Annotated in this window: 105 protein-coding genes, 1 pseudogene and 1 riboswitch (2 of these 107 only partly in view); of the genes and pseudogenes, 37 read left to right on the top strand and 69 right to left on the bottom strand. The window is 60.3% G+C overall.

Annotation, left to right across the window (positions count from 1 at the left end; translation table 11 throughout):
* Together PH256_RS01410 and PH256_RS01405 are read right to left on the bottom strand one after the other, a co-directional pair.
* A protein-coding gene (locus PH256_RS01410) for a hypothetical protein (RefSeq protein ID WP_087184349.1) crosses the window boundary here: on the bottom strand, positions 1-453 show its 5' portion. 294 nt of this gene lie to the left of the window's left edge; 453 of the gene's 747 nt are visible here — the first part of the coding sequence; the start codon lies at positions 451-453; its stop codon lies beyond the left edge, outside the window.
* 40 nt (positions 454-493) lie between these two features.
* Complete coding sequence (locus PH256_RS01405; RefSeq protein ID WP_270912681.1) at positions 494-4,741, bottom strand: choice-of-anchor I family protein; 4,248 nt, start codon at positions 4,739-4,741, stop codon at positions 494-496.
* A 271-nt stretch (positions 4,742-5,012) separates the two neighbouring features.
* Between PH256_RS01405 and ahpC the strand changes: the two genes are divergently transcribed.
* The 3 genes from ahpC (at position 5,013) to PH256_RS01390 (ending at position 8,143) form a co-directional block, all read left to right on the top strand.
* Entirely contained in the window at positions 5,013-5,576 is a 564-nt protein-coding gene (gene ahpC, locus PH256_RS01400; protein ID WP_270912680.1) for an alkyl hydroperoxide reductase subunit C, read from the top strand.
* Between the two features lie 76 nt (positions 5,577-5,652).
* Complete coding sequence (locus tag PH256_RS01395) at positions 5,653-7,263, top strand: FAD-dependent oxidoreductase (protein WP_270912679.1); 1,611 nt, start codon at positions 5,653-5,655, stop codon at positions 7,261-7,263.
* Positions 7,264-7,342: 79 nt separating this feature from the next.
* Positions 7,343-8,143: a class I SAM-dependent methyltransferase gene (locus tag PH256_RS01390; RefSeq protein WP_270912678.1), complete on the top strand. Its 801-nt coding sequence runs from the start codon at positions 7,343-7,345 to the stop codon at positions 8,141-8,143.
* Between the two features lie 106 nt (positions 8,144-8,249).
* On the opposite strand, the gene eutM is transcribed toward PH256_RS01390, so the two are convergent.
* The 10 genes from eutM to PH256_RS01340 are packed head-to-tail and all read right to left on the bottom strand — an operon-like array spanning position 8,250 to position 14,522.
* Entirely contained in the window at positions 8,250-8,534 is a 285-nt protein-coding gene (gene eutM / locus PH256_RS01385) for an ethanolamine utilization microcompartment protein EutM (RefSeq protein WP_058965090.1), read from the bottom strand.
* 49 nt (positions 8,535-8,583) lie between these two features.
* Positions 8,584-9,222, bottom strand: a complete 639-nt coding sequence (locus PH256_RS01380) for a phosphate propanoyltransferase (RefSeq protein ID WP_270912677.1) — start codon at positions 9,220-9,222, stop codon at positions 8,584-8,586.
* Positions 9,223-9,244: 22 nt separating this feature from the next.
* Entirely contained in the window at positions 9,245-10,873 is a 1,629-nt protein-coding gene (locus PH256_RS01375) for an acetaldehyde dehydrogenase (acetylating) (RefSeq protein ID WP_270912675.1), read from the bottom strand.
* Between the two features lie 36 nt (positions 10,874-10,909).
* Positions 10,910-11,557 (bottom strand): BMC domain-containing protein, encoded by a 648-nt coding sequence (locus PH256_RS01370; protein ID WP_270912674.1) that lies wholly within the window; start codon positions 11,555-11,557, stop codon positions 10,910-10,912.
* 12 nt (positions 11,558-11,569) lie between these two features.
* Positions 11,570-12,202 carry a cupin domain-containing protein gene (locus PH256_RS01365; protein ID WP_058965094.1) on the bottom strand — a complete coding sequence of 211 codons (633 nt, stop codon included), beginning with the start codon at positions 12,200-12,202 and terminating at the stop codon, positions 11,570-11,572.
* A gap of 32 nt (positions 12,203-12,234) precedes the next feature.
* Positions 12,235-12,501: a EutN/CcmL family microcompartment protein gene (locus tag PH256_RS01360; protein WP_058965095.1), complete on the bottom strand. Its 267-nt coding sequence runs from the start codon at positions 12,499-12,501 to the stop codon at positions 12,235-12,237.
* Entirely contained in the window at positions 12,495-12,800 is a 306-nt protein-coding gene (locus PH256_RS01355; RefSeq protein ID WP_058965096.1) for a BMC domain-containing protein, read from the bottom strand. The genes PH256_RS01360 and PH256_RS01355 overlap by 7 nt, the downstream gene beginning before the upstream one ends.
* A 5-nt stretch (positions 12,801-12,805) precedes the next feature.
* A complete protein-coding gene (gene eutJ, locus PH256_RS01350) occupies positions 12,806-13,648 on the bottom strand; it encodes an ethanolamine utilization protein EutJ (protein WP_058965097.1) in 843 nt (280 codons plus the stop codon).
* Positions 13,633-14,268 carry a hypothetical protein gene (locus tag PH256_RS01345; RefSeq protein WP_270912673.1) on the bottom strand — a complete coding sequence of 212 codons (636 nt, stop codon included), beginning with the start codon at positions 14,266-14,268 and terminating at the stop codon, positions 13,633-13,635. The genes eutJ and PH256_RS01345 overlap by 16 nt, the downstream gene beginning before the upstream one ends.
* Positions 14,265-14,522 carry a hypothetical protein gene (locus PH256_RS01340; protein ID WP_270912672.1) on the bottom strand — a complete coding sequence of 86 codons (258 nt, stop codon included), beginning with the start codon at positions 14,520-14,522 and terminating at the stop codon, positions 14,265-14,267. Before PH256_RS01340 ends, PH256_RS01345 begins: the two co-directional genes overlap by 4 nt.
* On the opposite strand from PH256_RS01340, the gene PH256_RS01335 reads away from it, so the two are divergent.
* The 4 genes from PH256_RS01335 (at position 14,481) to PH256_RS01320 (ending at position 16,944) form a co-directional block, all read left to right on the top strand.
* Entirely contained in the window at positions 14,481-15,746 is a 1,266-nt protein-coding gene (locus tag PH256_RS01335; protein ID WP_270912671.1) for an efflux RND transporter periplasmic adaptor subunit, read from the top strand. The genes PH256_RS01340 and PH256_RS01335 overlap by 42 nt on opposite strands.
* Complete coding sequence (locus PH256_RS01330) at positions 15,733-16,002, top strand: ABC transporter permease (protein ID WP_270912670.1); 270 nt, start codon at positions 15,733-15,735, stop codon at positions 16,000-16,002. Before PH256_RS01335 ends, PH256_RS01330 begins: the two co-directional genes overlap by 14 nt.
* Entirely contained in the window at positions 15,944-16,450 is a 507-nt protein-coding gene (locus PH256_RS01325; RefSeq protein WP_270912669.1) for an ABC transporter ATP-binding protein, read from the top strand. The genes PH256_RS01330 and PH256_RS01325 overlap by 59 nt, the downstream gene beginning before the upstream one ends.
* 116 nt (positions 16,451-16,566) lie before the next feature.
* Positions 16,567-16,944 (top strand): PH domain-containing protein, encoded by a 378-nt coding sequence (locus PH256_RS01320; protein ID WP_058965120.1) that lies wholly within the window; start codon positions 16,567-16,569, stop codon positions 16,942-16,944.
* Positions 16,945-17,051: 107 nt separating this feature from the next.
* Here PH256_RS01320 and PH256_RS01315 read toward each other — a convergent pair whose 3' ends face one another.
* Genes PH256_RS01315 through PH256_RS01290 form a run of 6 tightly spaced genes read right to left on the bottom strand, consistent with a single transcriptional unit; the run spans position 17,052 to position 21,987 of the window.
* On the bottom strand, positions 17,052-18,458 hold the full coding sequence (locus tag PH256_RS01315) for an aminopeptidase (protein WP_270912668.1): 1,407 nt from the start codon (positions 18,456-18,458) through the stop codon (positions 17,052-17,054).
* Positions 18,459-18,461: 3 nt separating this feature from the next.
* Positions 18,462-19,055, bottom strand: coding sequence for a lytic transglycosylase domain-containing protein (locus PH256_RS01310; protein ID WP_270912667.1), 594 nt, complete (start codon positions 19,053-19,055; stop codon positions 18,462-18,464).
* 3 nt (positions 19,056-19,058) lie between these two features.
* Positions 19,059-19,658, bottom strand: a complete 600-nt coding sequence (coaE, locus tag PH256_RS01305; RefSeq protein WP_270912666.1) for a dephospho-CoA kinase — start codon at positions 19,656-19,658, stop codon at positions 19,059-19,061.
* The gene (locus PH256_RS01300) at positions 19,655-20,674 is read right to left on the bottom strand and encodes an L-threonylcarbamoyladenylate synthase (RefSeq protein ID WP_270912665.1); all 1,020 of its coding nucleotides are present in this window, start codon (positions 20,672-20,674) and stop codon (positions 19,655-19,657) included. The genes coaE and PH256_RS01300 overlap by 4 nt, the downstream gene beginning before the upstream one ends.
* A gap of 5 nt (positions 20,675-20,679) precedes the next feature.
* Positions 20,680-21,756 (bottom strand): peptide chain release factor 1, encoded by a 1,077-nt coding sequence (gene prfA / locus PH256_RS01295; RefSeq protein WP_087184313.1) that lies wholly within the window; start codon positions 21,754-21,756, stop codon positions 20,680-20,682.
* A gap of 45 nt (positions 21,757-21,801) precedes the next feature.
* Positions 21,802-21,987, bottom strand: a complete 186-nt coding sequence (locus PH256_RS01290) for a DUF951 domain-containing protein (protein ID WP_058965125.1) — start codon at positions 21,985-21,987, stop codon at positions 21,802-21,804.
* 158 nt (positions 21,988-22,145) lie between these two features.
* On the opposite strand from PH256_RS01290, the gene PH256_RS01285 reads away from it, so the two are divergent.
* The gene (locus PH256_RS01285) at positions 22,146-23,099 is read left to right on the top strand and encodes a S1 RNA-binding domain-containing protein (protein WP_270912664.1); all 954 of its coding nucleotides are present in this window, start codon (positions 22,146-22,148) and stop codon (positions 23,097-23,099) included.
* Positions 23,100-23,135: 36 nt separating this feature from the next.
* Positions 23,136-23,720, top strand: coding sequence for a DUF4364 family protein (locus PH256_RS01280; RefSeq protein ID WP_270912663.1), 585 nt, complete (start codon positions 23,136-23,138; stop codon positions 23,718-23,720).
* A 96-nt stretch (positions 23,721-23,816) separates the two neighbouring features.
* On the opposite strand, the gene PH256_RS01275 is transcribed toward PH256_RS01280, so the two are convergent.
* From PH256_RS01275 to PH256_RS01250, 6 genes are all read right to left on the bottom strand, one after another.
* The gene (locus PH256_RS01275) at positions 23,817-24,407 is read right to left on the bottom strand and encodes a sugar transferase (RefSeq protein ID WP_087184310.1); all 591 of its coding nucleotides are present in this window, start codon (positions 24,405-24,407) and stop codon (positions 23,817-23,819) included.
* A gap of 30 nt (positions 24,408-24,437) precedes the next feature.
* Entirely contained in the window at positions 24,438-26,315 is a 1,878-nt protein-coding gene (locus tag PH256_RS01270; RefSeq protein WP_087184309.1) for a polysaccharide biosynthesis protein, read from the bottom strand.
* Between the two features lie 343 nt (positions 26,316-26,658).
* A complete protein-coding gene (gene spoIVA / locus PH256_RS01265) occupies positions 26,659-28,134 on the bottom strand; it encodes a stage IV sporulation protein A (RefSeq protein ID WP_270912662.1) in 1,476 nt (491 codons plus the stop codon).
* Positions 28,135-28,152: 18 nt separating this feature from the next.
* On the bottom strand, positions 28,153-29,667 hold the full coding sequence (locus tag PH256_RS01260) for a DUF3794 and LysM peptidoglycan-binding domain-containing protein (RefSeq protein ID WP_270912661.1): 1,515 nt from the start codon (positions 29,665-29,667) through the stop codon (positions 28,153-28,155).
* 131 nt (positions 29,668-29,798) lie between these two features.
* Positions 29,799-29,927 (bottom strand): hypothetical protein, encoded by a 129-nt coding sequence (locus PH256_RS01255; RefSeq protein ID WP_270912660.1) that lies wholly within the window; start codon positions 29,925-29,927, stop codon positions 29,799-29,801.
* 19 nt (positions 29,928-29,946) lie between these two features.
* Positions 29,947-30,597: a thiamine diphosphokinase gene (locus PH256_RS01250; RefSeq protein ID WP_270912659.1), complete on the bottom strand. Its 651-nt coding sequence runs from the start codon at positions 30,595-30,597 to the stop codon at positions 29,947-29,949.
* 233 nt (positions 30,598-30,830) lie between these two features.
* Between PH256_RS01250 and PH256_RS01245 the strand changes: the two genes are divergently transcribed.
* Positions 30,831-31,307 carry a DUF2798 domain-containing protein gene (locus PH256_RS01245; RefSeq protein ID WP_270912658.1) on the top strand — a complete coding sequence of 159 codons (477 nt, stop codon included), beginning with the start codon at positions 30,831-30,833 and terminating at the stop codon, positions 31,305-31,307.
* 97 nt (positions 31,308-31,404) lie between these two features.
* Here PH256_RS01245 and rsgA read toward each other — a convergent pair whose 3' ends face one another.
* The 11 genes from rsgA to PH256_RS01190 form a co-directional block, all read right to left on the bottom strand.
* Positions 31,405-32,280, bottom strand: a complete 876-nt coding sequence (gene rsgA, locus PH256_RS01240) for a ribosome small subunit-dependent GTPase A (protein ID WP_087184304.1) — start codon at positions 32,278-32,280, stop codon at positions 31,405-31,407.
* Positions 32,281-32,385: 105 nt separating this feature from the next.
* Complete coding sequence (gene pknB, locus PH256_RS01235; RefSeq protein ID WP_270912657.1) at positions 32,386-34,320, bottom strand: Stk1 family PASTA domain-containing Ser/Thr kinase; 1,935 nt, start codon at positions 34,318-34,320, stop codon at positions 32,386-32,388.
* A gap of 1 nt (position 34,321) precedes the next feature.
* Positions 34,322-35,062, bottom strand: coding sequence for a Stp1/IreP family PP2C-type Ser/Thr phosphatase (locus PH256_RS01230; RefSeq protein ID WP_087184302.1), 741 nt, complete (start codon positions 35,060-35,062; stop codon positions 34,322-34,324).
* Positions 35,059-36,099, bottom strand: coding sequence for a 23S rRNA (adenine(2503)-C(2))-methyltransferase RlmN (gene rlmN / locus PH256_RS01225; RefSeq protein ID WP_087182253.1), 1,041 nt, complete (start codon positions 36,097-36,099; stop codon positions 35,059-35,061). The genes PH256_RS01230 and rlmN overlap by 4 nt, the downstream gene beginning before the upstream one ends.
* A 3-nt stretch (positions 36,100-36,102) precedes the next feature.
* Complete coding sequence (gene rsmB, locus PH256_RS01220) at positions 36,103-37,407, bottom strand: 16S rRNA (cytosine(967)-C(5))-methyltransferase RsmB (protein ID WP_270912656.1); 1,305 nt, start codon at positions 37,405-37,407, stop codon at positions 36,103-36,105.
* A 24-nt stretch (positions 37,408-37,431) separates the two neighbouring features.
* Entirely contained in the window at positions 37,432-38,346 is a 915-nt protein-coding gene (gene fmt, locus PH256_RS01215) for a methionyl-tRNA formyltransferase (RefSeq protein ID WP_087184299.1), read from the bottom strand.
* The gene (gene def / locus PH256_RS01210) at positions 38,346-38,876 is read right to left on the bottom strand and encodes a peptide deformylase (protein WP_058965140.1); all 531 of its coding nucleotides are present in this window, start codon (positions 38,874-38,876) and stop codon (positions 38,346-38,348) included. Before def ends, fmt begins: the two co-directional genes overlap by 1 nt.
* A 72-nt stretch (positions 38,877-38,948) precedes the next feature.
* Complete coding sequence (gene priA / locus PH256_RS01205) at positions 38,949-41,201, bottom strand: replication restart helicase PriA (RefSeq protein WP_270912655.1); 2,253 nt, start codon at positions 41,199-41,201, stop codon at positions 38,949-38,951.
* Between the two features lie 34 nt (positions 41,202-41,235).
* The gene (gene gmk, locus PH256_RS01200) at positions 41,236-41,808 is read right to left on the bottom strand and encodes a guanylate kinase (RefSeq protein ID WP_270912654.1); all 573 of its coding nucleotides are present in this window, start codon (positions 41,806-41,808) and stop codon (positions 41,236-41,238) included.
* Complete coding sequence (gene remA, locus PH256_RS01195; RefSeq protein WP_270912653.1) at positions 41,801-42,079, bottom strand: extracellular matrix/biofilm regulator RemA; 279 nt, start codon at positions 42,077-42,079, stop codon at positions 41,801-41,803. The genes gmk and remA overlap by 8 nt, the downstream gene beginning before the upstream one ends.
* 12 nt (positions 42,080-42,091) lie before the next feature.
* Positions 42,092-42,970, bottom strand: coding sequence for a YicC/YloC family endoribonuclease (locus PH256_RS01190; RefSeq protein ID WP_270912652.1), 879 nt, complete (start codon positions 42,968-42,970; stop codon positions 42,092-42,094).
* A 230-nt stretch (positions 42,971-43,200) separates the two neighbouring features.
* Between PH256_RS01190 and PH256_RS01185 the strand changes: the two genes are divergently transcribed.
* On the top strand, positions 43,201-43,971 hold the full coding sequence (locus tag PH256_RS01185; RefSeq protein WP_270912651.1) for a heparan-alpha-glucosaminide N-acetyltransferase domain-containing protein: 771 nt from the start codon (positions 43,201-43,203) through the stop codon (positions 43,969-43,971).
* A 222-nt stretch (positions 43,972-44,193) separates the two neighbouring features.
* Entirely contained in the window at positions 44,194-45,591 is a 1,398-nt protein-coding gene (locus PH256_RS01180; RefSeq protein ID WP_270912650.1) for a [FeFe] hydrogenase, group A, read from the top strand.
* A 78-nt stretch (positions 45,592-45,669) separates the two neighbouring features.
* Here PH256_RS01180 and PH256_RS01175 read toward each other — a convergent pair whose 3' ends face one another.
* The 6 genes from PH256_RS01175 to PH256_RS01150 all read right to left on the bottom strand — a co-directional run bounded on the left by PH256_RS01175 (position 45,670) and on the right by PH256_RS01150 (position 49,906).
* Positions 45,670-46,512 (bottom strand): pseudouridine synthase, encoded by an 843-nt coding sequence (locus tag PH256_RS01175; RefSeq protein WP_087184292.1) that lies wholly within the window; start codon positions 46,510-46,512, stop codon positions 45,670-45,672.
* 76 nt (positions 46,513-46,588) lie between these two features.
* Positions 46,589-46,984 carry a GerW family sporulation protein gene (gene ytfJ / locus PH256_RS01170; protein ID WP_270912649.1) on the bottom strand — a complete coding sequence of 132 codons (396 nt, stop codon included), beginning with the start codon at positions 46,982-46,984 and terminating at the stop codon, positions 46,589-46,591.
* A 79-nt stretch (positions 46,985-47,063) separates the two neighbouring features.
* Positions 47,064-47,885 (bottom strand): DUF2953 domain-containing protein, encoded by an 822-nt coding sequence (locus tag PH256_RS01165; protein ID WP_270912648.1) that lies wholly within the window; start codon positions 47,883-47,885, stop codon positions 47,064-47,066.
* Between the two features lie 39 nt (positions 47,886-47,924).
* A complete protein-coding gene (gene scpB, locus PH256_RS01160) occupies positions 47,925-48,491 on the bottom strand; it encodes an SMC-Scp complex subunit ScpB (RefSeq protein ID WP_087184289.1) in 567 nt (188 codons plus the stop codon).
* Positions 48,492-48,499: 8 nt separating this feature from the next.
* Positions 48,500-49,219, bottom strand: a complete 720-nt coding sequence (locus PH256_RS01155) for a segregation and condensation protein A (protein WP_087184288.1) — start codon at positions 49,217-49,219, stop codon at positions 48,500-48,502.
* A gap of 12 nt (positions 49,220-49,231) precedes the next feature.
* Entirely contained in the window at positions 49,232-49,906 is a 675-nt protein-coding gene (locus PH256_RS01150) for a site-2 protease family protein (RefSeq protein ID WP_087184287.1), read from the bottom strand.
* A gap of 262 nt (positions 49,907-50,168) precedes the next feature.
* On the opposite strand from PH256_RS01150, the gene rpmB reads away from it, so the two are divergent.
* From rpmB to PH256_RS01110, 8 genes are all read left to right on the top strand, one after another.
* Positions 50,169-50,357, top strand: coding sequence for a 50S ribosomal protein L28 (rpmB, locus tag PH256_RS01145; RefSeq protein WP_077138557.1), 189 nt, complete (start codon positions 50,169-50,171; stop codon positions 50,355-50,357).
* Between the two features lie 151 nt (positions 50,358-50,508).
* Entirely contained in the window at positions 50,509-51,273 is a 765-nt protein-coding gene (locus PH256_RS01140) for an esterase family protein (protein WP_242956144.1), read from the top strand.
* Between the two features lie 148 nt (positions 51,274-51,421).
* Positions 51,422-51,934, top strand: a complete 513-nt coding sequence (locus tag PH256_RS01135; RefSeq protein WP_158096405.1) for an RNA polymerase sigma factor — start codon at positions 51,422-51,424, stop codon at positions 51,932-51,934.
* A complete protein-coding gene (locus tag PH256_RS01130; protein WP_270912647.1) occupies positions 51,931-52,479 on the top strand; it encodes a zf-HC2 domain-containing protein in 549 nt (182 codons plus the stop codon). Before PH256_RS01135 ends, PH256_RS01130 begins: the two co-directional genes overlap by 4 nt.
* Positions 52,472-53,458 carry a YfjL-like protein gene (locus PH256_RS01125; RefSeq protein ID WP_270912646.1) on the top strand — a complete coding sequence of 329 codons (987 nt, stop codon included), beginning with the start codon at positions 52,472-52,474 and terminating at the stop codon, positions 53,456-53,458. Before PH256_RS01130 ends, PH256_RS01125 begins: the two co-directional genes overlap by 8 nt.
* A 160-nt stretch (positions 53,459-53,618) precedes the next feature.
* Complete coding sequence (locus PH256_RS01120) at positions 53,619-54,605, top strand: diaminopimelate dehydrogenase (RefSeq protein ID WP_087184283.1); 987 nt, start codon at positions 53,619-53,621, stop codon at positions 54,603-54,605.
* Between the two features lie 34 nt (positions 54,606-54,639).
* Positions 54,640-55,308 (top strand): MBL fold metallo-hydrolase, encoded by a 669-nt coding sequence (locus PH256_RS01115; RefSeq protein WP_087184282.1) that lies wholly within the window; start codon positions 54,640-54,642, stop codon positions 55,306-55,308.
* A gap of 42 nt (positions 55,309-55,350) precedes the next feature.
* The gene (locus tag PH256_RS01110; RefSeq protein ID WP_087184281.1) at positions 55,351-55,722 is read left to right on the top strand and encodes a VOC family protein; all 372 of its coding nucleotides are present in this window, start codon (positions 55,351-55,353) and stop codon (positions 55,720-55,722) included.
* Positions 55,723-55,788: 66 nt separating this feature from the next.
* On the opposite strand, the gene PH256_RS01105 is transcribed toward PH256_RS01110, so the two are convergent.
* Entirely contained in the window at positions 55,789-57,147 is a 1,359-nt protein-coding gene (locus tag PH256_RS01105) for an MATE family efflux transporter (RefSeq protein WP_270912645.1), read from the bottom strand.
* A gap of 194 nt (positions 57,148-57,341) precedes the next feature.
* Positions 57,342-57,665, bottom strand: a complete 324-nt coding sequence (locus PH256_RS01100) for a hypothetical protein (RefSeq protein WP_270912644.1) — start codon at positions 57,663-57,665, stop codon at positions 57,342-57,344.
* Between the two features lie 176 nt (positions 57,666-57,841).
* Between PH256_RS01100 and PH256_RS01095 the strand changes: the two genes are divergently transcribed.
* The 3 genes from PH256_RS01095 to msrB all read left to right on the top strand — a co-directional run bounded on the left by PH256_RS01095 (position 57,842) and on the right by msrB (position 62,597).
* Positions 57,842-58,900, top strand: a complete 1,059-nt coding sequence (locus PH256_RS01095) for a hypothetical protein (RefSeq protein ID WP_270912643.1) — start codon at positions 57,842-57,844, stop codon at positions 58,898-58,900.
* Positions 58,901-58,959: 59 nt separating this feature from the next.
* Positions 58,960-61,305: an ATP-dependent DNA helicase gene (locus PH256_RS01090; RefSeq protein ID WP_270912642.1), complete on the top strand. Its 2,346-nt coding sequence runs from the start codon at positions 58,960-58,962 to the stop codon at positions 61,303-61,305.
* A gap of 320 nt (positions 61,306-61,625) precedes the next feature.
* Entirely contained in the window at positions 61,626-62,597 is a 972-nt protein-coding gene (gene msrB, locus PH256_RS01085; protein WP_442866642.1) for a peptide-methionine (R)-S-oxide reductase MsrB, read from the top strand.
* A gap of 87 nt (positions 62,598-62,684) precedes the next feature.
* Here msrB and PH256_RS01080 read toward each other — a convergent pair whose 3' ends face one another.
* Entirely contained in the window at positions 62,685-63,962 is a 1,278-nt protein-coding gene (locus PH256_RS01080) for a sensor histidine kinase (RefSeq protein WP_270912640.1), read from the bottom strand.
* A complete protein-coding gene (locus tag PH256_RS01075; RefSeq protein WP_270912639.1) occupies positions 63,950-64,648 on the bottom strand; it encodes a response regulator transcription factor in 699 nt (232 codons plus the stop codon). Before PH256_RS01075 ends, PH256_RS01080 begins: the two co-directional genes overlap by 13 nt.
* A gap of 110 nt (positions 64,649-64,758) precedes the next feature.
* Here PH256_RS01075 and PH256_RS01070 point away from each other — a divergent pair, with 110 nt between their 5' ends.
* The 4 genes from PH256_RS01070 to PH256_RS01055 all read left to right on the top strand — a co-directional run bounded on the left by PH256_RS01070 (position 64,759) and on the right by PH256_RS01055 (position 69,332).
* Positions 64,759-65,496, top strand: coding sequence for a hypothetical protein (locus tag PH256_RS01070; protein ID WP_270912638.1), 738 nt, complete (start codon positions 64,759-64,761; stop codon positions 65,494-65,496).
* Positions 65,441-67,012 carry an ABC transporter substrate-binding protein gene (locus tag PH256_RS01065; protein ID WP_270912637.1) on the top strand — a complete coding sequence of 524 codons (1,572 nt, stop codon included), beginning with the start codon at positions 65,441-65,443 and terminating at the stop codon, positions 67,010-67,012. Before PH256_RS01070 ends, PH256_RS01065 begins: the two co-directional genes overlap by 56 nt.
* Before the next feature lie 131 nt (positions 67,013-67,143).
* Complete coding sequence (locus tag PH256_RS01060; RefSeq protein WP_270912636.1) at positions 67,144-68,361, top strand: hypothetical protein; 1,218 nt, start codon at positions 67,144-67,146, stop codon at positions 68,359-68,361.
* Complete coding sequence (locus PH256_RS01055) at positions 68,358-69,332, top strand: ABC transporter permease (protein WP_270912635.1); 975 nt, start codon at positions 68,358-68,360, stop codon at positions 69,330-69,332. The genes PH256_RS01060 and PH256_RS01055 overlap by 4 nt, the downstream gene beginning before the upstream one ends.
* 60 nt (positions 69,333-69,392) lie before the next feature.
* On the opposite strand, the gene PH256_RS01050 is transcribed toward PH256_RS01055, so the two are convergent.
* From PH256_RS01050 to PH256_RS01040, 3 genes are all read right to left on the bottom strand, one after another.
* Positions 69,393-70,337: an NmrA family NAD(P)-binding protein gene (locus PH256_RS01050; RefSeq protein WP_270912634.1), complete on the bottom strand. Its 945-nt coding sequence runs from the start codon at positions 70,335-70,337 to the stop codon at positions 69,393-69,395.
* 115 nt (positions 70,338-70,452) lie between these two features.
* Positions 70,453-71,346 (bottom strand): LysR family transcriptional regulator, encoded by an 894-nt coding sequence (locus PH256_RS01045; RefSeq protein WP_270912633.1) that lies wholly within the window; start codon positions 71,344-71,346, stop codon positions 70,453-70,455.
* A gap of 28 nt (positions 71,347-71,374) precedes the next feature.
* Positions 71,375-72,313, bottom strand: coding sequence for a DUF7916 family protein (locus tag PH256_RS01040; RefSeq protein WP_270912631.1), 939 nt, complete (start codon positions 72,311-72,313; stop codon positions 71,375-71,377).
* Positions 72,314-72,657: 344 nt separating this feature from the next.
* Here PH256_RS01040 and PH256_RS01035 point away from each other — a divergent pair, with 344 nt between their 5' ends.
* Positions 72,658-73,164, top strand: a complete 507-nt coding sequence (locus tag PH256_RS01035; RefSeq protein WP_270912630.1) for a TetR family transcriptional regulator — start codon at positions 72,658-72,660, stop codon at positions 73,162-73,164.
* Positions 73,165-73,370: 206 nt separating this feature from the next.
* Complete coding sequence (locus tag PH256_RS01030) at positions 73,371-73,850, top strand: TspO/MBR family protein (RefSeq protein WP_087185421.1); 480 nt, start codon at positions 73,371-73,373, stop codon at positions 73,848-73,850.
* A 97-nt stretch (positions 73,851-73,947) separates the two neighbouring features.
* Here PH256_RS01030 and gltA (PH256_RS01025) read toward each other — a convergent pair whose 3' ends face one another.
* From gltA (PH256_RS01025) to PH256_RS00945, 17 genes and pseudogenes are all read right to left on the bottom strand, one after another.
* Entirely contained in the window at positions 73,948-75,351 is a 1,404-nt protein-coding gene (gene gltA / locus PH256_RS01025) for an NADPH-dependent glutamate synthase (protein WP_270912629.1), read from the bottom strand.
* 63 nt (positions 75,352-75,414) lie between these two features.
* Positions 75,415-76,255, bottom strand: a pseudogene (locus PH256_RS01020) (sulfide/dihydroorotate dehydrogenase-like FAD/NAD-binding protein).
* 101 nt (positions 76,256-76,356) lie between these two features.
* A complete protein-coding gene (locus PH256_RS01015) occupies positions 76,357-76,737 on the bottom strand; it encodes a RidA family protein (RefSeq protein WP_058966309.1) in 381 nt (126 codons plus the stop codon).
* A 30-nt stretch (positions 76,738-76,767) separates the two neighbouring features.
* A complete protein-coding gene (locus PH256_RS01010) occupies positions 76,768-78,360 on the bottom strand; it encodes an N-acyl-D-amino-acid deacylase family protein (protein WP_087185393.1) in 1,593 nt (530 codons plus the stop codon).
* Between the two features lie 103 nt (positions 78,361-78,463).
* The gene (locus tag PH256_RS01005) at positions 78,464-79,648 is read right to left on the bottom strand and encodes a YgeY family selenium metabolism-linked hydrolase (RefSeq protein WP_087182734.1); all 1,185 of its coding nucleotides are present in this window, start codon (positions 79,646-79,648) and stop codon (positions 78,464-78,466) included.
* 250 nt (positions 79,649-79,898) lie between these two features.
* A complete protein-coding gene (gene dpaL / locus PH256_RS01000; protein WP_087185394.1) occupies positions 79,899-81,113 on the bottom strand; it encodes a diaminopropionate ammonia-lyase in 1,215 nt (404 codons plus the stop codon).
* Between the two features lie 6 nt (positions 81,114-81,119).
* Entirely contained in the window at positions 81,120-82,448 is a 1,329-nt protein-coding gene (locus PH256_RS00995) for a uracil-xanthine permease family protein (RefSeq protein WP_270912628.1), read from the bottom strand.
* A 2-nt stretch (positions 82,449-82,450) separates the two neighbouring features.
* A complete protein-coding gene (gene xdh / locus PH256_RS00990) occupies positions 82,451-85,012 on the bottom strand; it encodes a selenium-dependent xanthine dehydrogenase (RefSeq protein ID WP_270912626.1) in 2,562 nt (853 codons plus the stop codon).
* A 13-nt stretch (positions 85,013-85,025) separates the two neighbouring features.
* A complete protein-coding gene (gene hydA, locus PH256_RS00985) occupies positions 85,026-86,384 on the bottom strand; it encodes a dihydropyrimidinase (RefSeq protein ID WP_270912624.1) in 1,359 nt (452 codons plus the stop codon).
* Positions 86,385-86,414: 30 nt separating this feature from the next.
* Entirely contained in the window at positions 86,415-89,390 is a 2,976-nt protein-coding gene (gene ygfK, locus PH256_RS00980) for a putative selenate reductase subunit YgfK (protein ID WP_270912623.1), read from the bottom strand.
* Positions 89,391-89,561: 171 nt separating this feature from the next.
* Positions 89,562-90,899, bottom strand: a complete 1,338-nt coding sequence (gene ssnA, locus PH256_RS00975; protein ID WP_270912622.1) for a putative aminohydrolase SsnA — start codon at positions 90,897-90,899, stop codon at positions 89,562-89,564.
* Positions 90,900-91,511: 612 nt separating this feature from the next.
* Positions 91,512-91,895, bottom strand: coding sequence for a Fur family transcriptional regulator (locus PH256_RS00970; protein ID WP_270912621.1), 384 nt, complete (start codon positions 91,893-91,895; stop codon positions 91,512-91,514).
* Between the two features lie 302 nt (positions 91,896-92,197).
* Entirely contained in the window at positions 92,198-93,466 is a 1,269-nt protein-coding gene (locus PH256_RS00965; RefSeq protein ID WP_270912620.1) for a replication-associated recombination protein A, read from the bottom strand.
* Positions 93,459-94,310, bottom strand: coding sequence for an alpha/beta hydrolase (locus PH256_RS00960; protein WP_270912619.1), 852 nt, complete (start codon positions 94,308-94,310; stop codon positions 93,459-93,461). The genes PH256_RS00965 and PH256_RS00960 overlap by 8 nt, the downstream gene beginning before the upstream one ends.
* 79 nt (positions 94,311-94,389) lie before the next feature.
* Entirely contained in the window at positions 94,390-95,643 is a 1,254-nt protein-coding gene (gene glyA / locus PH256_RS00955; protein ID WP_270912617.1) for a serine hydroxymethyltransferase, read from the bottom strand.
* A gap of 183 nt (positions 95,644-95,826) precedes the next feature.
* The gene (locus PH256_RS00950; protein ID WP_270912616.1) at positions 95,827-97,461 is read right to left on the bottom strand and encodes a GGDEF domain-containing protein; all 1,635 of its coding nucleotides are present in this window, start codon (positions 97,459-97,461) and stop codon (positions 95,827-95,829) included.
* Positions 97,462-97,501: 40 nt separating this feature from the next.
* Positions 97,502-99,733 carry a bifunctional diguanylate cyclase/phosphodiesterase gene (locus tag PH256_RS00945; RefSeq protein WP_270912615.1) on the bottom strand — a complete coding sequence of 744 codons (2,232 nt, stop codon included), beginning with the start codon at positions 99,731-99,733 and terminating at the stop codon, positions 97,502-97,504.
* Between the two features lie 459 nt (positions 99,734-100,192).
* Here PH256_RS00945 and PH256_RS00940 point away from each other — a divergent pair, with 459 nt between their 5' ends.
* The 3 genes from PH256_RS00940 (at position 100,193) to PH256_RS00930 (ending at position 102,522) form a co-directional block, all read left to right on the top strand.
* Positions 100,193-100,843 (top strand): endonuclease III domain-containing protein, encoded by a 651-nt coding sequence (locus tag PH256_RS00940; RefSeq protein WP_270912614.1) that lies wholly within the window; start codon positions 100,193-100,195, stop codon positions 100,841-100,843.
* Positions 100,844-100,896: 53 nt separating this feature from the next.
* A riboswitch (TPP riboswitch) is annotated at positions 100,897-101,014 on the top strand.
* A gap of 113 nt (positions 101,015-101,127) precedes the next feature.
* Positions 101,128-101,751 (top strand): energy-coupled thiamine transporter ThiT, encoded by a 624-nt coding sequence (locus PH256_RS00935; RefSeq protein ID WP_270912613.1) that lies wholly within the window; start codon positions 101,128-101,130, stop codon positions 101,749-101,751.
* Between the two features lie 144 nt (positions 101,752-101,895).
* Positions 101,896-102,522: a class D sortase gene (locus tag PH256_RS00930; RefSeq protein ID WP_270912612.1), complete on the top strand. Its 627-nt coding sequence runs from the start codon at positions 101,896-101,898 to the stop codon at positions 102,520-102,522.
* A gap of 48 nt (positions 102,523-102,570) precedes the next feature.
* On the opposite strand, the gene PH256_RS00925 is transcribed toward PH256_RS00930, so the two are convergent.
* Positions 102,571-103,527, bottom strand: coding sequence for a LysR family transcriptional regulator (locus PH256_RS00925; RefSeq protein ID WP_270912611.1), 957 nt, complete (start codon positions 103,525-103,527; stop codon positions 102,571-102,573).
* Between the two features lie 273 nt (positions 103,528-103,800).
* Here PH256_RS00925 and PH256_RS00920 point away from each other — a divergent pair, with 273 nt between their 5' ends.
* The 3 genes from PH256_RS00920 to gltA (PH256_RS00910) all read left to right on the top strand — a co-directional run bounded on the left by PH256_RS00920 (position 103,801) and on the right by gltA (PH256_RS00910) (position 107,460).
* Complete coding sequence (locus PH256_RS00920; protein WP_270912610.1) at positions 103,801-104,991, top strand: iron-containing alcohol dehydrogenase; 1,191 nt, start codon at positions 103,801-103,803, stop codon at positions 104,989-104,991.
* Positions 104,992-105,150: 159 nt separating this feature from the next.
* Positions 105,151-105,993, top strand: coding sequence for a sulfide/dihydroorotate dehydrogenase-like FAD/NAD-binding protein (locus tag PH256_RS00915; protein ID WP_270912609.1), 843 nt, complete (start codon positions 105,151-105,153; stop codon positions 105,991-105,993).
* Between the two features lie 63 nt (positions 105,994-106,056).
* The gene (gene gltA / locus PH256_RS00910) at positions 106,057-107,460 is read left to right on the top strand and encodes an NADPH-dependent glutamate synthase (protein WP_270912608.1); all 1,404 of its coding nucleotides are present in this window, start codon (positions 106,057-106,059) and stop codon (positions 107,458-107,460) included.
* Between the two features lie 103 nt (positions 107,461-107,563).
* Here the strand turns inward: gltA (PH256_RS00910) and PH256_RS00905 are convergent, their stop codons facing one another.
* On the bottom strand, positions 107,564-108,328 hold the full coding sequence (locus PH256_RS00905; RefSeq protein WP_333766186.1) for a GntR family transcriptional regulator: 765 nt from the start codon (positions 108,326-108,328) through the stop codon (positions 107,564-107,566).
* Positions 108,329-108,528: 200 nt separating this feature from the next.
* Here PH256_RS00905 and treP point away from each other — a divergent pair, with 200 nt between their 5' ends.
* Both treP and treC read left to right on the top strand, forming a co-directional pair.
* Complete coding sequence (treP, locus tag PH256_RS00900) at positions 108,529-110,466, top strand: PTS system trehalose-specific EIIBC component (protein WP_270912607.1); 1,938 nt, start codon at positions 108,529-108,531, stop codon at positions 110,464-110,466.
* 10 nt (positions 110,467-110,476) lie between these two features.
* Positions 110,477-112,135 (top strand): alpha,alpha-phosphotrehalase, encoded by a 1,659-nt coding sequence (treC, locus tag PH256_RS00895; RefSeq protein WP_270912606.1) that lies wholly within the window; start codon positions 110,477-110,479, stop codon positions 112,133-112,135.
* Positions 112,136-112,219: 84 nt separating this feature from the next.
* Here the strand turns inward: treC and PH256_RS00890 are convergent, their stop codons facing one another.
* Both PH256_RS00890 and recO read right to left on the bottom strand, forming a co-directional pair.
* Positions 112,220-114,601: an endonuclease MutS2 gene (locus tag PH256_RS00890; RefSeq protein ID WP_270912605.1), complete on the bottom strand. Its 2,382-nt coding sequence runs from the start codon at positions 114,599-114,601 to the stop codon at positions 112,220-112,222.
* A gap of 42 nt (positions 114,602-114,643) precedes the next feature.
* On the bottom strand, positions 114,644-114,916 hold the 3' end of the coding sequence (recO, locus tag PH256_RS00885; protein ID WP_270912604.1) for a DNA repair protein RecO. Its footprint extends 471 nt past the window's final position; only the last 273 of its 744 coding nucleotides appear in the window; its start codon lies beyond the right edge, outside the window — the gene reads right to left on this strand; its stop codon occupies positions 114,644-114,646.

The raw sequence follows: 114,916 nt of genomic DNA, 5'->3' as shown, positions 1-114,916 counted from the left end.
CACACCAGTGCGTGCGAAGATTTCCTCATTCACCCGCCGCCCCAATACCGTGCGAAGTCTAAGGCAACTGGACAGTTGTTTGCGTGTGGCTTGCGGAGCAAGCGCCAACAGATCGCTGTAAATGATCTCCAGTGCCTGCCGCTCTTTTTCCGGGGCATCAGAAAACATATTCTGCACAACCGCTGCCAGAGGCTCCACGCTCAACTGTTCGCCATTGGGGGTTCGAGCCAACAGTTCCTGCAGCAGAGTGATTTCCGGCAATGTGTACCGATCTGTTTTTCGGATCACATGGATATTATCGGGATCCTGATAGACCAGTCCCTCCACATGAGGATCTACTTTTCCGCGATCATCCTGAAACGCCCGGGCAATTTTTTCCTGCTCATCATCCTGCCAGAAGAGCTCTTCCTTCCACTGGCTGTATTCCAGAATGCCGTCGGAATATACCCGCAAGCGGCGGTATCGCTCCTTTTGTCTTTTACTCAGCGAATGCTCAGTACTTTTCCTTTTGCTTTTTGCTGTAAATCACGGTACCGATCATTCCGGCAGACGCCAGCAGCAGCACGCCAACCCAGACCACCAGATTGGCCGAGTCGCCGGTCTGAGGCCCATTTGCCGGTTTGGGTGCGGCAGTGGTGCTGTTCGCGCCGGAAGCATTCTGGGAAACGGATTCCTGAGACGAACTGCTGTCGTCGGTGGAAGGAGTTGCCGTCGGGCCCAGCTTCGGCAGCACCTCGGTTTTTGTTTCTCCGCAGATGCTGCACACATACTTGATGTAGCCGTCCTGATCGCCGGTCGCTTCCACACGCTCGGTTTCCACGAAGCGATGTGCCTCCTCGGAGGCTGCGTCGATCAGCTTGATGCGGCCCTGACCGTAGGGATTGCCGTACTGCGCCGCAGAGATCATACCCTTCAGATCATTCTGCAGGTAGCGGATCAGCAGATCCTGATCCTTTCCGCAATCCTCCTGTACCACTTCCGCACCCTTGAACATGGTGTAGCCATCACCACCGCTCTGCAGGGTATACGCGCTGCCTGCCAGCGTATAGAAAGCCGCCGGATCAATGGCTTTGCCGTTCACCTTCACATTCTGCACCCGGCGGGGCTTGGAGGCATCGATGCCGGTGTATACGCCCTGACTGTCGGTCAGAACCGGGCTTTCCTTCACATGGAGATTGATCTCATAGGTCAGACCGGCGGTGTGCATAAAGCCGCCATTTTCCGTCAGACCGGTGCCCTCCTCATTCAGCGGGGCATGGGCGCTCCATTCCAGCGCATCCAGAATCTGCTGACCGGTAACCTTCAGCACGCACATGGTATTGCCGAATGCGTTCACATCCATCAGATTTTTCCGGGTCACAATGCCCTTGTCCACATTTGCGCGAATTCCGCCGCCATTGGCAAAGGCAATGTCCGCGCCGGTGGTCACCTGATAGGCATCCGCCACAAAGTTGCCCAGGTTGGTTTCCCGGTTGCGGATAATCCGGTCGCCGGTGGTCGGATTCACGGTGGTCAGAGCCGCTTCCGTGGAGCCCAGCTCCTCGTAGGTGAACTCCTGCATTTCCTCATACTTATCGATGATTGCCTGAGTCTCCTCGTAGGCTGCCAGAGAAGAAGCGGTGGCGTCCACATCCACCTCCTCCGGCTTGAGAAGCTGGCTGGTAATGCTGCCATCCGCGTAGATGGTCATTTTGCCGAAGTTTTCAAACTTAGTGCCGGTGGAGGTGAGCAGAACGTCTTCCCCATTTTTGTTCTTGACCGCTTCGTCCGTAATGGTGCTGTGAGAATGTGCGTCAATGAACGCATCGATGCCCGTGGTATTGGCGATCACATCGGTGGAACGCCAGGGCTCCGAACCTGCGTCGGTTCCCAGGTGACCCACCGCGATGACCAGCTCTGCACCCTCTGCTCTGGCGGCGTTCACCGCATTCTGAATGGTCTCGTAAAACGCATCCTCGCAGAAGCTGTAGATGTAGTTTCCGTTTTCGTCCTGGAAATAGGCAGGTGTGGATTTTGTATAGGTCTCCGGGGTGGCAATTCCCAGGAAGGCCACCTTCTGACCCGCAACAGACACCATATCATATGCATCAAACACCGTATCGTCGGTCTTCAGATCCACGAAATTGGCGCTCAGATATTCATATTCCGGCATCACATCCGCTTCCGTCTGCCCGGAAAGCTGCTTGAATACATCCATGCCATAGTCGAACTCGTGGTTACCGGGCACCGCATAATCGTAGCCCACGGAATTCATCAGCTCCACAATGGCCGAGCCTTCGGTCAGAGTTCCGATCACCTCGCCCTGCACCGCGTCGCCCGCGTCGATGGTAATAGTGGAATAGCCCTCGTCCAGCATCTGCTGCCGGTAGGCTGCCAGGGCGGAATAATCCTCCATGGCACAGTGGACGTCGTTTGTGTACAGAATCACAGCATTGTTCGGAATGGGCTCGTAGTCCGGGCCCTCCGGCACATTACCAGCCGCGCTGCCTCCGAAGGAGTAGGCCGCAACGGTGCCGGAAACCTCACATGCTGCCAGCAGCATCGGCTTGCCGTTCAGGGAGAGGAAGCACAGTCCCTCCGGGGACACATCCTCCTTGATTGCCTCGCTGAAATCACGGGTATTGATATAGTTCACATAGCTGGCATTGGCCGGGTCGGTCACATCGTAGACCATAACACCGCCGATGCGCTCCAGTGCAATAAACGCATAGGTGCAGCTGCCGATCTGACCCACGGTAACGGATTCCGATTCCGGGCCCTTCTTCGCGCTGCGATCGTCAATATCCGTATTGTCGTTGGAGCAGTTGAACCAGCTGGGAAGATAGACGGCAGTCCTTGCCTCAAAATCATTCCCGCTCTCGTAGACCAGCTCCATGGTATCCGCATTATAAATGGCGAAGGAGCGGCCGCCGTAAAGGTATTCCTTGGCGGCATCCGGTACGGTGGTGCAGCCTTTGTCCAGCACACGCACCTTTTCCGCCTGGGAGCCATCGGAGGCGGTCAGGGTCGCCTTTGCCTCGTTGACATAGTCGCCCCATTCCCGTGCGTCGCCCTCGTTGGCCGTTACCAGATAGCTGGTGCCGTTTGCCGCAAAAACGCTGATGGCATCCGGCATGTAAACGCCCAACGCACCCGGATATGTTTTGGCTTCGTACTTTTTGTCCTCCACCAGATCGATGGCATTTTGCTCCAGGCTCAGATCCTTGAAGCCCATGCTCCTGACCGAGGTGATGGTCTTGCTGTTCAGATCCACCGTAGCAATGGCGTTTGCTTCCTGCAGGGAAACATATGCCTTGGCATCATCGGGGGAAACCGCGATATACTCCGGTTCCAGATCCGCTGCGGCGGTGTTCATCTGGCCGTTTACAACGCCTATGAGCACGCCGTTTGCGGCCAGCTCCGCTGCGTCGAAGGCTTCAAACCCGGCGGTGGTCACGGTATCCTCCACCAGATCCACAATGGAAACCGAGCCGGCGGGATCAACCGTGCCTTCCCCGTAGCCCTCCCGGGGCTCGCCTTCGTTGGCGGAAAGGATCATGCGGCCATTGTGGGTGAAGGTAACCATATCCGGCTGAACACCGGTTTCATAGGCCGCGATCATGTTGAAATCATAATCCAGCAGAACGATGCGGCCATTGTCCGCATAGCCTGCCGCCTGAAGCGCCACCGCAATGTGATCATTGACCGTATCCACGGCCACGCTGGTCATATCGCCATAGGCAAAGCCCTCCACCAGGCCCCGCATATCCTTGCCGTCCTTGATGGCCAGCCCGGTTTCCGAAACAGCCAGGCGGTACAAAAGTCCATCCTGACCATTGACCACATAGGCTTCACCGGTGTCCGCATTGTAGGAAACGATCTCTGCAACGCCGCCATCCTTATTTGCCGCTCCGATGGCCACACTGTTCAGCCGCTCCAGCGTGAGGGCTGCGTTTTCCTCAAAGCTGCCGGTGCGCAGGGGTTCGCCTTCCGGCTCGGACGGTGTTACGCTGCCGGTTTCCCCGCTGGAATTATGCGGGCCCTGCTCGGCGTCCACTGTATCCGCATAGCTGACCTCGCCGCCGTCAGTCTGATTGTTGTCTGTATCCGTGAACGCATTTCTGCGGACTGCCTTTTTCTTGGACTGGATATCGGAATACGCACCTTCATACACCGGAGGTACCTGTGCCTCTTCCGTATCATTCCCCTGAACAGCCAGAAGATCCACATATCCCTGCGGACGGTTCGTATCCGTAATGGCTCCGAAGAAGTTCTCGTCAAGGGTCACATCCTGGCTGAACAGCGCCACTGCCACACCCTTGTTGTGAAGGGCAACCTCCCATTCCTGGTCTCCGGCCGGAACCTGATAGTCTCCGGAAGGATCGGCAACCGCCGCACAGCGCACCAGATAATAGCCCTTTGCCGGAATCGTTCCGGTCAGGGAAAGCTCGTGCCAAGCAGTGTCTCCGCCGTCTGTACTGGAGCGGTACTGCAGCTCCCAGCCGGTCAGATCCACCGCCGCATCACAGGGATTGTACAGTTCAATAAAGCTGTGGCTGGCATAACCGTCATCGCTTCCGCCGTACACCTGATTGACCAGAACATGAGGGACCGTTACATCATATCCCCCATCCTGGTTATAAGGGATTCCGGCGGTTGTTCCTTCCTCGGCCGCAACCGTCAGCCCGCCGGGAAACATTGACGCAGCCATTGTGGCGGCCATGATTCCCGCCACCAGTCTACGCTTCCATGTGTCTCTCATAAAGCGCTCTCCTTTTCCTTCAAGCTAGAATTAGGATTTTGGATTCATCCACACCCTTTTCCTATGCTAACGGGTTTTGCACCCAGCTTCCGCCATGCTTTCGTTAATTTATCGTAAAATTCGCCGCACCTGTTTTTTCGGGTGTGCAAGAAAAGAAAGAAACTGTTTCCAATCACAACTGGACGGTTCTACTGCGTTTGCATATAATTTCAGTAATGGTTCGCATTTGCAGGCCAGCATCAAAATCACATTGAAATGGAGGTACACTTCTATGTCCCTGATTCAGAAAGAAATTGCCGATTTTACCGTCCAGTGTTACCAGGACAACGCCTTCCGCGCTGTGAGCAAGGCGGATGTGCTGGGCAAATGGAGCGTTTTCTTCTTCTATCCCGCTGACTTTACCTTTGTCTGCCCCACCGAGCTGGAGGATCTGGCGAATCTTTACGAGAAGTTCCAGGCGGTGGATTGCGAGATCTACGCGGTTTCCTGCGACACCCACTTTGTCCACAAGGCCTGGCACGATGCTTCCGAGCGCATTCAGAAGATCCGGTACCCCATGCTGGCAGATCCTACTCATTGCCTGGCAAAGGATTTTGAGGTATACATTGAGGCCGACGGTCTGGCGGAGCGCGGCAGCTTTATCGTGAATCCGGAAGGCAAAATTGTGGCCTATGAGGTAAACGCAGGCAACGTGGGCCGCAACGCCGATGAGCTGCTGCGCAAGGTTCAGGCCTGTCAGTTCGTGGCAAAGCACGGTGACGAGGTATGTCCCGCCAAGTGGGAGCCCGGCGCAGAGACTCTGAAGCCCAGCCTGGATCTGGTGGGCCAGCTGTAACGAGAAAACGGTTGCCAATCACACTCCTGACAAAGACCCATGGCCCTTTTCGGGCCATGGGCAAATGGGTTTCAGTATGAACAATTTCTACGATGTAATCGTTATCGGCGGCGGCCCGGCCGGGCTTACTGCCGCTCTTTATCTGGCACGGGCCCGTTACCGGGTGGTTGTGGTGGAAAAGGACCATTTCGGCGGGCAGATCACCATCACCTCCGAGGTGGTCAACTATCCCGGCGTGGAGCGCACCAGCGGCACCCAGCTTACCGAAACCATGCGCAAACAGGCGGAGCATTTCGGCGCAGAGTTTCTGCTGGCAGAGGTTACGGCGCTGGACATGACCGGTGAGATCAAAACCGTGCAGACCAGCCGGGGCCCCTTGCAGTGCTTCGGCGTACTGCTGGCCACCGGCGCGCATCCCCGCATGATCGGCTTCCCCGGAGAGGAACAGTTCTGGGGCCGGGGTGTGGCATACTGCGCCACCTGCGACGGTGAATTCTTTACCGGCAAGGATGTTTTTGTGGTGGGCGGTGGTTTTGCTGCTGCGGAGGAAAGCGTATTTCTCACCAAATATGCCCGCCATGTGACCATCCTGATCCGGGAGGAGGACTTCACCTGTGCGCAGGCTGTGGCGGATGCTGCCCGGAATCACGAAAAAATCAGCATCCTGACCAACACCGTGGTGGTGGAGCTTTCCGGCGATACCGCTCCCCGCCGCATCCGGATCCGTAACACGAAAACCGGACAGGAAACCGAGCACCGGGCGGCGGAGGGAGAAACCTTCGGCGTATTCGTCTTTGCTGGTTACTCCCCCTCCACCGATCTCGCCCGGGGTGTGGCAGAACTGGACGAGCAGGGCTACATCCTCACGGATCGCAGCCAGAAAACCTCGGCGGACGGGCTGTATGCCGCCGGAGATGTGTGCGTCAAGCCGCTGCGCCAGGTGGTCACTGCCGTGGGAGACGGCGCTCTGGCTGCCACTCAGCTGGAGCTGCTGTGCGCTGCCATGCAGGCCAAAACCGGGATTCGCCCCCAGCAGCCTGCAGCGCGCAGCACAGCCCCGGAATCTGTTTCCGGCAGCAGCGAACTCATCAGCGAGGAGATGGCTGCGCAGCTTCGCACCCTTTTTGACCGGATGTCCTCTTCCCTGATTCTTCGCCTTTTCCTGGATCAGACCCCCGCCTCCCGGGAACTGCACGGGTATATGGAGGAGCTGGCAAGCCATACAGATAAACTGACGGTGGAGCTGGCCGAGCCGTCCGGAGCAGAGCACCTGCCCTGTGTACAGGTCTGCCGCGAGGACGGCAGCTGGACTGGGCTTGCTTTCCACGGCGTGCCCGGCGGGCATGAGTTCACCTCCTTCGTTCTGGGCCTGTACAATGCTGCCGGGCCCGGCCAGAGCCTGGACCCGCAGACCGAAGCGGCCATTCAGGCCCTTCAAAAGCCTGTGAAGCTTCAGGTGCTGGTCTCCCTATCCTGCACCATGTGCCCGGAGCTGGTGACCGCTTCTCAGCGTCTGGCTGCGGCTCATTCTCAGGTGACGGCACAGGTATATGACCTGAACCATTTCCCCGATCTGCGGGAGAAATACCAGGTAATGAGCGTTCCCTGCCTGGTAGTCAACGACGGCGAACAAATTCTCTTTGGCAAAAAGAACCTTCCGCAGCTTCTGGAACTGCTGAACTCCTGAAAACAGTTTGCGCCGCACGGATATCCGTGCGGCGCAAGCTGCTTAGAATCCGTCATTTGAACAGATAAGAGGAGCCGCCATGTCAAAATTCGGAATCATAGAAGACACGCTATTTATTCCTCTGTTGGGCAGAATATACGCCAGTGAACGATACCCGCATATCCTGTACGATAAGAGTGCGCTGAACCTGAAGCTGCAGCTTCCCCTCACAGAACAACCCCATCAGAGCCAATATGCACTGCTTGCCTCCGCCTGCCGGGCAGCCAACATGGACCGTTTTGTCCGAAACTTTTTAACACGCAAACCGGACGGTGCAATCGTTCAACTGGGCTGCGGACTGGAAACAGCCTATTTCCGCTGCGACAACGGGCGGACCCTCTGGTATGCGTTGGATCTGCCCCATGTGATTGACTTCCGAAAAGAACTGCTTGGAGAGCCGGAACGGGAGCACCTTATCGCCGGAGATGCTTTTTCTGAAACATGGATTCATCGGATCCGCACAGAGCTGCCGCACACACCTTTGCTTGTAACCGCAGGCGGATTATTCCATTACTTTGAAGAAACTCAAATTCTGCGTCTGTTTCGGATGCTGGCTGCTTACGGAAATATTGAGCTTGTCTTCGACGCCGTAAGTAGCACCGGGCTTTTGATGATACAGAAAAAATACATGAAACAGGTCGGCCACTCCAATGTGCAGATGTTTTTTGCGGTGGATACCGCCCAGGAGTTGGCCATCAAAACCGGTTATCGACTTCAGGTCCTTACAGAAGAACCCTTCTATTGCCATATCCCCAGAACCGGGCTGAAATTATCCACACGGCTCAACATGAAGCTTTCTGACCGATTCTCCATGGTAAAAATGATACACCTACAGTTCTAAAGCTTTCCTCAATTGCATACAGAACAGCCCCCGAAGGAAAATCCTTCGGGGGCCGTTCTGCTCTATGGATTCAGTGCTGTGAGAAGAGAAATGGGGGAAGATAAATTTAGTTTTCCTTCACGGAAGGCAGGATGGTCTCCACCTCGGCATGGGGGCGGGGGATCACATGAACGGATACCAGCTCGCCCACGCGCTGAGCAGCGGCGGCACCGGCGTCGGTGGCAGCCTTCACGGCGCCCACGTCGCCGCGAACCATCACGGTAACCAGACCGCCGCCGATGAATTCCTTGCCGATCAGGGTGACGTTGGCAGCCTTTACCATGGCGTCGGCCGCTTCGATGGAACCTACCAGACCCTTAGTCTCGATCATACCCAGAGCATCGTACTTCATAATAATTTCCTCCTGAAAATTTTATAATGTTTGATTCAGCAAATGTTGTTTATACGATCCGAACAGACGACGCGGAGCCAAGGCCCAGTGCATTCGCCTCTTCGGTATCCACATGACATTCCAGCGCGGATTCGCTGGTCACACGGATCACTGTGTTTTTCAGCACGCCGCCCCGCAGGCCGTCCACCTGCAGATCCACCCACTGGCCGTCGTGCACGCCGAATTTCTCGGCGTCCTTCGGGTGCATGTGGATGTGGCGCTGGGCGATCATCACGCCCTTTTCGGTTTGCACCGAGCCCTTCGGGCCCACCAGTGTGACGCCCGGGGTGCCGTCCAGATCACCGGACAGGCGGATGGGGGCTTTCACGCCCAGCTTGAAGCAGTCGGCTGCCAGGATTTCCACCTGGGTCTGGCTGCGTACCGGGCCAAGGATGCGCACCTTTTCGATCACACCCTTGGGGCCGCAGACGGTGACCGTCTCCTTGCAGGCGTACTGGCCGGGCTGGGAAAGATCCTTCATCTTCTCCAGCGTGTGGCCGGGGCCGAACAGCCGGTCCAGGTCACTTTGGGAAAGGTGCACATGCCGGTTGGAAACACCCACCGGAATCTGCTTCTCTTCCCCGCCGGGAGCTGCCTGCTGCTTCACTGCTTCCATCAGCAGCGCCAGCAGTTCATCGCATTGACTCATTGGTTCGCCGCTCCTTTCCAAATCAGTGATTCATGGAAGCGATCAGGTTCCGGACCAGCTCTGCCAGATGGGCGTCATCGGTGAAGCCCTGAGAAGCGTTTTTCAGCTGCTCCGGAGTGTCGATGCTGGATTCCTGCACCGCTGCGCCGCAGCTGGGGCAGCCCTGCCGCCGCTCGAAGGAGGCCACGATGTCCGCGGGGCTGAAGTCCAGCGGACGCTGAGCGCAGCATTCCGCCGTGGGAGCTGCGGTGCGGCCCAGATCGGGGTGGCAGAAGGACTTGTCATCCTGCAGCAGGGTGGCGCAGTTCTTCAGACCGTAGGCCACCTTCTTCACGTTGATCAGGTTCAGGGGGCTCACGTTCTCGGATACCGAGCTGCCGCCACAGGTGCCGCAGCCCAGAGTGAAGGCCACGTTCAGGCCGGTGCTGATGCCGGTGCCGCCCATGCTGCCGCCGGTGTTCACCAGAATGCGAGAAGCAGGCTTCACCGCGAATTTGCGGACGATGTCCTCGTTCTGGGTGTGCAGGCTCATGGTATGGCCGATGCCGTTCTGCAGCAGCTGCATGCTCAGCTCGCAGGCCTGCTTCCAATCCTCCACGGTGTAGAAGGCCAGAACGGTGGTCAGCTTCTCGTAAGAGAGGGGGTAGCCCTCGCCCACGCCGTCCTGCTCGCCGATCAGCACCCGGGTGCCCATGGGAATGGAGATGCCCGCGGCCTGTGCGATCACGTCCGGGGTACGGCCCACGAACTTGGCGTTCATGGCGTGGCCGTTCTTGAACAGCAGGCGGCAGACCTTTTCGGTCTCCTCGCGGGTCATGAAGTAAGCGCCCTGGCGCTTCAGCTCATCCACCACCTGCTGACGGTTGCAGGTCTCGCAGATGATGGACTGCTCGGAAGCGCAGATGGTGCCGTTGTCGAAGGTCTTGCTGGCCATGATGGCATCCACAGCGGCCTTCACATCTGCCGAGCGCTCGATGTAGGCGGGAGAGTTGCCCGCGCCCACGCCGATGGCGGGCTTGCCTGCGCTGTAAGCGGCCTTTACCATGCCGGGGCCACCAGTGGCGATGATGAGTGCAACCTCCTTGCAGTGCATCAGCTCATTGGTGGCTGCCATGGTGGGCATGGACACACAGCCGATGATGCCTTCCGGAGCGCCCGCCTTGATGGCAGCTTCGCGCATGATCTCGGCGGCCTTCAGGGTGCATTTTGCAGCCGAGTGATGGGGCGAGAACACGATGGCGTTGCCCGCCTTGATGGCGATCATGGATTTGTAGATCACGGTGGAGGTGGGGTTGGTGGAGGGCACGATGCCCATGATCAGACCGGCCGGAGCCGCAACCTCCAGAATCTTCTTTTCCGGGTCCTCGGAGATGATGCCCACGGTCTTCATGTCCTTGATGTCCTCGTACAGCAGCACCGAGGCGGCGTGGTTTTTATAGGCCTTGTCCAGCGCTTTGCCAAAGCCGGTCTCCTCCACTGCCATCTTGCCCAGGCATGCGGCGTGCTCACGCGCTGCCTCCACCATGCTCTTCAGAATCCGGTCGATCTGCTCGCTGGTGTAGCCGGCCATCTGCTTTGCGGCGGCGGCACCCTTGCGGGCCAGATCTCTGGCCTCCTGGATGGAGCGCAGATCCAGATCAAACTGTTCCATTGTTTTATCCTTTCCCTGGTTCTTTGCCCAGTCGTTTTATTGCGCCGTTTGTTCCGCGGCCTGCCGGTCATACCAGCGTTCAAATTCCTTGAGCAGGCGGGAGCGGTTCGCCTTGGAGATTGCTCTGCCCGCAATTTCAAATTCCGGATAGCTTCTTGCCAGATAGCGGAGCTTTACCACCGAGCAGCTGCCCAGCAGCTCCATCAGGCGGGCGGTTCCCTCCTCCCGGAACAGTGCATCGCACCATTCCCGGCTGATCTGACCCACCGCCTGCTTTTGTGCGGGCTGTTCGGGCTGCTCCGGTTCCTGCTCCGGCTCCTGAGTCTGCTCAGGCTCCTGCGGCAGAGGTTCCTCGCCGCCCTCATCAGACGGCTCTTCCGGAATCTCTTTTGGTTTCGCCGCTTTTTCCTCCGGCGGGCGGAAGAGCAGCTCCACGTCCTGCTGGGGGCGGGCGATCACATGCTGTGTGACCAGAAGCCCGTCGCCCAGCCGTTCAGCGGCGGCAGCGCCCGCGTCCACGGCGGCCTTGACCGCCGCCACGTCGCCGGTGACCGAGATGGTCACCAGTCCGCCGCCCACCTTGGTACGGTCCAGAAGGGTCACATCCGCCGCCTTGAGCATGGCGTCCGCCGCTTCAATGGAGGCCAGCAGCCCTCTGGTTTCGATCATTCCCAGTGCCTGCATGCGCGCCCCTCCTTACAGAAGGTCCGCCCAGTTCGCCGGGTAGGTGGCGTAGAACACCCGGGCCTTGTCCGGCGAGCCCCAGGTTACCTTGGAGCCGGAGGGAACGAACAGCACGTCGCCCGCATGGGCGGTGTAGGTGGTGCCGTCGATGGTCACCGTGAGGGTGCCCTCGATCACATAGTCGATCTCCTCGTAGGTGAGCTCCCAGTCAAAGCTGGAGTTCTCGATCACCAGAAAGCCCGCGCTGATGTGGGACTCGTCCTTATTCACCAGCTCCTGGAAATAGGCAGTTGCATTGGGGTTGCCGGTGTCAAACACATCCATCTTCACGGTGTTGCCGCGAACGACCTTCAGGCCGTTGGAATGGCGCTGCTCCTGGAAGGGTTTTGTATTCAGTAAACCTTCCAGCATGCCCTTTTCCATGAGCACCTTCAGCACCTGATAGATTTTCTCGCTGTCCAGCTCGGGGCCGCAGCAGGCCGGAGCCGGAGCGCATTCCGGTTCCTTGTCCGCGAATGTGACGCCCAGTGCCTCGGCAGCATCCCGGGCCGAGGGGGTCACGATGGCCCCCGGCGTTACCACGCAAACGGTCTTGCCCGCCTGCTTCAGCGCTTCCACATCCGCCGCGCAAATCAGCTGCTTCATAGTTTCACGTCCTCTCTTGACCGCGCTTTCGGTCATTCCTCAAAGTCGCAGTCCTCGTCGATAATTCCGACCACCGCCGCGTCGGCGGGGATCTCGTCGTCGCCCAGCATCCGCCGGGCGGAGGAACCGGTGGCCACGATCACCCGGTCGCCGATTCCGGCGCCGATGGTGTCGATGACCACCATCCGCTCCCCGGCTCGTGTGCCGCCGATTACCTGAGCAAGGAGGAGCTTGTAGCCGTTCAGGCCATCCGCCTTGCGGGTGGCCCAGATGTTTCCGGTGAGTCTTGCGGTTACCATTCCATCTGCCCCTCCTTTTCTCTTCGTTTGATTTCCTCCAGCGCCGCTTCCACCGAAGCGGTGTCGCCGAAGATTGCAAGTAAAATCATATTCTGCGGGCAGCTGCCGCGGATGTCCTCCACGGTCACGCCCACCGCCTTTTCGGCCACATCGGCGGCGCAGACCATCTCGATCAGCCGCCCCTGTACCAGGCCGATGGCATCCACCTGCTCCAGCTTATTCGCCTGCCCCGAGCCCTTGCGGCGGGAGAGGATCTCCAGCGTGCCCGGGCTGGGGGATTTGATGATTCGACACTCCATGGCGCTCACTCCATTTCCTGATCGGTGCAGCTCATGGCGATTCCCAGCGGGGTGACGAACATGGGGTTGCGGGGCTTGTAGGTGGGAATGCCGGTTTTCTTTTCGATGATGGACTCGATGCCGGTGAGGCAGCAGGTGCCGCCCACCAGATACAGGCCCTGAACGTCGTAGCCTTCCACCTGACGGCTGATGATGGCTGCCACCTTCTCGATCACCGGCTTCAGTACCGGCAGGATCTCGCTGTGGTGCTCCGGCTGGCGCTTGTATTTTTCCGCGTCGCCGAATTCCATCTTGTAGGCACCCGCCAGCACCAGCGAAAAGTGGGTGCCGCCGGTGGCCTCGTCGTCCACCCGGATCACCTTGCCGTCCTTCAGGATGGAGATGCCGGTGGTGCCGCCGCCGATGTCCACCACGGCGCCGTTTTTGATCTTCAGCACCTGGTTTGCGGCGGTGGGCTCGTCCAGCAGGGCGGTGATTTCAAAGCCTGCGCCCTGCACCACGTTCTTGATGGCGCCGCCGTCCAGACTGTCGGTGCCGGGAGGGATGGCGGCTGCGGCGTAGATGAGCTCGGTGCCCAGCTTTTCCTCCAGCTCCTCCTTCATCTCCCGCACCAGCCGGATGGCTCCGATGTAGTCCACCACCATGCCGTCCCGAACAACATCTGCATACCGGTATGCGCCTGCCACCGGCCGGCGGTTTTCATCCAGAACCGCCAGCACCACGCAGGCGGTTCCCAGATCCACGCCGGTATAGTAAACGGAAGAGGGCGTTTTCACCGGCTTTTTGATCACCTGTTCAAATTCTTTGACCAGGCGGTCGCATTCTGCAAATGTTACTTCTTCTGGCATACGGTTCCTCCAAATGAATGGCAGATCATCTGAGACAATCGGTTAATAATGCAATGGGCCGGCAGCTTCTTTTCCTCCGGCAGGTGAGCTTCCAGACGGCGCAGGCCGCAGCGAAGCAGATGCAGTCTGACCAGCGTTTTTCCGCCGGGGGTCTGGGCGTGGAAGCCGGTGACTTCAAAGCAGTCCTCCATCCACTGGCCGCAGTTTTCCGGGCCGATGCCGGTGCACCGGGGGCAGAGGGCCAGCCACTCGGCCTGCTCGACCGGTTCTTCCCCAGCCAGCCGGGCCAGCCTGCGTTCCAGATCAAAGACCTGGCCCGCTGCAAGCACGTCCCGGTCCATCAGGTCCAGACCCGCCTGCAAAAATTCCGCCTGTAATTCTTTCAGATCCAGCTGCCAGTCCGCTTTGGGCGCATCGCTGTTTTCTGCGCTTTGGATGGCGGGCTGTTCCATGGTGGGAGCGGCCGGCTTTTTGGGACCGTCCGCTTCCAGTCGGATGCCCCGGTCGGTCAGAAACTGCCGGGCTCCGGGGGTAAGGCGGGTGCCCGGTTCCGGTGTGTAACTGGTAAAGAGTTCCGCGCGGTAGCGGCTGCGCAGATCCTGCTCGGTGATGAATTTCATACCGGGCCCCCTTTACAGAGCTCCCTGTAAAGGCCTTCCAGTTCACAGGGTTCCGGTACCCGGGGATTGGTCTCGGTGCAGCCGTCCTGCATGGCCTTCTGGGCCATGACCGGCACCTGCTCCAGAAACGCTTCCTTTTCCACCCGGCAATCGGTCACATAGAAGGGCTCGTTGATCCGCTTCATCAGGTTCCGGATCTGCCGGATCAGGTTGTGTACCGCCGCTTTGGGGGTCGCGCCGCCGATGCCCAGCATCGCCTGACCCAACAGAAAACGGACGCCGACGCACAGCTGCAGCAGAAGATCGACCAGCTGCGTGCCTCGGGCAGCGAGCAGAAAAGCGCAGAGCAGGAAGCTCTGGAAACGGAAAAGCAGACGCTGAAAAACCAGCTGAACGGGCACCGCCAGACCGAGCAGACCGCCCGGCAGGAGGCCGAGGAACTGCTGGACAAACAGCAGCAGCGTGCCCAGGTGATTGCGGACTGCGACAGCCGACTCAGCCAGCTGGAGGAACAGCGGGCCCAGCTGCAGCAGGAGCTGGACGGACTGATCGCGCAGGGCGCTCCCGAGGAGCAGCTTCAGGAAGCCCGCCGCAAGCTTGCCCAGAACGAGGTGGACACCGCCGACGTACAGCGCACCCGCGATGAAGCGGCCACCGCCGATTATGAGGGCCAGGCTGCGGAAAAGCAGCGGCAGGCCGACGAAGCCAAAAGCGCCGGTGATCAGGTGCAAAGCCAGCTGGATCAGGCGGAACAAAAGCTGCGGGAAAGCGACGAAGCCCGGCAGGCCTTGCGGCAGAAGGAGGATCGGCAGATCGAAACACTTCGGCAGCAGGCCGCGGCGGATCAGACCACTCTGGAAAGCCAGCGCAAAGCCGCCGAGCTGGAACGGGACAAGGCACAGAAAAGCTATGACGAGTTGTTGCAGCTGTGCAACGATCCCACACTGCGGGCGGATCGGCCGGGAATCGTGACCGCATTGGGCGGAACCGGCGGCACAGCAGCCGACCCGGCCACACCCTTGGCAAAGATCGGTGACGAGACACAGCGCAGCCTTGTTCTGCAGATCGATCCGGTGGATGTGGGTCAGGTGCAGCCGGGCCAGGCACTTACCTTCTATGTGGATGCTTACCCGGAAGCCACTTTTTCCGGCACCGTTCAGTCGGTTTCCAAGATTCAGAATGACGCAGGAAAGTTCGAGGTGTCCGCATCCTTCGAGCCGGGCGAACAGCCCTTGTACGACGGCATGGGTGCAAACGCTACGCTCATCATCAAAGAGAAAACGGATGTGCTTGCCGTTTCCAACAAAGCCATCCAGTTCGATGCAGGCGAAAGCTACGTGTTCCTGGCGAGCGAAGACAACACCCTACGCCGCCAGCCGGTGACCACCGGCTTTTCCAACGGCCGCCTTACCGAAATCCAGAGCGGATTGGAGGACGGCGACGTGGTTCTGGTGGAGGAAGTGTATGCGGATCAGTGAGCTGCTCCGACTGGTGCGGACGAACGCTCTGCAAAATAAGGGCCGCGTTCTGCTCACCAGTCTGGGCATTATCGTGGGCACCGCCACCATCGTTCTGGTGACCGCCATTGGTCAGGGTGCGAAGGATGAGGCGGAAGCCCAGTATTCCGGCATGTCTGCTGATACGATCTTTGTGAATCTGGACTACCAGCAGATGCATGGACACCGCCGACCGGGGCAGCTATTCGCTGGACGGAGAAGACGTGTTCCACCTTGATGCACGGCAGCTGGCCGCGCTGCGCAACCGGAAAATCGGTTTCATCTTTCAGCGCTATCACCTTCTGGCCCAGTACGACGTGCTGCAAAATGTGATGATGCCGCTGCTGCTGCGGGGCTTTTCCCATCAGCAGGCAGCCCCGCTGGCCGTGGAAAGTCTGACCGCCATGGGGCTTGGGGATCGGCTTCGGCACCGGCCCAATCAGCTTTCCGGCGGCCAGCAGCAGCGGGTAGCCATTGCCCGTGCACTGGTGGGTAAGCCCGCCCTCCTTCTGGCCGACGAACCCACCGGCGCACTGGACACCCGCACCGGGCAGGAGATTCTGGAACTGTTCCGCCAGCTGAACCGGCAGGGGCACACCATCATCCAGATCACCCATGACCTGACGGTAGCCTCCGCTGCAAGCCGTATCCTGCATCTGCGGGACGGCGTGCTCACCGACCAATGAACTTACTGGCGCAGCCTTCCGTTGATTTTCTCTTGACGAAATCGGGAAAATATGGTAATCAAGAGAAAAAGGGAAACTTCTTCCCATAATCTTTTCACACATTGGAGGTTCTGGTCATGATCGATTTTAAAAACCCCACCGCTTACAAGCTCGCCGCTGCCGATCCTTCTGCCTATCTGGCAATGCTGCAGCCCATGATGATCCCGGATGAAGAGATCATTCAGGCCTACAAAACGGTGCGGGATGCCATTGTGTTCACCAACCGCCGCATTTTTGCCATTAACCTTCAGGGGCTGACCGGAAAGAAGAAGGACATCTCTTCCCTGCCCTACAGCAAGATTCAGGCCTTCTCGGTGGAAACCGCCGGTGTGCTGGATATCGACAGTGAGCTGGAGCTCTGGTTCAGCGGTCTGGGCAAGATTCGATTTGAGTTTGCCGCCAGAACCGATGTGGGCGCGCTGTGCCGCTGCATCAGCACCTACACGCTGAAATAAGCCTCTTTGACGCATATTCTCGTCGTTTTCGGCGCAGAAAAAAGCAGGGGTGCTTCCCGGTTTGGGAAGCACCCCTGTTCTTTTTGTTTTGCTGCGCAAAAGGCGAATTACTCCTGCGCCTCGTTGAAGGCTTTGAAAGCCTTGTAAGCCATATAGATATCCACCTTGGAGGCCAGCTCGAAGGGAGAGTGCATGCTCAGCACCGGCACGCCCACGTCCAGGGTGTCGATGTCATGGGCTGCCACGTACTTGGCAACAGTGCCGCCGCCGCCCTGGTCAACCTTGCCCATCTCACCCAGCTGCCACACCACGCCGGCATCGTCAAAAATGCGGGTGAAATAGCTCACCAGCTCGGCGCTGGCGTCGTTGGCGCCGCCCTTGCCGCGGGAACCGGTGTACTTGGCCAGAGCCACACCCTTACCAGCGTATGTACTGTTCTGGGGCTCGAAGGCGCTGGAGAAGGTGGGATCGTAAGCCGCGGTCACATCGGCAGACAGGCACTTGGAAGCCTTGAAGCAGGTGATGCTGTCCACGCCATGGGCAGCGCACAGCTGCTGCATGAAGTGGAACACATACATGCTGGCCAGGCCGGTGGGGCCGTCGGAACCGATCTCTTCCTTATCAGTCAGGACACAGACAGTAGTGAAGGCAGGATTCTTGGTCTCGATCTCCGCCACCAGCGCCGGATAAGCATCGATGCGGTCATCCTGACCGTAAGCGCCAACCAGACCGCGGTCAAAGCCCACATCCACAGCCTTCTGGGCGGGCACAGCCTCGATCTCGGCACGGTTGAAGTCCCGCTCGGTGATGCCGTACATCTCGTTCAGCAGCTTCATGGTGAGCAGCTTGACCCGGTCCTTCACTTCCTCGTCCTCGTAAGGCAGAGAGCCGACCACGATGTTCAGCTCCTCACCGGTGATGCCCTCGCTCAGCTTGCGGGCGTTCTGCTCTGCGCCCAGATGGGGCAGCAGGTCTGTGATGCAGAAAACGGGATCGCCGGGCTTCTCGCCGATGTTGATCTCCACCTTCTCGCCATTCTTCTTGAACACCACACCGTGCAGCGCCAGAGGCAGGGTGGGCCACTGGTACTTGCGAATACCGCCGTAGTAGTGGGTCTGCAGCAGGGCCAGGTCGGCGCTCTGGTACAGGGGGTTGGGCTTCAGGTCCAGACGGGGTGCATCCACATGGGCAATGTTCAGGTGCATACCCTCGGCCATGCTCTTGGTACCGATGGTGGCAGCCAGGATGCTCTTGGCACGGTTCACAGTGTAGATCTTGTCGCCGGGCTGGTAGGCCACGCCGGGCTCAAAGGGCTTGTAGCCCGCTTCCACCAGCATCTTCTCTGCATAGCTGGTGCACTCGCGCTCGGTCTTGCCCTCGTCCAGGAAGGTCTTGTAGCCCTCGCAGAAGGCATTCGCCTTTTCAAAGGCGTCGGCTGCACTGTCCGCCGCCAGAGGCGCTTCGTAGAACAGCTCGTCGGCCAGCAGCTGGCCCTTGGTCTTTTCCTTGTTCATTGGTTATCCCTCGATTTCCACGCTGGAATACAGCGTTTGATATTTTTGGAACGCATGTGTGATCTTGTACACATACAGTTTCATCTGTTCATAGGGGAAGGTATGCAGGATCTCTCCGTCGGCCGAATAGGCCTCCTGCTCTAGCAAACCATCCACAGTTCCCCAACCGCTGTGATAGGCGGCTGCCGCGGTGGCCAGATCGTTTTCATACCGGCTCAGGCAGGCGGCGAAATAATAGGAGCCGAAACGGATGTTGGTTTCCGGATCATACAGATCCTCGAAATCCAGTTCCTCCTTTGGTGCAATTTTGCTTTTGATCCACCAGAAGGTCTCCTCCGTGATCTGCATCAGGCCCCGGGCCCCCACATTGGACTCCGCACTCGGGTCAAACCCGCTTTCCGTGCGGATCACACTGTAAATCACCAGCGGGTCCACCTGGTTTTCCAGGGCGTATTGCTCCACCAACTCCTGATATTTTTGGGGGTAGCGCGCCAGGTCCAGTTTATGAAGCCCGGCACGAATCAGCGGCAGCGCCAGCAAAACAGCTGCCACCAGGCCCAGCATCAGTACAAGCAGGGCTTTGCCGTATCGTTTCAACAATCACATCCCACCTTTCAGGCGTTCCAGCACCCAATCCGCCTGCTCCAGCAGGCAGGTCAATGTGCTGTCGTTCCGGATCTCCCAGGCGCAGGCGGCCCGCAGCGTCTCCTCGCTCAGCTGGGCATCCAGCCGGCGGCGGGCGGACTCTTCCGAGATTCCGTCCCGGGCGCAGATGCGCTTGACGGATTCCTCCAGCGGTGCACTTACCAGGATGATCCCGTCACAGTAGGGTTCAAAGGGTGCACCCACAATGACCGCACCATCCACAAAGAACACATCCTGCCCTGCCTGCCGGGCCTCTTCGCCCTCCTGCAGCAGACGGCGCACAATCTCCGGGTGGGTGATGCTCACCAGGCGCTGGGAGCCATCCGGCCGGGCGAAAGCCCGGTCTGCCAGCAGGCGGCGCTGAATGCCGCCTGCTTCGTCCAGAATATCCGCGCCAAACTGCTCCACCAGCAACGGGATGCAGGCGGAGCCCGGTTCCAGCACCTGCCGGGCCACCAGGTCCGCATCTGCTACCCGGTAACCCAGAGCTCTGTAATGGGCCGACACGGTGGATTTTCCGCAGCCGGACCGGCCGGTGATGCCGATGGTCCTCATGCTTCCACCACCCGGAAGGCGGCGGCGCGCAGCAGCCGGTTATACACCGCCAGCGACACGCCGGTGTCCGCCGGGCAGCGGGCAAACACCTGCTTTGCGCCCAGCTCATCCAGCCGGCGCAGGGCGGTGAACAGGGCATGGGCCTGCTCGGCCCCGCTGTCCTTTGCGCCGTATTCCACGCAGGGAACCGGCAGCTGCTCTGCCTCGCCTGTGAAGCACAGACAAAGGGTATGTTCGGCCTTGTGCTGCTCCACATAGGCGGCAAAGGCAGCCAGATCGCCCTTAACGATGGTCACTTCCGCCTTGGGAGCATAGTGCTTATACTTCATTCCGGGAGAACGGGCGGTCTCCCCTTCCTTCAGTTTTGCCAGAATCGCGCCGGACAAAACAACCTCTTCGCCCAACACCTGCTCCATCTGCTCCTTGGTGATGTAGCCGGGGCGCAGCAGCATAGGGGTCTCCCCCGCCAGCGTGATGACCGTGGATTCCACGCCAACCTGGCAGTCGCCGCCATCCAGAATCAGGGGCAGTCGGCCGTCCATATCGCTCATCACATAATGGGCACAGGTTGGGCTGGGGCTGCCGGAAAGGTTCGCTGAGGGAGCCGCCAGAGGCAGGCCGCTAGCGGCAATGACCGCCCGGGCCACCGGGTGGCTGGGCATGCGGATGGCCACGGTATCCAGTCCGGCACAGACCTCATCGGCCACCCTGTCACCCCGAGTCATGATGATGGTAAGCGGGCCGGGCCAGAAGGCTTCAGCCAGCTTTCTGGCACCCTCCGGCACCCGACTTACCAGACCATCCAGCATTTCCAGCCGGTCGATGTGAACGATCAGCGGATTGTCCTGGGGGCGGCCCTTGGCCTCAAAGATTTTTTTGACGGCATTTCCGTCAAAGGCACTGGCAGCGATGCCGTACACCGTTTCGGTGGGGATCGCCACGATCTCGCCCTGTTTCAGAAGCTCCGCCGCCTTGGCAATGGAAGCTTCGTTTGCTTTTTCCAATAAGGTTTCCATGGAACTCATTCCTTTTCTGCCGCTTTCAGCTTTTCCGCCTGATCGGCGGTGATCAGCGCGTCCAGAACCTCATCCAGCGCGCCGTCCATGATGCTGTCCAGCTTGTACAGGGTCAGCCCGATGCGGTGATCGGTGAGCCGCCCCTGGGGGAAGTTATAGGTGCGGATGCGCTCGGAACGGTCGCCGGTGCCAACCTGGCTGCGGCGGTCCGCATCGATGGCGTCCTTCTGGGCCTGCTGCTTTTGCTGCAGCAGGCGGCTGCGCAGTACCTTCAAGGCCTTGTCCTTGTTTTTGTACTGGCTGCGCTCGTCCTGGCATTCCACCACCATACCGGTGGGCAGGTGAGTCACCCGGATGGCGCTGGAGGTCTTGTTGATGTGCTGGCCGCCTGCGCCGGAGGAACGGAAGGTATCAATCTTCAGATCGTTCATATCCAGCTCCAGGTCCACCTCTTCCGCCTCGGGCATGACCGCCACGGTGACGGTGGAGGTATGGATGCGGCCCTGGGTCTCGGTTTCCGGCACCCGCTGCACCCGGTGCACGCCGCTCTCAAATTTCAGGCGGCTGTAGGCGCCCTCGCCCTGCAGTGAGAACACAATCTCCTTGATGCCGCCCAGCTCGGTCTCGTTCAGACTCAGCACCTCATAGGTCCAGCCTTTGGCGGCGGCATACATGCTGTACATCCGGAACAGACTGTGGGCAAACAGGGCTGCTTCCTCGCCGCCTGCGCCGCCGCGAATCTCCACAATCACGTTTTTTCCGTCGTTTTCGTCCTTCGGCAGCAAAAGCAGCTTGAGTTTTTGCTCCAGAGGTTCCAGCTTTTCCTTGTTTTCGGTCAGCTGCTGCTGTACCATTTCCTTAAAGTCCGGCTCCAGGCCGCCTTCGTCCAGCAGCTCCTTTGCCTCGCGGCAGGCTTCCTCGGCCTGCTCGTATTCGTCCATCGCCTCGATCAGGGGCGTGAGATTTTTATATTCCCGCATCAGATCCCGGAACAGCTTGTTGTCGCTGACGGTGGCGGGGTCCTGCAAGCGGCGGTTCACCTCGTCGTAACGAAGGCGCACATCGCGCAGTTTATCCAGCATGGGCAGTTTCTCCTTTTTTGTGAAAGTAAAAAGAAACGCCCGCCGCTACTCTTCGCCGCGCAGGATCTTTTTAATGTTCTTTTCGATCTTGGCCCGAGGCACCATAACCTCGCGGCCGCAGCCGGTGCAGCGGATCTTGAAATCCATGCCCACCCGCAGCACATCGAAGCAGCTTGCTCCGCAGGGATGGGGCTTTTTGGTGAGGATCTGATCCCCAACGCGAACGTCCATAGGCGGCCTCCTTTTGTGTTTTTGCGGCACACAGCCGTTAACTAATACATTATACCTTATCTTGCGGAATTTGCAAATATCCCGCCCGACGGGTGCATATATTTTTTTAAGCGGCCACGGCCGCAATCTGAAACCAGTAGAAATGAGGATGAGGATTCATGGTGGAATATAAACCGGAGGGGCTGTGCCGCCCCGCGTGTGAACTAAGCCCCTCCCAGCTGGCCCAGGCGCAGGTCCAGAGTGAGGTGCTGCAGGCCACGGCTCTTGCCTTCGACCGCCAGCAGCGGCTGCGGCTGGATCTGAACGGTCAGCCCGCCTACATGGAGCACGACGACTGCGCCGACGGCATCGACTCCGGCCAGGTGCGGGAGATTGCAGTGCTCACCAGGGTGGGGCGGCCCACCTGCTTTGTGATCCTGGAAACGCCCGGGGAGGACGGGGCCTGGCGGCTTTCCCGCCGGGTGGCCCAGCGCCGCTGCCGGGAGGAATATCTGGACCGGCTGCAGCCCGGAGACATTCTACCCTGCCGGGTGACTCACATCGAGCCCTTCGGGGCATTTTGCGACGTGGGCTGCGGCATCAGCGCCCTTTTGCCCATCGATTGCCTTTCCGTTTCCCGCATCCAGAGCCCGGCCGACCGGGTGCAGCTGGAAGAAGACCTGTTCTGCGTAATCAAAAGTCGGGACGATCAGGGCCGGCTGGTGCTGAGTTTGCGGGAACTGCTGGGCACCTGGGAGGAAAACGCAGGTCGGTTTGCCGTGGGCGAAACGGTGGTGGGTATTGTGCGGAGCATTGAGGACTACGGCGTATTCATCGAGATTGCCCCCAATCTGGCGGGTCTTGCCGAGCGCACCGAGGGACTGCGGCTGGGCCAGCCGGTGAGCGTTTACATCAAGAGCATCCTGCCGGACAAGATGAAGCTGAAGCTGGTGATCGTGAACCGGGAGCTGAGCGAGCCGCTGCGCTTTGCCCTGCCCTATACGCAGACCAGCGGGCACATTGACCGCTGGGTTTATTCCACCCCTTTCAGCCGCAAGCACATCGAAACGGAATTTGAATCCGCGGTCAAGGCGACCGCCGGGCCTTGCGCAGGCGAACAAATCCTTTTATAATAGTAACAGTACACCTAAGAAAAGGAAGTGTTTGCTGTGGCCGGAAATGCATTTACCTTTGGCGTAAAGCCGGGCGGCCTGACCGACCGATCCCAGGTAAGCATCCTTTTGTGCTACCTGATCCGCACCGCCGCACCTCTGTGCCGGCAGGATATAGAGAACGCGCTGCTGGGTGAGCAGCTGGTAAATTATTTTGAACTGGCCGGAAGCCTGGCCGATCTGGAGGATCAGGGGCTTGTGACCGTGGACGAAAATGGTGGCTATCACATCACCCCCAAGGGTATTTCGGTAACCGACGAGCTGGGTTTTGACCTGTTACCCCGCAGCGTACGGGAAACCGCCATCCGCGCGGTAATCCGGGCGCAGCAATGGGTGCGCAAGGCTGCTCAGCACCAGACCCAGGTGACCAAAACCGATCAGGGCTATGTGGTACACTGCTCCATCAACGAGTTGGGCAGCGAGGTGTTCGGTCTTTCCTTCACTTTGCCGGACCCGCTGACCGCCGAAATGGTGAAAAACGCCTTCATCGAAAAGGGCAGCGAGATCTACGCGCTGCTTCTGGAAACGATGACCACCGATTCCACCCGGCAGGAGGAGCCGGACAGTGCCGCCAAAGGCTGACCCGCTTCGCTTTCCTTCTTCACTGAACACAAACAAAAACCGCCGCCGTGCAAAACGAAATGCACAGCGGCGGTTTCTTTTCATCAGTCAATCAATTCAGGGCTGCTTGCCTTCCACGATGCCCTCGTGGTGCAGCACACTGCGGATGGTGCCGAAGAAGATCTTCACATCCAGCCCGAAGCTCAGGTGCTGAACGTAGTAGCCGTCCAGCGCAGCCTTCTTGGGGATAGGCAGCTCGTCACGGCCATGAATCTGGGCATAGCCGGTCAGGCCGGGTACGCAGTCGTTGGCGCCGTATTTGTCCCGCTCGGCAATTAGATCGTCCTGATTCCAGAGCGCAGGGCGCGGACCCACGATGCTCATTTCCCCCTTGAAGATATTGAACAGCTGAGGCAGCTCGTCCAGACTGGTCTTGCGCAGAAAACGGCCAATGGGGGTAATAAACGCATCCGGATTCTCCAGCAGATGCGTGGGCATATCCTTGGGGGTATCCGTACGCATGCTGCGGAACTTGTAGATCTGGAAGTAGGTCTTGCCCTTGCCCACCCGCTTCTGGCAGAAGAGCACCGGCCCCGGGGACGAAAATTTGACGCACAGCGCCAGAATCGCCAGCAATGGCGACAGTACAACGATGGCGCAGAGCGAAAGCACCCAGTCAATCACACGCTTGATCACATTGCGATACATGAAACATTCCTCCTAGCTGGTCTCGCCTCATCAGGCGGGTTCCTGCCCACAGTTAGTCTTGTGGTGGAAGGTGGGCACCATGTCGATGAGCGCCTGCACCAGATTGTCGCTGTTGTTGGTGTAGGCGATCTGCTTCAGGGTCATCAGGTGATCGAAGAAGGTCTGGTTGTTCAGCTTGAGGGGCGCGCCGATGTAGATTTTCCGGTTCTCGGTCTTGCGCAGGCCCTCCTCGTCCATCAGCAGCTCCTCAAACAGCTTTTCGCCGGGACGCAAGCCGGTGAAGACGATCTGAATGTCCTTGTAGGGGATAAAGCCCGAGAGTTTGATCAGGTTCTCGGCCAGATCCAGAATGCGCATGGGCTTGCCCATGTCCAGCACGAAAATCTCGCCGCCGGTGGCCATGGAACCGGCCTCCAGCACCAGGCTCACCGCCTCGGAGATGGTCATGAAATAGCGAACGATGTCCGGATGAGTCACCGTAACCGGACCACCGCAGGCAATCTGCTCCTTGAACAGCGGAATGACCGAGCCGTTGGAGCCCAGCACGTTGCCGAAGCGCACCGCCGCAAACCGGGTCTTGCTTCGCTGGGCCATTGCCTGCACGATCATCTCGCACACGCGCTTGGTGGCGCCCATCACGTTTGTGGGATTCACCGCCTTGTCGGTGGAGATCAGCACGAACCGCTCGGCCCCGTACCGATCCGCCGAGCTGGCCACGTTGAAGGTGCCGAACACATTGTTCTTCACCGCTTCCTCCGGGCTGTCCTCCATCAAAGGTACATGCTTGTGAGCAGCGGCATGGAAGACGATCTCAGGGCGGTAGCGTTCAAACAACGCGTCCATCTTTTTGGAGTCACGCACCGAGGCGATCTGCACCTGCAGGTCCAGCTTGTCACCGTATTTGCGGCGCAGCTCCTGCTGAATGGCGTAGGCGCTGTTCTCGTAAATATCCACCAGGAGAAGTTCCTTGGGTTCGCAGGACGCGATCTGACGGCACAGCTCGGAGCCGATGGAACCGCCGCCGCCGGTGACCATGACCCGCTTACCCCGCAGAAATTCCGCGATCCGGACCGACAGCTGCACCTCTTCCCGGCCCAGCAGGTCTTCCACTTTAACGTCACGGATGCGGGAGGCAAGGTCCTGACCGTCGGTGATCATCTTCACAATATCCGGCAGAATCTTGATGTTGCACTTGGTCTTGTTGCAGATGGACAGCACCCGACGCTTGTTTTCCTCGTCCATGGTGGGGATGGCCAGCAGGATGCTCTCAATCTCGCACTGCTCCACGATCTCGGGGATATCTTCGGTGGTGCCCATGATCTGGATGCCCATGATGTATCGGCCCTGCTTTTCCGGCGCGTCGTCCACGCAGCAGATGATGTTCATGTCCGGGCTGGGCTTTTTGAACTGCTCATGCAGAAGGGTGCTGGCCGCATCGCCTGCGCCGATAAGCAAGGTGCGGCGGGCCTTCTGGCCGCCCTTTTTGCCCAGCTTCACATTCCGGTACATCCGGTACACCAAGCGGGAATACATGGTCACGCCCGCCGAGAACATGGCGCTGAGAAAGTAGACCGATGTGGGCACCTGACTGCCTGTTCCCTGGAAGATGAGCAGCGAGCTGGCCACAAACAGGAAAATCGCAATGGCCGAACCGGTACACAGCCGGAAGAACTCCACCACCTCGGCATAGCGCCACAGACTGTCGTACATGCCCATCAGGCCGTAGACGATCTCGAAGCAGCAGACGAACAAGAAGCAACTGGCCACCAGCAAGCTGGAATACTGCGCATAGGGCGCGCGGCCGCTGATCAATACCCAGGGGGCCAGATAGCAGACCGTGAGAGCGCAGATATCAAACAGCATCAGGATCTGCTTACGGAATCTGCTCAGGATCGCACCGATCTTCATTGACAAATTCTATCACCAAACTTTGTTTTTGTTTTCAGCCGGACCCCGGGTACGACAAAAAGTGCCCTGCCGGCGATCCACAGGACACCATGCCCCATTGCTTGAACAGCGCTGCAACCTTGAGAAAACAAAAGGCCGGTCATCCGGCACGGCATCGCTTTGGCCGGGCGGTGCAAAAGGCGCAGTGCTGCCCCTTGTGTTTTCTTGTAATTTTACACTATTTTCACCAAAGAATCAATGTTTTTGCGTCCGTTTCGCCTCATTGGGGTTAGTTTGCACCGTTTTTACACAAAAAAGCCGCCGTATTTTGCCGATACGGCGGCTTTTTGCTTTTGGATTTTTGTTACAAAATAATGCAGATCAGGCCGGTACAGCCCTCGTTGATCACCCGCTCCAGGGTCTCCTGCAGGCGGGCACGGGCCTCCTGGGGCATGTGCAGCAGCTTGTTCTGCAGCCCCTCATTCACCAGCTCGTGCAGGCTCTTGCCGAAAATGTTGGACTGCCAGATCTTCAGCGGATCCTGCTCAAAATCATGCAGCAGGCTGACCACCAGTTCCTCCGACTGCTTTTCCGAACCTACGATGGGGGAAATCTCCGTGTTGATGGTAGCCTTCAGCAGATGGATGGATGGGGCACTGGCCCGCAGCCGCACCCCGTAGCGGCCGCCCTGGTGCACAATCTCCGGCTCCTCCAGCCGAAGCTCGCTGATGGTGGGCATCACGATGCCGTAGCCGGTGGCCTCCACCTGCTCCAGCGCGCTGCGAATCTTCTCATATTCCCGCTTGGCCCGGGCGAGGCTGATGATGCAGGGCATCAGACTGGCTTCGTCGCAGATTTCCAGGCCGGTGGTCTCGCCCAGCACCTGATAGAAGATCTCCGGCCGCAGCTCCAGCTCCAGCACCACCCGGCCGGTAGCCAGCTCCAGCGAGCGAATGCGGGAGGCCTTCAGCGCCTCGCACTGCACCGGGTCCTCCCGGCAGGCCACGTCCTTCATCTGGGCCACCGAATCCGCATATTCCCGGGCAGCGGCGTAGACCTGCTGCTGCAGCCAGTGGTCCGGCTCCAGCATGGTGATCCATTTGGGCATGGCGAAGGCGATTTCCTTTACCTCGAACTCATAGAGTACGCTCTGCAGAATTTTGCCGATGGCGGCCCGGTCCAGGTCCAGGCAGCTGACCGGGATCACGGTATGGCCATATTCCTGCTCCATCTGCTGGGCCAGCTGGTACACATCCGGCTTATGGGGGTCCACACAGTTGAGCAGAATCACAAAGGGCCTGTTGATCTCGTCCAGCTCGGCGATGACCTGAGCCTCCGCCGCCTGGTATTTTTCCCGGGGAATGTCGCTGATGGAGCCGTCGGTGGTGATGACCAACCCGATGGTGGAATGCTCCCGAATCACCTTGCGGGTACCGGTCTGAGCTGCCTGATCGAAAGGAATCTCCTCCTCGAACCAGGGGCTTTTCACCATGCGGGGCTTTTCGTCCTCCTCATGGCCCATGGCTCCCTCCACCATATAGCCCACACAGTCGATGAGCCGGGTCTTGAAGCTGCCGCCCCCCTCCAGCTCGATGGTGACGGCAGTCTCCGGGATGAATTTGGGCTCCGTAGTCATGATGGTGCGCCCTGCGGCGGACTGGGGCAGTTCGTCCCGCGCCCGGTTCTTCACCGCCGGGCTGGTCAGCTGGGGCAGCACCAGCTCCTCCATGAATTTTTTGATGAAGGTGCTCTTGCCGGTGCGCACCGGTCCCACCACGCCAATGTAAATATCGCCGCCGGTACGGGCCGCGATGTCCTTGTAAACGCCCTGGGTTTCCATTGGATTCCTCCCCTCCTTTCACATGCTGGCCGGCACCAGCAGCCGGGCCGCCTGGGTGATGCGGGTGTCCTCCAGCTGGTTGCTTTTCAGCATGGCCGCCGGCGACACATGGTACCGCTTGGCAATCTCGAACACGTCTTCTCCGGGGGTCGCGTAGTAGATGCGCAGCGCGATGTCCGGCTCCGGCTGCTCCAGCGCTTCGCCGCATTCCACCTGCTCCAGCGCGGTCTGCCAGCTGCGCTTGAACACCAGACCATCCAGCCGGATGCGGGCGCTCAGGGTCATCTCGGCCCCGTTCTTGCGCACGTCGATGTCGGTGACAGTGGGCCAGCACTCGCAGCGGTACTCCTCCGGGCTGCCCGGCCAGGGCGGGCTGAGAGTGTATTCAAAGCTCTTGTCATAGCAGTCGATCTCGCCCAGCGAGTTCATGCAGAACACATGCGCACTGGCCCGGCCGCTCAGCTGTACCCCCTGCCCCACGGCAGTGAGCTCCGGCAGGCCGGGCAGCACAAAGCAGTGGATGATCTGCGCTTCCTCGTCCGGCAGCGCACCGCCGGTCTGGGCTTCACATTCCTGAGAAAGGGTCTGGAACAGCTGCTCGGTAAGGATGCGCTGGCTGCTCACCTGGGTCTCGAACTGGGTGGAGAAGGCATCGCTGACCAGATAGCACTCGTTTTTGCGCCACACCCGCAGATGAAGCGCCGCGGTGGCGGTGATGGTATGCCCGTTCTCCTGGGCCGCGGCCATCACGGTGCAGCCGGTGAGCTCGGCGGATGCAAAACATTCGCTGTCCTCCTGCACGCCCTCCAGGTCCAGAATTTGATTGAATGCTACCCGCTGCTGGGTCTGTTCCATCTGATAGCCGGGGCCGGTGCGATACAACAGGTTCACCTGGATGGCACCTTTGACCACCGCCTTGCCGGAAATCAGCTTCACATCCTCCACCTGGCCTATTCCGGCCACATCCAGAATGGCCTGAGGCGGCTGGACAAACTGCAGCTGCTCCTCCGCGGTAATCATCTTATCCAGGCTGGCCAGGCACTTGACGCCCTCCACCAATTCCATCCGCTGCTCGATGCCGCAGTCCGCCAGAGCGGTGATCACCTCCTGGTCGGTACGGCAGGCCACCCGGGCGCTGAGGGCATAGGCCCCCCGCAGGTCCACCCGGCGCTGGTTCACCGCCCGGCAGTTCAGATATTCCAGCTGACCGCCCACCTGGACGCTGTAGCCGGAATAATCCCCCTCCGGCAGATCCATAGCCCGGGTGAAGGGCAGCTTCTGTTCGGTCTGGCACAGGCTTTGGTCCTCCTCGGCCTGGTAATACACCACACACCGCAGGTAGCCGTCCACAGTAAGGCGGCCGGCCGTGATCTGTTTTTGCAGCGGCACCAGGTAGACGAAGCATTTTATGATCTTGAACACCTGCGGCAGATAATCCGGAATAAGGATCTCCGCCTCCACCGGAAGCTCTGCCTTGGTTTCGCACAGGCTCCCCATAGCGGACAGCGAGTCCCTGAACACCTTCAATTCCATTTTTTCGCCCCTTTCGCGCGTTTCTAGTCCCATGTATATGCGCACGATGGGCAAGCCATACCCCTTTTTGCAGGCAAAAAGGGCCCGCCGCCTGACTTTTCCAGGCAGCGGGCCCTTTCATCGGGTTGGATTCAGTTTTCCTTTTTGATCTTAAACAGCGCCCGCAGCACTCCTGCCAGGCATTTGGGGCTTTTGACCACGATCACTTGCATTGTCGCTTCCCTCCCTTGTGGCTGATGGTTTTGCTCCAGTATATCCATCCGCCCCGGGATTTGTGCATCAGCGGTCCAGTTGGTGGTCCTTTTTGGTGCGGATCACCAGCAAAGCGCCTGTTCGCACCGTGATGGTTGCGCCGCCGGGCAGGGTCTCATTGCTTACCCCCAGCGGAAAATCCACCGTGGTGAGGGTTGCATCCTCCAGCGTGTACTTCGCCCCCCGCTCGCACACTCCCTCGGCTCTGCCCTCCAGCGGCAGCACCGAGAAGTATTCCTCCGGCTCGTAGGGCAGCTCCAGGCTTTCGCCGGGCATCAGGTAGCACAGCTGGCTGTCCTCATCGGCCAGCATTACCTGCACGCCCTGCTTTTCCAGCCAGAGGCCGGTGCCGATGTTGGCCAGCGTATGCTCCAGCCGGTGACCGCCCAGCGCTCCCAGCAGCAAAACCTGCGAAAAGCCCTTTTCCACCGCCAGCTTGGCAGCATAATGGGTGTCGGTGTCGTCCTTGACACGGGGCAGCACCACAGCACCGGTGCCCTCCGGCGGAGGGGCGCTGTCGAAATCCCCCAGAATCACATCCGGCTCCCGTTCCAATATCTGCCGGGTACTCCGGTATCCCCCATCACAGGCGATCAGATAGTCGCCGGGCCGCAGCAGCTTTTTCATGGAGGCTGCCAGCGGCGCGGCCGACACGATCACGCATCGTGTTTGCTGCATACGATTCTCCTTTCCGCGCCCCCTTTGGGGCAGCAGAGCTTACGCCTGATTGTACCACACTGCCGCCCGGGATGCAAACCGGCCTTTGCTTTTTACCAAAAACGGTGGTATAATAAACCCAAACAGAAAACTGCCATGAGTCTGGCACAATAGAAATAAGTCGTTACGGCGTAGTCTATTCATCCGATGGACTGGGCCGTTTTCTTATTTTTAAGAAGGAGTGTTTTTCTATCATGCCAAAGACAAAACTGGAAGAACTGGTGTATGGCCTGCTGATGACCCTGTTCATGGTGCTGGCCATGGAGCTTTACAACACCGGCCTGCGCATGGGCGGGCTGACCAACGCGGGTATTCTGGCCGCCTTGCCGGAAACGCTGATCATCTTTCCTATCTGCTTTGTGATGGGCTTCTGCTTTGTGGACCGGTTCGCTCCGCGCATCGCCTTCCGCCTGGTTGACCCGGCAGTGGACCGGCCCATTTTTGTGATTCTGGCCCGTGCCAGCATCACGGTGGCATTTATGTGCCCCATCATGAGCTTCTGGGCCACAGTGATCTTCAAGCGGCCGGGCTGGGAATTTATCCCCTGCTGGCTGCAGACCGTTGCCTGCAATTTTCCCATGGCGTTTTTCTGGCAGATTTTTTTCTGCGGACCTCTGGTACGGTTTTTGTTTCGTCTGCTGTTCCGTCGCAGCAAAGCTTCTTCGGTATAATTTCCACCCGTTTGTTTTCTCCCCAGCAAAATGCCCCGCGCCCGCCAAAAAACGGCAGACGCGGGGCGTTTTCATTTGACCGCTTGTCCGGAAGCCATCAGCGCAGCTCCCAGTCCTTGATGTCCTTCACTTCGTCGTACATGGCGGCGTAGCTGTCGTACCGGCTCTGACTGATCTTGCCCTCCTTCAGGGCCTCCAGCACCGCGCAGCCCTTTTCGGCACGGTGAGCGCAGCCGGTGAACTTGCATTCGTGCACATAGGGTGCAAATTCCGGGAAGGCGTACTGCAGGTTTTCCTTGGGAATGTAGCATGCTTTTCCAGTATCCAGGCTGGCAAAGCCCGGGGTGTCGGCCACATAACCGCCAAAGGCCTCAAAAATCTCCACCTCACGGGTGGTGTGACGGCCGCGGCCCAGCTTCTGGCTGATGGAGCCGGTCTGCTGGGCAAGGTCGGGCAGAAGGGCATTCAGCAGCGTGCTCTTGCCTACACCGGAGTTGCCGCAGAAGGCACAGAGCTTACCTTGAATCATGTTCTTGATCTCCTCCAGACCGCCGCCGGTAGCGTGATCCACAATCACCACCGGCAAGGTGGACAGCGCATAGGCCTGGGTCAGCTTTTCGGTGCTTGCCAGGTCACCCTTGGTGAACACCAGCACCGGCTGGACATCCTTGTCCACCGCAATGGCGGTGAGCTTATCCAGCACCAGAGTGCTGGGCACCGGCTGGGTGGTGCTGGCCACGATGAACAGCACATCCAGATTGGCAATGGGCGGACGCACGAACACATTGCGGCGGGGTGCAATCTCGGCAATCACATTGCCGCCGTTCTCCACCTCCACCGTAACCCGGTCGCCTGCCACCGGAGTGATGCCCCGCTTACGGAAGATGCCCTTTGCCTTGCATTCCAGCAGCTCATCGCCGCACTGCACATAGTAAAAACCGCCGATCCCTTTTTTAATGTATCCTTCCGGCATAGTGAATTCCTTTCCCAGTTTTGCTTTGTTTGTGCCATTGGAAAGAGCCGGGCCGCAGATAAACGGCCCGGCCCTGACGTTATGTGTGTGGTATTTTCAGCGAAATCAATCGTCCCCGTTTTCCTGCTGCTGACCCTGATCGCCACTGTTGCCGCTATTTCCGTTATTGCCCTCATCCGGGGTCACCACCACCGGCGGCTGAGTTGCGGTCGGGGTGGGCGTGGGAGTGGGTTCCGGCGTGGGCTCCGGCGTGGGTTCCGGGGTCGGTTCCGGCGTGGGCTCCGGTCCAAGCGACACGGTGTAGCCCACCGTGGTGTTGATGCGAACCAGGCTGCCTGCCTCATAGGTCTGGGCAATTACGCGGCCTGCCTCGTACTCGCTGCTGTAAGCCTCGGTACGGGTACCGGTGCGCAGGTTGCTGGCGGTCAGTGCCTTCTGGGCGTCCGCCTCGGTCAGGCCGATCAGCTGGGGCACCGAGCGCTCCAGATCCACCTTCTTCTGGCTCACATACATGGTCACGGTGGAACCGCTGGCCACCTGCTCACCGTTGGTCGGATCGGTACGGATAACGCTGCCCTCCGGCACGGTGTCGTCCGCCTCATTGACCCGGCGAACCTGCAGGCCCTCGTTCTTCAGTGCCTCCTCCGCTTCGGCGGCGGTCCAGCCGTTCACCGAGGGGATGTTCACATACAGGGTACCGATGCTCACCTTCAGGGTGACCTTCTGGCCCTCCTTCACGGTACGGGGACCGCGGGGCGACTGGCTGATGATGATGCCCTCTTCGGTCTCGCTGCTGTTCACCATCTCAGCGGTCAGACTGAGCTTGTCGTTGTACTGGGCTTTTACTTCCTCCCAGTTCATGCCGGTGAAATCGGGCAGCTCCACGTCCTCCTTGCTGCTGAACAGGGGATTGGTGGAGTTCGCGAAGATCATAAAGCACAGAATGGCGGAGCCCAAAGCGAAGGCCGTGGCCATGCCCGCCAGCACCGGCAGCAGACCGATGCGCTTTTTCTTCTTTTTCCGGCTTTGGGTGCCTGTGGTGCGGCTCTGACCACTGCGGGAAGCCTGCTGGCTGCCGGTGCGGCCGGAACGCTGACCGGTGCGCCGCGGCTCGTTCTGGCCGGAGCCGGATCTGCTTTGTTTAACCACCTTGTCAATATACCTCGACGGCGAATCCTCAGTTAAATATTCATACTCAAACCGGATGCTGGGGTTGCGCTTGAATTCCTCAATGTCCTCCAGCATGGCGCGGGCGCTGGGATATCGCCGGTTCGGGTCCTTCGCCATGGCCCGGGCGGTGATATCCTGCAGTGCCTGAGGCACATCCGGTGCAATCTGCCCCAGAGGGACAGCCTTGTCTGAAATCTGCTTGATGGCCACCGAGACCGCGTCGTCCGATTCAAAGGGCAGCTTGCCGGACAGCATCTCGTACAGCATGATGCCAACGGAATAGATATCCGCCTTGGCATCGGTCACGTCGCCCTTCGCCTGCTCGGGGCTGATGTAATGCACCGAACCAATGGCCTTGTTGCTCACCATCTGGCTCTCGGCACGAGAGAAGCGGGCGATGCCGAAGTCCATAATCTTGACCTTACCGTCAGCCAGCAGCATGATATTTTGGGGCTTGATGTCCCGGTGGACCACACCCTTCCGGTGGGCATGATCCAGTGCATCCAGAATCTGCTCGGTGAAATGCACCACCTCTTTCCAGGTGAGGGGCTCGCCCCGCCGGGTCATGTACTCCTTGAGGGTAATGCCGTCGATGTATTCCATCACGATGTACTGGAGCTTGTCGGTGACCGACACGTCGAACACCTTCACAATGCCCGGATGATCCAGAATGGAGATGGCCTTGGATTCATTCTTGAACCGGTAGACCAGCTCCGGGTTTTCCAGAAATTCTTCCCGCAGGACCTTTACTGCCACCACACGCTGGTTTTTCAGGTCCACACCTTTATAAACGTTGGCCATGCCGCCCACGCCCACCAGTTCCTCCAGCAGGTAGCGGCCGTCCAGCTTTTTGCCTATCAGTTGATCCATCTCAGTCCTCCGTTTGCTCTACCTCGATCAGCAGGGCGGTGATGTTGTCCTGCCCGCCTGCCTGGAGCGCCTGCTCCACCAGCCGCCGCGGCACCGTGAAAAACGGGTTGTGCTGGATGATGGCAAGCAGCTGGCCGTCCGGCACCACGCCGGAAAGCCCGTCGCTGCACATGAGGATCACGTCGCCGGGCCGGGCGGGCATGCTGGAATAATCCGCCTGCACACCGGGTTCCACGCCCAGCGCCTTGGTGATGAGGTTTTTGTGAGGATAGTTCTCGGCCTCCTCAGTGGTCAGCCGCCCTGCCTCCACCAGCTCCTGCACCATGGAATGGTCCCGGGTAAGCTGGCTGATCTGCCCTTCCCGGCACAGGTAGGCGCGGGAATCGCCCACATGGGCCACATGCAGGGTATCGTGCCGCACCAGACAGCACACGGCGGTGGTGCCCATGCCTTTGTTTTCCGGGTGGGCCTGGGCCTCATTGTAAATGGCCCGGTTGGCCTGGGTGACACAGTGCATCAGGAAGGCCCGTTCCTGGCCCTTGGGCAGGTTTTTCAGGCCGCTCTCAAAGCAGGACTCCATGGTGTCGGTGGCGATCTGCGCCGCCAGCTGACCCGCTGCCGCGCCGCCCATACCGTCGCACACAACGGCCCAGACGGTATCGTCCGGCAGGCGGGCGGCCCGGTAATTGTCCTGATTTTCATTGCGGCAGCTGCCGATATCGGTTTTGCCGGCCAGTTTCATGGCTGTTCCTCCTTTGCTGCCTCCCGCCGCAGCTGGCCGCAGGCGGCGCTGATGTCGCTGCCCAGGCGGCGGCGCACGGTGGCGTTCACCCCCAGATCGGTGAGCATATTCTGGAAGCGCTTCACGTTCTCCGCGTCGGTGGCGGAGTAGGGGCTGCCGTCCACCGGGTTGATGGGGATCAAATTCACATGGGCCCCCATGCCCCGGATAAGCTTTGCCAGCTCCTTGGCGGTGGCAGGGCTGTCGTTCACGCCCCGCACCATAGAATATTCAAAGCTGATGCGCCGGCCGGTGACCTTCTGGTAGCGGCGGCAGGCGGCGATGAGCTCTTCCACCGGGTATGCGTCGTTCACCGGCATCATCTGGCTGCGCATGGCATTGTTGGGCGCATGCAGCGAGATGGACAGGGTGAGCTGCAGCTTTTTTTCCGCCAGCTTGTCAATCTGGGGCACGATACCGCAGGTGGACAGGCTGATGTTCCGCATGCCGATGTTCACACCCTCAGGGCTGGAAATGATGGTGAGAAAATCCATCACGTTGTCGAAGTTGTCCAGCGGCTCGCCGATGCCCATGAGCACGATGTGGGAAATACGCTCGCCGATGTCCTTCTGGGCGGCGTAGATTTCCGCCGCAATCTCCCCGGCCTCCAGGTTGCGCACCCTGCCCGCCTGGGTGGAAGCGCAGAACCGGCAGCCCATGCGGCAGCCCACCTGGGTGGACACGCACACAGTATTACCATAATTATAGCGCATTACCACCGTCTCGATGCAGTTGCCGTCCGCCAGGCGGAAAAGATATTTCACCGTGCCGTCCTTGGACTGCTGCCGCCGCTGGATGACAGGAGCCGCGATGTAGTACTCCTCTTCCAGTTTCGCCAGCAGCGCCTTGGGCTGGTCGGTCATGGCCGAAAATTCGGTGACCAGCTTCTGGTGCAGCCAGTGAAAGATCTGTTTCGCCCGGAAGGCGGGCTGGCCCATGGCTTTCAGCTGCTCGGCCAGCTGCTCAAGGGTGTAGGATGAGATACAGGTTTTCTGCATGGTTCACAACTTCTCCATAATGGCAATGAAAAATCCGTCCGGCCCGGCCTTGCCCGGCAGCAGGGTCAGCATGCCGTCCTCCACGCGCGCACCCTGGGGCACAAAGGGCGGCTGGACGAGCCGGAATCCGGCGTTTCGTTCCAGGAAGGCCCGCACGATGTTCTGATTCTCCCGCGGGTCGATGGTGCAGGTGGAATACACGATGCGGCCGCCTTCTTTCACATAACGAGCGGCAGTGGCCAGAATCTTCGCCTGCAGCTCGTGCAGTTGCTCCACCCCGTCCATGGTTTTGTAGCGGATATCCGGCTTTTTGGCGATGATGCCAAGGCCGGAACAGGGCACATCGCACAACACCCGGTCCGCCCCGGCAAACTCCTCCCGGTAGACGGAAGCGTCGTTGTGCAGCACCGTTACATTGGTAAGGCCCGCACGGGCGGCGGCCTTTTTGATCAGCGGCAGACGGCTTTCCACCGCATCGCAGCTGATGAGGGTGCCGGTATTCTCCATGTCCTCACCGATGGTCAGAGTCTTGCCACCCGGCGCGGCGCACAGGTCCAGCGCCTTTTCCCCGGGCTTTGCCTGCAGGCTGTAGGCTGCCAGCTGGGAGGCCTGACCCTGCACATGGTAATGTCCCTGCCGGAAGGCCTCGGTGGCCGCCGGGCTGCCGGTGAACTTGCCCAGCAGGGTATTCTCCAGCCAGCCGGATTCCACCTCCACGCCCTCTGACTCCAACAGTTTGGTCAGCTGGACGGGCGTGGTTTTCAGCGGGTTGCACCGCAGAGCCACCCAAGGTGTTTCAAAGAATGCCTGCAAAATCTGCTCACATTCTTCGGGATAATTCTTTTGCAGCAGTTTGACCACCGGCAGGCCCACGGAATACTGGATACTCAGCCGCTCGTCCTCGGTTTTGAAGGAGGCCGAAGCCGGGTCCTGAGTAACGGCCTTGCGCAGCACTGCGTTCACAAGACCGGCGGCGCTGGATTTTTTCAGCGCACGGCACAGGCTCACCGACTCGTTCACCGCCACCGCGCGGGGTACCTGCATGTAGCGGGCCTGATACAGTCCGCTGCGCAGGATGGCCCGCACCTGGGGGTCCAGCTTGGCCAGCGGACGGCTCAGGCAGTTCGCCAACGCCCAGTCCAGGGTGAGCAGCCGCTCGGTGACGCCGTAGAACAGGGCGCTCACAAAGGCCCGGTCCCGGCCGGTCAGGTCCTGATGCTCCAGGACTGCGTTCAATACCAGATTGGCAAAGCCGCTCTCCTCCTGGCGGACCAGTGCCTGAACCGCAATGCGGCGGGCTTTATCCATAAACGTGTTCCTCCAATGGTGAAATTACAGCCGGTCGCCTGCTTTCAGGCGGCGGCCCGCCGCCCAGGCGGAGCCCGCCATGGGCTTGGAGCCCTCCGGCACCACCTCGTCCAGCTCCAGCGCGCCTTCGGCGCAGGCGATGGTGAGGGGTTTGATGCTCAGTACAGTGCCGGGCGCGCCGTTTCCGGCGGCCACATGGCTTTTGCGCACCTTGATTTTTTTGCCTTCCTGCTCAAAGTAGGCCACCGGCCATGGGTTCATGCCCCGCACCAGGTCGTGCAGCTTCTGGGCAGGCTGGTCAAAGGCAAAGCGGGCCATCTCCTTGGTCAGGGGCGGGGCCAGCGTGGCCTTGCTGTGGTCCTGAGGGGTGCGCACGGCAGTGCCCTCGGCGATGGAGGCGATGGTCTCCACCAGGGTCTTGGCCCCCTGGGCAGTGATCCGCTCAAACAGTTCGCCACTGGTCTCCTCGGGGCCGATGGTCACCGGAGCGACGTTCAGGATGTCGCCGGTGTCCAGGCCCTCGTCCAGATACATGATGGAGACGCCGGTCTCCTTGTCGCCGTTGATCACCGACCACTGCACCGGCGCGGCTCCCCGGTATTTGGGCAGCAGCGAAACGTGCAGGTTGATGCAGCCCTTGGGCGGCACACACAGAACCTCCGGCGGCAGAATACGTCCGTAGGCTACCACCACGATCAGCTCGGGAGCCAGCTCCCGGATCTGCTGCTGCACCTCTTCGGTGCGCAGGGTCTTTGGCTGATAGACCGGCAGATTATGCTCCAGTGCCAGCTGCTTCACCGGCGGGGCGGTGAGAATCTGCTTGCGGCCCACCGGCTTATCCTCGCGGGTGAACACACCGCACACCTCATGCCCTGCCTCCAGAACGGCAGCCAGGCTGGCAGCGGCAATGTCCGGCGTGCCCATAAACAGAATGCGCATTATTCCTCGTCCTCTTCGATCTCGTCCGGGTAGTCGTCCTCATAGAAATGGTCGGCCAGGTCCATAATGGTGATGCCGTCCAGATGGTTGGTCTCGTGGCAGAAGCAGCGGGCCAGCATCTCCTCGGCCTCCATCTCGAAGGTCTCGCCGTGGCGGTCCTGGGCACGAATCTTCACCTTGCGGGGACGGCTGATGGCGCCGTTGTGGCCCGGGAAGGACAGGCAGCCCTCGTACAGGGTCACCTCATCCTCGGACTCCTCCAGAATCTCCGGGTTGATGCACTCGATGAACTTGGGCTCATAGCCCTCGGGCATGGTGCCATCCTCCGGCAGGTCGCGCTCGTCCAGCGCGATGAACAGGCGGCGCATCACGCCCACCTGGGGGCCGGCCAGGCCCAGACCGCCTGCGTCGATCAGAGTCTCTTTCATATCGTCCAGCAGGGTCGCCAGACGGTCGTCAAAATTGGTCACCGGGCGGCAGACCTTTTTCAGAATGGGATCGCCGTCCTGCACAATGGTACGCAGAGCCATAGAAGTTTGTCCTCCTTAAAATGAGCCGGCGGGAAAGCCGGCGAGATTGGTTGATGAAGTATGCCCGAGGGCTCAGTCGCCGTCGGAATTAAAATCCAGCGTCACCGACGCCTTGGACGGCAGGCCCTCGTCGCTGTAAGCCGCCAGCACCTTGCCCAGCACCTGGCGGAAGGCCCGGTCGTTGCGGCATTTGATGGTGAGCTTATAGCGGTAACGGTCCTTGACCATGACGATGTTCATGGGTGCGGGACCAAGAATCCGCAGCGGCATGCCCGGATGGGCGCTGGCCTCGATGCCCAGCAGCCGGGCAAAGCGGGCGGCTGCCTGCATGGTGCGGTTTTCGTCCGCGCCGCTGAAGGCAGCGATGCAGACGCTGCAGAAGGGCGGATACAGGCAGATCTTGCGGAACATGATCTCCTGGTCGAAAAAGGCCTCGTAGTTCTGGGCCGCCGCCAGATTCAGGGTGGAATTCTCCGGGTCCATGGTCTGAATCAGCGCCCGGCCCGCGGCCCCGGCCCGACCGGAACGGCCGATCACCTGGGTCACCAGCGAGAACACGTTCTCCACCGCCCGGAACCCCTGGGAAAAGAGCAGCGAGTCGATGCCCAGCACGCCCACCAGGGTCACCTTTTCAAAATCCAGGCCCTTGGCCACCATCTGGGTACCCAGCATGATGTCGTATTCGCCCCGGGCAAAGGCGGCCAGCATGTTCTCATGGGCGTTCTTCTGGCTGGTGGAGTCCTGGTCCATGCGAAGCACCCGGGCATCGGGAAACAGCTCGGCCAGTTCCTCCTCCACCCTCTGGGTGCCGAAGCCGGTGTAGCGCACCTTTCCGCCGCATTCCGGGCAGACGGTGGGCACCGGCGAAATTGCCTTGCCGCAATAGTGGCAAAGCAGCTTGTTTTCGGATTTATGATACACCATGGGGACGCTGCAGCTGGAACATTTGATCACCTGCCCGCAGCCGGAACACATGCCCACGGTCTTGTAGCCCCGCCGGTTGAGCAGCAGAATTGCCTGCTCGCCCCGGGCCAGGGTCTGTCGGATGTGCCCGGCCAGCGCGGCGCTGATGCTGCCGGAGTTTCCGGCGGCCAGTTCGGCGCGCATGTCCACCATTTCCACCGCGGGCAGCGGCTGGCCCGCATAGCGCCGGGTAAGTTTATACAGGGTATAACGCCCCTCCAGCGCGGCCTGGTAACTCTCCACGCTGGGAGTGGCCGAGGCGAACAGCACCAGAGCACCGTGGTCCACGGCTCGGCGCTTGGCCACCTCCCGGGCATCGAAGCGGGGTGCGCTTTCCGACCGGTAGGTGTGCTCCTGCTCCTCGTCCAGTACGATCAGACCGATGTTTTTCAGCGGCGCAAACACCGCGCTGCGGGTGCCCACCACAATGTCAGCCCCGCCGGCCTGAATCATCTGCCATTGCAGCAGGCGCTCGGTATGGTTGAGGGCCGAGTGCTGCACCGCCACCCGTCCGCCGAAGGTCTGCTTCAGACGGCGGATCATCTGGGGCGTCAGGCTGATCTCCGGCACCAGTACCAGGGCAGTCTTGCCCCGCTCCAGTGTGCGCTGGATCAGCTTTAAAAACACCAGCGTTTTGCCGCTGGCGGTCACCCCATAAAGCAGGGCGGCGCTGGGCTTATTTTGCTCCATCTGGGCGCACAGGCCGTCGTACACCTGCTGCTGCTCCTCGCTGAGAAGAATGGGGTCGTTTGTCTGGGGAATGTGGCTGAACAGGTCCAGCACCTTATCCACCTGCCGCTTTTGCAGCACGCCCTTTTCGCACAGGTTATCCAGCACAGCGCGGCTCAGACCCAGCTGAGCCAGCGTACTTTGGGGCAGCGGGCCGTTTTGCAGCGCCGCCACCGCCGCCTGCTGCTTGGCGGTGGGCTTTGGTTTTTCGGGCAAAGCGCCCACAAGAGAATATTCCGGCTCGGTATGGCGCACCAGCTGCTTTTGCAGCCGGGGGCCGTTTTCCGTTTCCGCCGGTTTGTACTGGGCCCCATAGGGGATAATGGCCTTGACCGCCTCGTACCAGGTGCAGAAGGTGCGCTCCTTCAAAAAGCGCACCAGACCCAGCAGCTCGTCGGTCAGGCGGGCGTTTTCCGGCGCTGCGTCGAACAGCTCCTTGCAGCGGCCCGCCTCCTCCTGCTGGCCCACAGCCAGCACAACGCCCATGCGAGGCTTATTTCCCCGCCCGAAGGGCACCAGCACCATGCCCCCCGGAACCACCGGATGGGCCAGTGTGGGGGGCACAAGATAGGTATAGAGCTTATCAAAATGAAACGTGGCGCCGCTTACTGCCACCTGGACTGTTTGCAGCACCGCGCCGCGCTCCCTTCCGCCCGCTGGGTGCGGGTCACTCTTCTTCCTGCTGATACTTCTGAATCAGACCGTAGATTTCCTCGGCACACTCGTCCACGGTATCGTTGATCACAACCTCGTTATAATCCACCGCGTACTCCATCTCCTCCACCGCGCGGGCAAGGCGCTTCTGGATGGATTCTTCGGTCTCGGTGCCGCGGCCCCGCAGCCGCTCCTCCAGCTCGCCGTAGCTGGGCGGCCGGACGAAGATGGTCACCGCATTGGGGTAAATCTTCTTGATGTTGCCCGCGCCGATCACCTCGATGACCAGAATCACGGTGATGCCGTTTTCAATGCGCCTGTCCACCTCGGACTTGGGGGTACCATAGTAATTTTCGCAGTATTCCGCGTACTCCAGGATCTCGCCCGCCTGAATGCGGCGTTCAAACTCCTCGCGGGTCAGGTAGAAGTAGTTTACCCCTTCCTTTTCGCCGGAGCGCATGGGGCGGGTGGTGGCGGAAACCGAAACCTCGATCTCCGGGTGCAGCTCCATCAGCCGCTTGACCACCGTATCCTTGCCGGAGCCGGAAGGTCCGGAAATCACGATCAGATGGCGTTCCTTATTCATTGTCCAGTTCGTCCTCCATTTCGTCCTCAACGTCGTCGTTGTCGTTCAGGCGGTTGGCCACGGTCTCCGGCTGCACGGCAGACAGGATCACGTGGTCTGAGTCCATGATGATCACCGCGCGGGTACGGCGGCCGTAGGTTGCGTCGATGAGCGAGCCCTTGTCCCGCGCTTCCTGCACAATGCGCTTGATGGGCGCGGATTCCGGGCTTACAATGGCGATCAGCCGGTTGGCGCTGACCATGTTGCCAAAGCCGATGTTGATCAGTTTCATGCTTGGCTCTCCTTATTCGATGTTCTGGATCTGCTCGCGGATCTTCTCGATCTCGGCCTTGGTGTCCACCACGATGCGGGTGATGGCAATGTCCTGGCACTTGGAGCCGATGGTGTTGGTTTCCCGGTTCAGCTCCTGGGTCAAGAAGTCCAGCTTGCGGCCCACCGGGCCGTCGCTTTCCAGAATCTCGCGATACTGGGCGATGTGACTGCGCAGGCGCACCGTCTCCTCATCCACCGCGGTCTTGTCACCGAAGATGGCAGCCTCGGTGAGGATGCGCGCCTCGTCGATGTTCTGGTCCTGCAGAATGGTCTGCAGGCGGGTGTACAGCTTCTGGGTGTAGGCCTGCACACGCTCGGCGCTGCCCTCCTCCACCTTGCCCACGTTGGCTTCGATGGTGGCGAGACGGCCCATCACGTCCGCCTTCAGCTTCTCGCCCTCCACGGCCCGCATGGCCACGAAGTTTTCCAGGGCGATGGTGCACACCTGGCTCACATCCTGCCACAGCTGCTCCTCATCCACATCCGCGTGGCGCACGCTCAGCACGTCCGGGTAGCGGGCGATGAGTCCGGCGGTAGCGTCGTTCTTCACGCCCAGCTGCTCAGACAGAGCGGCCAGTGCGTCGGCATAGCTTCTGGCCAACGGCAGGTCCACCTCCACCGCCACGTCCTGGCTGCCCACGCTCTGTATCTGCAGGCTCAGCTCCACCTTGCCCCGGCTGATGCTCGCGCTGAGCAGCTTTTTCAGCTTATCGTCCAGATAGGCACAGCTGCGGGGGATGCGGGAGGAATACTCAAAATAACGGGAGTTTACGCTTTTGATCTCGACGGTGATGTCCCGTCCGTTCAGGATTGCTTCGCCGCGGCCGTAGCCGGTCATGCTCAAAGCCATTGATAAAGGCACCTCGTTCCCTTAGGATCGTTATTGAAATCGCCGGGGTCTGCCCGGCCTGAAACCGGCTGCGGACACATTTCCCCATTTAAATATACATGCTATTATTTTACTCGGTTTGGCGCTTCATTGCAAGTTTTTTATCACCCTGCGTCCGGCCGCCCTTGTTTTGCCCGCCGCCTTATATTACAATGAATGCGTTGATTTTCCGGCTTTGGGGAGGATTTTTCATGCAGACGAAGGAACGCTGGCATCTGATCGACGGACTGCGGGGCCTGGCACTGGCCAACATGGTACTGTATCACCTTTTATTTGATGTATATGTGATCTGGGGCTTCGATCCGCTGTGGCCCGCCCGGTGGCCGGTGCGGGTGTGGGAGCGGTGCATCTGCTGCTCCTTCATTTTCATCAGCGGTCTGTGCTGGCACTGGGGCAGGCAGCATGCATTTCGCCGGGGCCTTGTGCTCAACGGCTGCGGGCTGCTGATCACCGCCGTGACCCTGATCGCAGTACCGGATCAGGCGGTGTGGTGCGGGGTGCTCACCTTCCTGGGCTGCGCTACCCTGCTCACCATTCCAGTGGCCCGGCTGCTGCATGGTCGGTGGACAACGGCCGGGCTTGCGTTGAGTCTTGTGCTGCTGGCGGTGTTCTGGCCGGTGAACCAGGGCTGGCTGGGCCTTGGCACATGGCGGATTTGGCAGCTGCCGGACGCCCTTTACCGATCCCGCCTGCTCACGGTGCTGGGCTTTCCCTTCCCGGGCTTTTTCTCCAGTGATTATTTTTCCATTCTGCCCTGGTATTTTCTTTTTCTGACAGGCTACTTTGCCCGGCCGCTGCTGTTTGCCAGCGAGGGTGTGAAGCAGGCAGCCCGGCTGCGGCTGCCGGGGCTGGACTGGCTGGGGCGCAAAAGTCTGCCGGTCTATCTGGTACACCAGCCCTTGTGTATGGCGGTATGCGTCGTTTTTCTTTCGCCCGCTTCGCCTCTTTGTCTTGTAAGATGAATTCTGCCCCTTGCCTTGTGCAGCGCTCTTTTCCAAAAGAAAAGGGCGCTGTTTTTTATTTCCAGCTCCGCTTGAGGCCCACCTGTGAAAACCTCCAAAATACTGTCAAATATTTTGGATGCTATGTCAGTTGATATTAATGATAATAATTGCTATAATTAAAATCCGACTATTTTTGGATTCCAGAAGGAAGAATACATAACCTATCACAAAGAAAGGAATGTGAGGAAACTGAACCATCTGCCCTTATCCGTCCGCGTCCCCATTGAGGAGGACAATCCCAGTATCCTGCGTCATGAGCAGGCCTGCATCCGCTGTGGCATGTGCAAGGAAGCCTGCACCAACCTGATGGGAGTGCACGGCAGCTACACACTGGAGGACACCGGAAACCGCGCCATCTGTATCTACTGCGGCCAGTGCGCCAACGTCTGCCCGGTGGACAGCATTGTGGAGCGGGACGAATGTCCCCAGGTCCGCCAGGCAGCCACTGACCCCGACCGGGTGCTGGTGGTCAGCACATCTCCCTCGGTGCGCGCTGCGCTGGGCGAGGAATTCGGCATGGAGCCCGGCGCCTTTGTGGAAGGCAAAATGGTGGCGCTGCTGCGTGCTCTGGGTGCCGACTACGTGCTGGACACCAACTTTGCCGCCGACCTGACCATCGTGGAGGAGGCCAGTGAGCTGATCTGCCGCATTACCGAAAAGGACCGGCCCCTGCCCCAATTCACCAGCTGCTGCCCCGGCTGGGTCCACTTTGCCGAGATGTACGCCCCCGAGCTGCTGCCTCATCTGTCCACCGCAAAGAGCCCCATCGGCATGCAGGGGGCCACGGTCAAGACCTACTTCGCCAAAAAGATGGGGCTGGCCCCGGAGAAGATCGTGCATGTGGCCCTTACCCCCTGCACCGCCAAAAAGTTCGAGATCCGCCGTCAGGAGCTACACGGCGCTGCGGACCATCTGGGTATTCCCGGTCTGCGGGACACCGACCAGGTGATCACCACCCGGGAGCTGGCCCGCTGGGCCAAGGCCGAAGGGGTGAACTGGAACGCACTGGAGGATTCCGCCTACGACTCCCTGATGGGTCAGGCTTCGGGCGCGGGCGTGATCTTCGGCAACACCGGCGGCGTGATGGAAGCCGCCCTGCGCACCGCCTATTCCTATCTGACCGGCGAAAGCGCTCCCCAGAGCCTGCTGAACCTGACCCCGGTTCGCGGTTACGAGGGCGTGCGGGAGGCGCAGGTGGAGATCGGCGATCAGACGCTTCAGGTCGCCGTGGTTTACGGCACCGCCAATGCCCGCGCCTTTTTGCAGCGCATGAAGGAAAGCGGCAAGCAATACCACTTTGTGGAGGTCATGGCCTGCCCCGGCGGTTGCATTGGTGGCGGCGGGCAGCCCAAAAACATTATGCGGGACGCGGATGAGACCCGCAAACAGCGCATCGCCGCCCTTTACCGGCGGGACTGCTCCATGGAGCTGCGCACCAGCCATGAGAACCCGGAGATCAAACAGGTCTACGAGGAGTTCTACGGCCAGCCCCTCAGCGAGATGGCCGAACAGATGCTGCACACCAGCTATCGAGATTGCAGCGGTCTGTTGAAGGGCCAGCCTGTCTCCGGTGAATAAGATTTAACCACAGCAAAGCCCCCGGCCTGCCGCAACATGCGGCAGGCCGGGGGCCTGTTTTATTTGATTCGGGTGCGATCAGCCGCGCCGGGGCCGGCTGGGCCGGGAGGGAGCGGTGCTGCGCTTTTTCTGGTGCTCGCGGCGCTGCTCAGCGGCCTCCTGGGCGCGCTGAGTCTGGGAGCGGGCCTTGCCCTTCTGGGCAGCGGCACGCAGGGCGGCCACCTCGCTCTTGGTCAGCTCCCGGTACTGGCCGGGCTGGAGCATGCCCAGCTTCACCGCGCCCATGGCACTGCGGCGCAAGCGGATAACCTCCAAGCCCACCGCCTCACACATGCGGCGGATCTGCCGGTTCTTGCCCTCCTTGATGGTCATTTCCATCACGGTACGGCCCGGCTCATCCACCACCACGTTGATCACCGCGGGCTGGGTGACACTGCCGTCGTCCAAGGTAACACCCTTGCTCAGAGCAATAACCTGGCTCTCGTCCGCACGGGGACGCACGGTCACTCGATAGAGCTTGCTCACGCCGTGGGAGGGGTGCATCATCAGGTTGGCAAAGCCGCCGTCGTTGGTGAGCAGCAGCAGGCCCTCACTGTCCTTATCCAGACGGCCCACCGGGAATACCCGCACCGGGTAATCAGCCAGCAGGTCCATTACGGTCTTGCGGCCGCGCTCGTCGCTGGTGGTAGTCACAAAGCCACGGGGCTTGTGCAGCATCAGGTAGTGATATTCCTGCTTTTTCTCCAGACGGATGCGCTGACCATCGATGCTCAGGGTATCCCGGTTCACGTCCATTTTATCGCCCAGGTTCACCGGGTGGCCGTTCACCTTCACCCGGCCCTCCAGAATGATCTGCTCCGCTGCACGGCGGGAGCACATGCCCTGCTCGGCCATTACCTTTTGTACTCGTTCCAATGCCATAATCCGTTCCTCGTATTCTCTGTTGGTTGATTGCAGAAAAAGCGGGCGGCAGATTCAACATGCCGCCCGGCTTGGTTTACTGTTTCTGAGCCGGGTCGGCTGCGGCAGCCTCACTCTTGTTCAGCAGGCCGGTGAGCTTGTCCACCAACTCGGGCACCATGTTCAGAGCCCGGTCTACGGTGCTGTTGTGGTCCGCCAGCTGGATGGTGCGCACGTTGCCGTCCTTGACGATCAGGAAGGCCACCGGGGTGACCGACACACCCGCGCCGCTTCCGCCGCCGAACAGCTCCTTGGTGGTCTTGGCGCCGAAGTCGGAACCGCCGGACGCAAAACCAAAAGTAACCTTGGACACCGGCAGAATGGTGGTACCCTCCAGCGTGATGGGTTCGCCGATGATGGTGTTGGAGCCTACCATCTCACGGATCTTGTCCAGGGTGACGCTCATCATACCCTCAAGCGGACGTTCAGCCATAGTCGTTTCCCTCCTGTGATGCAACCGGCTCTTGCAAAGCCGGAGTGTTTCATTTGTTTTCATGCAAGCCGGGCGGCCGTTAAATCAGCTTTTCCTTGCGCAGGCGAAGCAGCGCCCAGACTCCTGTTATTACCATTATAATCAGATGCGACGTGATTTTACAAGAAAAATGTTCCTGCCCCTGGTGCTCGCCGGTATAATCCGGCTCGATGACCAGCTGCTCCATGCGCAGGTCTAAAAAGTTCTGCAGCACACCGAAGCTGGCGCCAAGACCTGCATGTACCGCGCCCACGGTCAGTGCAGTGGATGCAGCATCCTCCCGGTGTACAGGCAGATAGATTTGAATGTGATGGATCTTGAATCCTTCCAGCAGGCGGCGCAGAATCTGACCGCCGGTGCGCACCCAGGCAAGCACCCAGTCCAGGGTTTCCTGCAATGTTTTTTCCGGCTTCGGTTGGGTTGTCTGCTTTGGCTGGGCCTTGTCCGTCTTTTGCTGCGTCGGCTGAGCAGCGGCTTTGCCGGTCGGCCGGGCGGCAGGCTGGGGCGCAGCCTTTTTTTGCCCGGGCATTTCCGCCTGCATGCTCTGTGCGGGCGGTTGCTCCGGGGCTGCCGTTTCTTTTTCCGCCGGTTTGTCCACCGTTTGCAGCGGCTGCGGCCGCTCTGGTGTACGCTTTGCTTTTTTCGGCTTTTGGACTTTCTTTTGTTTTTTGGGCTTTTCCGGTTTCTCCGGGCGGGGATACAGCTTTATCCGTATCGCCAACACCCGCAGCGCCGCACTGAATTCGCCCTTCTCATAGCAGAGCTCAGCAGTCACCGGAACCAGAAGCGCAGCGATGAGCAGCGCCAGAAGCACCAGCAGGATCCACCCGATCCCCTTCAGGATCAGCCAAACAACGGCCATCGGTTCGCCTCCTTATCCGTTTTGCTTCATGCCGATGGCTCAGGCCTGGGTTTCGCCCGTGCTGCCCGCCATCTCCAACTGGACGCCGTCGCCCTCATGCAGAGGGGGCAGCTGCTCCAGTGTGGCCAGACCGAAGGTGCGCAGAAACACCTCGGTAGTACACAGGCTGATGGGCCGGCCGGGCAGGTCCAGCCGTCCGGCTTCCTCCACCAGACCCTTTTCCATCAGCTTTGCAATGGTGGACGAGGAGTCCACCCCACGCACCTGCTCCACAAATCCGCGGGACACCGGCTGGTTGTAAGCGATGATCGCCAGCACCTCCAGCGCCGCCTGGGAAAGGGGTGTGTTGCGCCGGTTGTCCAGTACCCGTTTCACCGGCTCCTGCACGGCGGTCTTGGTGGCCATCTGCCACTTGTCGCCCAGGGGCAGGATGCACAGGCCCCGGTCTGCCTTTTCGTATTCCTTCTGCAGCTGCTCCAGAATGGCCACCGTCTGATCCTTCGGGATCTCCAGCGCCTCGGCGATCTTGTCCGCCCCGATGGCGTCGCCATGGGCAAACAGGATGGCTTCCACAGCCGCCTTGTATTCCTTTTCCTTTTGTGTCATGCCTTTTGTCAACTCTCCTGTTTCTTCATCCGGCCCCGGCGCACGGTGAGGGTCTCCTGCTCGTCGATCTCAATCCGGCCCGCGCGGATCAGCTCCAGCACGGCCAGAAAGGTTGCCACCGTCTGGCTGCGGCTGCCGCCCCGGTTAAACAGCCCTCGCAGGCTTGCCACCCGACCGGTGACAATGCTGCGCAGCACATGCACCACCCGGCTTGCCACCGACACAAAGGGCGCGGTGACCAGAGGCTCAAAGCTTTGCTGGCTGGGCGCGGCCTTGCGGCGCTTGCCCCGGCCCAGCAGCAGCTCCATGGCCTGGGCAAGCAGACCGGCCTCATGGGTCAGGCGGTAGGTGTTATCCTGCTCCAGCTCCATGGGCGGGCGCACAAAGCTGCAATGGCTGGCAGCCTGTTCGCCCAGCTGGCGGGCCACCTCCTTGCAGGCGCTGTATTCGATCAGCTGGCCGGTGAGCTCTTCCTTCATCCGCTCCGCTTCCTCGCTGCGGGGCAGAAGCAGAAAGCTCTTCATCTGCACCAGGCGGGCGGCCATCTCGATGAACTCGCTGGCCACCTCCATCCGGTTTTCCTGCAGGCCGTTGATCAGACTGGTGTACTGATCGATCAGCTCCAGAATGGGGATGTCGTAGATGTTCATCTTGTTTTTGCTCACAAGATAAAGCAGCACGTCCAGCGGGCCGTCGAATTCCTCCAGGTGGAAGGTCAAAGTCTCCATGCTTTTTCCTCCTTACACCGCAACGCCCGCTGCCATATAAACCGCCCGGTCAATGAAGGCGGTGGCGTGGTTCAGAATATTCCACATGCCGTTATTCAGCCAGTAGAGGGGCGTATCGAACACACCAAACATCAACAGAAGGAACATACCGATGAAGATCTGGCGCTCGTACTGCATCACCTGGAAATACAACCGCCGGGGCAGCACCAGCAGCAGAATGCGGCTGCCGTCGAAGGGCGGCACCGGCAGCAGGTTGAACACTGCCAGCGACACGTTGATGGCCACCATATAGTAAAGGAAATACAGCACCAGCTCTGCCAGCATTCCCGCCGGCAGGAAATAGTATGCCAGCTTATACAGCATCATAGACAGATACGCCAGCAGCAGGTTGGAAATCGGCCCTGCCGCCGCGCTGAGGGCCATGCCCGTTTTGGGATTCTTGTACCGCTGAGGATACACCGGCACCGGCTTGGCCCAGCCGATGCCCACCACAATCATACAAACCGCGCCCAGCAAATCGAAGTGCGCCATAGGATTGAGCGAAAGCCGCCCCATATTTTTCGCGGTGGGATCGCCCAGTTTGGCACTGGCCCAGGCGTGGGCGGACTCGTGCACCGGAATGGCCAGCAGCATGGCAAGGCCGCGCATCACCCAGACCAGCAGTTGGGCAGGACTGATCAGACCCATAAAACTCTCCCTTTTGTTCGTTTGACGCCTTATATAAAATAAGGTAGAATGATTTTTCCAGATATACTGCCTCTGCCTCCCGGCACAATGCGGGCTACACGTGACAGTTTGCTTTTTATTATAGCGTTTTTTGAGGTCATTCACAAGCAAAACAGGACTTTTTCAGAGTTTTTCAAAGATATTTTAAAAAAACTCTTGATTTTTCCCTTCCGGCTTGCTATTATATTCTAGCGACTTAAATTAAATCGAGGAGGTGCAGCAAATGGCAAAGTGCAATTGTTGTGGCAAGGGCGTTTCCTTCGGCATCCAGGTTTCCCACTCTCATCGTCGGTCTAACCGCACCTGGAAGGCGAACGTGAAGCGTGTTAAGGCTATTGTAGACGGTTCTCCCAAGTACATCTACGCCTGCACCCGCTGCCTGCGCTCGGGCAAGGTTACCCGCGCTGTTTGATTTTTCAACGCAAAAACTGCCGGTCATCTTCGGATGGCCGGCTTTTTTGTATTCTGCTCCAGCTTGTCCGCTTGACCGGTCCGCCCGGCCATTCTATAATGAAGATAATGCAATTCGCGGTGAAGCTTCACCGCTTCGGGAGGGATTTTGCGTGGAGATCCAGTATTACAAGGAACCCAGCCGCTTTTTGAAGCGGGAAATGGAGTTCAAGGTGTTCGGCCATTCCGGCCTGCCCTGCCTGGCATTCGCCTGCGAGGGAGGCCGCTTTTACGATTGGGAGGACCATGGCATGGTGGCTGCGCTGGCCCCGCTGATCGACGCGGGCAAAATCCAGCTGTTCTGCGCCGACAGTGTGGACGCGGAAAGCTGGCTGGGCAGTGGCGAAGGCCGGGCCCGCAGCGAGAAGCAGGAGCGCTGGTTCAACTATCTGGCGGGCGAGCTGATTCCCCGGGTATTGGCCTTGAACGGCGGTACCCACAACCGGGTGGCCCTGCTGGGCTGCAGCCTGGGCGCCTGTCACGCATTGAACCTGTATCTGCGGCGGCCGGAGCTTGTGTGCGGTGCAATCTGCCTGTCCGGCAGCTATTCCGCCGCCCCCTGGTTCGGCCCCTATCATGACGATCTGACCCTGCGCAACAGTCCGCTGGAATATCTGCCCCTGCTGCACACCGAAGGCCTGCCCTCCACCCGGCTGGCACCTCTGTTCCTGTGCTGCGGCCGCGGCCCCTACGAGGATGATTTTCTGGCCGACACCCGGGCTATGGCACAGGCTCTGACCGACCGGCGCATGCCCGCTTTCGTGGACTACTGGGGCGAGGACGTGAGCCACGACTGGCCCTGGTGGGCAAAGCAGGCCGTCTATTTCCTGCCCCAGCTGCTGCAGCAGCTGACCAGCAAGGCAAAACCCAGCGCATGACCCATTCCGTCGGGCTTTTGGGGCCCGGCGGAATTTTTTTGTGCTTTTTTGTAACAGGCAGCAACTTCTGCCGTCTAATAGAGCGAAACGGCTGTTTTACATCACGGCTCGGGGAACCGCTCCGGGCAAACGGAAAGGAGGGGTGCGCTTGCAGGACCTGGAAGAATTGTATCAGCTTTACAGCCCGGACATCTATCGGTATCTTTGCGGGCTCACCCATGACCCCGTCTGGGCAGAGGACCTGCTCAGCGAGACCTTTTTGAAGGCAGTGCGCGCCTTTGGCCGCTTCGAGGGCCGCAGCAGCGTAAAGACCTGGCTGTTCACCATCGCCCGTAACGTGTGGGTGGACGCGCTGCGCCGCAAACGGCCCACGCTTTCCTACGACGATATGCTGGCCGGGTATCTGGAGCAGGACATGCCGGACCCCCGGGGCCTGGAGGAGGAATGCGACACCCGGGAGCTGGCCCGCCGGGCCCGGCTTCTGCTGGAGGACTGCAAGCCCAATGCCCGCGCCGTTCTTCTGATGCGGGCCCAGGGCTACTCCTTTGCCGAAATCGCCCAGGCATGCGGCATCACTGAAAATTCCGCCCGCATGCTGAACTTCCGCACCCGCAACTGGCTGCGGGAACAACTGAAACGAGAGGAGGGATCGATGCCATGAACAAAGGCATCGTATCAGACATTTCCTGTGACGTATGCAGAGACCTGATTCCCCTGGTGGCCGACGGCGTCGCCAGTGAGGACAGCGAAGCCCTGGTGCACAGTCACGTGGCCCACTGCCCTGCCTGTCAGGCCTATCTGGATTCCGGTGGTATTCAATTGCCCCCGCCGGAGCCCAATGCCGCCCGGGTGCTGGGGCGTATCCAGCGCAAGCTGCTGGCCCAAAGCGCTCTGATGGCGGTGGCAGGCTTTGCGGTCTGCCTGGCACTGACAAACGGGCCGTTCCTGGCCTGGGGCCTGCCCGCATTGGGAGCACTGGGTTATGTATTTCTGCGCCGCAGCGTCTGGTTTGCAGCCGTCATCAGTGCCATTCCCATGGCTCTGGTGCTCCTGGTCAGCACGCCGAACCGCACTTCCCTGATGCAGGCCGGGCTGTATCTGGCCGCCCTGCTGGTGGGCGCGCTCATTGCAAAGCTGTTGCACTTCGCCTTCGGCGGCCTTCGCCGGGACAAATCCGCCTCAAAGGAGGAATCTTTGGATGAATAAGATCAAATGGCCGGCCCTTCCCCAGATCCGGCGCACTCCCCTTACCCGGATCGCCGCCGCACTGGCTGCGCTGGTACTCATCGCCGCACTGGTACTGGTGGTAGAACGCCAGGTGGGCAATCCCTTCACTGCCCGGTGGACGGTACACGCCATCAACGACGCTCTTCAGGCCAAATACCCCGACGAAGGCTATGTGGTGGGCAATGCCCGCTACACCTACGCGGACGGCAAGCATCGCTATGTCTGCCCGGTGTACCAAACCGGCGAGGAGGATGTGGGCTTTTCTGCCTATGTGAGCGGCGGGCAGGTCTATACCAATCGCGCCCTGATGGTGGACAGCGGCCTGAACACCTCCAACCGGCTGCGCAATGAGCTGGCCGACCAGCTGGATACCAACCGACTGTGCCGGGACCTGAAGGGGCGCTCCCCTTATGAGACCACTCTCACCTTCTACCCGGAAAATAACGACCGGGTATTCGATTCGCAAAATCCTCTGTTCCGGGTTGGGATGGAGTTTTCCGCCGATGATCTTCCTCTGCCCACCGTACTTTATACGGGCTTTCACAGTGCAGACCGGGAACCACCCGAGGTCACGCTGGAGGAAGCTGCCACCTATCTGGTGGCGTTGAAACAGGCAGCTGCCAATCAGGGGCTTGCATACGATTACTATTCCGCCACCATCTATGGCCGCAACATCACCTGGCTGCTGCTGGATGTGCCCTCCGAGGCCATCCCTGACCAGCTGCCCGAAGAAAACACTGCCGCAGAAAAACCCGGCAGCGAAACTGCAGCGGAGAGCACCACTCCGGAGCCAGGCAGCTTTGATGCGCTGGTGGCACTGTTGCAGGACCGCATCACCCAGAACGGGCAGACCTCGCCTACTGTGGCGGACGCCTCCCCCGCAAACGAAGCCCGCAGCCTGAGCGACCAGCGGGTTGCCCTGCTGTACAGTGAGGACAGCTGTTTTCAGCCGTTGTAACCGCGCCGCGGATCCTCTTTGAAACACTCAATCGCCCTGTGTGCCGTTCTTTGGCACACAGGGCTTTTCTGTTTCTCCGGCTTCTCTTACTTCTCAAGTTCCGCCGGTTCATGGTATAATAGAACCAATATTTGATAAAACCAATGGAGGGAGCTTACTTATGGCGATTCGGATTGGCATTTTTGGTTACGGCAATCTGGGCAAGGGCACCGAGTGCGCGGTGCGCCAGAACCCGGATCTGGAGCTGGCGGCGATTTTTACCCGACGGGACCCGGCCAGCATTTCTCCCATGACCGAGGGCGTGCCGGTGGTGGCGGCAAGCGAGGTGGCCGACTGGGCCGGTAAGATTGATGTGATGATCCTGTGCGGCGGCAGCGCCACCGACCTGCCGGTGCAGACCCCCGAGCTGGCCCGCTGGTTCAATCTGGTGGACAGCTTCGACACCCACGCCAAGATTCCCGAGCACTTTGCCGCGGTGGACGCCGCCGCAAGCGCCGCGGGCACCACTGCCCTGATCAGCGGCGGCTGGGACCCGGGCCTGTTCTCGCTGAACCGGGTATACGCCGAAGCCATTCTGCCCCAGGGCGGCACCTACACCTTCTGGGGCAAGGGCGTGAGCCAGGGCCATTCCGACGCCATCCGCCGCATTGAAGGCGTGGCGGACGCCCGCCAGTACACCGTACCGGTGCCCGAGGCGCTGGAGCAGGTGCGCGCCGGGCAGCGCCCCACCCTGACCACCCGGCAAAAGCACACCCGGGAATGCTATGTGGCCGCAAAGCCCGGAGCAGACCTTGCCCGCATCGAGCAGGAAATCAAGACCATGCCCAACTATTTTGCGGATTACGACACCACCGTCACCTTCGTGAGCCTGGAGCAGCTGCATGCTGAGCACAGTGGGCTTCCCCACGGCGGCAGCGTACTGCGCAGCGGCCTGACCGGCTGGAACGAGGAGCATACCGCCACGGTGGAGTACAGCCTGAAGCTGGACTCCAACCCGGAATTCACCGCCAGCGTGCTGGCTGCCTGCGCCCGCGCGGTATCCCGGATGCACGCCGCCGGACAGACCGGCTGCAAAACCATTCTGGACGTCCCCCCCGCCCTGCTCAGCCCGCTAAGCGGCGAGGAGCTGCGTCGCCAGCTGCTGTAAACCGCAGCGCAACCTTCATTCCCAAGGAGTTTTTATGAAGATTACTCACATCTGTCACAGCTGTTTTCTGGTGGAGCTGGACCACACTCTGCTGCTGTTCGACTACTTCCAGGGCGCGCTGCCCCCGATGGACCCGAAAAAGACGTTGTTTGTCTTTTCCTCCCACCGGCATCATGATCATTATTCCCCCGCAGTGTGGGAGCTGAGCGAAAGTCACCCCAACGTATTTTACGTGCTGGACGAAAACATTCCCGCCCGGCGCTCGGCCAACGTACTGCCCGCTGCCCCCCGCAGCCGGTACGACTGGCAGGGTCTTTGTATCGAGACTCTGCGCTCCACCGACGAGGGCTGCGCCTTTCTGGTACAGGCCGAGGGACTGTGGTTCTACCATGCGGGTGATCTGAACTGGTGGCACTGGGAGGGTGAGCCGGACGAGCAGAACGCCTGGCACGACAAGGCCTTTCACGAAGAGCTGGACCGCATCCGGGGCCGCTTTTTCGACGCGGCCTTCGTTCCGCTGGACCCCCGGCAGGAGGAAAACGCCTGGTGGGGCTTTGTGGACTTTTTGAAAGCCTGCCGCTGCGACAATGTGTTCCCCATGCACTGCTTCGAGGACCGGGCCGGGATGCTTGCCTATCTGAAACGGCCGGAGCTTGCCCCCTATCTTTCCCGCATTCATGCGGAAGAGGTCTGGCAGGGCTAAGGCCCCGTTTTTATCAATCCATTCCAGAAAGGAATTTTTGCAATGAAATTTAAAATGATCCATGAAAACTACAACGTCTATGACCTGGGCCGCTCGATGGAGTTCTACGAAAAGGCTCTGGGCCTGAAGGAAGTGCGGCGGATCACCGCTCCGGACGGTTCCTTCATCATCGTCTACCTGGCCAACGAGGAGAGCGATTTCCAGTTGGAGCTGACCTGGATGCGGGACATGGACCGCCCCTACAACCTGGGTGACTGCGAGTTCCATCTGGCCTTCCGCACCGATGATTTCGAGGCCGCTCACGCCCTGCACAAGGAAATGGGCTGCATCTGCTTTGAGAACGAAGCCATGGGCATCTATTTCATCCAGGACCCGGACGGCTACTGGCTGGAGATTCTGCCTGCCAAGCACTGATTTTAATGCGCACAAAAGCGCCCGCGCAAGCCAGACCGGCCGCACGGGCGCTTTTTCTCTTTCTTTTTATTCCATGGTCCCGTCGATGCGGCGCATCACGCTCCGATAGAGCACCACCGCAGCCAGCGCAGCCAGGGTCTCAGCCACCGGGAAGGAGGCCCATACACCGTTGAGCTCCCAGAAATGGGACAGCACCAGTGCCAGCGGAGGAATAACCACCAGCTGCCGGATGAGTGACACAGCCAGCGACTGTACACCCTTACCCAGGGCCTCGAAGCAGCCTGCCAGTACAGTGCCGAAGGTGGAAACCAGGAAACCAAGGCTGGTGATGCGCAGCATGGGCACACCGATGGCTACCATGGCGCTGTCTGCATCGAAGAGGGCCATGGTCTGCTCCGGCAGCAGCCAGGCGATCAGGGTACCCAGCGCCATGATGGCGGCCGTGAGGGTCAGGCTCCAGCGGATGGTGGAATGCATCCGATGCTTCTGGCGTGCGCCGTAGTTGTAGCTCACGATGGGGCGCATGCCCTGAATCAGGCCGTTGGCCGGCATGTACACAAAGGTCTGCAGCTTGAAATACAGGCCGAACACCGCCACTGCCAGCTCGTGCAGCTCCACCAGCAAAGCGTTCAGTATGCCCACCAGCAGGCTGGGCATAGCGGTCATCAGGCAGGAGGGCACGCCCACGCCATAAATCTTGCGGGCAATGTTCCAGTCCACCTTCATGTCCTTACGGGTGATATGCATGCCGGTCTTGGCCCGGAAGAAATAGATCATTGCCATGGTACAGGCGGTCATCTGCCCGGCCACGGTTGCCACCGCAGCACCCGCCACGCCCATGCGGGGCGCACCCAGCAGGCCGAAAATCAGAATAGGGTCCAGCACGATGTTCACAATGGCGCCCACGCCCTGCAGGATCATGGGCACAAACATGTTGCCCACCGACTGCAGCAGCTTTTCGATGTAAATATGGAACAGACTGCCGAAGGCAAGGCAGATGACGATGCGGGTGTATACCAGGCTCATAGCCAGCACCTGCTCATCGGTGGTGAACAGCCGCAGAAAGGGCTCGCTGCCGAACAGGCCGATCAAAAGAAAAGCCAGCGCGTGAATGCCGGTAAACACCATACCCATGGAGGCGGCTTTGTCCACGCTGCGCTGGTCGCCCTGGCCCAGACTGCGGGCCACAAAGGCATTGGAGCCCACACCGTAGCCCACCGCTATCGCCAGTACCAGATTCTGCAGCGGATAGGCCAGCGAAACCGCAGTGAGGGCATCGCTGCTCAGGCGGGCAACAAAGATGCTGTCCACCACGTTGTACAGCGACTGGATCAGCATGGACAAAATGGGCGGCAGCGACATGCTCACCAGCAGCGGCAGCACCGGCCGGCTGCCCATGGGGTTCTGGTTGATTCGTTCGGTCATTCCGGTTCCTCCTTGGCACAAAAAAACAGGGCTACAATCCCCTGTTTGTGAATCAGAAACAGGAAAATTTATAGCCCTGCGGTTTTTCGCATATTTAATTGCCGGTCACAAATCCCCGGCGTTTCGGCGGGTATTATAATAGCACCCTGTCCGGCTGCTTGTCAAGTGGGAATTTGCGGAATTTTTCGCTCGTATCAGCGCAGCAGATGGATATAGCCCAGCAGAGGAATCGGCTGCTCCTTGTCCTGTACGGCGTAGATCAGGCCCAAGATCCAGAGCACCAGACCCAGCAGGCTCACCAGATTCAACGCCATCATCACAATCCAACCCACCAGCGGAATCCAGCCCAGAACCCAGCTTGCCACCGAGGAGACTACCCGCAGCACCAGGAAAAACAGGTTCAGCACCAGTGCCTGATTCAGATGGAACCGGGAATTGTACCGGTCGCCCACAAAGTAGGCCAGGCACCAGCCCACCAGCGTGATATATGCCACAATGTTCGTTGCTTTTCGATCCATAAATCCACCTCATTTTGAAAACCGGCCAATTTCGGGCCGGTTCGACAAATCATTTTTTCTGATTATACCAGTCAAAAAGACTCTTTGCAATGCCACAGGCCGCACACCCGTCCGGTGCTTCGCATAGGATGGGCCAAAAAGCGAGGTGTTGCAGGATGAAAACGAATGCAAATTCCATGACAAACAGCGTGGATTTCTTTATGGGCGCTCTGGGGCCGAAGGGCTTCCAGGGCTACTTTGACTGGCTGGACACCCAGGAGCAGGTTCCGCTGTATCTGATCAAGGCAGGCCCCGGCTGCGGCAAGAGCACCCTGATGAACCACCTGGCCCAGGCAAGCCCACTGCCGGTGGAGCGCATCCACTGCTCCTCCGACCCGGACAGCCTGGACGGCGTGATCTTCTCCCGGCCCCGGGCAGCCATTATTGATGCCACCGCTCCCCATACCGTGGAGCCTGCCTACCCCGGCGCGGTGCAGAAGGTGGTGGACCTGCACCATGCGCTGGATAACGATTATCTGACCGCTCATCGGGGCGAGATTGTGGCCCTGTTCCGCCGGTGCTCTGCTTTGCAGGAGCAGGCGGGCCGGTCCATCCGGGCAGCCTCCTCCCTGCTGGAAGACAGCCGCCGCCTGGCCGCACCGCTGGTAAATGAAGAGAAGCTGCTGGGCTGGGCCCGGCGGCTGGGTTCCCGCAGGCTGCCCCGCACCGGACATCCCGGCAGCGAGAGTATCCGCCTGCTGAGCGCCGTGACCCCCAAGGGCCGGATGGTCTTTATGAACACGGTGGAAACCCTGGCCGATGAGTATATCGTACTGCACGACGAGCAGGGCGCGGCGGCCCCGCTGGCTCTGGCCCTGCTGCGCCAGATGGCCTTGGAGCGGGGATATTCCATCATCACCTGCCCCTGCCCGCTGCGGGAGGACGCAATCGACCACTTGTTTATTCCTGAATTGCGGCTTGCCTTTTTGACCGGAAATTCCTGGCATTCCATGGATCTTGAAAACCTGCAGAACGTACACTGCACCCGTTTTCTGGAAAAGGGCGGGTTGCGCAGCTTGCGGGCCCGGCTGCGGTTCGACCGAAAGGCAGCTGCCGAGCTGTTAAAGATGGCCAGCGAGGCCCAGCGACAAGCCAAGGCCAGTCACGATGAGCTGGAGAGCTACTACCGCACGGCGGCGGATTTCTCCCGACTGGACGAAATTGCTGAACAGCTTACCAAAACCCTGTTTGCGTGACCGGGCGCCCCTTTTGTGATACAATGGATTCAATGTGTATCGCGAGAGGGGCATTTTTCATGGAACAGATCCATCTTTCGGTGCGGCAGCTGGTGGAGTTTCTGTTGCAGACCGGCAGCATCGACAGCCGGTTCACCGGCTTTGACCGTGCCAATGAGGGTGCACGCATCCACCGGCGGCTGCAAAAGCAGGCCGGACCCGGCTACGAAGCTGAGGTCTACCTGAAGCAGGAATACACTGTGGAAGAGGTGGACTATCTGGTGGATGGCCGGGCGGACGGCATCTTCACCGACGAAGACGGCCTGACCGTGGTGGATGAGATCAAGACTGTGACCACCCCCACCGACCAGATCCACGAGGACATGAACCCGGTGCACTGGGCCCAGGGTCAGGTATACGCAGCCATTTACGCCCGGCAGCACGGGCTGGACAGCATCGCGGTGCGGCTGACCTATTTCCAGGTAGACGACGAGGTGGTGGTGGATTTCCGCCGGGAATTCACCGCCCGCCAGCTGGAGGAGTTTGTGCTGGATCTGCTGGCCCGGTATGCCCCCTGGGCCAAGCGAGCCGCTGCCTGGCAGGTGACCCGGGGCGAGGCACTGCAAAAGCTTCAGTTTCCTTTTGAAGAATACCGGGCGGGCCAGTATGCTCTGGCGGGGGCGGTATACCGAACCCTGCGGGACAAGGGCCGCCTGCTCTGCCAGGCGCCCACCGGCATCGGCAAAACCATGAGCACCCTGTTCCCCGCTCTCAAGGCCATGGGCGAGGGCTGCGGCGAGCGGGTGTTTTATCTCACCGCCCGTACAACCACCCGGCAGGCAGCGGAGGATGCGCTGGCCTTGCTGCGCAAAAGCCAGCCCGACCTTGCACTGAAAAGCATCACCCTCACCGCCAAGGACACCATCTGCCTGTTAGAAAAACGGGAATGTACCCCTGAGGTCTGCCCCTACGCCAACGGCTACTACGACCGCATCCGGGATGCGCTGTGGCAGGCGCTGGACGAAAACGAGTTCACTCGCGCCGCGCTGGAGGAGCTGGCCCGGCGATTCACCGTCTGCCCCTTCGAGCTGGGGCTGGACCTCTCGCTCTGGTGCGATGTGATTGTGGGGGATTACAACTACCTGTTCGACCCGGTGGTCAGTTTGAAGCGCTTTTTTGAAAGCGGCGGCGACTATCTGTTCCTGGTGGACGAGGCTCACAATCTGCCGGACCGGGCCCGGGAAATGCACTCGGCCAGCCTTTTGAAAAGTCAGGTGCTGGAGGCCCGCAAGGCTCTGGGCAAGGGCAAAAGCAAGCTGAAAACTGCCCTGGGCAAGCTGAACGACGAATTTTTGGAGCTGCGCCGCCAGTGCGACGAGGCGGAAAACCGCACCTTCTTTGAAAAGGAGGCCCGCACCGGTCTCAACCGGGTGATCAGTCGGGTCACCGGCCCCATGGAGGAATGGCTCACTGAGCACCGGGAAGGCACCGCTCACGACCTGATCCTGGCTCTTTACTTCGAGCTGCGGAGTTACCTGCGGGTAGCCGAACGGTACGATGACCACTATGTGACCCAGATGGCAGCCTTCGGCACCGACGTGCGCATCAGCCAGCTTTGCCTGGACCCCAGCGCCTTTCTGGACCAAAGCTTTTCCAGCGGGCGGGGCGCAGTGCTGTTCAGCGCCACCCTGTCCCCCATGGACTATTACCGGGACATTCTGGGCTGTGCCGAAGCTCGCTGCGCCGCACTGCCCAGCCCCTTCCCTGCCGAAAATCTGGGGCTCTTCTGCGCGGCGGACGTGAGCACCCGCTACAAGGACCGGCAGCAGAGCATCGAACCGGTGGCCCGGTATCTCTACGAAATGTGCCGGGGCCGCACCGGCAATTACATGGCTTTTTTCCCCAGCTACAGCTATCTGACCCAGGTGCTGGAGCGCTTTGAGGAGCTGTTCCCCGGGGTGCGCACCCTGGTGCAGCAGCCGGGCATGGATGAGCAGGCCCGCAAGGATTTTCTGGATGCCTTCCAGCCGGACGCCACCGAGACCCTTCTGGGATTTGGTGTGATGGGCGGCGTGTTCGGCGAAGGCGTGGACCTGGCAGGCGAGCGGCTGATCGGCACTGCCATCGTGGGGGTAGGGCTGCCCCAGGTGAACCCCCGGCAGGAGATTCTGCGGGATTACTTTGAAGAGAGCCGGGGCAGCGGTTTTGCCTACGCCTACCAGTACCCGGGCTTCAACAAGGTGCTGCAGGCCGCGGGGCGGGTCATCCGCACCCCGAAGGACAAGGGCGTGGTGCTGCTCATCGACAGCCGCTTTTCCCGGGCGGAATACCGCCATCTCTTCCCCAGCCACTGGGCCCACTGCCGCTGGCTCTACGGCCCCGACCAGCTGGCAGACCAGCTGCAAGGCTTCTGGGGTATGCTTTGACTGCTTGATGTTTTCCCCTTTTCTGTCATTCGGCGCAGGCCCTGCTCCGAACGGCACGAAATGGGGACTTTTCTTTTTCCTATCAATGCAGTATAATTAAATCATTCATCCCAGCATCGCGGCCGGTGCATCCCGCTCCTGGCCGAACCGGAAGGAAAGGAGACCCCGCCATGCGCCGAACAATATTGGCAAGCCTGCTTGCTGCCGCAATGCTGCTGAGCGGCTGCAGCCGCCCGAAGGACGCTGCCGTGCAGGACGCTGCCGTGCAGCCCGCAAGCAGCGAAACCGGTTCTCCTCAAAGCGAACCGGAACAGGAGGTTATGAACATGGAAACCACGGAAAATGTGATTTATCTGGCCGGAGGCTGCTTCTGGGGCATCGAACAGCTGATGCAGTCCATCCCCGGCGTAATCGATGCCCAAAGTGGCTACGCCAATGGCTCCGATGAAACCGACGCCAACTACCCCACCGTCTGTACCGGGAAAACCGGTTTCCGGGAAACGGTACGGGTGGAATATGACCCGGAGCAGGTGAGCCTGGACGCACTGCTGCTGGCTTATTTTTATGTGACCGACCCTACCGTGAAAAACCGGCAGGGCAACGATGTGGGCACCCAGTACCAGACCGGCGTCTACTACACAAACGACAAGGCGAAGGAAACGGTGGAGCGCATCGCGGAAATCGAGCGCAGCCGCAGCCGTTCGTTCAAGGTGGAGATCGGACCGCTGGTGAACTTCTACCCCGCCGAGGAATATCATCAGGACTATCTGGCAAAGAACCCCAACGGCTACTGCCATATTCCTCTTGTGGAAATGAAGCTGTTTTCCAGCCTGCGCATCGACCCGGGTGATTACCAGAAGCCCGCAGCGGAAGCCATTCGGGACAAGCTGACCAGCGAGCAGTACCGGGTCACCCAGCAGAATGGAACCGAGCGCCCCTTTGCCAACGAATTCTGGGACCAGTTTGAAAAGGGTATTTATGTGGACGTGGTCACCGGGGAGCCGCTGTTCTCCTCCACCGACAAATTCGAGAGCGGCTGCGGCTGGCCCACCTTCTCCAAGCCCATTGAGACGCCCGCCGTGGTGGAGCTGCCGGACGACAGCCACGGCATGCACCGCACCGAGGTGCGCAGCCGCTCCGGTGATTCCCACCTGGGCCACGTGTTCACCGGAGACCCCGAGTCGCCCAACGGGGTGCGGTACTGCATCAACAGCGCATCCCTGCGTTTTGTGCCCTACACAAAGATGGAAGCGGAAGGCTACGGCTATCTGCTGGACTTGTTTGAGAAATGAATCACGTTTCACAAAAAATGCCCCGGCTCTTCGCAAAGAGCCGGGGCATTGCTTTATTTTTCATTTCAACAAACAGGCATCCGCTTTTCAGCCCCGGGGCACCTCCACCCGGAATGTGGCACCACCACCGGGGGTGTCGCTCACTCCCAGCTGCACCCCGCAGCGCCCGGCCAGTTCCTGCGCCACCGAAAGACCCAGCCCGAAATGTTCCCGGCTGGAGCGGCTGGCATCTGCCCGCCAGAATCGCTGAAACACCGCTTCCTTAACCTGGTCCGGAATGCCGGGGCCATGGTCTCGCACCTCCCAACAGATCTTTCGTCCCTGTGCAGCACAGTACAGCTCAACCGCCGTGCCTTCCGGGGCATAACACAGCGCGTTATCCAGAAAAATGCTCAAAATCTGGCACAGCTCCTCCCGGCAGGCCTGCACCGGCGGCAGCGGCTGCGGCGGCAGAACCACCTGAAGCCGGCGCCCGGCACTGTGTGCAGCAGGCTCCCAGGCCTCTGCCAGATCCAGCAAAAGCGTGTCCGGTTCCAGCAATTGAGGCGCACTAGACCGCACCATTCCTCCACCGGACAAAATCAACAGCTCATCAATCAGGCGGCCCATTCGGGCTGCTTCTGCATCCAGAAGACCAATGTGTCGTTTTATCTCGCTCTCCTTTTCCAGGGGCAGCACTGCCAATCCGGCTCGCAGCACCCCCAGCGGTGTCCGCAGCTCATGCCCTGCCGCACGCACAAATTCCTTCTGCTGCTCCATGGCCTGACGCACCGGCTGGATGGCCCGCCCGGCCACGTTCCAACAGATTGCCGCCAGCAGCCCTATGCCTGCCACCGCCACCAATGAAAAGGCTGCGGCTGCCCAGTAAAGGGTTTGTCGTTCAGTGTGCAACGGCTGCCAGGCAATCAGCATCCGCCAGCCCTCGCCGGTGGTTTGTTTGCAGGCGCTCAAGCGCACCGGACCGTCTGAAAGCTTCACATGCTCCAGCTCCACCGTTTCTGTCTGCGAAAAAAGCGGCGGAAGCTCCGGGTCAAATCCCGCCTGCCGGAGCGCCTGCCAGACCGGCTCCATGTTAGCGCTTTCGGTCAGGCCGGAAAGCACAAGCGGCTGCCCGTTTTCCTCAAAATAAAGGCACAGCCCGTTCTGAACTGCCGTGTTCTGCGTCTGGTTCAGATCCAGCGCATTCTCTGTCTCCCACCGGCTGCTCAAACCGGCAACCGCCGCTTCAAACGCGGCCTGTCTCTGGGCGGTGTAGAGCGACGCGCACAGCAGAAAGGACACCACCGCCACCGCCAGCACCACACATCCGGTCAATGCCGCTGCCAGCAGCGTCAGGCGGCGGCGCAGCCGGGCTAGCATTCGCATACGCGGTAGCCCAGTCCGCGTACCGTTTGAATCTGCACACGGCTGCCCACCTGAAGCAGGCGCCGCCGGGCAAAAAAGATATAGTTGTTCAGATTGCCTTCCTCCACCTCGCTGTCTGCACCCCAGACCCGGTCCAGCAGCAGCTCCCGGGGCAGCACCTGCCCCGCGTTGCGAAACAGAAAGGCCAGCAGCGCGGATTCCCGGCCGGACACCTCGCATCGTCCAACGGGTCCGGTGAGCAGACGGGCAGCAGCATCCAGTGCCACGTCACCGCAGCGTACAAGCACTCCGTAACCACCGCTGCGGCTTCGTGCAAGGGCCCGAAGCCGGTCCAGCAGCTCCGCTGCGTCGAAGGGCTTTGCCAGATAATCATCCGCTCCCGCGTCCAGGCCCTCCACCTTGTCCGCAGGCGTGCCCAGGGCGGTGAGCATCAGCACCGGCAGCGTAAAGCCCTCGCCCCGGACCTGTTGCAGCAGCCGCATTCCATCCAGTTCGGGCAGCATCCGGTCCAGAATCATCAAATCAAACTCCCCTGTGCGCAGTGCCTCCAACCCGGCAAGACCGGTGGCGGAAATGGTCACACAATGGCCGTCCCGGCGCAGCAGTTGTTCCAGAAATTCACATAGGATGCGGTCATCTTCGACCAGCAGGATTTGCATGGCGGGGTCCTCCCTTTCCAGGATCATATATAATTAGAATAAGGCTGTTTGGTCTATTTTTTGTCTAAACATTTTTAGACGAAAATTAGACCGTCCCCCTGTATCCTGTGTACAGAAAACAAACAGGAGGCGAATGTATGAGACAATGGATTCGAGCATCGGCACTGGCCGCCGCCCTGGCAGTGCTCTTCACCGGCTGCAGCAAGGCCACCGTGGAGGAAACCCAGGCTGCGGGCGGCTATATCGAGCAGCAGATTGAACTGCCCGACCCTGACTTCTACTGCACAAATGCCGTTCCCAATGCAGATGGCAGCGTCACCCTTTACAGGGCAGAAAATGTGCAGGCGCTTTACCGCCAGGAGGGCTGGCAGGGAGGCGCGAAAAGCTATCTGGTCCAGCCGGACGGCACCGTTTCGGAACAGGTGCTTGCCTGGGACCAAAAGCTGGCCGAAGCCTGCACCGGCGGTGTGTATGTGTTCAGCATGGCCGCCGATGAAAACGGCGTTCTTTATGTGATGGCTGCGAAGCAGTCGACTCTGGACGCGCAGGAACCGTTCCTGCTCTGGCAGGTGGAGGATGGTGATCTGGCCGCCATCCCGGTGGATTTCACCGGCTGCGAACTGGTCCCCTCCGACGCCGCTGAGCCAGGTGTGCTCTGCACACTGGCAGGCGTCAGCAACGGATGGGTTTTTGTGGAAGCCAACGTTGGCCGCTGGGCCATATTCGGAACGGACGGCAAACTGGTCAACCAATCGGACAATTCCCTGCTGACCGGTCAGTCCCGCATCAGCTTTCAGGCGGATGCGGTGCGCAGCGGCTATGTCTGGTCGGGAACAAAACGACTCCGCTCCCGCCTGGACTTTGCCGGATTTTGAGAAAGCCAGTACCCTCTCGCTGCCCATGGGGCGCATCTTTCCGAACTGGCAGGGCAACGGCTTTTTCCATCTTTCCAACGAAGCGGGCGAGGAACGGGTCGTTTCCCATTATACCCTGTCCGGCAGCACCCGGGAAATTCTGATGCACGGCGCCGATTATGCCTGGGGTCCCTCCTCCACCGATGTATTTATCGGCTGCGCTGCAGCAGACGGCTCCCTTTGGCTTGTGGTACAGAACGGCAGCGGTCAGCAAACCTTATACCGCTATGTTTATGACCCCGGCAAAACGGTAAAAAACACCCTTACCATCTTTTCCCTGGAAGAGAGCGCGCTGGTACGTCAGACCATTGCCGCCTGGAACACGCTGCACCCGGACGTTCGAGTGGAATACACGGTGTGCCTGACCAGCACCGAGGGAACTGCCGCCACCCGGGAGGACGTGGTCCGCCAGCTGAACACCCGCCTCTTGGCGGGAGACGGGCCGGATTTGTTGATTCTGGACGGGCTTTCGGCGGACTCCATGATTCGTCAGGGGCTTCTTACCGATTTGACCAGCCTGGCTGACTGGAGTGCCGTGCGGGACAATGTACTGGCCAGCTATGCCACGGAAGATGGGCTTTATGCCATTCCCGCAGGCATGCGGGCTTACATCACCGGCGGAAGGCCTTCCACGGTGGATGAGCGAATGCAAACCCTGGAAGGCATTGCCTCTGCCATGGAGGAAACCAGTGGAGAACTTCCCTGCATGACCTTTTCTCCCGCGCTGTATGAACATCTGTTTGACCTGTTTTATCCGGCCAGCTCCGGTTCCATCTGGCGGGACGGAGTCTTCCAGCCGGACGCCTTTACCGACTTCACCCGGCAGCTGAACCGGATCGCCCATGCTGCTGGCGCACAGACCATTCAAACCTATAATTCTGCCGCGGAGGACACCCAGTCCGCCAGCGGTGAAGCGCTTTACAGCACTTTTGGTTTCGGCAACCTGAACAGCTTCTGGAACGGTGAATGTCTCTGGTTTGCAGAAAGCTGGGAAAGTGCCGACCAGGCCATAGGCTTCGGAACGCTGGAACGGGATGCGGACGGCCGGGCGAGTTATTCAGCGGGAGAAGTCACCCTCTTTCCTCTGCCGGGTGTGGACGCAAGCGGGACCGGCGTTTTTGAGCCGCTTTGCGCTGCCGCTCTGCCCGCCGGGGGCAGCAATCAGGAGTTGGCCGTGGAATTCATCCAGCTGATGCTCAGCGACAAAATGCAAAGCGCTGCCGGGCTGGATGTGCTGCCGGTGACGCAGAGTGGCCTTGCCGCCGCGCTGGACCGGGTGCGTGAAACCGACCCCTTCACTATATCCAACGACGAAGACGCTTTGATAAGCCGTTTAACCGCGGTTTTGCCCGATGAGGTACTGCAGCAGGCCGCCCGCGAGGCCGCATCCCAGCTTTATGACGGTACCCTCACAGAAAGCGAAGCCTGCGATGCGGTGAAGAACGCCGCCGCGCTTCGGCTGGCCGAGCAGCAATAAATCAATGTTGTGCGGGCAGCTCCAGGCAGAATTCCGCCCCTTCCCAGGGGACCATTGTCCAACAAGCTTCCGCCACTACCTCTATCTCCGCAGGCGAGGGCGAAAGCCTGCCCCTGCCCGCAGGTGTTACGGTGGATGTGCTGTATGCCTCGGCCGGGCAGACGCTGAAGGCTGGCGATGCCATTGCCCGGCTGAACCTGACGGAGCTTCAGGACGCTTTGGAGGCCGCTAACGTCACCCTGTCCCAGCAGCAGGCAGAGCTGGCACAGCTGACCGCCTCCCCTGCCTCGAGCACAAGCACCGCCGATTCCGCCCGGCAAACCCTGACCCGCGCACAGGAGGATTACGCCCGTACCGGGGACCGCACCCAAGCTGCAGTTGACGAAGCGGACGCAGCCCTCACCCAAGCCCTGCAAGCGCAGGACGAAGCGGCCAGCCGGCTGGAAGAGCTTCAAGCACAAACCGATCCGGCCCCCTCTGAGGAGGAATTGGCCGCTGCCCGCCAGACACTGGATGCAGCACAGCAAGCGGCGGAGGCTGCCCGGCAGGCGCTGGAAAACGCACAGAATTCCCGGGAAGATGAGCTGCTGGCTGCCCAGAGAAGCATAGAGGACGCAGAAAGCGCGCTGGCCCAGGCCGAGGCGGCTGATTCCCAGGCCCGAAGTTCAGCTGCGCTGACTGCGCAGAACAACCAGGCACAAGCTGACGCTTTGCAGCTGGAAATGGAAAAAACCGAAGAGAGCATCGCGCTGCTCGCAGCCTGTATTCAGTCCGGCGGGCTCATCTGTGCGGAGCGGGACACGCAGCTGCTGACCTGTAATCTGACGGAAGGCCAGCCCTGCCCGGAGTCCGGCGGGCTGCGCCTTGCCAAAGAGGGCAGTGAACTGGTGGCACAATTCACGCTGCCCTCGGGGCAGGGAGATGAGCTTTCCGCCGGGCAGGCCGTAACCATCACCCAGGGCTCCGCCCGCACGGAAGCCACCGTGCGAACCGTGACGGAAGATTCCGAAAGCGGTACCTTTCATGTTACCGCTGCACTTTCGGAAGAAGCCTCCGGCTTCCGGGCGGGTACGGCACAGGCAGAGCTGATTTTCTCCCGTACCTCCTACAGCGTCTGCCTGCCGGTCTCCGCCATCCGGCAGGATACCCAAGGCAGCTTCGTTCTCACGGTGGAGGAAAGCCGCAGCACCTTCGGCGTGCGCTACACAGCCCGGCGCGTTCCCGTCACGGTGCTGGAGGTGGGCAGCGATGGTCAGTATGCCGCAGTGGAAGGCACCATTGGCGGCAGCGTGATCTCCTCCTCCGACCGGGCGGTAAGCCCCGGCGCCTCTGTGAGGGTTGCACAATGAGGCGGGCCGTCATCGGGCTGGCGATGCTGCTGCTTTTGCTCATCAGCATTATCGGCATGCGCAACGCCAATTCCCTTTCCCAGCGCTGCCGAAGCGTAAGCCTGCGTTACCGGCAGCCTCTCACCACAGAGGCAGTAAGCACCGCACAGCAGCGGCAGCCCGGCCTCACCTTTTGGACGCAGGACAGCGCCCTGCTTCAAACCAGTCTTCACCAAATACAAAGCAACGTGCTGTACTACCAAGGGGATGCCTTTCTTGTGCTGGGGCAGGATTGCTGCTCAGGGGAGCTGCCAGCTCTGCTGGACACTTCCGGCTGCGCCATTTCCACCGCTCTTGCCCGGGAGCTGTTCGGCAGCGAGGAGGTGGCCGGGCTTTCTCTCTTGCTGGAGGATTCCTCCTTCACTGTGCGCGGCGTATTTCAAAGCAGTGAACTGCTGGCGTTGATTCCGCGAAATGACGCCGGGTTCACAGCCGTAGAGCTGCCTTATTCAGAGGATGCCCGCCAAGACCCTGCCGCCTGGGTGGATGTGCAGCTGGCAGCAAGCGGACTGCCGGAACCGGATTGGCAGCTTTACACCGGTCTTTGTTCTGCTCTTGTGAAAATTCTGGCCTGGCTGCCGCTGACATTCGCCTTTGTTGTACTGACTTTCAGCGCGCTTCATAAGCTGGCCAGCTGGACTTTTCCCGCCCGGGACGCCGTGCTGTTTGTGGTGCTGCTGGCAGTGGCTGCAGCACTTCCGGCCCTGCTCGCTGTCTGGCCTTCCTGGTTCATCCCCTCCCGATGGAGTGATTTCTCCTGGTGGGGGCAGACAGCGCAGACACTCGGCCAGCGGCTGGAAGCCTTCCTTCTGGCCCCCGGCATGGGGCGGGATCTGGCAATCAAAACCGGACTTCTGGCGCAGGCTGGAATCGGATTTCTCCAGTGCGTGCTCTGTGAGCTGCTGCGCTGCACGCTGCGGCCGAACACCTGAAAAACGCAATGCCCCGGCTCTTTGCAGAGAGCCGGGGCATTTGTGGTTGTTTGAAACCGATCAGTTATCCTTGGAATGACGCTCGCCGATCTGGAATTCATCGGAATGCTGGAACATGTACAGCACCGTCATGGGGTCCTGGCCGGTCAGCTTCTTGTAGTCGTCGGTGAAGGTATCCATCTTGCCTTCCCGGATGGCCTGGGCAAAGGTGACCATGCCGTCCGAAGAGAAGGGAGCCTCGCTGTCCTTTTTGAACACGCCGTCGGTGGTGCGGGGTACGCCCATGGCGTCGAAGATCTGGTAGTTCTCTTCGTCGGTAATCTCCTGATAGCGCACGCTGTTGCCGGTGGCCTGGTTGCCGTATTCGATGAACTGGGAAATGGTCATCAGCTCGGGACCGTTGATGTCCAGAGTGGCGTGGCTGTATTCCGCGCCGCGATGCAGCGCATAGGCAACCGCCTTGGCGCAGTCCTTGCGGGAAATGTAAGCCATCTTGCCGTCGCCCTGGCTGTTCTTGAGCACGCCGTCCAGCTTCACATAGGTGAAGTAGTTGGTGATCATGGCCTCTGCATACTGAGAGTTACGCAGGAAGATGTAATCCAGACCGGCCTGCTTGATGTACTCCTCGGTGTAGATGTGGTCCTTCTTCTCCACACTGGGGTTGGTCTCGTCGCCCGCGTTCACCAGAGAGGTGTAAACGATCTGCTTCACACCGGCCTGCTTGGCAGCGTCCACCACGTTCTTGTGGGCATTCTGCCGCTTGGCTCCCACGAAGGGCATGGAGATCAGCGCCAGACGCTCGGCACCGGCGAAGGCCTCGGCCAGGCCGTCCGGGCTGTTGAAGTTGGTCACACGGGTCTCAACGCCCATGGCGGCGTATTTGTCCAGTGCCTGCTGGCTGTAGCCGCAGAAAATCAGCTGAGAGGGCTCTTCCAGCGTGAGAAGAACCTCCGCCGCATAGCCGCCCAAATTGCCGTCCACACCGGTCAGTAACAGTTTGCCCATAAGAATCTGCCTCCTTGAGAATATAAGTGTTTGCCGCCCGAATGACCCGGGCGTTCGATTTGTTTTTATTTTAACACCACATTCTCACCGGTTACAAAGACAAAAACGCAATGGGTTATTCGCTTTTCAAATAGGCGGCAAGCTCCTCCACAAACAGGTCCTGCGAGGGATTCTCGCCTGAGCGGTATTTCATTTCCAGCTGGAACCGATGGTGCGAGCCTTCAATGGGAATACGCCGCATCCGCCCGGCATACTCCTGGGGGAAATAATTGTCCGGCACAAAGCCGATGAGACCCTCGGTGAGCATGAGAAACAGCTCGCCGTCCATATCATTGGCGGTACGCTGGATGTTGGGGTAGTAGCCGTCCTGCCGGGCGTGCTCCAGCATCCCCTCATAAGAGCGGCCGATCACATGGGGCGACAGCATCACCAGCGGATAGTGATACAGTTTATCGGTCCGGATGGCATCCCGGCCGAACAGCGGATGCCCCTCGGGCACCAGCGCCTGGTACTCACCCTGATACATGGTCAGCGATTCCAGCTGACCGGTATATTCCGGTTCAAAATCGATGCCGATGACCGCATCGCACCGGCGGACCCAAAGCGCCTTGGAAGCCTCCTTGAAGGTGGCCTGCTCCACATCCACGGCCACGTCCGGGTGCCGGGTCTTGAATCCAGTCACAAAGGGCAGCAGAATCTGCAAATCAATCTTGGAGGTATAGCAAAGGCGCACCGGCAGCGCCGCGTTCCGGTCCAGGGCTGCCAGCCCCTCTTTGATGCGCTGGTACTGCCGCAGCAGTGCCTTGGCATCCTGGTAAAAGCGGGTCCCGGCGGCGGTGGGCTGGATGGGCAGGGTCGTGCGGTCAAAAAGCTTGACCTGCAGCTCCTCTTCCAGACTGTTGATGAACTGGGTCACCGAGGTCTGGGAGATATAATTATTACGGGCGGTTTTTGTGTAGCTGCGGGTTTCGTATAGATCAATGAAATAGGGCAACTTTTCGATCTTCAACGGGCTGTTTCACCTCCCCTTTCCCTGTTCAGTTCCTGGGCTTGCGGGCCAGCGAGGCCGCCATGCGCCGGTAGGTGTGGCGGATGCCTCGGATGGCCACGCTGTAGGCCATGATGTTCTCCGGCAGGGCCATACCCACATAGCCGGAATCGCCAATGTGGTGGATATCGGTGCCGGTCATCTTGCACTCCAGAGCAATCTGGCGGATGGTGGCGGTGTCCGCTCCCTCCTGGGAGGTGCCGATGGCGGTGATGGTCAGGCGGCCCAGGCTGTGGGCATAGCTGACCAGGCCGCGCACATACTCGGTGGTGATGCCGGGCACGGTGCCGGGCGCGGGCAGCAGGATGATGTCGGCCCCGGCCTTGCTGAAGGCATCCACATCCGCTTTGGTGATGATGTTCTCACCACCCTCGCCCACAACGCCGGAGGCATGCATTTTACCGGCTGCCAGCACGATGCCGTCACCCACCTGGGCGCGGATGCTTTCCAGCGAATGCACAATGGCTTCATTGCTCACGCCGTTGCCCGGATTTCCGGTGAGTACAATCAGGTCCACGCCCATCTCCATGGCCCGCTGGGCGTTTTCCGCCGTGGCGTAACGGCCGCGGCTCATGGCCCAGATGGTCTCCTCATTCTGGGCGCACACGGCCGGGTCCACCGGCTCCAGATTGATGCCGATCATCCGGCCGGTGAGCTCCTTCACCCGGCGCACCACATCTTCGGGCCGGGTCTCGGGCAGGCCCATGATGCGAGGCTCCCACACATCGAACATATTCAAAAGCAGCAGGTCCGCCCCCATGGAGGCGGCAAACTCTGCGTTGGTCACATCGCTGAGCAGCGACGGGGTGATGCCGATGGTCTCGGCTGCAAGCACCCGGCCCTCACTGCCTGCAACTGCCTGCAACAGCTCCTTTGCGGTCAGAGAGGCAAGTTCCGCCGGAAGCAGGTCCAACACACGTTTTGTCATAATGATACGCTCCATTCCGCCGCCTGTCTTTTCTGGGCAGCTGATGTTTTCCCGGGAAATATCCCCGGCTGTTTGCTTTAAGTATGCCCCATGGGCTTACGGCTGTCAACCACGCCCCTTTTCTCATGGCAAACGGCCAGATATTTTTCATTCTCTGCTTACCGCAACTTTACAAACTGGTCTCTTTTTTAAGTCTCTGCCTCAAAATTTCCATTTTTCTCCAATACTTTAACAAGATAAACAACTTTTCAACACTTGACGTAACAGTTGTTACGTTATAGAATAGACTGGCAGGGCAAACTACCGGGTTGGCCCGGAGCTTGCTATGCTTATGGAGGCCAACTATGCCCAACGCCCGCAACAGTGAAATCTGCCAGCACACCAAGGATTCCATCGCCAATGCGGCGGTGGATCTTTTGCTGCTGGATGCTGACCTTTCGGTGAGCCTTCTCTGCCGCCAGGCCGGGGTGTCCCGCAATGCTTTTTACCGGAATTTTGATTCCATTGAAGAGGTGGTCGGATATTATCTGCGCTCCCGCTGGATTCGCTACGCATCTTCCCTGCCGGACCGGCGGGACCTGCTGGACTCTCCCGGCCGGTACCTGATCATCTACATCTACGGCCAGCGCCCCCTTCTGCGCAGCCTGCGGCAAAAGCAGATGCTGGGGGTGCTGGAGGAGATGTTCCTGGAGGTGCTCGGCCCGGACAAGGGTACCCCGCCCAGCCTGCGTTACCACCGCAACGGCATGGCCTTTCTGATCTACGGCCTGGTGCGCACCATGATTGAGAACGACTTCACCGAAACGCCGGAAGAGGTGTTCCAACTGATGGACTCTGTCTCCGGCAAATAATTACTTTTCAGAACGTGCGGCTTTTTCATACAAAGCGGCACGTTTTCTTTTGCCCCGTTGTTCGCACAACCGCTCTTTTCGCCCAAACGCTGTATGATAAAAGTAACCTCCAAAAGCAAGATCGCCCCGGGGGATTCTTCCGCATATACTAGGAATACCGGCGCTGCATTCTGCCCGGACATCCTCCACTGAAAGGCGGTATCGTTATGAAACAGCGGCTTTCCCGCGCCCTTCCCTTCGCACTTTTTCCGGCCATTGCCCTTGGCACTGGCTGGCTTTCCAGCACACTCACCCGGTATGGGCTGGAAAATGTCTATCCCACTTTGCTCAAATCCGCCCTTACCCCTCCCGGCTATGTATTCCCCATCGCCTGGACCATTCTGTACATTCTGATGGGCATCGGCATGGCGCTGGTCTGGAACAAGAGTCCCCAGGACCGGGTGCCCACTCTTCGGCTTTGGGGCTTCCAGCTGATTCTGAATTTCTTCTGGAGCATCCTGTTTTTTGGCTGGAACAACCCTCTGGGTGCGCTGATTTGCCTGGCTGCCCTGTTTCTGGCAGTACTTCTTATGGCATTGCGGTTCTACTCCGTAAGCCCGGCGGCTTCCTGGCTGCAGGCACCTTACCTGCTGTGGCTGTTGTTTGCAGGCTACCTGAACGGTGCGGTGTGGTTTTTGAACCGCTGAACCTTCTTTTCTAATAAAACAAACGCCAAAGGCCCCGGGTTCCAGCTGGAACCACGGGGCCTTTGGCTTCTATTACAATGGCTTTTTTGGGGATATCTTACTTGTTCTTGCTTTTGATGTACTCATCAATGGCCTTGGCGGCATGCTTACCAGCGCCCATGGCCAGGATAACAGTAGCAGCACCGGTCACGGCGTCACCACCGGCGTACACGCCTTCACGGCTGGTCAGACCGTCGTCGCCGTTAGTCACAATGCAGCCGTGGCGGTTGGTCTCCAGGCCGGGAGTGGTGGAACGGATCAGCGGGTTCGGGCTGGTACCGATGGACATGATCATGGTGTCCACATCCAGCACGAAGTTGCTGTCCTTCTTCTCCACAGGACGGCGGCGGCCGCTGTCATCGGGCTCGCCCAGCTCCATCTCCACGCACTCCATACCGGTTACGCAGCCGTTCTCGTCGCCCAGAACGCGCACAGGGTTGGTGAGCAGCTTGAAGATGATGCCCTCTTCCTCGGCATGCTCCACCTCTTCCTTACGGGCAGGCAGCTCTTCCATGCCGCGGCGGTACACGATGTAAACGTTCTCGGCGCCCAGGCGCTTGGCGCTGCGGGCAGCGTCCATGGCCACGTTGCCGCCGCCCACAACGGCCACATTCTTGCTCTTCTTGATGGGGGTCTTGCTGCCTTCCTTGTAAGCCTTCATCAGGTTTACACGGGTCAGGTACTCGTTGGCGGAGTAAACGCCCTTCAGGCTCTCGCCGGGGATGCCCATGAAGCGGGGCAGACCGGCGCCGGAAGCCACATACACAGCCTCATAGCCGTAGTCATGCATCAGCTCGTCGATGGTCAGCACCTTACCGATGACCATGTTGGTCTCGATGTCCACGCCCATGGCCTGCAGGCCTTCGATCTCCTTCTGCACAATGGCCTTGGGCAGACGGAACTCAGGGATGCCGTACACCAGCACGCCGCCCGCCAGATGCAGGGCTTCGTACACGGTAACCTTGTAGCCCAGCTTGGCCAGATCGCCGGCAGCGGTCAGGCCGCTGGGGCCGGCACCGATGATGGCCACCTTGTGGCCGTTGGGTTCGGGAACGGTGGGAGCAGTGGTGTTGTGCTCACGGTGCCAGTCGGCAACGAAACGCTCCAGACGGCCGATGCCCACGCTCTCGCCCTTGATGCCGCGAACGCACTTGCCTTCGCACTGGGTCTCCTGGGGGCAGACGCGGCCGCAGACAGCGGGCAGCGCGCTGGAGGCGCTCAGCACCTGGTATGCGCCCTCAAAGTCCTCTTCCGACACCTTGGCGATGAAGCTGGGGATGTCAATGCCAACCGGGCAGCCGGTCTGGCAGGGCTTGTTCTTGCAGCCCAGGCAGCGCTTGGCCTCGTTGACCGCCATCTCGGGAGTGTAGCCCAGAGCTACCTCCTTGAAGTTTTTATTCCGAACGTTGGGGTCCTGGCTGGGCATGGGGCAGCGCTTCGGATCCATATTATGCAATGCCATTTTCGGGTTCCTCCCAATTGTTTTTCAATTTCCTAACGATAAAGAGTTGCTGTGTACGCGGAATTACTGCACTTCTTTCTTGAACAGGTTGCAGTGCTCCTCACGGGCATGAGTCTCGAACTCCTTGTACATGTTGCCGCGCTGCATGGCCTCGTCAAAGTCCACCAGATGGCCGTCGAAGTCGGGGCCGTCCACGCAGGCAAACTTGGTCTCGCCGCCCACGGTCAGGCGGCAGCCGCCGCACATGCCGGTGCCGTCGATCATGATGGGGTTCATGGACACAACGGTCTTCACGTCATACTTCTTGGTGGTCAGGCAGACGAACTTCATCATGACCAGAGGTCCGATGGCGATGACCTCGTCGTAGTTCTCGCCGTTCTTGATCAGCTCCTCCAGGGGGGCGGTGACAACGCCCTTCTGGCCGTGGCTGCCGTCGTCGGTCATCATGATCAGCTTGTCGCTGCAGGCCTTGAACTCATCCTCCAGGATCACCAGGTCCTTGTTGCGGAAGCCCACAATGCTGTGTACCTCGCAGCCCAGCTCATGCAGCTTCTTGGCGATGGGGTAGGCAATGGCGCAGCCCACGCCGCCGCCCACAACGGCTACCTTCTTCAGGCCGTCCAGATGGCTGGCAACGCCCAGAGGGCCCACAAAGTCGTGCACGCTCTCGCCCTCACGCAGCTCGTTCAGCTCCATGGTGGAGCTGAACGAGCTGGAAGATGATGGTCACGGTGCCTGCCTCGCGGTCGTAGTCCGCTACGGTCAGGGGGATTCGCTCGGAATCCTCCTTTGCACGCACGATGATGAACTGGCCCGGCTGAGCCTTCTTTGCCACCAGCGGCGCTTCGATCACCAGCTTGGTGACCGTGGGGTTCAACTCTTTTCGTTCGACAATTTTAAACATTTGGGGTTACTCCTTCGCACAAAAAGGTGCGGCCGCCAGCATCCGGCAGCCGCACCGCGCTGATTGATAAAAAATTTGGCAGGAATTCTTTTTGATCTCTGTCAGATCACAGCCACGCACTCGATCTCCACCAGAGCATCCTTGGGCAGAGCGCCTACCTGGAAGGCAGCGCGAGCCGGGAAGGGCTGCTGGAAGTACTGAGCGTAGATCTCGTTCATTGCGCCGAAGTCAGCAATGTTCTTCAGCAGAACGGTGGTCTTCACCACGCTGCTCATGTCCGCACCGGCGGTGGCCAGGATAGCCTTGATGTTCTCCAGAGACTGACGGGTCTGGCTCTGGATGTCCTCACCAGCGAAGGCGCCGGTGGCGGGGTCTACGGGCAGCTGGCCGGAAACGTAGATGGTCTTGCCCTCTGCCTGGATGGCCTGGGAGTAGGGACCGATAGCGGCAGGAGCCTTTTCAGTGGAAATAGCAGTGTTCATGATTGATTTCTCCTTTTTGGTAAAATACTGTTACGCCTTGTGGCGAATGACCTGGCCATTCAGCGCACCGGTGTGCTTGCCGTGATCCACGGCCACCTGGCCGTTCACAATCACGTAGGCGATGCCGTCCGGGAACTGGATGGGGTCGGTAAAGGTGCCTTTGTCAATGACGGTGTTGGGGTCGAAGATGGTGATATCGGCCCAGTTGCCCACCTTCAGGGTACCGCGGTCGGTCAGGCCCAGCACGCTGGCGGGCTTGGAGGTCATCTTGTAGATGGCCTGCTCCAGGCTCATCAGCTTCTCTTCCCGCACATACTTGCCCAGGATGCGCACGAAGCTGCCGTACAGGCGAGGATGAGGCTTGCCCGGGCAGAGCAGGCCGTCGGTGCAGGCGTTCATCTCAGGGCGCATCATGAAGCGCTTCACGTGCTCTTCAGTGCCGTAGAAGTCCACCATGCCCACGGCGTTCTCCTCTTCCATCAGCAGGTCGAAGGCGGCGGTGTAGGGGTCCACACCACGCTTCTCGGCCAGCTCCACGATGGACAGGCCCACCGCGTCGGCGTTCTTCTCGGTCTTGACGCTGGTCACATAGATGTTCTCGAAGCCGGCGAAGTCCACGAAGTTATCCCAGCCGGGGATGCCGTGCTCCATATCATAGACCATCTTCTTGCGCAGCTCGGGGTCGGCCAGACGGGCCACCGCCTTGTCGGTGCCGCCGTCGTGTACCCAGGGAGGCAGGATGGCGCCCATCATGGTGCTGCCCGCCACATAGGGGTACTGGTCGAAGCTGACGGTGATGCCTTCCTTCTTGGCCTCCTCCAGCAGCTCCAGAACCGCGTCGATCTTATCCCAGTTCTGCTTGCCGCAGACCTTGAAGTGGCTCCAGTGTACCTTTACGCCGGACTTGCGGCCGATCTCGATGACTTCCTTCATGCTGTCCAGAATGGTGTCGGCCTCGCTGCGCTGGTGGATGACGAACACGCCGTCGTACTCGGCCACCACTTTGCACATCTCAATGATTTCCTTGCTCTCGGAGTAAGCGCAGGGAATGTAGATCAGACCGGTGGACAGACCCATGGCGCCCGCTTCCATCTCACGGCGGGTGATGGCCTTCATCTTCTCGATCTCTTCATCGGTGGGCAGGCGGTTGTCCAGGCCCATGGCCTCCATGCGGATGTTGCCGTGGGGCACCAGGTACATCTCGTTCAGGCCGGGGTGGGCCTTCTCGATCATCTTCAGGTAGTTGTCGGTGGTCTCATAGGTCCAGTCGATCTCGTCGGTATCGCCGTCCAGACCGGCCAGGTTTTTGCGCCAGGGGCTGATGTACTGGGTGGGCAGCGGAGCCATGGACACGCCGTCCTGGCCCAGCAGCTCGGTGGTGATGCCCTGCATAACCTTGGGCAGCACCTGGGGCCGCAGCAGCACATCCAGGTCGCTGTGGCTGTGGGTGTCGATGAAGCCGGGGGCCACGGCCAGGCCCGCCGCGTCGATCACCTGATCGGCAGGCTCGGTGATGGTGCCGATGGCGGCGATCTTGCCGTCCTTCACCAGCACATCGGCGTTGATGCTGGCAGCGCCGGTGCCGTCGATCACGCGGCCGTTTTTGATGAGCATAGTAGACATGGGTCAAACGCCTCTCTTTTTCTAATGAGTGATGGTTTTGGCTTCACAGCCAGCTGTGGCCCCGCCGCCCGGGATGCGGGCAGCGAGGCACACGAAAGGCTTTTTACTTCATCAGGGCCTTCAGCACGCCGGTGTAGCAGTCGCATACCTTGACCAGCTGGTCGATCTCGATGTATTCGTTGATGGTATGAGCCAGGTTCTCACGGCTGGGTCCAAGGCCGAAGGTCTTGATGCCGGCCTCACCTGCATAGTGGCTGCCGTTGGTGCAGAAGTTGTACTGGGTGATGGTGGGATCGTAGCCCATAGCCTTCAGCTCACCGTACACAGCCTGCACGAAATCGTCGTTCTCGTCGTACAGCCAGCCGGGGAAGAAACGCTCGCCCTCGATCACGTTGCCGGTGTGGCACATTTCCTTGCCAACCGCGTAGCTGGCCTTTACCTTCAGCTCGGGGTCCTCAGCCATCAGCTTCTCCAGCAGGGCATTGATGGGAGCCAGAACGCTCTCCTTGGTCTCGCCAACCAGCAGGCGGCGGTCATAGGTGGCGCGGCAGTACTCGGGCACTACGGAAGCACCGGGGTACGGAGCGGACTTGATGTCGGTCAGCTCCAGGATACCGTCGCCCAGAACGGGATGATGGGTGGGCTCCAGAGTACGGATGGCCTCGATGACCTTGGCCATCTTGTAAACAGCGTTGATGCCCTTTTCGGGGTTGGCGCTGTGGCAGGGCTTGCCGAAGGTCTCGATCACGATCTCGGCACGGCCGCGCTGGCCGATCTTCAGGTTCAGCTGGCTGGCCTCACCGATGACCACATAGTCGGGCTTCACGTAAGCGCTGATCTCGCGGGCAGCAACACCCTCGAAGCACTCCTCGTGAACCACACCGGCCACATAGATCTCACCAGCGAAATCACGGTTGGTCGCCTTGGCGAAGTTAGCAGTGGCGCAAGCCATGGCGGCAACAGCGCCCTTCATGTCGGAGGTGCCGCGGCCGTAGATCTTGCCGTCCACGATTTCGGCGCCGAACGGATCATGCTCCCACTTGGAAGCGTCCTCTACGGGCACGGTGTCGATGTGACCGTCGAACTGCAGGCGGGGGCCGGGACGGTTGCCCTTCATGCAGCCGATCACGTTGCCATATTTGTCCACATGGACACTGTCGAAGCCGTTGGCCTCGAAAAATTCTTTCAGACGAGCAACAACGCCATCCTCATGGCCGCTGTAGCTGGGAGACTGGATGAGTTTCTGGCACAGGGCCACTACGTTGTTCTGCTGTTCCTGAGTAAGCATGGGTGTATCCTCCTATCCATGGATGAGAATAAGGTTAAAACGATCGTTTGTATGAGGCGGTCTTTCCCGCCGGATACCAATTTAAGAAGAGATGCTCCGCCCGTGCGGCGTTTGCCCCGCACGGGCGGGCACAGGCTCTAAAAAGCCCGTCCCGATTGGATTTTGGAAGGGCGCGGCGCTGTGGAGCCGCGAGTGAAAATGAGAGAGTTTGAGAGGACCGGAACGGGCGGAGCTGGTTGAATGGGTGAAATCAGCCGTCGTAACGGTTGAACTTGCCGCCCCAAACCACGTTGCGGTAGTTCTCCTTGTCGGTGTCGCCCTCGGTGCTGATGAACAGGATGCGGCTGTTCTCGTCCAGGTGCAGCTTCTGCTTGAACTCAGCCAGATCCTCACGCAGCAGGATGTTGGAGATGCAGCCGGTGGTGGCAGCGCCGCTCTCGCCGGAAACAACGGGCTTGTCGCCGCCGGTGGGGGCAGCCAGAATGCGCATGCCGTCGGCAGCCACATAATCGGGGCAGCTGATGAAGGCATCGGCGCAGTTCTTCAGAACCTCCCAGCCGATGGTGCAGGGCTCGCCGCAGGCCAGACCAGCCATGATGGTGTTCATGTCGCCGGTAACGAAGTGCAGCTTGCCGTCATTGGCCTCGGCAGTGCGGAATACGCAGTTGGCCTTTTCGGGCTCCACAACAGTGATGAAGGGACGCTCGGTGCCGTAGTAGCTGGAGATGAAGCCAGCCATGGCACCGGCCATGCTGCCTACGCCAGCCTGCAGGAATACGTGGGTGGGCTTCTCAGCACCCTCTTTTTCCAGCTGGTGCACAATTTCGTAGCCCATGGTGGTGTAACCCTGCATGATCCACAGGGGGATATCGGTGTAGCCTTCCCAGGCGGTATCCTGCACCATGACCCAGCCCTTCTCCTCAGCCTGCTTGTTGGCCAGACGAACGGCATCGTCGTAGTTCAGGTCGGTGATGGAGGCATCCGCACCCTCGGCACGGATGTTCTCCAGACGCTCCTGGGCGCTGCCCTTGGGCATGTAGACCACAGAGTGCTGACCCAGACGATTGGCGGTCCAGGCCACGCCGCGGCCGTGGTTACCGTCGGTGGCGGTGACGAAGGTCACCTCGCCCAGCTTCTGGCGCACTTCATCGGACAGGATGCGGGTAGCGGGCATATCGGAGATATCCTCACCCAGGGTCTTGGCGATGTAACGGCCCAGAGCGTAGCTGCCGCCCAGAACCTTGAAGGCGTTCAGGCCGAAGCGGTAGCTTTCGTCCTTGATGCGAACTTCCTTCACGCCCAGGGCCTTGGCCAGGCCGGGCAGGCTGGTGAGAGGAGTCTCGGCGTAAACGTCGAAGCTGGCATGGAAGTCGTGAGCCTTCTTGGCTTCGGCCTCGCTGAAGGCGCTCAGATCAGTGGCGGGAACGTCCTGATGGGGATAAGTAACAATCTTGAACTGTTCCATAGAGTATCAATTCTCCTTTTTCTCTTTGGGAAGGATAAGATTCAGCAGGATGGCGGTAAGCGCCACGATGATGACCTCGGAGTTGCCGAAGATCTGGCCAATCCAGGCGGGGCAGCCCGCGAAGGTATTGGCGGTCTGGGGAATGCCCACCGCCATGGCCACGCTCAGGCCGGCGATGAACACGCTGCGGGGGCTCAGGCCCTCACGAGCCAGCATCCGAACACCGGTCATGGCGATGGAGCCGAACACGGTGACGGTGGCGCCGCCCAGAACGGGCTGAGGAATGGTAATGAGGATCGCGCTCAGCTTGGGCACCAGAGCCGCAACGGCAACCACGCCGCCGGCGATGCCGAAGACCACACGGTTGATGACCTTGGTGGTGACCACGATGCCCACGTTCTGACCGGCAGCGGCCACAGGCACGCCGCCGAAGATGCCGCCCAGCAGGCTGCACAGGTTGTTGGCGATCACGCCGCCGGTGATCTCGGCGTTGGTGGCCGCCCGCTCATAGGCGCCGTTGGCAGTGGCCTCGAACTGGCCGATATCCTGCACAGCATTCACCATGAACACAATGCCCAGGCTGATGATGGCGTTCAGGTTGAACTCGGGAGCAAAGTGGAAGGGTGCGGGCAGTTGGACCCATGCGGCGGAACCCACTTCGGTGAAGTGGATCATGCCCATGGCCATGGCTGCCAGATAGCCTACCAGCATGCCGATCAGGGTGGCGCTGGCCTTGACCATGCCCTTGCAGAACTGGCCGCAAACGATTACAGTGGCCAGGGTGATGAAGGCCAGGATCCAGTTGCGGGCGCTGCCGTAGCTGGGATCGCTGGCCACACCGCCCGCCATGTAGTTGATGGCGGTGTCATACAGAGAAATACCGATGGTCAGCACCACGCTGGCGGTGACGATGGGCGGGAACAAAAAGCGGATCTTGGTGAAGCACAGACCCACCAGCATGCCCACACAGGCGCCGGCAATCTGGGCACCCACCAGGCCGCCCATGCCGGACTGTTCCACGATGGAGCGCAGGGTGGGCAGGAAGGCGAAGCCGCTGCCGACCATAACCGGCAGACCGCTGCTGATGAAGCCCTTCACACCGAAGGCCTGCAGCAGGATGGCAAGCGCCGCTACCAGCAGGCTTCCCTGCACCATGATGATCTGATCCGAAGCGGAAACGCCCGCGGCAGAGGCGACGATCATGGGCATGGTGATGCAGCCGACCACCATGGCTACCACATGCTGCAGCGCAAGGGGGATGGCCTTGGCCAGGGGGGGCATGCCGGTGTGAGTGTAAAGCGCCTGCTCAGAAGGCGCTGCTTTTGCACTAGCCATGCTTATTTGCCCCCTTTCTTATAGAAGGTGTCCTGGATAGGAAGCTTGGTACGGAACACGCCGTCCACACGGTAGGCCGCATGTGCTGCAGCGGGAGCCGCGGGAATGGCGCTGATCTCGCCCACGCCCTTGGCGCCGAAGGTGTTCTGATCGTCGGTGCCCTTCTCCACGAAGATGACCTCGATGGGAGGTACGTCGGTGGCGCGCAGCAGGCCCAAAGTGCCGTACTTGCTCTTCACATAGCCGTTCTCCATCTTGAAGTCCTCGGTGAGGCCATAGCCCAGAGCCATAACCACGCCGCCTTCAATCTGACTGGCGCAGGACTGATAGTTGACCACGCGGCCAACGTCGTGAGCGGCAACCACCTTGACGACCTTCTTGTTCTCGTCCATGATGACCACCTGAGCCGCGTATCCATAGGCCACATGGCTCACCGGGTTGGGTTTGTCGCTGCCCATGCGGTCGGTCACGCCGCTGTATTCGCCGTAGAAGCTCTGGCCTTCCAGATCCTCCAGGGTGTGGCCTGCCAGCGCGTTGGCCAGCTCACCGGCCGCACGGCGGGTCGCCTCGCCGCAGAATACAGTCTGGCGGGAAGCAGTGGAGGTACCGGAGTTGGGAGTGATGGCCGTATCGGCACGCTCGTGGAAGATGTGCTGCGGGTCCACACCGGTGACCTCGTTCACGATCTGGGTGCATACAGTGGCAACGCCCTGGCCCATGCAGGCGGCACTGGTGCGGATGTGCACCTTGCCGTCCACCACAGCCAGGCTGCAGCGGCCGATATCCGGCAGGCCTACGCCCACGCCGCTGTTCTTCATGCAGCCGGCAATGCCTGCGTAGGGGCTGCTCTCGTAGGCTTCCTTCACGGCCTCCAGGCACTCGGCATAACCGGTCTCGGGGCCGGCGATCTGGCCATTGGGCAGCACCTGACCGGGACGGATGGCGTTGCGGTAACGGATCTCCCAGGGGCTGATGCCCACCTTCTCAGCCAGAAGATCCAGGTTCAGCTCGGCAGCGAAGCAGCTCTGGGTAACACCGAAGCCGCGGAACGCGCCGCCGGGCACGTTGTTGGTGTAAACGCAGATGCCGGTGATGTCCACATTCTGGAAGTTGTAGGGGCCGCCGCAGTGGGTGCAGGCACGCTGCAGAACGGGGCCGCCCAGGCTGGCGTAAGCGCCGCAGTCAGAGATCAGGGTGGCCTTCATGGCCAGCAGCTTGCCGTTCTCGTCACAGGCGGTGGTCACATCCATTTCCATGGCATGGCGCTTGGTGTGGATGTTCAGGCTTTCCTGACGGCTGAACTTCACCTTTACGGGGCGGCCGGTGGCCCAGGCCATCAGCGCCGCGTGGTGCTGCACGCTCATATCCTCCTTGCCGCCGAAGCCGCCGCCCACCAGCTTGGTCTGGCAGCGAACCTTCTCGGGAGGAATCTGCAGCATGCGGGAGATCTCCTTCTGCTCGTCGTAAACCGACTGACTGCCGGTGTACATCAGCAGGCCACCCTCGCCGTCCGGAATACCGATGGCACACTCAGGCTCCATGAAAGCATGGTCGGTCATGGGAGTGGAGTAATGCTGGGTCACCACATAGGGCGCGCTGGCGATCACCTCTTCGGCATTGCCGCGCTTGAGCACTTCCTTGGTGAGGATGTTACCCTTTTCATGCAGCTTCGGGGCATCCGGCTGCATGGCCTTGATGGGATCGGTGAGGGGCTCCAGCTCGGTGTAGGTCACATCCACCAGATCCAGCACCTCGTCCAGGGTCTCCTTGTGGTTGGTAGCCACCAGTACAATGGCATCGCCAATGTAGCGGGTGCAGTCACCCTCGGCAATCAGCACATCCCAGTCCTGGATAATGTGGCCGGTCTTGTTGAAGGGCACGTCCTTGGCGGTGAGGATCTTCACCACGTCGGGATGAGCCAGAGCGCGGGTCAGGTCAATCTTTTCCACACGGGCTCTGGGGTACTTGGAGCGCAGGGCCTTGGCGTAGATCATGCCGGGGACCTTGATGTCGTCCACGAACAGGCCGGTGCCCAGCACCTTCTCCTCCACGTCCACGCGGGGGAAGTGTGCGCCGATGCGGGCCTCGCTGTCGTCCTGGGGAACGGGCAGGTTCTCGCGGAACATCTTGGCGGCCAGCAGGATGGCCTCTTCGATGCGCACATAGCCGGTGCAGCGGCAGATGTTGCCGCGGATGGCCTTCTTCACATCCTCGCGGGTGGGGTTCAGGTTTTCATCCAGCAGGCTCTTGGCGCTGATCACCATGCCGGGGATGCAGAAGCCGCACTGTACCGCGCCGGTCTGGCCGAAGGCGTACACATAAACCGCACGCTCGCGCTCGGTCAGGCCTTCCACGGTGGTGATGTGCTTGCCGTCCATCTTTTCGGTGGTGAACACACAGGCCTTGGTCTTTTTGCCGTCCACCAGGACGGTGCAGGTGCCGCAGGCGCCCTCGCCGCAGCCGTTCTTCACGCTGGTCAGCCGCAGGTCCTCCCGCAGGTACTCCAGCAGTTTGATGTTTTTATCGGTGTGGTACTCCACGCCGTTTACATATAAAGTATACATGGAGACGCTCCTTTCAGCGCTTCACGTAGGTGCCGGCCAGCAGACCGGTAGGCTGGCCGTATTCCGCCGCCAGCACGCCGCCCACGAATACTGCTTTGGGCATGCCGGTTACGGCAAAGCCCTCGTAAGGGGTATAGTCCACATTTTGCTGCTGCCGGGCCGCGGTGATTACCGTTTTCGCCTCGGGGTCCCACACGGTCACGTCCGCATCCGACCCAACGGCCAGCACACCCTTGCGGGGATACATGCCGAAGAGCTTTGCGGGGTTTTCGGCCAACAGACGGCAGAAGTCGGTGACGGCCAGCTCACCGGACTGCACCATGCTGGTGTAGACCACCATGGGCCGGTGCTCAATGCCGGGGCCGCCATTGGGGATCTTGGTGAAATCCTCGATTCCCAGGTCCTTCTGTCCTTTGAAATTGTAGCTGCAATGATCGGTGGCAATGGTGTCGATCTCCCCTGCCGCCACCGCCTTGCGCAGCGCCTGTACATCGGCGGGGGTGCGCAGCGGCGGGCTCATCACATATTTGGCTCCCTCGAAGCCAGGGGCTTTGTAACGGCTTTCGTCCATGGTCAGGTACTGGGGGCAGGTCTCGGCATAAACCTTCACGCCCTTTTTCCGGGCGGCGCGAACCTCCTCCAGGCCCAGCTCGGTGCTCAGATGCACCACATGGACCGGCGTGCCTGCCAGTTTGCCCAGATAGCACAGCCGGTTCACCGCTTCGGCTTCCACCTCAGCGGGACGGCTGACCGGATGGGCATCCGGGCCGAAATGGCCCAGCTCCTTCTGGCGGGCCTGCAGCTCATTCACCAGCAGACCGTTCTCACAATGCACGCCCAGGATGCCGCCGAAGGGCTTGAGCGACTGGAGAATCTCCAGCAGCTCCGCGTCGTTCACCTTCAGTGCATCGTAGGCCATGTAAGCCTTGAAACTGGTCACGCCCCGGCGGAACATTTCGGGCAGCTCCGCCTTCACCTGGTCATTCCAGTCGGTGATGGCCATGTGGAAGGCGTAGTTGCAGCTGCACTTGCCGTCCGCCTTTTTGTGCCAGGCGGCCAGTGCGTCGTTCAGGGTGCCGCCCTTATCCTGGGTGGCGAAATCCACGATGGTGGTGGTACCACCGCAGACCGCGGCGCGGGTGCCGGTGGTGAAATCGTCCGCCGTCACCAGAGAGCCGCTCTCCATATCCAGATGGGTGTGGCCGTCGATGAAACCGGGGAACACATAGCAGCCCGCAGCGTCATGAACGGTGTCGCCCTCACCCGGTTCGATATGGGGTTCGATGGCGGCGATGCGGCCGCCATCCAGAGCCAGGTCGGCCCTGGTCAGCCCCGAGGGGCTGACCAGCTGGCCGTTTTGAATGATAATCAAACGAATCCCTTCTTTACTCGCAGAGCTGGATTACAGGCAGTAGGCGTAATCCTTCAGAATGGTCTCGATCAGAGCCTTGATGGGGCCGTAGGTGGTGGTGTCCTGAGCCAGAACGGTCTCGTACTCGGCATCGCCCAGACGGATCTTCACCTTACCGGCAGCGGCATCCAGCACGCAGAAGCCGGGGTTCTGGCTGTCGGCCATGTCGGCCTCAGAGGCAAACACGGTGAACTTGTCCTTGTAGGGAGCGCTGGCGTAGGGGCAGAACACGGCGCAGTTGCCGCACTCGTTGCACATCTTGTCCACATGGACCACCTGCTCCTTGGCCATGCCGGGCACCTTGATGGCCAGGTTGGCGCGGTTGGGGCAAACGTCTACACAGTTCTCACAGACGGCGCTGCAGCCCAGGCAGCGGTCGCTCTCGGCCTTGGCGTCCACATAGCCGCCCAGCAGGCTGCGCTTTGCCTTCAGCTGAGAAGCCTCAGCGGTGAAGTCAATGGTCTTCACGGCGCTGGCCAGGATGTTCATGGCAGCGGCGGTGGCGTCGGCGATGGCTTCCACAACAGTAGCGGGGCCGCGCTTTGCGTCGCCCACCACGTAGATGCCATTCTCGGCCTTGCAATCGGCGTCGACCTTGGCCTTACCCTTCTCGTCCACGGCAATGCCGCTGGTCAGGAAGGTGGCGGTGTCGACCTTCTCGCCGATGGCGGCGATCACGCAGGAGGCAGGCAGCTCGGTGGTCTCACCGGTAGCCTCGGGGCTGCGACGGCCGGAAGCATCGGGAGCGCCCAGACGCATCACGTCGCAAACCAGCTTGCCGTCCTTCAGGGCAACGGGAGCCAGCAGCTCGCAGAACTCCACGCCGTCGGCCACGGCCAGCTCCAGCTCTTCCTCATCGGCGGGCATGTAGCGCTTGCTGCGGCGGTATACCAGGCGAACGTTGGCAGCGCCGGCACGCTTGGCGGCACGGGCAGCGTCCATGGCGGTGTTGCCGCCGCCGATGACGACCACATCGTTGCCCAGGTTCAGGGTCTCGGGGGCGTTCTTCTGACGGTCCAGGTACTCCAGAACGTTCAGGGCCTCGCCGCCCTCCAGCTTCAGAGCGCCGTGGTTCCAGGCGCCGTTGGCCAGGATCACGTGAGTGTAGCCCTGACCCAGCAGCTCAGCGGGGTTGGCCACAGTGGTGTTCAGCTTCACTTCCACGCCCAGCTTCTCCAGCAGAGCAGCGTCCTTGGCGATGGCTTCGTCGCTGATACGGAAACCGGGGATGACGTGCTTCACAATGCCGCCCAGAGCGTTGCGCTTCTCGAAGATGGTGGCCTTCGCGCCAGCCTTGGCCAGGAAGTAGGCCGCAGCCATACCAGCGGGGCCGCCGCCCACGATGGCAACGTTCTCGCTGCGGGGAGCGCCAGCCTTCAGGCCAGCCAGGAAGGCGTCGTAGCCGCCCTCGGCAGCAGCCAGCTTGGCAGCGCGGATCTGTACGCTCTCTTCGTAGAAGTTACGGGTGCACTTGGTCATGCAGCGGTGGCTGCAGATGGTGCCGGTGATGAAGGGCAGGGGGTTCTTCTCGCAGATAACCTGCAGAGCCTCCACCAGCTTGCCCTCGCCCACCAGCTGAATGTAGGTGGGGATATCCTGATGGATGGGGCAGCCAGCCTCTTCACAGGGAGCCACGAAGCAGTCGATCAGGGGCACGTCCTGCTTCATCTTGCGGCTGGGCAGCGGCTTGATGGGCTTCACATGGTGGGCGTCGGTCTTGACGGACTCCACCAGAGCGTTCAGCTTGCCCATATCCACCCCGGCGAAGGGAACGTAGTCCATGGCGACCAGCTTGTCGGCCATGGGGCGCAGGCGGTTGTATCCGCCGGGCTTCAGCAGAGTGGTGGCCAGGGTGATGGGCCAGATGCCGGTGTCAAAGATGCGGTCGATGTTGAAGTAGTCCGCACCGCCGGAGTAGGACACCCGCAGCTTGCCGCCGAACTCCTTCTCCACCTTCTGCGCCAGGCTGATGGACAGCGGGTACAGGCTCTTGCCGCTCATGTACATCTCCTCACCGGGCAGCTCGCCGGCAGCGATGGTCACGGGGAAGGTGTTGGTCAGCTTGATGCCGAACTCCACGTTGTTGGAAGCGGCCAGATCCAGCAGACGATTGAACATGGGCACGGCGTCCTCAAACTGCAGGTCGCCCTTGAAGTGATGGTCGTCGAACACGATGTAATCGTAGCCCATATCGTCCAGGGTCTTGCGGGCGAATTCGTAACCCAGCAGAGTGGGGTTGCACTTGATGTAGGTATTCAGCTTCTTCTCGTTGATGAGGTAGGTGGCAATGCGCTCGATCTCGTCCGGGGGGCAGCCGTGCAGGGTGGACAGGGTGATGGAGGTGCAGACATGGGGATTGATGCCGTCGATGTAGGCGGCGTCAATGCCGTTCAGCCGGTTCAGGTTGGCCTTGGCCCATTCCACGCACTCGGCCCAGACCTTGCTGGTGGAGGCGTCCTTCATGCCCTCAATGTAGGTGTTCACCTTCTCGCTCTGGATGCCGGCCAGGTCGTAGCCGACGCTCATGTTGAACACGAAGCCGTTCTCGCTGCCCAGGCCGTACATGCGGCTGATCAGCTTCAGGGCGAACCAGGCCTTCACGTACTCCTCAAAGGCCTGGGGAACCCGCAGCTCGGTGCTCCATTCCACGTTGTAGCACTCGTCCTCGGCCTTGATGCAGGGCTTGGAGACGGGCAGGTCCTCGCCGTCGATGATCTGAACGGTCTTGACCTCAAAGAAGCGGCTGCCGCCGGCGTAAGCGGCGATCAGGTTCTGGGCCAGCTGGGTGTGGGGGCCGGCAGCGGGGCCGAAGGGGGTCTCGATCTGCTCGGTGAAGATGGGCAGGGTCTTGCCGGCGGTGTGCTTGTAGATGTCGCCCACGCCGAAGATGGTGCCCTGCTGGGCGTACTCGGTGAGGACCCAATCCATCAGTTCAGCAAACGGGATGGGGCGCATGATATCGCTCATAATGATTCTCCTTTTTTCCTCTCAGATTCTCCGTTCCCCTGGGGGGGGGGGAAAGGCCGGGTTCGCGCTGCATAAGCCCGCGCGTCGGCTGTTTTACACAGGTTGGGGCACAAAGAGCCCGCCCGGGTCTGCCGGGTGCAAACCGGGCTCTTTGTGCCTGATGGGGCTGAATCAGCGGCCCGCGTTGATGCGGTTCCACAGATCGGCGCTCTGCTCGCGGCAGTGGGCCAGGACGGCTTCCTTGTCGATGCCGATCAGCTCCCGGTCCTTCATCTTGACCACGCCGTTGATGATGGTGGTGACCACGCTGCGGCCGGTCATGCCGAACAGGATATGGCTGTTGATGTTGGAGGCGTTCATGGGGGTCAGCGGATCGTAATCGGAGACGATCACATCGGCGTAGGCGCCCTCCTTCAGAATGCCGATGGGCTTCTCAAAGAAGCGGCCGGCCATGGCCCGGTTGTTCTCGAACAGCATGGTGGGAATCTCGCCCCAGGCCACATTGGGCTTGCAGGCGTTGTGCTTGTGCAGCACGTTGGCCACCTTGTAGCTCTCGGTCATGTCGTTGGTGTAGCCGTCGGTGCCCAGGCCCACGGTCAGGCCCTTTTCCATCATCTTCAGGATGGGGGGGCAGCCCACCGCGTTGCCCATGTTGCTTTCGGGGTTGTGGACCACCATGGTGTTGGTGGCCTTCAGCAGGTCCATCTCGGCCTCGTTGATGTAGATGCAGTGGCCGCAGATGGTCTTGTCGCCCAGGATGTCCATGTCGTGCAGACGGAACACCAGGCGCTTGTTGTACTTGGTCAGGCTGTCGTACAGATCATCGATGCCCTCGGCCACGTGGATGTGGTAGCCGGCGCCGGCGGGCTTCTCGGCAGCGCAGTACTCCAGGGTCTTGTTGCTCAGGGTGAAGGGGGCGTGCATGCCCATCATGCCCTTGATCATGTCGGTGGTGTCAGCCTGGGCGTACTTGATGAAGTCCACGTTCTCCTTCACGGAGGCCTTCATCTTGTCCTCGCCGTCCCGGTCGCTGATCTCGTAGCACAGGTTGGAGCGAACGCCGAATTCCTTGGCGCTCTCGGCAATGGCGAACAGGCTGCCCTCGATGCCGCCGTAGCTGGCATGGTGGTCAAAGATGGTGGTCACGCCGTTCATGATGCAGTCCAGGTAGGTTGCATCGGCGCTGGCCTTGGTGTCCGGCAGCAGCAGGTTGCGGTCGATGGTCCACCACTGCTGGTCCAGAACCTCCAGGAAGTTGGTGGGGTTGTTGCCCTTGATGGTCAGGCCCCGGGCGAAGGCGGAATAGATGTGGTTGTGAGCGTTGATGAAGCCGGGCATGATCACGCCGCCCTTGGCGTCGATGAACTCGGCTTCCGGGTACTTTGCCTTCAGCGCGGTGGTCTCGCCCACCTCCTTGATCAGGTTGCCCTCAATGGCAACGCAGCCGTTTTCCAGATAGGGGTTTGCGTCGTCGCGCGTGACCAGGCGGCCATTTCCCAAAAGATACATAACCATTCTTCTCCTTTTCTGCTCATGGGTTGTTCGGCGTTTTCAAACGAAAAACGGCTGCAACGGAACACACTGCGCCCCAAAGCCCCTTTCGGGACCGATGGTTCACAGCCCGTGCGCGAAGCACTCCGTTGCAGCCGTTTTATTCCACTGGATCGAGGTTTGATTTTTGCTTTTTTCTCTTTTTTCGGGGCCCGATGCGCGGGCCGAATCCGCAAAAAAAGAACAGCCCTACCGTAACCGACGACCAGCGCAACGCCCGTTGCGCTTGCCCAACCCGTGCGCGAAGCACTCCGTTACAGTTGGCTGTTAAAAATCAAACTAGGATTGTGAGAAAAGTGTCATTCCTCATTGCACGTTCAGTATAGCACCAGGATATTTGCCATGCAAGTGGATTCGAACGTTTTCTATTTTTTGCCTAAAGCTTGCATTTTTTGTTGTGCAAAACAACAAAGTATTACTTTTGTAGTTTGCCTTATCCTCCCCTAAACGGGTGGATTTTGAGGCATTTTCCGGCAGTTTGATGGGAAAACGCCTTCCGCCGCAGACGTTATATGTACAAAAAAACAACGCCTGATCCGCAGCGTGCAGATCAGGCGTTGTTGGATTCGGTCAGCTCCGGGCCGCGTCACGGCAGGCCGAACACAGGCCGTAAAGGTTCAGCGAAACGTGCTCGATGGCCAGATCCTTGCGGGCCTCGATCATCTCGTTGATCGCCGTTTTGTCCAGGAACACATCCTCCACCTTTCCGCAGCGGGTGCAGTACAGGTGATCGTGCTCCGAAAGAGTGCGGTCAAACCGATCCGCCATGCCGGGAATGGACACCCGGCGCACCCGGCACATTTCCACCAGGCCGTTCAGGTTGCGGTACACCGTGCCCAGGCTCAGCCCGGGACAGTCCTCGCGGATGGCAAGATAGATATCGTCCGCTGTGGGGTGATCGCAGCGGTTCTGCACCTGGCGCAGCACCAGCTCGCGTTGACGGGAATAGCGCATTGTGGAAACCTCCTTTGCAGTGTTGTTCCAGTAAACAGACAAACGGACCGGGATTCACGGCCAATATCCATAAATCCGGGCGGCCTGTAAAAAAGCGTAAACTCTTACTGAATTCTATATTTATATACTAAAATAGGAACAATTCCTTGTCAAGCAACCGAGCAAATTTTTATAGGCAATTTGCTATTTTTGTAGCAAACGCCAAAGCTTTTCCCGCTTGCCGTGCCCGGCTTTATGCGCTGTGCGAAAAACCGCCGCCCGAAACACTGCGGGCGGCGGTTAATAAACGCCAGTAATTCTCGTTATTTCTTCTTGATCTTATCCCAGTAGGCTTTTGCTGCCTGTTCGTTCTTGTTTTCGCCGTATTCGTAATACACGGTGCCGGCCAGTGCGTCCGGCAGATATTGCTGCTGGACCCAGCGCCCGGGGAAATCGTGGGGATATTTGTAATTCTGTCCCTTCACCAGCGCATCCTCGCCGTCAAAGTGCTTGTTCTGCAGCTGGCGCGGAATGGGGCCGGACCTGCCCCGCTTCAGGTCGGCCATGGCCCGGTTGATGCCCATGTACGCGGTGTTGGACTTGGGGCTGGTGGCCACCAGCACCACCGCATTGGCCAGCGGAATGCGGGCCTCGGGCAGGCCCACCATATTGGCAATATCCACCGCTGCCTTGACGATGGGCATGATCTGGGGATACGCCAGGCCCACATCCTCGCAGGCGCAGACCATCAGCCGGCGGCAGGCGCTCACCAGGTCCCCTGCCTCCAGAAGGCGGCCCAGATAGTGCAGCGCCGCGTCCGGGTCCGAGCCGCGCATGGATTTCTGATAGGCGGACACAATGTCGTAATGGTCATCCCCCGCCCGGTCGTAGCGCATGGCGGTACGGCGGGCCACCTGCCGGACCATCTCCAGCGTGATCTGCCGCCTGCCCTCCTCATTCGGTGCGGCGGCGGTGGCGGCGAACTCCAGGCAGCCCAGCGCCTTGCGCATATCGCCGCCGCAGGCGTCCGCCAGATACTGGCAGGCCTCCCGGGGCATCTCGATGGGGCCGCCCTCCTCGGCGCTCAGCCGGTCCAGTGCGTTGCGGATGCCCTGCTCAATATCCGCCGGCTGCAGCGCCTTGAACTCAAACACGGTGCAGCGGCTGAGCAGTGCGTTGTAAATGTAAAAATACGGATTCTCGGTGGTGGAAGCGATCAGGGTGACCGAACCGTCCTCGATGCATTCCAGCAGGCTCTGCTGCTGTTTTTTGTTCAGGTACTGGATCTCGTCCAGATACAGCAGCAGGCCGTTTGCGCTGTTCAGGGTGCCGATCTCGGCCAGCACCGCCTTGATGTCGCTGGTGGAGGCCGAGGTGCCGTTCAGCTTGTGCAGCCGCATGCCGCTGTTCTCGGCAATGATCCGGGCCACCGTGGTCTTGCCCACGCCGGACGGACCGTAAAAAATCATGTTGGGGATGCGCCCGCTGTCGATGGTCTTGCGGAAGACGCACCCCTCCCCCAGCAGATGCTGCTGACCGCACACCTCGCTCAGTGCGCGGGGACGCAGCCGCTGGGCCAGAGGCTCACTCATGGTGTCCGCCCCTTTCCTCCACCGTGGTCGGACTGCTCCAGCTGCCCAGGATCTGGTCGGCGTAGCCCGGGTTCACAAACCGGTCGATGGCATACACCAGGTTGCGATCCCAGAAGGCCCACTCGTGGCCGCCGTCCCAGTCCATATAGGTATAATCCACCGGCAGGCTGCCCGCCAGCTGGCGGAAGGCCTGGTTCTGCTCATAAATATAGTAGGGCTCATGATCCTGGCGGCCGGTGGTGCACAGAATCTTCGGCTGCCGGTCGGCGGGAAGCGCGCTCACCTTGCGGATCAGATGGAACAGATCCCGGTTTTCCGGCAGCTCCAGCGCCTGTCCATAGACCGGCTCGAATACGTAGCGCACCAGGGGGTTGTCCTTCTGGTCCAGCATCAGGTGCATGGCCACCGCGCCGGAAAAGCTGGCGCAGCCTGCAAACCGTTCGGGGTGGTTGAGCGCCAGCATCAGCGCGCCGTAGCCGCCCATGGAAAGGCCGCAGATGAAGTTTTTCTCCCGCTCGGTGGGCAGCTTGACGATCTGGTCCAGCAGCTGGGGCATCTCCTGGGTGATCCAGGTGTGGTAGGCCTGGTTGGAGGCGGTGTCGTGGTAGAAGGAATTGCCCGCATCCGGGATCACCAGCGCGATGTTGTTGTCGGCGGCATAGCGCAGCGCGGCCGACATATTCACCCAGTCGTCGCCGTCGTTGGTGTAGCCGTGCAGCAGGGTGAACACCGCCCGGGGCGGCTGTCCCTTCCACCGGTCCACCAGGTCACAGGGAAAATACAGCCGCACCTGGGTGGTACTCATCAGGGCCTGACTCTTCAGCTTGCAGGTAAAAAACGCCATGATCGTGCTCTCCTTTTCGGCATTGCGCCAGCAAGGCGGCTTTCCCCTTCTGGTGGGAAAAGCCGCCCTTGTCTGTGGATTATTCGTACAGCGGGAACCGGGCGGTCAGCTCCGCCACCCGGGCTGCCACCTCGTCCTTTTTGGTCTCGAAGTCAAAGATGCAGTCGGCAATGCAGTCGGCGATGATCTCCATCTCCTCTGCGCCGAAGCCCCGGGTGGTCACCGCCGGGGTGCCGATGCGCACGCCGCTGGTCACAAAGGGACTGCGCTTTTCGCCGGGCACCGAGTTCTTGTTGGCCGTGATGTGCACCTCGTCCAGGTTGTGCTCCAGCTCCTTGCCGGTGCACGCCTCGTCGGACAGATCAATGAGCATCAGGTGGTTGTCGGTGCCGCCGCTCACCAGCTTGACGCCCCGGGCGGTCAGCGCCCGGGCCAGCACCTGGGCATTCTCCACGATCTTGCGGGCGTAGTCCTTGAATTCCGGGCGCAGCGCCTCGCCGAAGCAAACCGCCTTGGCGGCGATCACATGCTCCAGCGGGCCGCCCTGGGTGCCGGGGAAGACTGCCTTGTTGATCTTCTTGGCCAGCTCCTCGTTGTTGGTCAGGATCAGGCCGCCGCGGGGACCCCGCAGGGTCTTGTGGGTGGTGGTGGTCACCACATCCGCGTAGGGCACCGGGTTCTGGTGCGCGCCGCCCGCCACCAGACCGGCGATGTGGGCCATGTCCACCATCAGATAGGCCCCCACCTCGCGGGCGATGTCCGCCAGCACGTCAAACTGGATGGCGCGGGGATAGGCGGACGCGCCCGCCACGATCATCTTGGGCTTGACCTGCCGGGCCAGCTGACGCAGGGCCTCGTAATCCAGGTAGCCCTGCTCGTTCACGCCGTAGGGCACGAAGTGGTAGTTCTTGCCGCTCATGTTCACCGGGCTGCCGTGGGTCAGATGGCCGCCCGCGGCCAGATCCATGCCCAGGATGGTGTCGCCCACCTCCAGCAGTGCAAAATACACCGCCAGGTTGGCCTGGGCGCCGGAGTGGGGCTGCACGTTGGCAAACCTTGCGCCAAACAGCTTGCAGGCCCGGTCAATGGCGATCTGCTCCACCTGATCCACATAGGCGCAGCCGCCGTAATACCGGTGGGCGGGATAGCCCTCGGCGTATTTATTGGTAAGCACCGTGCCCATGGCGGCCATTACCGCCGGGCTGACGATGTTCTCGCTGGCGATCAGCTCGATGTTCTGCCGCTGGCGTACCAGCTCCCGCTGCATGGCCTGGGCCAGTTCCGGGTCCTGCCCGGCCACAAAGCCTATGGTGTCCATCATATCCTGATACATGGTCTCCACTCCTTTTTCCAAAATGGCCGCGGCCATTTTTATACTATTGTTCTATTATACCCCATCCGCGCCCCGGGCACAACCATCCGGCGGCAAGTTCCGCCCCGTTTCCGGCCGGACAAAAAGCCCCTTCCGGTCGGGAAACTCCCGCCCGGAAGGGGCGCACAAGAATTGTTGCGTTTGTCAGCCGATCTGCAGGCTGTCCTTGCCGTTGTTTTTCGCGGTGTACATGGCCGCGTCGGACAGCTGATACAGCATCTTGTAATCGGCGTTCTCCCGGTCCAGGAACACCGCGCCCACACTGATGGACAGGCCGTGGGTTTCGTATTTCTCCGCCAGGCAGATCCGGCAGTCCCGGATGAGGCGTTCCAGCTTTTGGCGCAGCGCCTGTTCCGAGACCTCGCCGGGCAGAAAGACCGCGAACTCGTCGCCGCCCATCCGGGCCTTCACGTCGCAGGCCCGGAAGCTGCTTTCCAGCAGCCGCGCGAACTGCAGCAGCACCCGGTCGCCCTCCAGATGTCCCTCGGTGTCGTTGATCTTTTTGAAGTTGTCCATATCAATGCTGATCAGAACACCCTTGGGGTCCCTGTGCTTGTTCACATAGTCGGTGACCGCATCCTCCAGATATTTCCGGTTGTACAGGCCGGTGAGCGAATCCCGCTGGCTTTCGCCCTGGGCGTGCTGGAGCTGGGTGCGCAGCTGGTGCTCCTTTTCGTACTCCTCGGTGATGTCATACAAAAAGCCGAACAGAGTCGCCCCGTTGCGCACCCGGTGCACCCGCACTACCCGGCCGCTGCGCAGGTGCTTGACGCTTTCCGGCTCGCAGCCGGCTTCGTAGGCCTCCTTCGCCATGGCGGCCGCCTCGGCCTCGCTGACGCCCAGCATCTCAAAGGCGTTCCGGGAGAAGTAGCACTGGTCCAGTTCGGAGTTGTATTCGTAAACCTCCACCTTCATGCCCAGCTGCTCCACCAGCAGCGTCAGACGGGAGCTGCTGTTGTCCACGGTTTCGATCAGAAGCCGCAGGTTTCTGCACAGCACGTTCATCTCCTGGCTGTACGCCTGGGGGAACTCCACCTGCCGGTCGCCGCTGACGAACCGCTCGATCCCCTCGGTGATCATGGTCAAATCCCGCAGAATATACCGCTTGATGGAGTAGTACACGATCATGGTCACAATCAACAGCACAATCACGATGGAGATCATGCCGAACAGCGCATACTGAACCGAGCGGTTCTGCAGCTCGCCCATCTCCGAGGCGAAGCCCAGCAGATAGGGCCCGCACTCTTCCACCACCACCAGATATTCCTGGCCGTTGATCCACTCCACGCCGGGGGTATCCATCCGGTCCCGCAGCCGCTCCAGCCGGTTTTCCATCTCCATGGTCTGCACATTGTTCCGGCTTACGCCGATCACCTCGCCGGTCTGCGCATCCACCGCAAAGAGGATGCGGCTCAGCTGGGTGGGGATGTTCCGGATGTAGGAGACCACGTTGGTCATGTTCTGGTACCGCTCCAGAATCTCGGCCCATTGTGCATCCGAGATCGCCAGATCCGCTTCCAGGCAGTCCTCCACCAGATAGGAGATGAAGCTCATTCGATTCAGATAGTCCTCCACAAAAAGCTCCTTGGCCTTCTGGTTGGCCTCCTCCAGCTGCAGGATCACATCCACCAGCTGGTCCACCGCATCCCGGGCCGCCAGCTCTTCGGTGTGGATTTCCATATAATAAATGGCCGAATAGAGCACCGCGCTCAGCAGCAGGCTCGAGACCACAAAGATAGAAATCAGAATTGTCAGAATTTTTTCGCAAAGCTTTTTCATACCGTCATAGCTCACATTTTTCTTGTTTTTTCCGGCAGGATCAGGCCTTCTCTGTGCGCGCCTGCCCCTGCTGCGGGCATTCTTCTTGAAGTGCTTTTGCATACTGGTCCTTCGGCAGCGGACGGGAGAAATAGTACCCTTGCCCGACGCGGCAGCCGATCTCGCGCAGAAAATCTGCCTGCGCCCTTGTCTCAATGCCTTCGGCCACAATGTCCAGCTCCAGCTCCAGTGCCATCTGCACCGTCGAGCGGACCACCACGTTCATTCGTGCCTCACCCAGATGATCCACAAAGCTCTTGTCAATCTTGATTGTATCGAAGGGAATCGCCGCCAGGGTGCCCAGACTGGAAACACCCGAGCCGTAGTCGTCCATGTCCACATGGTATCCCCGTTCGTGCAGCTGATCCAGCAGCGTGTTCAGCTCGTTGTAGGCGTTCAGCATCGCGCTCTCGGTGATCTCAAAGGCCAGCTCCCCCGCCTGAATGCGGTATTCGCCGGCCAGCTGATCCAGCCGCTGTACGATGCCCGGGTGATGCAGATGCATGCGGGACAGGTTCACCGAGACCGGCAGAATCGGCAGTCCCTCCTGCTTCATCTCCCGGATATCCCTGCACACGATCTCCAGAACATGCTCATCCAGGCGGATGATCTGTCCGTTTTCCTCAAACACCGGAATGAAGTTGGCGGGCGAGACCATTTCGCCCGTGGGCTTTTTCCAGCGCACCAGCGCTTCGGCCCCCACGATCCGTCCCGTCTGCAGCGAATACTTGGGCTGATACCACACCTGGAACTCGTCGTTGCGCACCGCCTGTTCAAAGGTGGTTTCAATCCGGCCCCGCTGCAGGAATTTTTCCTGGATCTGTTCGTCAAAGATGCAGTAATACCGGTTGGTGGCATCCTTGATCTCGTTTTTCGCCAGCACCGCTTTTCCGTAGATGTTCCGCAGGGAGGTTCCCTGGTTCAGCGGGCATACACCCATGGAGACGCTGACGGAACCGAACTGCCTGCTGCTGACCTCCTGCTGGATCGCCTCGTGCAGTGCATTCAGCTTGTCGCGCAGCTGCGCCTCATCCTTATAATGAAGCAGCGCCACATATTCATCGGCATGCCGGCGATAGATCTCATCCTCCTGCAGCACCCGCTTGAAGGCGGTGTGCATCAGCAGAATCACCTCGTCCCCGGTCTGCATGCCGTACAGCATGTTGATCAGCTTCAGCTTGTCCACATCCATGACCAGCAGGGCAAGGCCCTCCTGTCCGGCCAGGTTCCGCTCCCGGAAGCAGACCCGCAGATACTCGAAATTGCAGTCGCCGGTCAGCGAATCCTCAAACAGCATCTTTTCTGTTCTGCCAGAATAGACCCGGTAATACACGCTGAAGAACACGCAGAAGAGCGCCACCACACCCAGAATCAGCGCCACATTGCGGCTCACGTGATCGGTGAAGGCTCCGGTCGCGCTGTCCACATAATCCTGGCCGATGTAGGTCACCAGATACCAGTTGTTTAGCCCCAGCTCCTCCACATAGCCCAGATATTCCGCACCGTCCATCTCCATCTGAAAGTAGTTGCCGGTGGTGTTGGAGGGCCCCACCGTATCCGTCCAGAGCTCGTACTCCACGCCCACCAGGCCGCCGTTTTCCTCATCGCCGGCAATGGCGGCTCCGGTTCTGTCCACCACCATGCTGTGGCCGCCGCCGTCAAAGGAGGGGATGTCCAGCATCCGGGCGAACTGGCTGGACCGGTACGGCGCGGTGAGCAGCATCTCCACCTGTCCATCCCGGTAAACGGGCATGGTGAAAATGTTGATGTAGTCCTTTCCATCCTCGCTCCGCCGCATATCCGAAATGGTAAACTCCCCGGCAAAGCCCCGCTTCACATAGTCCTCGTCCTCCAGCGGCAGATGCTCGCCCAGAGTCGTGTGACAGACGCCGTCCCGGGTCACCACACCCATATTGTAAAAGCCGTAGGATTTCGCGTAGCGGGACAGGCGCCCCAGCAGCTGCTCCGGTTCGTACAGCTCCTGCTCCTCAAAGCCTGCCGCCAGTGCCGCCAGAAAATTTTCCTGGCTGTTCAGCATATTCTGCAGCGCGTCCTTGTTCTGGGTCGAGACATACGCCAGATTGGTCTGTACCTCCTTGCGGAACAGCTCCCGCATCTGGACACTGTACCGCACGGTCATGGTGACCGACAGGGCCACCATCACCGCAACGGCGCCCACGCTCACGAGCAGATACTTCGTGTCGAACAGCTTCAGTTTCTTTTTGCGTTTCATGCATTCCTCCTCGCCATCCGGCCCCCTTGCCGGAAAGCGTACTTCCCTTTCCCTCCGATCGGAACCATTCGGCCCCACAATCGGTTAATCTTTGTATACCTTATTCGTATATGAAGACATTCTGTTAACCAGTATATCCTGTTTCCTGCCTTTAAGCAAGGAATTTTTCACGGATTTCTGACAAATTTGCAGCAAATATTCCGCGGCGGCCGCCGTGCGGCTTCCCAGCGGGGGCAAACACCCCTTCTTCTGCCGCCTTTTTCGCTCCCCGCATCCTGCTGTCTGCCGCTCAAAAAAGCCCGCCGGGAACAAAAGGAATTGCCCAAAATAAGAATTCATGCTATAATCAGGCAAACTTCATCCCGACGATTCCCTGCCTCCGCGGCCCCATCCACTGCGGGCGAAGCAGGCCGGAACCAAGAAGAACGCTCACAACCTGAACTGGAGGGATTTTTACCCATGACCACAAAAGCTCTGGCGCTGGAAGTGATTCAGCGCCTGAAAGACGCCTATCCCGTCGCGGAGTGTACCCTGGATTATGACCACGCCTGGCAGCTGCTGGTGGAGGTGCGGCTGGCCGCCCAGTGCACCGACGCCCGGGTCAACGTGGTGTGCAAGGATCTGTTTGCCAAATACCCCAGCGTGGAAGCGCTGGCCGCCGCCGAGCCGGAGGAGATCGAGGCCATTGTGAAGCCCTGCGGGCTGGGCCGCTCCAAGGCGCGGGACATCAGCCTGTGCATGCGCCGCCTGCGGGACGACTTCGGCGGCAAGGTACCGGACGATTTTGACGCGGTGCTCAGCCTGCCCGGCGTGGGCCGCAAGAGCGCCAACCTGATCATGGGCGACGTGTTCGGCAAGCCCGCCATTGTCACCGACACCCACTGTATCCGGCTGTGCAACCGGATCGGCCTGGTGAAAAACCTCACCGAGCCCAAAAAGGTGGAAATGGCCCTGTGGAAGATCATCCCCCCGGAGGAGGGCAGCGATTTGTGCCACCGGTTCGTGCTGCACGGCCGGGCGGTGTGCGATGCCCGCAAGCCGGACTGCGCTGCCTGCTGCCTGAAGGACATCTGCAAGACAGGCAAAAAGGCCGTCCCTGCCGAGGGCTGAGCCGCCCGGCAAAACCTTGACAAATTTCCCGATCGTGTTATACTGATTCTTGGACATAAAAACAGGGGCGCTGGGGGCCATCCCCGGCTGAGATCAGAGCAAAGTGCAGCTCTGGGTCACCTTGAACCTGATCCGGGTAATGCCGGCGTAGGAAGTTTGAGGATCATTGCGCGATTTTTGCGCCCCTGCATGTTTTTTTCGTGCGGGGGCGTTTTTTGTGCAGATGTTTTTATGTACTACTCTTTTTTCACACGGCCGCAGAGCCGGGAAAGGCTGGTACAACCATGACAAAATCGACGACCCGCACCCATGCGCTGGTGGAATGCGCGCTGATGATTGCGCTGTCCACCATTCTGAGCTACATTCCCATCTTCAAGCTGCCCCACGGCGGCTCCATCACCCTGGTGAGCATGCTGCCCATCATTCTGGTCAGCTTCCGCCGCGGCCCCGCCTGGAGCATGCTCACCGCCTTCGTGTTCAGTCTGATCCAGCTGCTGCTGGGCATTTCCGATCTGACCTACTGCCAGACTCTGGGTGCCGTGGTGGGCAGCGTGCTGCTGGACTTTCTGGTGGCCTTCACCCTGCTGGGTCTGGCCGGCCTGATCGCCAAGCCCATTCCCAACCGGCTGGCCGGTGTCTGCGTGGGCACCCTGGCGGTCTGCCTGCTGCGCTATCTGTGCAGCTTCCTGTCCGGCTACATCGTCTGGAAGGACTATGACTACGCCTTTGAGTGGATGACCGAATTTGGCTGGGGCGCGCAGATTGCCAGCATGGGCGAAAACGCCCTGTGCTGGCTGTACAGCGCGGTATACAACGGCACCTATATGCTGCCGGAAGCCATCCTCACCACGGTGGTGGCGGTCGTTCTTTATAAAATGCTGCCCAAGCTGTTTGCGCCTCAGGCGTAACTTCTTCTTCCGGCCGGGGGCGCTTCCGCTTTGGAGGCGCCCCCGGTTTTTGCTTTACTGTCCCTTCCTTTTTTGCTATACTGAAAAAAGCGCGCGGTAAAAGTCTTTCCGGCGCATTTCATTTTGAAAAAAGAGGTGTAACCCTTGAAGCTGCCTTTTGTATGGAAAAGCCTGGCGCTGGCCGTCTGCTCGGCCCTGCTGCTGAGCGGCTGCGGGCTGTTTGCTCCCGCGCCGGAGCCCACCCCCACACCGTCGCCCACCGCCGCGCCCACACCGGAACCGACCCCCAGCCCCACGCCGGAGCCCACACCGGAACCCACGGTCAATCTGGAGGAGTTCGGCGGCTATCCCGCCGTGGGCGATGAGCTGGGCCGCATCGTGATCCCCGGCACCAACGTGGACTGCGCCATGTACTGGGGCGACGGCAAGACCCAGCTGAACCAGGGCGCGGGCACCTACACCGGCGCCCATATTCCCGGCGAGGGCGGCACCATTCTGGCCGGAGCCCACACCAACACCTACTTCCGGGATTTTGAAAACGTGGAGCTGGGCGACGAGATCATCATCACCACCTACTACGGGGAATACCACTATGAGGTGGTGAACATGCAGGTGGCGCTGGACACCGACAGCTCCGCCTACGACCTGGAGGCGGACGAGGAGAATGTGATCCTGTACACCTGCTACCCCTTCGGCACCCTGCAGCACACCAGCCAGCGCTATTTTATCTACGGCAAATACCTGAGCGGTCCCGAAATTGTGGAAGACTGACCAAACAAAACCGCCCGTTCCGATGGATTCGGAACGGGCGGTTGCTTTTTATTCAGCCGGTCCTGCCGGTTCAATTCCGGTTTTCTGCATGGCCCGCAGCAGCATTCCCTGACGGCTGGCTGCCTCCTGCAGAGCCACCAGACAATCCCGGGCAAGGGGGGACAGTCCATATTTCGCCTGCCACAGGGCCACATCCCGGTTCATGGCCACCCCGGCGCAGCGGCGCTGCACCAGTCCGTGGCGGCGGCATTCCGCCTCCGGCAGCGGATTGGACCAGGCATAGCTGCCCGGCACCCCCCGCAGCAGCTCGTACATGCTGGCCCGGTCCTGCACATGGATGCGCCCGGCGGCCCCCTGCCGGGGAACGGCGAACTCGGTCTGCTCGGCCAGCTGAGCGTCGCCCCGCAGAATCTGGGGATACTGCTGCAGCTGCTCGTAGTCCAGCGTCTCCTGCCCGGCCAGCGGATGGCCGGGGGCCATCAGCACGCAGGGGGTAAACCGCAACAGGGTGCGGCTGGCAAGCCCCGCCTTGGCGAACAGCTCCTTGAAATAGTCGTCGTACAGCAATTGATAGCGCACCACGGCGATCTGCACCTGGCCCCGGCTTACCGCGTCCAATGCCTGGGCGGTGGCGGATTCCTGATAGCTCACGTTCAGCGGCTTGCCCTGCTGTTTGGCCAGATAGGCCGCCAGCGCCCGGGTGATATAGCCGCTGTGGGGCCCGGCCAGTGCCAGCCGCATGGTCTGCTCATGGGTGCGGTAGATGCTCTCCAGCTCGCCCACCTGCCGCAGAATCGTCTCGGCGTAGCGCAGCAGCTGGGCGGCCTCCACCGTGGGCTCCATTCCCTGGGCCCCCCGCCGGAACAGGCTGACCCCCAGCTCTTTCTCCAGCTCCTTGATGGTCCGGCTCAGGTTAGGCTGGCTGATGTAAAGATTCTGGGCCGCCTTGGTCACGCTGCCCACCCGCGCGATCTCCAGCACACAGCGCAGCTGCTGCAGATTCATGCCATCTCCCCCTTTGTGTGATTTGCCAGCATCTGTCTCCAAAATTTTCGAAAAAACTTTGTAAACAGCGCAGTATTATGTCATATTTGATATAGTTTTATTTAAATAATACATTACTCACCAGGATTTGGCAATGGTATTATAGGGGTGTCAAGAAAATAACGTTCAAACGCCTGCCGTCTTGTGCGGTTTCTTTTCGCCCAGTTCGCGTTAAGATTTTAACGTTTAGAACACGTTATTTTTATTATCGGTATTTTTTTGGAGGTAATGACAATGGCACGTTTTACTCTTCCCCGCGATCTGTATCATGGCAAGGGTTCTCTGGAGGAACTGAAGAACCTGGGTGGCAAGAAGGCTTTCGTCGTCGTGGGCGGCGGCAGCATGAAGCGTTTCGGCTTTTTGGATCGCGCCATCAACGCCCTGAAAGAAGGCGGCATGGAAGTTTACCTGTTTGAGAACGTCGAGCCCGATCCCTCTGTGGAGACCGTTATGCGCGGCGCTGCTGCCATGACCGAGTTCCAGCCCGACTGGATCGTCGCCATGGGCGGTGGTTCCCCCATCGACGCCGCCAAGGCCATGTGGGCTTTCTACGAGTACCCCAATGTAACCTTCGAGGAGCTGTGCATCCCCTTCAACTTCCCCAAGCTGCGCCAGAAGGCTCATTTCTGCGCCATTCCTTCCACCTCCGGCACTGCCACCGAGGTTACCGCGTTCAGCGTTATCACCGACTACTCCAAGGGCATCAAGTACCCCCTGGCTGACTTCAACATCACTCCCGATGTGGCCATCGTTGATCCCGAGCTGGCCGAGAAGATGCCCCCGAAGCTGACCGCTCACACCGGTATGGACGCTATGACCCATGCCATCGAGGCTTATGTTTCCACCTGCAACTGCGATTACACCGATCCTCTGGCTCTGCATGCCATCAAGATGATCCACAACGATCTGGTTGCCAGCTACAACGGCGACATGGATGCCCGTGACCGCATGCACAATGCGCAGTGCCTGGCCGGCATGGCCTTCTCCAATGCTCTGCTGGGCATCGTTCACAGCATGGCTCACAAGACCGGCGCTGCTTACACCGGCGGCCACATCGTACACGGCTGCGCCAACGCCATGTACCTGCCCAAGGTCATCAAGTACAACAGCAAGGTTGAGAGCGCTGCCGAGCGTTACGCCGACATCGCCCGCTTCATCAAGCTGGAAGGCAACACCACCGAAGAGCTGGTGGACGCCCTGATCGCTGAGATCAAGAAGATGAACGCCGCGCTGAACATCCCCACCTGCATCAAGGAGTACGAGGGCGGCATCATCGATGAGAAGGAATTCATGGACAAGCTGCCTCAGGTTGCTGAACTGGCCATTGGCGATGCCTGCACCGGTTCCAACCCCCGTCAGCCCAGCCAGGAAGAGATGGAGAAGCTGCTGAAGGCTTGCTACTACGACCTGCCCATCGATTTCTAATCGATTTTCCCGCACTGAATGCCCTCGGTGTATTTACACCGGGGGCATTTATACGTTATAATGTAAGAGGACTGTGCATTTTTTCGGTCCCCGGCCGGCATTTGCATGCATCCGCAAAATGCCGGTTTCATTTTGTGAATGAAAAGGAAGCGATATGCCATGTTTAAGATCGTTGAACGAAAAGAGTTGAATCCCACGGTCACCAAGCTGGTGATCGAAGCGCCGCTGGTGGCCAAGAAGGCTCAGCCGGGCCAGTTCATCATCGTGCGCGCCATGGAGGATTCCGAGCGCATCCCCCTGACCGTGGCGGACTATGACCGCGAGGCGGGCACCGTGACCATCATCTTCCAGATCGTGGGCGGCTCCACCATGGAGCTGAACGAGCTGCGCGAGGGCGACAGCGTGCACGATTTCGTGGGCCCCCTGGGCGTCGCCAGCCATCTGGACGGCCTGAAGAAGGTTGCCGTTGTGGGCGGCGGCGTGGGCTGCGCCATTGCCTACCCCATCGCCAAGAAGCTGCATGAGCTGGGCTGCGAGGTGCACAGCATCGTGGGCTTCCGCAACAAGGACCTGGTCATTCTGGAGGATGAATTCAAGGCCTGCAGCGACAAGCTGGTCATGATGACCGACGACGGCAGCCACGGCCAGAAGGGCGTGGTCACCGCGCCGCTGGAGGAGCTGATCCAGAGCGGTGAGAACTACGACGAAGTGATCGCCATCGGACCCCTGGTCATGATGAAGTTCGTCTGCCTGACCACCAAGAAGTACGACGTGAAGACCGTTGTGTCCATGAACCCCATCATGATCGACGGCACCGGCATGTGCGGCGGCTGCCGCCTGACCGTGGGCGGCGAGACCAAGTTCGCCTGCGTGGACGGCCCGGACTTTGACGGCCACCTGGTGGACTTTGACGAGGCCATGCAGCGCGGCAGCATGTACAAGGACTTCGAGACCCACGCCCGGGAGGAGCACTGCAACCTGTTCAAGAAGGACGTGCAGTAATTCCGCGTACCGTACAACTCTTTATCGTCAGGAAATTGAAAAACAATTGGGAGGAACCCGAAAATGGCATTGCATAATATGGACCCGAAGCGCTGCCCCATGCCCAGCCAGGAGCCCAACGTTCGGAACAAAAACTTCAAGGAGGTTGCTCTTGGCTACACCCCCGAGATGGCGGTGAACGAGGCCAAGCGCTGCCTGGGCTGCAAGAACAAGCCCTGCCAGACCGGCTGCCCGGTGGGCATCGACATTCCCAGCTTCATCGGCAAGGTGGCCGAGGAGGACTTTGAGGGCGCCTATCAGGTGCTGAGCGCCTCCAGTGCGCTGCCCGCGGTGTGCGGCCGCGTCTGCCCCCAGGAAACCCAGTGCGAAGGCAAGTGTGTGCGCGGCATCAAGGGCGAGAGCGTGGGCATCGGCCGGCTGGAGCGCTTTGTGGCCGACTGGCACCGGGAGCACAACACCACCGCCCCCACCGTTCCCGAATCCAACGGCCATAAGGTGGCCATCATCGGCGCCGGCCCCAGCGGCCTGACCGCCGCCGGCGACCTGGCCAAGCTGGGCTACAAGGTCACCGTGTACGAGGCTCTGCATCTGGCGGGCGGCGTGCTGGTATACGGCATTCCCGAGTTCCGTCTGCCCAAGGCCATTGTGCAGCAGGAGATCGAGGGCCTGCAGGCCATGGGCGTGGACATCGAGACCAACATGGTCATCGGCAAGGTGCTGACCATTGACGAGCTGATGCACGACTACGGCTACGAGGCCGTGTATGTGGCCTCCGGCGCGGGCCTGCCCCGGTTCATGGGCATCCCCGGCGAGAGCCTGAAGGGCGTGTACTCCGCCAACGAGTACCTGACCCGCGTGAACCTGATGAAGGCTTACAAGGAGGGCAGCAAGACCCCCATCAAGAAGAGCAAAAACGTGGCCGTTGTGGGCGGCGGCAACGTGGCCATGGACGCGGCCCGCAGCGCCAAGCGTCTGGGCGCCGAGAACGTGTACATCGTCTACCGCCGCGGCATGGAAGAGCTGCCCGCCCGTAAGGAAGAGGTGGAGCATGCCGAGGAAGAGGGCATCATCTTCAAGATCCTGACCAACCCCGTGCGTGTTCTGGGCGACGAAAACGGCTGCGTGAAGGGCATGGAGTGCGTGGAGATGGAGCTGGGCGAGCCCGATGACAGCGGCCGCCGCCGTCCCGTGGAGAAGAAGGACAGCAACTTTGTGCTGGACGTGGACACCATGATCATGTCCATCGGCACCAGCCCGAACCCGCTGATCCGCTCCACCACCCCCGGCCTGGAGACCAACCGCCACGGCTGCATCGTGACCAACGGTGACGACGGCCTGACCAGCCGCGAGGGCGTGTACGCCGGCGGCGACGCCGTGACCGGCGCGGCCACCGTGATCCTGGCCATGGGCGCGGGCAAGCACGCAGCCAAGGCCATTCACGAGTACATTCAGAGCAAGAACAAGTAAGCAACGCTTCAGAAAAAGGCGGTGTCGGAAACGGCGCCGCCTTTTTTATGAAAAATACCCCGGCATCCGCATTTTTGCAGGATACCGGGGTATTTCATTTCGGTCAGGATTCCGCCGGGCGGCGCACCGCATTGTCCTGGAAACGGAAGCTGCCTGGATAGTGTCGGGATTGGGTATACTCAAACATGACGCCCTCGCTGTTGTACACCTGGTTGGCCACCACTGCCAGGCAGTTGTACTCCCCCAGCTCCAGCCATTGCCGATCCTGCGGGGTGGCCAGCTCCACCGTGAAGGTTCGCTTGCTGGTGATGATGGACATGCCCAGCTCCTCTTCCAGATACCGGTACAGCGAACCCTCGGCGATCTGGCGGGTAAGCCCGGGCATGCAGCTGCGCCGCAGGTAGCTGATGTTCAGGATGCGGGCCACTCCGTCCAGATCGTGGATACGCTGCAGCGCAAACAGCTCCTCTCCCACCGGAAAGCCGGTCCGGGCGGCAATGGCTTCGTCCGCCGTGCAGGTGTCAAAGGCCACCACCCGGGTGGTGCTGGTCTGGCCGGTACGCTGCGCCGTTTCCCGGAAGGACTCGATCATGCCCATGGTGTAGGAGGAATGTTCAATGGGTTGGAAGATGTTGCAGACGCCCCAGCCCTGCCGGGTCTGGACATAACCGTCCCGCACCAGCTCAGAGATGGCCCGGCGCACCGTGTTGCGGGAGCAGTCGAATTCCCCGATCAGGGTATTTTCCGAGGGGAGCAGCTGGCCCACCGGGTATTCACCGGATTCGATGCGCTGCTTGAGCTGTGAATAGATCTGCAAAAACTTCTGGCGCGGCATAGTCTCCCCCACTTGTTTGAACACTTGAATCATAATATTATATCGCTCCTCTCTGCCCGCGTCAAGCCGTTGGCAGCGATCTGCGGCCGAATCGTTTTTCTGCCCAAAAACCGGGCAAAAGCTTCGGCCTTTTGCCTTATTTACTTGTTTAAACAAGTATGATATTCTGAACATGCAGAACAAACGGGCGCAAAACGCCCGGTCAATCCAACCATCTTGAGGAGGAACGCACCATGGCAAATTATCAGGCCGATGTTCAGGCGCTGCTGCAGTACATCGGCGGCAAGGAAAACATTCGGGCGGTGTCCCACTGCATGACCCGGATGCGCTTTGTGCTGGTGGAGCCGGCCAAGGCCGAGACCGACAAGATCGAGGCGCTGCCTTCGGTGAAGGGCACCTTCACCCAGGCAGGCCAGTTCCAGGTGATCATCGGCAACGATGTGGCGGACTTTTACAACCAGTTCACCGCCTTTGCCGGCATCGAGGGCGTGAGCAAGGACGCGGTGAAGGCCGCTGCCGCCAGCAATCAGTCGCTGGCCCAGCGCATCGTGGGCACCCTGGGCGAGATCTTCGCCCCCATCATCCCGGCACTGATCTGCGGCGGTCTGATCCTGGGCTTCCGCAACATCATCGGCGAGATCAACTTCTTTGCCAACGGTACCCAGAGCCTGGCGGATGTGTCCCAGTTTTGGTCCGGCGTGTACAACTTTTTGTGGCTCATCGGCGAGGCGGTATTCCACATGCTGCCGGTGGGCATTGTCTGGTCCATCACCAAAAAGATGGGCACCACCCAGATTCTGGGCATCGTGCTGGGCCTTACCCTGGTATCGCCCCAGCTGCTGAACGGCTTCTCGGTGGCCACCGCCACCGAAATTCCGGTCTGGGACTTCGGCTTTGCCCAGGTCTCCATGATCGGCTATCAGGGCCAGGTGATCTCGGCCATGCTGGCGGGCTTCGTGCTGGTGTATCTGGAGCGCTTCTGGCAAAAGCACTGCCCGGAAGTGGTGCGCATGATCGTGGTTCCCTTCCTCTCGCTGGTTCCCGCCGTGATCATCGCCCACACTGTCGTGGGCCCCATCGGCTGGAAAATCGGCGATGCCATTGCAGCCGTGGTCTACATGGGCCTGACCTCTCAGGTAAAGTGGCTGTTCGCCGCCCTGTTCGGTCTGATCTATGCCCCCATCGTTATGACCGGCCTGCATCACATGACCAATGCCATCGACTCTCAGCTGGTGAACCTGTATCAGGGCACCATTCTGTGGCCCATGATCGCCCTGTCCAACATCGCGCAGGGTTCCGCCGTGCTGGCCATGTCGGTGCTGCAGAAGAAAAATGAGCGGGCCCAGCAGGTGAACATTCCCGCCTGCATCTCCTGCTATCTGGGCGTTACCGAGCCCGCCCTGTTCGGCGTCAACCTGAAGAACGGCTTTCCGCTGGTGTGCGGCATGATCGGCTCCTCGGTGGCTGCCGTGATCGCCACCAGCTTCCAGGTGGAGGCCTACTCCATCGGCGTGGGCGGCCTGCCGGGCATCCTGTCCATCAAGCCCCAGTACTGGCTGGGCTTTTTGCTGGCCATGGCCGCCGCCATCGTGATTCCCTTTGGTCTGACCATCGCGGTGGGCAGCCGCCGCCTCTCCCCCGCTGACCGGGGCATGGAAACCGCTCCCGCCGAAGCCGCTCCTGCAGCCCCGGCAGAGGAACCGGCAGCGATGCCCGGGCAGGATCTGCTGGTGGCTCCCCTTTCCGGCAAGGTGATTCCCCTGAGCGAAATTCCCGACCAGGTCTTTTCCCAGGGAATTCTGGGCCAGGGCGTGGGCATTGACCCCACCGGAGAGGTGGTAGTCGCTCCGGCCAACGCCACCGTCTCCTCGGTGATTGAGGACAGCAAGCACGCCTGCGGTCTGACCCTGGACAACGGCATGGAGCTGCTGATCCATGTGGGCATGGACACCGTGGCCATGAAGGGCGACGGCTTTGCGCTGCACGTGAAGGTGGGCGACCGGGTGAAAACCGGCGACAAGCTCATTTCCTTCGATCTGGACAAGATCCGCGCCGCCGGGCACCCCACCGTCACCGCTGTGGTGATTCCGGAGACCGCCGGACACACCCTTTCCTTCGAGACCGGCATTGACGCTCAGGCCGGCACCACCCCCATCATCCGCTTTGAGTGAGGCGTTATCTATGCAGGATTTCAAAAAAAGTGTTATCTATCAAATCTATCCCAAGTCCTTTCTGGACACCAACGGCGACGGTCTGGGCGAACTGCGGGGCGTCATCCAGAAGCTGGATTACCTGAAAGAGCTGGGCGTGGACTACATCTGGCTGACCCCCTTCTTCGTCTCCCCGCAGAATGACAACGGCTACGACGTGGCGGACTACCGGACCATCGACCCCCGCTACGGCACCATGGAGGATTTTGAAGAGCTGGCCCGGCAGGCCGCACAGCGGGGCATTCGCCTGATGCTGGATATGGTGTTCAATCATACCTCCACCGAGCATGTCTGGTTCCAAAAGGCGCTGGCCGGGGACCCGGTATACCAGGACTACTACATCTTCCGTCCCGCCCGGGCAGATGGCAGTGCTCCCACCAACTGGCAGAGCAAGTTCGGCGGCAGCGCCTGGGAATACGCGCCCCAGGTGGGCAAATATTACCTGCACCTGTTCGACAAAACCCAGGCGGACCTGAACTGGGAAAACCCGGCCGTGCGCCGCGAGGTGCAGCAGATTGTCCGGTTCTGGATGGATAAGGGCGTGAAGGGCTTCCGCTTTGATGTGGTGAACCTGATCAGCAAGGGCGAATACGCCGACGATGATCTGGGCGATGGCCGCCGCTTCTACACCGACGGCCCCCGCATCCACGAATTCTTGCAGGAGCTGAACCGGGAGAGCTTCGGCCAGGACCCGGAGATTGTAACCGTGGGTGAGATGTCCTCCACCTCCATGGAAAACTGCTTCCGGTACGCCGGGGCGGACTGCGGCGAGCTTTCCATGGTGTTCTCCTTCCATCATCTGAAGGTGGACTTTATGGGCAACGAAAAGTGGGTGATTGTCCCGGCGGACTTCGGTCGGTTGAAAGAACTGCTCTTCTCCTGGCAGGAGGGCATGGCCGCGCACAATGCCTGGAACGCGGTGTTCTGGTGCAACCATGACCAGCCCCGTGTGGTCTCCCGTTTCGGCGACGAGGGCGAATACTGGAAGGAATCCGCCAAGATGCTGGCGGGTGTGATCCACGGCCTGCGGGGTACCCCCTATGTGTACCAGGGCGAGGAGCTGGGCATGACCAATGCGGGCTTCACCCGACTGGACCAGTACCGGGATGTGGAAAGCCTGAATCATTTCCAGATTCTGCGGGACAAGGGCCTTTCCGAGGAGAGCGTTTACAACATCCTGAAAATCCACTCCCGGGACAACAGCCGCACCCCCATGCAGTGGACCGACGGCGAGAACGGCGGCTTTACCACCGGCACCCCCTGGATTGAAGTGAACCCCAACACCAGCCGCATCAACGCCGCCAGCCAGGTGGACGACCCGGATTCCATCTTCGCCTATTACAAGGCGCTGATCCGCCTGCGCAAGGAATACGATGTGTTCGCCTATGGCGATTTTGCCCCGGTGGACCAGAAACACCCCTCCGTACTGGCCTACCGGCGAGAGTATCAGGGCCAGAGCCTGTTGTGTGTGAACAACTTCTATCGGGCGGCCTGCCGCTGGCACTGCCCGGTTTCGCTGGAGGGCTACCGGGTGCTGCTGTCCAACTACAGCGACAGTGCTCCCGCCGCCGACTGGGCGCTGCGTCCCTATGAGTCGGTACTGCTGATCCGGGAAACCGACAACACCTGATCTTACCAAACAAAAAGCGCCGGGCGCTGCCTCCCTTCTGGGAAAGGCCGCGCCCGGCGCTTTTTCCGGTTGTATCGTTTTTTCTTATTTCAGCTCCACCACGGTCACACCGGCCTCGCCCTCGCCGTACTGGCCCAGGCGGAAGCTCTTCACGTTGCGGTGGCCCCGCAGGTGCGCGTGGATGGCCTTGCGCAGCGCGCCGGTGCCCTTGCCGTGAATCAGGTACACCATGGTCTGGCCGTTCATCACCGCATGGTCGATGAACTGGTCGGTCTCCATCAGAGCCTCTTCCACAGTCATGCCCAGCAGGTTGATCTCCATGCTGGCCTTGCGCTGTACCCGCTGCACAGTGGTACTGCGGGGCTGGGGCTTGGGTTTTGCATTGTTCGCCGTTTTTTTCAGCTTGTCCGGCGCTTTCAGGTTGCTCAGCGGCACCTTGGTTTTCAGGATGCCGGCCCGCACCTCCACCAGACCGTTCCGGTCCGGCAGACTCATCACGGTGGCAGTCTGCTCGATGTCGGCGATGACCACCTCCTGGCCCACCTTCACCTGCTTGAGGGGCACGAACTCCTTGACCACGTTGTGCACCACATCGGTCTTGCCGTACAGGCCCTCGGTCTCCTTTCGGGCGATCTCCCGGGCCCGGGCAGCGCGCTGGGCGGCGCTGGTCTTTTCGTCCTTTTGCAGCTTGCGCAGTTCGTCGGTGAGCCGGTAGGCCTCGTCCTGTACCTGCTGGGCCATCTGACGAGCCTTCAGGCGGGCGGCCTCCAGCTCGGTCTCGCCCTGCTTGACCAGCGCGTCATACTTTTTGCGGGCGGATTCCAGCTTGTGCTCCGCCTCGGCCTTGGCCTTTTCCGCCTCGTCCTGGCTGGCCTTCAATTGCAGCTTCAGGTCGTCCAACTGGGCCAGCACACTGTCCAGCCGCTTGTCGTCGTTGGTCAGGTGGGTCTGGGCCCGCTGGATCACCCGGGGCGGCACGCCCAGCTTCTCGCTGATCAGGAAGGCGTTGGACTTGCCCGGCACGCCCACGCTCAGCTTGTAGGTGGGACGCAGGCTCTCCACGTCGAACTCGCAGCTGGCGTTCATCACGCCGGGGGTCTCCAGTGCGAACACCTTCATCTCGGAGTAGTGGGTGGTGGCCATGATCAGGGCACCCTGAATGCGCAGCTGCTCGATGATGCTCACCGCCAGCGCTGCACCCTCGGCCGGGTCGGTGCCCGCACCCAGCTCATCCAGCAGGACCAGCGTATTCTTGTACGCGTGGTCCAGAATGCCGGTGATCTTCTTCATGTGGCCGGAGAAGGTGGACAGACTCTGCTCGATGCTCTGCTCGTCGCCGATGTCCACCAGATACTCGCTGAACACGCAGACGGTGCTCTGCTCGTGGGCCGGGATCAGCAGGCCGTGCTGAGCCATGGCGCACAACAGGCCTGCGGTCTTCAGGGTGACGGTTTTACCGCCGGTGTTGGGGCCGGTGATGACCAGGGTGTCATACTCCTTACCCAGGGCCACGTCCACCGGGACCACCTTGTCCTTGTCGATCAGGGGGTGGCGGGCCTTTTTCAGGTCGAACCACATGCTGTCCGCCACCTGGGGCATATAGGCCTGCTGCTCCAGCGCCAGACGGGCCTTGGCCAGCAGCACGTCAATGTTCAGCATAGCCTGATAACTGAAGTTGAACACCGGCTCAATGGAGGCCACCTGATCGGTGAAGGCGGCCAGAATGCGCTCGATCTCGCTTTTCTCCTGGCTGCGCAGCTGCATGATCTTGGCGTTGGCCTCCACCACAGCGGTGGGCTCCACGAACACGGTGGAGCCGCTGGAGGACACGTCGTGGATGACGCCGCCCACCTCGCCCCGGTACTCGGCCTTGACCGGTACCACAAAGCGGCCGTTGCGCAGCGAGACCACCGCGTCCTGCAAAAATTTATTGGTGGTGCTGTTTTTGATGATGGCATCCAGCTTGTCCCGGATGGAATTTTCCATGGCACGGATCTTGCGCCGGATCTCGAACAGGGTGTTGCTGGCGGTATCCGCCATCTCCTCCGGCGACAGAATGGCGCTGGAGATGTTCTTTTCCAGGGTGGGCTGGGGGGTCAGGGCATAGAACAGATCGTCCACCGGCAGCATGTCGTGCTCGGTGATGTGGTACCAGCTGACCAGGTTCTGGAAGTTGCGCAGCGCGCCGGCCACCTCCAGCAGCTCCGCCATGGACAGGATGCCGCCCTTCAGTGCCCGGTTCACCACCTTGTCCACCCCCTGCACCCCGCCGAACCGGGGGCTGCCGTTTTTCAGCAGCAGGGTGTTGATGGCATCGGTCTGGGAGAGGGCGTACCGCACCTCTTCCACGGTCTCAAAGGCGTCCTGCTCCAGCAGCAGGGTGCGCGCCTCCGGGCAGACCGCCAGCTGGGCTGCCCGATTCAGAATCTTTTCCAGCTCCAGCGTTTTCAGATAACTTTTTTCCATGGATCGCTCCTCATAAATGTTTCAAAAAAGCGGGCGTGCCGATCAGGTGAGCATCGTATGCACAAAATCCAGGGTCTTCAGGGGCTTGTCCAGCACCTGAAGGGCATACCGCTCGGTGATCCGGCCCAGCGCCTCCATGCTCTTTTGGGGGATGGAAAAACTGAAAATCTTTTTATCCTCCACCAGGGCAATGTGGCGCAGCGCCAGCAGCGCCGCCGGGTCCAGATTGGGGGTCTTGTTCTGCTTGGCCGCGCAGTCGGCACACAGCAGCAGCCCGGCGGACCCGTCAAAATAAAAGTCGCCGCCATCGTATTT

It is taken from the genome of Allofournierella sp. CML151 (genome assembly GCF_027853465.1).
In the GTDB taxonomy this organism is placed as follows: Bacteria; Bacillota; Clostridia; order Oscillospirales; family Ruminococcaceae; genus Allofournierella.
Note: the sequence above shows the minus strand (reverse complement) of the source record. Positions and strands in the feature narration are given on the sequence as shown.

Coding starts and splice junctions, on each gene's coding strand:
- ygfK (WP_270912623.1), bottom strand. CDS start 89,390: ATGAGCGATATCATGCGCCCCATCCCGTTTGCTGAACTGATGGATTGG.
- eutM (WP_058965090.1), bottom strand. CDS start 8,534: ATGAAGTACGATGCTCTGGGTATGATCGAGACTAAGGGTCTGGTAGGT.
- PH256_RS00905 (WP_333766186.1), bottom strand. CDS start 108,328: ATGATTCAAGTGTTCAAACAAGTGGGGGAGACTATGCCGCGCCAGAAG.
- PH256_RS00890 (WP_270912605.1), bottom strand. CDS start 114,601: ATGGAAAAAAGTTATCTGAAAACGCTGGAGCTGGAAAAGATTCTGAAT.
- PH256_RS01260 (WP_270912661.1), bottom strand. CDS start 29,667: ATGGAATTGAAGGTGTTCAGGGACTCGCTGTCCGCTATGGGGAGCCTG.
- PH256_RS01330 (WP_270912670.1), top strand. CDS start 15,733: ATGCGGATCAGTGAGCTGCTCCGACTGGTGCGGACGAACGCTCTGCAA.
- treC (WP_270912606.1), top strand. CDS start 110,477: ATGCAGGATTTCAAAAAAAGTGTTATCTATCAAATCTATCCCAAGTCC.
- PH256_RS01150 (WP_087184287.1), bottom strand. CDS start 49,906: ATGGGTCTGATCAGTCCTGCCCAACTGCTGGTCTGGGTGATGCGCGGC.
- PH256_RS01345 (WP_270912673.1), bottom strand. CDS start 14,268: ATGAAATTCATCACCGAGCAGGATCTGCGCAGCCGCTACCGCGCGGAA.
- PH256_RS01325 (WP_270912669.1), top strand. CDS start 15,944: ATGGACACCGCCGACCGGGGCAGCTATTCGCTGGACGGAGAAGACGTG.
- glyA (WP_270912617.1), bottom strand. CDS start 95,643: ATGTATCAGGATATGATGGACACCATAGGCTTTGTGGCCGGGCAGGAC.
- PH256_RS01315 (WP_270912668.1), bottom strand. CDS start 18,458: ATGAACAAGGAAAAGACCAAGGGCCAGCTGCTGGCCGACGAGCTGTTC.
- PH256_RS00945 (WP_270912615.1), bottom strand. CDS start 99,733: ATGAAACGCAAAAAGAAACTGAAGCTGTTCGACACGAAGTATCTGCTC.
- PH256_RS01105 (WP_270912645.1), bottom strand. CDS start 57,147: ATGACCGAACGAATCAACCAGAACCCCATGGGCAGCCGGCCGGTGCTG.
- PH256_RS01320 (WP_058965120.1), top strand. CDS start 16,567: ATGATCGATTTTAAAAACCCCACCGCTTACAAGCTCGCCGCTGCCGAT.
- ytfJ (WP_270912649.1), bottom strand. CDS start 46,984: ATGGCTGAACGTCCGCTTGAGGGTATGATGAGCGTCACCCTGGACAAG.
- PH256_RS00935 (WP_270912613.1), top strand. CDS start 101,128: ATGACAAAATCGACGACCCGCACCCATGCGCTGGTGGAATGCGCGCTG.
- PH256_RS01110 (WP_087184281.1), top strand. CDS start 55,351: ATGAAATTTAAAATGATCCATGAAAACTACAACGTCTATGACCTGGGC.
- PH256_RS01090 (WP_270912642.1), top strand. CDS start 58,960: ATGGAACAGATCCATCTTTCGGTGCGGCAGCTGGTGGAGTTTCTGTTG.
- pknB (WP_270912657.1), bottom strand. CDS start 34,320: ATGGATCAACTGATAGGCAAAAAGCTGGACGGCCGCTACCTGCTGGAG.
- PH256_RS01290 (WP_058965125.1), bottom strand. CDS start 21,987: ATGGACGTTCGCGTTGGGGATCAGATCCTCACCAAAAAGCCCCATCCC.
- PH256_RS01125 (WP_270912646.1), top strand. CDS start 52,472: ATGAATAAGATCAAATGGCCGGCCCTTCCCCAGATCCGGCGCACTCCC.
- PH256_RS01065 (WP_270912637.1), top strand. CDS start 65,441: ATGTCTGGTCGGGAACAAAACGACTCCGCTCCCGCCTGGACTTTGCCG.
- PH256_RS01010 (WP_087185393.1), bottom strand. CDS start 78,360: ATGTCTACTATGCTCATCAAAAACGGCCGCGTGATCGACGGCACCGGC.
- PH256_RS01185 (WP_270912651.1), top strand. CDS start 43,201: ATGCAGACGAAGGAACGCTGGCATCTGATCGACGGACTGCGGGGCCTG.
- gmk (WP_270912654.1), bottom strand. CDS start 41,808: ATGAATAAGGAACGCCATCTGATCGTGATTTCCGGACCTTCCGGCTCC.
- PH256_RS01340 (WP_270912672.1), bottom strand. CDS start 14,522: ATGCTGGGCATCGGCGGCGCGACCCCCAAAGCGGCGGTACACAACCTG.
- PH256_RS01405 (WP_270912681.1), bottom strand. CDS start 4,741: ATGAGAGACACATGGAAGCGTAGACTGGTGGCGGGAATCATGGCCGCC.
- PH256_RS00925 (WP_270912611.1), bottom strand. CDS start 103,527: ATGAATCTGCAGCAGCTGCGCTGTGTGCTGGAGATCGCGCGGGTGGGC.
- PH256_RS01165 (WP_270912648.1), bottom strand. CDS start 47,885: ATGGCCGTTGTTTGGCTGATCCTGAAGGGGATCGGGTGGATCCTGCTG.
- PH256_RS00995 (WP_270912628.1), bottom strand. CDS start 82,448: ATGGCTAGTGCAAAAGCAGCGCCTTCTGAGCAGGCGCTTTACACTCAC.
- PH256_RS01035 (WP_270912630.1), top strand. CDS start 72,658: ATGCCCAACGCCCGCAACAGTGAAATCTGCCAGCACACCAAGGATTCC.
- PH256_RS00920 (WP_270912610.1), top strand. CDS start 103,801: ATGGCACGTTTTACTCTTCCCCGCGATCTGTATCATGGCAAGGGTTCT.
- scpB (WP_087184289.1), bottom strand. CDS start 48,491: ATGACACAAAAGGAAAAGGAATACAAGGCGGCTGTGGAAGCCATCCTG.
- PH256_RS01380 (WP_270912677.1), bottom strand. CDS start 9,222: ATGAGTCAATGCGATGAACTGCTGGCGCTGCTGATGGAAGCAGTGAAG.
- PH256_RS01155 (WP_087184288.1), bottom strand. CDS start 49,219: ATGGAGACTTTGACCTTCCACCTGGAGGAATTCGACGGCCCGCTGGAC.
- PH256_RS01015 (WP_058966309.1), bottom strand. CDS start 76,737: ATGAACACTGCTATTTCCACTGAAAAGGCTCCTGCCGCTATCGGTCCC.
- PH256_RS01395 (WP_270912679.1), top strand. CDS start 5,653: ATGAACAATTTCTACGATGTAATCGTTATCGGCGGCGGCCCGGCCGGG.
- PH256_RS01245 (WP_270912658.1), top strand. CDS start 30,831: ATGCCAAAGACAAAACTGGAAGAACTGGTGTATGGCCTGCTGATGACC.
- PH256_RS01370 (WP_270912674.1), bottom strand. CDS start 11,557: ATGCAGGCACTGGGAATGATCGAAACCAGAGGGCTGCTGGCCTCCATT.
- PH256_RS01300 (WP_270912665.1), bottom strand. CDS start 20,674: ATGGAAACCTTATTGGAAAAAGCAAACGAAGCTTCCATTGCCAAGGCG.
- ahpC (WP_270912680.1), top strand. CDS start 5,013: ATGTCCCTGATTCAGAAAGAAATTGCCGATTTTACCGTCCAGTGTTAC.
- PH256_RS01120 (WP_087184283.1), top strand. CDS start 53,619: ATGGCGATTCGGATTGGCATTTTTGGTTACGGCAATCTGGGCAAGGGC.
- PH256_RS01080 (WP_270912640.1), bottom strand. CDS start 63,962: ATGCGAATGCTAGCCCGGCTGCGCCGCCGCCTGACGCTGCTGGCAGCG.
- PH256_RS01375 (WP_270912675.1), bottom strand. CDS start 10,873: ATGGAACAGTTTGATCTGGATCTGCGCTCCATCCAGGAGGCCAGAGAT.
- PH256_RS01275 (WP_087184310.1), bottom strand. CDS start 24,407: ATGTATCGCAATGTGATCAAGCGTGTGATTGACTGGGTGCTTTCGCTC.
- PH256_RS00940 (WP_270912614.1), top strand. CDS start 100,193: ATGACCACAAAAGCTCTGGCGCTGGAAGTGATTCAGCGCCTGAAAGAC.
- PH256_RS01130 (WP_270912647.1), top strand. CDS start 51,931: ATGAACAAAGGCATCGTATCAGACATTTCCTGTGACGTATGCAGAGAC.
- PH256_RS01365 (WP_058965094.1), bottom strand. CDS start 12,202: ATGAAGCAGCTGATTTGCGCGGCGGATGTGGAAGCGCTGAAGCAGGCG.
- eutJ (WP_058965097.1), bottom strand. CDS start 13,648: ATGCCAGAAGAAGTAACATTTGCAGAATGCGACCGCCTGGTCAAAGAA.
- ssnA (WP_270912622.1), bottom strand. CDS start 90,899: ATGTATCTTTTGGGAAATGGCCGCCTGGTCACGCGCGACGACGCAAAC.
- PH256_RS01050 (WP_270912634.1), bottom strand. CDS start 70,337: ATGGGCAAACTGTTACTGACCGGTGTGGACGGCAATTTGGGCGGCTAT.
- PH256_RS00950 (WP_270912616.1), bottom strand. CDS start 97,461: ATGAAAAAGCTTTGCGAAAAAATTCTGACAATTCTGATTTCTATCTTT.
- PH256_RS01390 (WP_270912678.1), top strand. CDS start 7,343: ATGTCAAAATTCGGAATCATAGAAGACACGCTATTTATTCCTCTGTTG.
- PH256_RS01175 (WP_087184292.1), bottom strand. CDS start 46,512: ATGGCATTGGAACGAGTACAAAAGGTAATGGCCGAGCAGGGCATGTGC.
- PH256_RS00960 (WP_270912619.1), bottom strand. CDS start 94,310: ATGGCGTTTTTTACCTGCAAGCTGAAGAGTCAGGCCCTGATGAGTACC.
- gltA (WP_270912608.1), top strand. CDS start 106,057: ATGGCATTGCATAATATGGACCCGAAGCGCTGCCCCATGCCCAGCCAG.
- PH256_RS01075 (WP_270912639.1), bottom strand. CDS start 64,648: ATGATCCTGGAAAGGGAGGACCCCGCCATGCAAATCCTGCTGGTCGAA.
- PH256_RS00915 (WP_270912609.1), top strand. CDS start 105,151: ATGTTTAAGATCGTTGAACGAAAAGAGTTGAATCCCACGGTCACCAAG.
- treP (WP_270912607.1), top strand. CDS start 108,529: ATGGCAAATTATCAGGCCGATGTTCAGGCGCTGCTGCAGTACATCGGC.
- msrB (WP_442866642.1), top strand. CDS start 61,626: ATGAACATGGAAACCACGGAAAATGTGATTTATCTGGCCGGAGGCTGC.
- rlmN (WP_087182253.1), bottom strand. CDS start 36,099: ATGCAGAAAACCTGTATCTCATCCTACACCCTTGAGCAGCTGGCCGAG.
- PH256_RS01115 (WP_087184282.1), top strand. CDS start 54,640: ATGAAGATTACTCACATCTGTCACAGCTGTTTTCTGGTGGAGCTGGAC.
- xdh (WP_270912626.1), bottom strand. CDS start 85,012: ATGTATACTTTATATGTAAACGGCGTGGAGTACCACACCGATAAAAAC.
- PH256_RS00970 (WP_270912621.1), bottom strand. CDS start 91,895: ATGCGCTATTCCCGTCAACGCGAGCTGGTGCTGCGCCAGGTGCAGAAC.
- PH256_RS01190 (WP_270912652.1), bottom strand. CDS start 42,970: ATGGCTTTGAGCATGACCGGCTACGGCCGCGGCGAAGCAATCCTGAAC.
- remA (WP_270912653.1), bottom strand. CDS start 42,079: ATGAAACTGATCAACATCGGCTTTGGCAACATGGTCAGCGCCAACCGG.
- gltA (WP_270912629.1), bottom strand. CDS start 75,351: ATGGCATTGCATAATATGGATCCGAAGCGCTGCCCCATGCCCAGCCAG.
- rsmB (WP_270912656.1), bottom strand. CDS start 37,407: ATGGATAAAGCCCGCCGCATTGCGGTTCAGGCACTGGTCCGCCAGGAG.
- PH256_RS01070 (WP_270912638.1), top strand. CDS start 64,759: ATGAGACAATGGATTCGAGCATCGGCACTGGCCGCCGCCCTGGCAGTG.
- PH256_RS01285 (WP_270912664.1), top strand. CDS start 22,146: ATGGTGGAATATAAACCGGAGGGGCTGTGCCGCCCCGCGTGTGAACTA.
- PH256_RS01030 (WP_087185421.1), top strand. CDS start 73,371: ATGAAACAGCGGCTTTCCCGCGCCCTTCCCTTCGCACTTTTTCCGGCC.
- rpmB (WP_077138557.1), top strand. CDS start 50,169: ATGGCAAAGTGCAATTGTTGTGGCAAGGGCGTTTCCTTCGGCATCCAG.
- PH256_RS01040 (WP_270912631.1), bottom strand. CDS start 72,313: ATGACAAAACGTGTGTTGGACCTGCTTCCGGCGGAACTTGCCTCTCTG.
- PH256_RS01100 (WP_270912644.1), bottom strand. CDS start 57,665: ATGGATCGAAAAGCAACGAACATTGTGGCATATATCACGCTGGTGGGC.
- def (WP_058965140.1), bottom strand. CDS start 38,876: ATGGCTCTGCGTACCATTGTGCAGGACGGCGATCCCATTCTGAAAAAG.
- dpaL (WP_087185394.1), bottom strand. CDS start 81,113: ATGGAACAGTTCAAGATTGTTACTTATCCCCATCAGGACGTTCCCGCC.
- PH256_RS01230 (WP_087184302.1), bottom strand. CDS start 35,062: ATGAAACTGGCCGGCAAAACCGATATCGGCAGCTGCCGCAATGAAAAT.
- PH256_RS01270 (WP_087184309.1), bottom strand. CDS start 26,315: ATGAAGATCGGTGCGATCCTGAGCAGATTCCGTAAGCAGATCCTGATG.
- PH256_RS01360 (WP_058965095.1), bottom strand. CDS start 12,501: ATGGTAACCGCAAGACTCACCGGAAACATCTGGGCCACCCGCAAGGCG.
- PH256_RS01255 (WP_270912660.1), bottom strand. CDS start 29,927: ATGGATATACTGGAGCAAAACCATCAGCCACAAGGGAGGGAAGCGACA.
- rsgA (WP_087184304.1), bottom strand. CDS start 32,280: ATGCCGGAAGGATACATTAAAAAAGGGATCGGCGGTTTTTACTATGTG.
- PH256_RS01095 (WP_270912643.1), top strand. CDS start 57,842: ATGACAAACAGCGTGGATTTCTTTATGGGCGCTCTGGGGCCGAAGGGC.
- PH256_RS01250 (WP_270912659.1), bottom strand. CDS start 30,597: ATGCAGCAAACACGATGCGTGATCGTGTCGGCCGCGCCGCTGGCAGCC.
- PH256_RS01005 (WP_087182734.1), bottom strand. CDS start 79,648: ATGCTTACTCAGGAACAGCAGAACAACGTAGTGGCCCTGTGCCAGAAA.
- PH256_RS01055 (WP_270912635.1), top strand. CDS start 68,358: ATGAGGCGGGCCGTCATCGGGCTGGCGATGCTGCTGCTTTTGCTCATC.
- prfA (WP_087184313.1), bottom strand. CDS start 21,756: ATGCTGGATAAACTGCGCGATGTGCGCCTTCGTTACGACGAGGTGAAC.
- spoIVA (WP_270912662.1), bottom strand. CDS start 28,134: ATGGAAACCCAGGGCGTTTACAAGGACATCGCGGCCCGTACCGGCGGC.
- coaE (WP_270912666.1), bottom strand. CDS start 19,658: ATGAGGACCATCGGCATCACCGGCCGGTCCGGCTGCGGAAAATCCACC.
- fmt (WP_087184299.1), bottom strand. CDS start 38,346: ATGCGCATTCTGTTTATGGGCACGCCGGACATTGCCGCTGCCAGCCTG.
- PH256_RS01355 (WP_058965096.1), bottom strand. CDS start 12,800: ATGGAGTGTCGAATCATCAAATCCCCCAGCCCGGGCACGCTGGAGATC.
- PH256_RS00965 (WP_270912620.1), bottom strand. CDS start 93,466: ATGAGTGAGCCTCTGGCCCAGCGGCTGCGTCCCCGCGCACTGAGCGAG.